The organism is Marinimicrobium sp. ARAG 43.8 (assembly GCF_050113635.1).
Taxonomy (GTDB): Bacteria; Pseudomonadota; Gammaproteobacteria; order Pseudomonadales; family Cellvibrionaceae; genus Marinimicrobium.
This window is the reverse complement of record NZ_JBNJLT010000001.1, coordinates 542294-655841: the sequence shown is the minus strand read 5'-3', so window position 1 is coordinate 655841 and position 113548 is coordinate 542294. Positions and strand designations below refer to the sequence as shown.

Below are 113548 nucleotides of genomic sequence, written 5' to 3'. Positions count from 1 at the left end.
TTGGCCACAGGCGGAAACGCGCAGTGCGGCTCGAATCGAGGCAGAGCGCGAGCGCCTGGCGCTGGAGGCGGCGACCATTGACAGCGTAGCGCCGGGTGAGCAGCAGCCGGAGTCCGATCACTTTTTCAAGGGAGAGGGTACCGAGGCGGGTGTGACCCTGGGGCGGCACGGGCGTCAGGCAACCGGCTGGTTCAGCTACGAGCTAAACGACCCGGAAGGCGAGGCACGGTATCTCAGAGTAACGTATTACAGTGCTGATCGGGGCAACGAATTTAGCGTTCGTATCAATGGGCATGTGATTGCGGATGTAGAACTCGAAGGGGCTCGCGAAGCCAACTTCTACTCGGTTGACTATCCGATTCCGGAAAGCGTTTCCGAGGCGGCGCGCGATGGCGTCCTCACCTTGCGGTTTGAGGCCAAAGACGGTTCCGTGGCTGGGGGGATTTTCGGTGTGCACCTGCTGCGTGAGACGCCTTGATCGGTGGTAAACCGCTGATCCGTGTTGAAAAGGGTGGAGGAGGCCATGGCGCTCCTCCACCTGATACAGCGAGCGCCGATGTGGCGGGTTGCTTACCAGGGCAAGACCTCGCCATTGGAGTGCCAAAAGGTGCCGGTGTTATCCAGAGTCAACTCATCAATACGCTGAAGTAACCGCTGGGCGGCTTCATCGGGCGTAATGTCTCCATGTCCTCCAATCATCTCTGTGCCAACCAGGCCAGGATGGAGAATGGCGACAGCCACACCTAGTCCCTTTAAGTCTTCGGCGAGGGATTTGCCGGCGGCGTTTAGTGCGGCTTTGGACATGCGATAGCCGTAGCGTCCGCCGCTGGTATTATCCGCAATGGAACCCATGCGGCTGGTAATCAGCGCGACTTTTCCGCCCTTGTTCAGTTGTGGTTGCAGCGCGTCGGTGATCATCAGCGGGGCTAGCGCATTGGTCTCGAATTGGGATCGGATACTATCGGCATCAATGTTCCCGAGGGTTTCATTACGCAGGATGCCTGCGTTATTGATAAGCAGGTCGATGGAGACTCCCTGCAAGGCTTTGGCGAGTTTTTCGGTGCCGGTGGTCGTGGTGACATCCACGCCATCAATAATATGAGCGCCGCTGTCCGCCAGGGCGTCAGACGCCTGTCGACATATCGCGTAGACCGTGTCGCCCTGGGATAGGCATCGTTTGACGAACGAGAGCCCGATACCACGGTTGGCCCCAGTAATTACCACATTCCGATTCATGACAGTTGTCCTCTACAAAGATCCAGTGCATTAGAGGTGGGGCTGCAAACTCGAGGTTTCAACCGGATGCGCGATTTTCTGATAATGTAGTCGGTTCGGCGGCCTTCGTAATCCTGACGAATGATAATACCGGAGAAAGACATGCAGTCCGTATTAAGAGGAGTGCTTCTTGGGCTCACTGTTCCCTGGTTCTTCTTACACGTCTCCACCGCAGTGGCGCAAGAGCCTGCTCAAGATGGCGAGGAACAACTGTCGGTGGAGCAAATTGTTCCCCTGGTCAAACAGTACTGTGGCGGTTGTCACGCCGTACCACATCCCTCTTTATTACCCAGAAGCAGTTGGCCGGCGGTGATCGATGTCATGGTGAACCTCGCCGAGGAGCGCACCGGGCAGCCCTATATTCCCGAGGCAGCGGTGAAACACATCAAGGCGCTGTATTACGGCAACAGTCCAGAAGAACTTGAGCGCCTGCCCTATATTGATCAATCCCATCCGAAAATGCGCTTTGCCGAAGCACTTGTTGGCGAGCCGTCCCCAATCCCGCAGATTCTCAATATCCAGAAGGTGGATTTGGGGCGCGAGGCGCGTCACAGCTTTTTGGTCAGCGATGGCGAGGCCGGCCAATTGAGTTTACTTGAAACGGACGGTGGCGAAGCGGCGGTGTGGAGAGAAACGCCTCTGGCTCAGATTGATATTCCGATAAAAGCCAGCGTGGCGGATGTCAACAACAATGGGCGTCAGGATATTCTGGTAGCCGATTTGGGGGAATTTATGCCCGTCGGGAAGCTTGCGGGCAAGATCTTTCTGTTATCGCAAAACGAGCAGGGCGGCTTTACCAAAAAACTCCTGATGCACAATCTGGGGCGAGTGAGTGATGTTCAATTAGCGGATTTGAACGGAAACGGTCATCTGGATATCGCGGTCTCTGTATTTGGCGGCGGTGATGTGGGAGAGGTATTCTGGGTTGAAAGCCGCCCTGGCGAAACGTTCAGGAAGCACGATTTAAGTGATCTCAGCGGTGCTTTAAATGTGACGCCGGTAGATCTCAATGGTGATGGCAGAATGGATCTGGTTTCGTTGATTTCCCAGGAACATGAAACCCTGATGGCCTTTATCAACCAGGGCGAAGGCCAGTTTGCGCCGATGACGATTGTCAGCGGCGGTCACCCCTTGTTTGGGGCGACCAGCCTGGTGGTGGCAGATCTGGATCAGGATGGAGACCCTGACCTGGTGTTTACCAATGGTGATGCCTTTGACACCCAGTCTGACCCCAAGCCCTACCATGGCGTGCAATGGGTTGAGAACCTGGGCGATCTGAAGTTCGCCGTCCACGATGTGGGCAGGCTCTACGGCGCAGCGAATGTAGCCGTTGGGGATCTGGACGGCGACGGCGATTTGGATCTGGTGGCCAGCAGTTGGGTCAACTACTGGGACGACCCCCGAAGGCAGTCTCTGGTTTGGTTTGAAAACGATGGCAGACAGGGTTTTCAGCCTCGGCCCATCAGTGGCAACTTTCGGGGCTTGGTGCCTTTGGAGTTGGTGGATATCACCGGTAATGGCCGTCTGGATGTGCTCACCGGTGCTTTTCGCATGGACATGGTGATGGCACGGGCGAACCCCGATTCTGAGGTTTATCCGGAGCCGACCGATGGGGGGGATAGCGACGCCAACCCTCGAATATTGATCTTTAAAAACCGGGAAGGCACACGTTGATTCAGAGCATAAGCCGTTTCAGCGTGTAGCTCTCTGGTCTTCCCTCAGAGAGTTCTCTGCTCCCCTTTACGTATTCTCACGCTGCTGCCTCGCTTCTCTCTCTTGCCTCCATGGCACGGGAGGAGTTAAGCCCATAAAGTGTGATTGACTATATTACTTTTAATAATTATATTACATTAATATATACATATCATGTTATTAGATAGGTATGTATTGCTAATTACACAATAAACACGCTCAGTCTCAAGCAGGAGAACGACATCCTATGCAATTGAATAATAAGATCAGATTTCGCAAAAAGTTCATCGTTTCGGCCGTATCCTCAATCCTGGCTGTTGGCTACGGCGGTGCCGTGCAGGCTCAGGAGCAGGCCGAAGCGAGCGATCCAGGTTCCCTGGAATCGATTGTGGTCACCGGCATTCGCAGCTCATTGCAGCGGGCCATGGATATTAAGCGCGACTCTTCAGGTGTTGTCGATGCGATTTCCGCCGAAGATATTGGTGCCTTCCCCGATACGAACCTGGCCGAGTCCCTCCAACGGATCACCGGTGTCTCTATTGACCGTGTCAACGGCGAAGGCTCTGAGGTCACCATCCGGGGTTTCGGCAGTGGCAACAACATGGTGACATTAAATGGTCGCCAAATGCCGGTCTCTCAGGTCCGTAATATCGGTGGCGGACGTCAGTCGCTGTCGGCGGGCGGCGGCAGCCGCGCTTTTGATTTCTCGAATCTCTCCTCTGAAGGTGTCTCTGGCCTGGAAGTGTACAAAACGGGCAAGGCTAACGTGGTCTCTGGAGGTCTGGGCGGCACCGTTAATATCAGTACGCTCAAGCCTCTGGACAATCCCGGGCTGAATGTCAGCGTGGGTGCGCAGGCACTGATGGACACCAGCGTGGAGTCCGGCGATGAGGTTAAGCCAGAAATTAATGGCATTATCAGTTGGACCGATTCCGAGGAGCGTTTTGGCGTACAGCTGTTTGGTTCCTTTGAAGAGCGAGACTCAGCTGCCCGCAGCGCCACCGTCAATGGCTGGCAAATACTGTCGGCGGATGAATTCTCCAACGGTTCGTTAACCACCGCTGATACACGCATCGAAAACCTGCCGACCGATTCCAGCCAGTTGGTCGCGCGCCCGCAAGATAGCGGTTATTCGATTTCAGAGTTCACCCGTGAACGTATCAATACTCACGCGACGGTGCAGTTTCGTCCGGTTGATAACCTGACCCTGACCGGCAGTGCGCTTTATGTAGAAAATGACGTAACAGAGCAGCGAGTTAACCAAAATAACTGGTTTAACACGCCCTTTAGCCGAGTTGTTTTTGATGATAGCGACATTATGCCGACGGCGATCTTCGTGGAAGAAAATCTCGGCACTGGAAACGTCAAGGATGCGCAGTTCGCACAGCAACTGATGGCCATAGAAGACAGTTTGGAAGACTATGGCGTGAATGTGGCCTGGCAGGTTAACGATCAGTTGGAGTTGAGTTTGGATTTCCACACCGGCAAATCTGAAGCCTTGGGTGGACTTCCTGGGAACCGAACAGCGGTGGATTTCGCCTTTGCAGCGCCTGTAGTCACCTCTCAATCGGCGGACTACAGGGGTAGGGTGCCAGTCCAGAATATCATTGTGGATGATAGTGTGCGCGAGGGAACCAACCCGAATGGGGGAATGGATGTTGGCGACCTGGGCTCTCAGGTATCCAACACTTTTGCGAACAGTCAAAAGCAGGAGCTGGATCAGTTCTCCTTTGATGGTGAGTGGACCTTTTCGGATAACTCCAGAGTGCAGTTTGGCATTAACTATTTGGAAACTGAAACCACACAAACCAACTTCAACGACACGCTCACACTGGGTGGCTTTGGCGTTAGCAATCCGGGTGATATCCCCGCCGGCTTGGTCGATACGTTCTGTTTAACCTGTCAGTTCGATGACTTCCCATCGGGCGCCTCCGACAGTTCGCGTGTGTCATTTATCGGTAATGCGTTAGCGCTGCTGGATGCGGTCGGTCCACAGTATGGCAACCTGGAGCCAGCGAGTAATACCTCGGACCTCATTGAGGAAGACATATTCGCCGCGTACTTCCTGTTTCAGTTGGAAGGTGAGCTGGCAAACCGCCCCGCCCGATTGACATTAGGCACGCGCTATGAAGAGACGGACCTGACCTCCACGTCGAATATCGGTATACCTCAGCGAATTATCTGGACGTCCGATAATGACTTCCTGCAGGAGTTGGGCGCGGGTGGAACCCAGAACTTTACCGTCACCAATCGCTATGACAATCTCTTGCCCAATGCAGACTTGTCGATTGACATTACCGACAAGTTGGTTGGGCGTGTGTCCTTTAGTCAAACTATTGGCCGGCCGCAGTTTAGCAACTTGACGTCACGCCAGAGCGCGGGAAATCCTGGAAGACCTACCGCGTTAGATAATGAGTTTCCCGGTGGCAGTGCCCAGAATCCAAACTTGACGCCCTTGCGATCCAATAATTTTGATGTGAGTTTCGAGTGGTATTTTGGTGACGACAGCATGCTCTCAGCAGGTTACTACGAGAAGCGTATTGACGACTTTATCGGTAACGAAACCGTTGAGCAAAACCTGTTTGGCCTGAGAGACGTTAGCTCGGGTGCGCCGGGCACCCGCTCCGGTATGGCGCTGGAGGCGATTCAAAATATTGATGGCGCCAACCTCAGTGACGTAAACCTGTTTACCATGACGGCGTTGATCGACAACTTCGGTCTGGAAAGCGCTCTGGAGCAGTTCAACGCCAACTTTGATCCCAGCGGCAGCGGCAATGCCAATCAAGCGTTTGTGGACGCCACACTGGCGGCCTATAACGTCGCTCCGAACGCTGATGATCCGCTGTATACCTTCCAGGTGGACCAGCCGATCAACCGGCGGAAAGCCAACATTGACGGTATTGAGTTGGCCTTTCAACACTTTTTCTGGGACAGCGGGTTTGGTATTCAGTTGAATTACACCACCGTGAATTCGGATGTCAATTTTGACCGCTCCGCCGATCAAACGGTCGATCAGTTTGCTCTTGTCGGGTTGAGTGACACCGCCAACGCCATTCTTATGTATGAGAAGCATGGGGTGTCGGCACGTCTCGCCTATAACTGGCGCGACCAGTTCCTGAACTCGATTTCTGGAGGCACGCCGACGTATACCGAAGACCGCGCACAGCTGGACCTCAGTGTGGCCTATGACGTCACCGACAATCTGCAGATAACCTTTGAGGGGATTAACCTGACCGAAGAGGATAATCGCCAGTTCGCCAGAACGGAAAGACAGTTGGTGTTCGCACAGGAACTGGATGCACGGTTTGCGCTGGGGGCTCGTTATAAGTTCTAACGGTAACAGATTCTGCTCTACTTTTAGGCCGCTGTTTAACAGCGGCTTTTTTTTGTCCAAAATAATGCCGTAGCCTGTCCCTCGTCTCTCTTTCCTTCCTGCTTTCTTCCTCTAGCCTCCCTAAGCCTGCCGATCGTCGTAGCCGATCGTGATTTTTGTGTCGTTTCTCGCCATGAGTGCCATTTTGGAAATTGTATTTTTTTGACGCTAAATTGTATTAATCCGAAATTTTTCCGGAAGTTGTCGCTTTTTTTGGCGAAAATCACGCATTTTTTATTTACTATATTTTTATATTACTTTATGGTTTGGCTCGACGTTAAAAATAATGAGCTTTTCAGCACGAACCTGCTTGGGTGAGCACGTGTTTGCAGCCAGTGCTCACCGGACCTGAAAAGCCTGACTAATCGACAGGAGAGAATAATGATCTTTAAACGTTCTTTGTTAAGTTGCGGGGTTTCAGTCTCCGTAATGCTCGCCAGTGCGCCGCTCTGGGTGCAAGCTCAAAGCCAGCCAACGCTTGAAGAGGTGGTGGTGACCGGTATTCGTGCCAGCTTGAATCAGGCGGCGGACATCAAAAGGGAGTCGTACAGCATTGTTGACTCAGTGGTTGCCGAGGACATTGGCAAGCTGCCGGATAATAATGTTGTTGAGTCGCTCCAGCGTGTTTCAGGTATTCAGGTAACTGACCGCGGTCAAGGTGAAACCAGTACGGTGTTGATTCGTGGTTTGTCCGATGTCAGTACTACCGTGAATGGCCGAACCATCTACGGCACCGTGGACCGCGCGATTGAACTGGCCGATATCCCATCCACGCTGGTTTCCCGTATCGACGTTAGTAAAAGCCGTTCAGCGGACCAGTATGAAAACGGGATTGCCGGCACCATCGATGTTAGAACGTTCCGCCCTTCGATTTTGACGGAGCCCGTTTTTCAGTTGCCGGCCGCATGATTCATCAGGAAGAAGTGGATGAAACCGATCCGGTTATCAGCGCGCTGGCGAGCAACCGCTGGCAAACCGATACCGGGGATTTCGGGGCGTTGATCAACCTCTCCTACTCTAAAACGAGCTACAGGGATCAAACCGCCACCAGTGGTGCCCAGCTGCCGTACATTAAGAACGGAAGAGACCTGCCGAATGATCCGTCCGTTACCGACCCCGAAACGGGTGACGTCGTTGATCAGCGCTATTTGCCCATGCAGCGAATTTACCCCACAAGACCGGGCGTTTCCCAGAATCCTATCTGGCAGGCAGGGCTGGATAACGGGCTCCCCACCGAGGCCGGTTCGACGCTGGATATCAACGATGGCTCGGCCGAGTATGTTATGGCACGCGATGCATTGATTCTGCCGGATTTTACCGGCGAGCGTGAGCGGCCGAATGCCAATATCTCGCTGCAGTTTTCTCCAAACGACGATTCTGAATACTACTTTGAAGCGCTCTATAACGGTTCTCATAACCGGCTTCACAACTTAATGTACTTCGCGTTTGTAGATGGCTGGGAATCGCTGAGCGACATTTCAGAGAATGTGGAAGATACCTATGAGCTGTACCCAGGGACCAACGTGGTTCGTGAGAGAATGGTGCGTAACACGGATGTGTTTACCAGTGGCGACTTCACCGAAACCAAAAGCAACAGCTATGTATACGCGCTCGGTGGCGAATGGAATCTTTCGGAGAATTTTGATGTGCGCTCGGAGCTGGTCTACCAGGAGAGCGATTATGAGCGTGAGTTCTTCGGGATGCGGGCGAATGATCAACATTGGCAGGCGACCACTAATTTTGACGGCGTGCCCGGTTTAACATTTGCGGACAATCCCGAAACACCCGATGTCGATGAATCCAACCTGACGGACCCCTCGCTATACACCATGGGGGCGATCTACGACAACGCCGATGAGGAAACCGGCTCGGGTGTGACGTTTACCGCCGATGCGGAATACTGGACCCAGAGCGACCTGTTTCCAAAGATCGAATTCGGCGTTCGCTGGGATGACCGGGACGCAAGCATATCCCGACGCGATCAGGACTCGGAGGAGATGGGGTGTGAAGCCCGTCAGCCAACGGAAGGTTACACGCCGGCGTGTGACTTCTCGACTTACGATGGGTTGCAAAAAATTAACGAGGGATATCTGGAGGGGCATGCCAACGTGCCGCGTGGCTGGATGTCGGCGGACAGCAGCTATGTGTCCGCCAATCGTGAGCTGTTCCGCGAACTCTATAATATGGAGCTAAACCCGCAATTCCGTAAAACATTCGAAGCGGATGAGCGGAACGCCGCGCTTTATGCCAAAGTAAGGTTTGAAGCTGACTTGATGGGCCGCACGCTGGACGGTGAAGTCGGTGGGCGTTATGTGGATGTGTTAACTGAAACCGTGTTCTACGACCAGCAGTCCGGAATGGCGAGCGAAGGCGAGACGACGACGTCTGAATTTCTTCCCAGTGCCCAGCTTCGGTATCATCTTACTGATGATTGGCTGGTGCGCTTTTCCTACTCAGAAGCCCTTCGTATGCCGGGCTTTAACGATCTCAACCCCACCATTACGTACAACAGTGACCTGAGTAATGTTGGGTACGGCACGGCCAGTGGTGGCAATGAAAACCTGAAACCCACTACCTCAGAAAATCTGGACTTGTCGCTGGAGTGGTATTTTGGCGACGCGAGTTACACCTATGTCACGTTGTTTGAGCGCAAGGTGGAAGGGTTGGTCATTCCGTTCCGAAGCTCCATTCAGGCGGACGTGGAAGGTGTGAATGTCGATACGTTTATTCTGGATCGTCCTGAAAATGCGTCGAATGGCGTTTTGAGGGGGGCAGAGTTGGGCCTGACGTATTTCCCGGAGAATTTACCGGCGGCTCTGGATGGGTTGGGCATGGTTGCCAGCGCGACTTTCCTGGATTCGGAACAGGACATCCCTGTGCCGGATGAGCAGGCGAATCAGGTGGATACGCGAACGGAGCCATTTTTCGGGGTATCCGATTCCTCATACAGCGTGACATTGGCTTACGAGCGCCCGACCTTTGATGCCCGCTTGTCCTATATCTGGCGCGAAGACGCCATTAATAGAAATGATGCAGGAGCGCTATGGCAATAGTTATCTGCACTCGCACGTCAGCACACTTTATAGTCGCAACTTTGCCTTGGGGGCTCGTTATTCCTTCTGATCGGCTGGAGGGGTAGCGCGTAATCTGTTGAGACCGGCTTGGCCAACCTTTAAGGTTGGCCTTTTTTATTTGCGGTTTACCGCTGGCCCACGCCGTATAGGCTGGTATACCATTTAGCCATTTTTCACGCGAGAGGAATCGTGTTATGCCTGTGCTTATTACCCCTTTTGGAACCTTGCCCGATGGTCGGCCAGTGTCTCAATGTGTGCTCACCAACCCGGCGGGTATGGAGGTTCGGCTGCTGAACTACGGTGGCATTATTACGCATCTTTTTGCGCCTGACCGACATGGGGAACTGGCGGATGTGGTTCTGGGGTTTGATGAGCTGGCTCCCTACTTCACAGACTCTCCTTACTTTGGTGCCATCATCGGACGCTTTGGTAACCGGATTGCCAAGGGTTCTTTTTCGCTGGGAGGTGAAACTTTCCAACTGGATCAGAACGACGGCGAGAATCACATTCATGGCGGGGTGGAAGGTTTCGACAAAAAACTTTGGGAGATGGAAGCCCTGGACAACGGAGACGACGCTGGGGTTCGTTTAACGCTGATAAGCCCGGATGGAGATCAGGGTTATCCCGGAGAGTTGCGGGTGCAGGTGGATTATCGACTGACGCCGGACAATCGGCTGGTCACAGAATACCAGGCCACCACAACCCGGGCCACGCCCGTCAACCTGACCCAGCACAGCTATTTTAATTTGGCGGCACAGGGGAACGTTCTGGAACACATTCTGGAATTAAATGCCTCTCAGTTCACTCCCGTCAATGAAGGTCTGATTCCGGAAGGTGACCTGACCAACGTGCAGGGTACGCCGTTTGACTTCACAAAACCGCAGCGTCTGGGCGCGGGCATCGGCGAAGCCCACCCCCAGCTCCAACGGGTCAATGGTGGTTATGATCACAACTTCGTGATTGATCGAGACAAGCCTAATGCCGGGGAAGAAGTCTTTGCGGCGCGCGCGCATGAACCGCACTCCGGACGGGTTTTAGAGGTCTGGACCACAGAGCCGTGCTTCCAGCTTTACACCAGTAACTTTCTGGATGGCACAGTAGTGGGCAAAAAGCAGCGACAGGTTCGCCATGGCGCTTTCTGCATCGAACCTCAGCACTTCCCGGACTCTCCCAACCAAAGCCGTTTTCCCAGCACCATTTTACAGCCTGGGGAGCGCTACTACTCCCGGATGAGCTTTCGTTTCTCCGCTCAGTAAGTCGTTCCCTGGGCCGTTGTCCTTTGCAGTGAGCCTCTAACCTAACGGCTCGCGACCTTCCAAAGGCGCCAATCACCAAGGGTGATTGGCGCCTTTTTCATTATAAATGCCCGCAAATTCGAGGAACAGCCGACTATTGGCTGCTAAAGAAACTATTTTCCATTTTTCATATTGATGATATAGAAATAATATATTATAAATAGCGGAGACGGGTGACGTTTCAAGCCCGCTACCAAGACACAAGCCCCCAAGGGCGACAGTGAAATAATGATAAGAGGTAAACGATAATGATTTTCAAACGATCTTTAATAGCCAGCGCGCTATCCGCGGTTGTAGTGGGAAGTCCTGCGGTTATGGCGCAAGAAGCTTCGAATCAGGCCCTGGAGGAAGTCGTCGTCACAGGGATTCGCAGCAGCCTTCAGCAAGCCATGGATATCAAGCGCAATTCCGACGCTATGGTTGACTCCATCGCCTCCGAAAGCCTGGGCAAGTTCCCCGATACCAATATTGCCGAATCCCTTCAGCGCATCACCGGTGTCTCCATTGACCGCAGCGGTGGGGAAGGGCAGAGCGTCACGGTCCGCGGGTTTGGCCCACAGTTCAACACCGTTTTGCTCAATGGTCGTCGCCAGGTGTCGGATACCGGCGCACGTTCTTTTAACTTTGACAATCTTCCTGCGGAGCTGGTATCCCGCGTGGATGTGTATAAAAGCTCTCAAGCCCGGCTTCAGTCGGGTGGGATCGGCTCTACCATTGTGATGCACACGCCCCGCCCTCTGGATATTGGCAGTTTCCAGGCGGTGGGTTCTGTGAAGGCGCTGCATGAAGACCTGTCGGGGGAAACCACGCCTCAATTGTTTGGTATGGTCAGCAACACGTTTGCTGACGGCCGCGTTGGGGCATTGTTGTCCGTGGGTTATGACAAGCGTGAAAACCGCATAGAGCGCTTCCTGACGGATGGCATACTCACGGCCCCCCGTGATGACATGTCGCTGATCGCCGACGACTTGGCGCAGCAGGGCTACAGTGCGGATGACCAGTTCTTTATTCCCCAGGTGTTTAATATCAGCCCGATTAACGAGCAGCGGGAACGCTTCAACGTCAACAGCACCTTGCAGTTTGAAGCCACGGACAATCTCACGCTGACTCTGGACGCGATGTACAACGACTTTGATGTGCAGACCCAGTCCAACACCCTGACATTTTTCGTGACGCCCTCCATTATTACAGACGCCACTTTCGATGAGAATCGCACGGCGATCGAGTTTACCCAAAACCAAAATGCCGCCACTGACTTTTCGGTTGCCGAACGTAGCCGACCGTCGGAGTCACAGGCGTTTGGTTTCAATGCCGACTGGGATTTTGCACCCGGATGGAATGTGGCCTTTGACACCAGCTACTCCAAGGCGGAGTCCGGCGGTGCCGGCGGTACGAACGTGGGCGTATTTGGCTTTCGCGAAAACGGCTTTACGCTGAGCTACGATGAAAATGGCATTCCCTCCTACAGTGGCGTTACCGACGAGCAGATTAACAACCTCGATTTGCCCAACGCGCACTTTTTCATGCGCGGGATTGGTGGCGGCCCGCTGGGCGGCGCGGCTGACATTGAGCACGACCTGTTTGAACAGCGTGTGGACTTCGAGTGGCAGGCCGAGAAGGGCGCTCTGAAAACGGTAACGTTCGGCGCGCATTACTCCGACGAGTCCGAAAGTACCACAAACCGCACTTCCGACAATGCCTGTATTTATTGCGGTTATCTGGCCGATGTACCCAACGAGTTTTTAGGGCTGGCTGAAGAGGGCGGCAACTACATGGGCGGCGATATTGATGTGCCGCTGACCTGGCAAACGGCCGATCTGGACGGGTTGATTTCCTACCTCGAAACCCCCGAAGCGGCGGCGGATATGGACGCTGCTGCGGGGCTGGAGCCCGGCACCACCCAGGCGGCTCTGGATGAAGCGGGCGGCTATGCGTTGCGCCAGCAGTCCACCTCGACGGAAATTGATGAAGAAGTCCTGTCGTTTTACGTTAACCTGAACTTCGCAGGTGTTCTGGCGGATATGCCCTGGAGTGTGAACACCGGGTTGCGGTATGTGGACACTGAAACCACGCCATACGGTATATCGGCTCCATTATTGGATCTTCGGGAAATTCCCAGTGACCCGACAGGCTATGATGTGGTTGATGGTAACGAGCAGGTAGTGAGCGCCAATAATACCTACGAGGATTGGCTGCCTACTTTGGATGCCCGCTTGAATATTACCGATGACCTGGTGGCGCGGTTTGCGGCGTCCCGTACGTTGACACGTCCGCCTTTCGGCGCATTGTCGCCGCGCACCACCGTCGGTTCCGCCCGGCCCGGCAACCTGCAGGCCAGCAGCGGCAACCCCAATCTTGAGCCCTACAGTTCCGACAACCTCGATGTGGCACTGGAATGGTATTACCAGGAAAGTGGCTATTTGACGGTGGGGTTTTTCCAGAAAAAGGTAGACAACTTCCTGGTCAGCACCGTGCAGCAGCAGGCGTTTGAAATTCAGGATCAGGATAACCTGTTCGAAGGTAACCCCATCTTTGAAGTGAGTTTGCAGGACAACCTGGAAAAAGCGACGGTGGATGGTGTGGAACTTGGCTTCCAGCACACGTTCGATTATTTGCCGGGGCTTTGGAGCGGCTTTGGTTTCACCGCGAATGCCACGCTGGTGGACAGTGATGCCGAACTGGATACCGGCGATCTGACGCAGACCTTTGCGTTGGAAGGGCTTGGCAACTCCTACAACGTTGTGGGCTTCTACGAGGCGGGGAATTTTGAAGCCCGGCTGGCCTGGAACCTGCGTGACCGCTTCCTGCAAACAGCGGTGGGTTTTGGCGGCGAGCCGACGTTTGTTGAAGACTACGAGCAAGTGGATGCGCGCGTGAGCTATGCATTGAGTGAAACACTGTCAGTATTTGTCGAAGGTGTAAATATCACGGACGAGAAGTATCAGAAGGTGGGCCGTTACGACAACCACATTCTGTTGCGTGAGCAAACAGGACCCCGCTACACCGTGGGGATTCGCGCCGAGTTTTAAGGCCGAATCAATTTTGACCCGACATCAGGTTTGGGTTTGTCTGGAGCGCTTGCTTTGCCCGCCCTTTATGGGCGGGCCATTTTTATCGTTGAGCCCGGCCTCCCCGCCCTGTCACATCATCGCAACTTCGTTTAGTAAAGGAGCATAATAGTAATGAAGGCTTTTCTGTTTATTCTGTCTGCCATTTGGCTGCTGAGCGCCTGCCAAAGCCAGTCACCGTCCCAACAGCCGCTGGAGCTCAGCAGCCCGGATGGTCATGTGCGAGTGAGCGTTTCTTTGGGAGCGGAAGGTGAGCCCTCCTACCGCATTTTTTATCGTGATCAGACGATCATGGAGCCCTCGGCGCTGGGGATGAACTTATCCGATGGCGAATTCAGCCGGCAGCTGACTCTGGAAAAAGTGTTTGCACCGACCGTCGTCGACGAACAGTACCGTCTGAGCCACGGCAAACAACGGCGTGTGGACTACACCGCGAACGAGCGCCGCATTCGGTTTGCCAACCCGCAGGGCGACTTGATGGAAGTTGTGTTTCGCGCGACTAATGACGGCATCGCCTTTCGCTACCACTTCCCGGGAGAGTCCGATCAAGTCACTGAAGTTATTCGGGAAACCACATCGTTCCGTTTCGCCGAATCAGCGCAAGCCTGGTTGCAGCCGATGCAGGTGGTGAAAACCGGCTTCGAGGGCACTAACCCGGCTTATGAAGAGCATTACGAGATGGAAATTCCCGTGGGTACGCCGTCGCCCTCAGAGGCTGGGTGGGTATTCCCGGCGCTTTTCCAGACGGGTGAGACCTGGGTCTTGCTGAGCGAGGTGGGCATGCAAAGCAATTTCCACGCCTCGCGCTTAAAAGCCGAGTCGCCCAACGGCGAGTATGTCATTGATGGCCCCATGAAAGGCGAAGTCTTCACGGGCGGGCGTCTCATGGCCAACGATACGCGTCCTTTCTCTTCGCCCTGGCGCACGATCACCCTGGGTTCTCTGGCGAAAATCACCGCCTCTCATATGGGAACAGACCTGGCTGAACCGGCAATCGATATGGATCAATCGTTCATTGAGCCGGGCATGGCGAGCTGGAGCTGGGGACTGCTGAAAGATGACTCAATTACCTATGACATCCAAAAGCAGTTTATCGATTACGCCGCCGATATGGGCTGGGAGTACTCGCTGGTGGATGTGAACTGGGACCGTACCATCGGCTACGAGCGGATGCAGGAGTTGGTGGACTATGCGGCGGAAAAACAGGTGGGATTATTCCTTTGGTACAACTCCTCGGGCGACTGGAATACCACCACCTATTCGCCCAAAAGCCGGCTGGTCAACCGTGAGGACCGGCGCGAGGAATTTGCGCGTTTGCAGGAAATGGGCGTGCGCGGCGTGAAGATTGATTTCTTCCCTGGCGATGGGCAATCCTCCATGGCGTATTATCGCGATATTCTTGAGGATGCCGCTGACTTTCATTTGATGGTCAACCACCACGGCTCCACGTTGCCTCGGGGCATTCACCGTACCTATCCGCACATGATGACGATGGAGTCCGTTCACGGTATGGAAATGGTGACCTTTGGCCAGGGCTCGGCGGATTTGGAAGCCAGCCATGTGGCCATGCTGCCCTTTGCCCGCAACGTGTTTGACCCGATGGACTACACCCCGACCGTGTTCGATACATTGAGAAATCCCAGTGTGCAGCGCAAGACGCGAAATGGTTTGCAGCTGGCTCTGCCGGTAGTCTTCCTGTCGGGTATTGAACACATTGTCGAAACCCCCGAAGGCATGGACACAGTCCCGGAGTATGTCAGGGACTTTATGAGCAATGTGCCGGTGGTGTGGGATGAGTCACGTCTTGTGGAAGGTTATCCGGGTAAGTACGCGGTATTTGCCCGCCGTTCCGGCAGCGCCTGGTACATCGCTGGCATTAACGGCACCGCGTCGGAGCAGACCTTGACGCTGGACCTGTCATTCCTTAATGACCGCAACGGCACCGTGATCACCGATGGGCCGGAGCCCCGCTCGTTTGTTCGGCGCGATGTGACCGCGTCCGACCACGTTGAAGTGACGATGCAGCCAACGGGCGGTTTTGTCATCACGTACCACTGAGGCAGGAGGGAGAACCGGTTGCCAGCGGTTCTCCCTCCCTCTCTCTCTCAAGCGCAGTGTTTCCGGGGGGATGGGAGCCTGCCTGCGTTGATTTAGTCCTTAAAGTCCTTCTGCTATTAAGTCCTATTATCCGATAATCTCTTTATTGAACTTTGGCATTGAACACGCTACCTTTGCAGCCTTGAAGCCCAATCCCGACATGGAACCCCGAAATGGCCGTATTCGAGCGCAACTTTAACCTGTCCCAGCGCATGACTCAGGAGCTGGGGAAAGCCATTGTCTGTGGTGTTTATCCCAAGGACGAAAGCCTGCCCACCGAGGCAGAATTGTGCGAGCAGTTCGGTGTCAGCCGCACCGCCGTGCGCGAAGCGGTAAAAATGCTCTCGGCCAAAGGGCTGATTTCCAGCCGTCCCCGCCAGGGAATCCGGATTCTGCCCGAACAGGAGTGGAATATTTTCGACTCCGACCTGTTGCGCTGGTCGCTTGAAGGCAATCCCTCCATGAACGTGCTGCGTGAATTTTTGCAGATGCGTATCGCTATTGAACCCGAGGCCGCCTCTTTGGCCGCTCGCTTCGCCGATGATGCTGATATTGAGCGCATTGGGGACGCGCTGGAAGGCATGCGCCTGGCCAGTCGCCCGGAGGAGGCGTTGCAGGCGGATATCGATTTCCATGTCAGCGTCCTGTTCGCCAGCCGGAACCGCTTCTATATCCGTTTGCGCGACTTCATCCAGACAGCGCTTAATGTCAGTATTCGGCACACCAACGTGATCAAGGGCGACCACGCCGCCGTGATTGAGGATCACGCGAAAGTGTACAACGCCATCCGCAATCGCAACGCCGGACGGGCCAAAGCGGCGATGCTGGTGTTGATTGATGAGGCGCTGACGTTTATCGAAGACGAGTTGGCCAAGGTCGGGCAGGCCGTGCCCGAAGCCTGATTGGAGTGACCGATTCTGGGGCGTTCGCGGCAAACTGTGCTAAGATGCGCGCAGTTTTATTAGCCACGAGGCCCCTGTGCCATGCACTGTCCTTTCTGCGGCGCCGAAGAAACCAAAGTTGTCGATTCCCGGCTGGTGGCCGAAGGCGATCAGATTCGTCGTCGTCGCCAATGCCTGTCCTGCAGCGAGCGTTTTACCACTTATGAAGTGGCCGAGTTGGTGATGCCGCGCATCATCAAACAAGACGGTACGCGCGAACCCTTTGATGAAGCCAAGCTGCGAGCGGGACTGCTGCGCGCGCTGGAAAAACGGCCGGTTAGCATCGAATCCATCGAATCCGCCCTTAACCAGATCAAGCATTTCCTCCAGGCCACCGGCGAGCGGGAAGTGCCGTCTTTGCGGGTGGGCGAAAAAGTCATGGAAGAATTGCGCAAGCTGGACGAAGTGGCCTATGTGCGTTTTGCGTCTGTTTACCGGCGCTTTAAAGACCTGAACGAGTTCCGGGAAGAAATTGACCGTTTGGAGCGCCACGAGCCCGGAGCCAAAATCTAAGCCATGCCGTTGACCGATAACGACAGCCGGTTTATGGCCCGTGCGCTCCGTCTCGCGGAGCGGGGCATCTACACCACCATGCCCAACCCTCGGGTGGGATGCGTGATGGCGCACGGCGAGCAGTGGTTGGCCGACGGATGGCATGAGCGGGCGGGCGAGGCGCACGCGGAAATCAACGCCCTGCGCCACGCGGGCGAAAAGGCACGCGGTGCCACCGCCTATGTGACACTGGAGCCCTGCAATCACACTGGCCGTACCGGACCCTGTAGCCAGGCGTTGGTTGACGCAGGCGTGGCGCGAGTGGTGTTTGGTATGGAAGACCCCAACCCGCAGGTGGCGGGAGAGGGCATCCAGCGGTTGCGCGCTGCCGGGGTTGTGGTGGAAGGCCCGCTGATGGAAGATGAAGCCCGGGCGTTGAATCCCGGCTTTATTTCGCGGATGGAGCGTGGCCGCCCCTGGGTACGCTGCAAACTGGCGATGAGCCTGGATGGACGCACCGCGATGGCCAGTGGCGAAAGTAAATGGGTGACCGCGCGGCGCGCGCGGGAAGACGTCCAGCGGCTGCGCGCCCGCAGTTGCGCGATTATCAGTGGCATCGATACCGTATTGATGGATCATGCCTCACTGACCGTGCGCGCGACGGAGCTTGGACTGGACAACGCCGATGCCATTGCCCGTCGTCAGCCACTGCGCGTGGTACTGGATTCAAGGGGACGCATGACGCCCGGCGCCACGTTGCTGGAGCAACCGGGGCCGGTGTTGCTGGTAGGGAATATGGCGTCGCAGGCACCGTGGCCCGCACAGGTAGAAACCCTGGCACTGCCGGGGCCCCGGAATCGAATTGATCTGACGGCGCTGTTGACGGAGCTGGCCCGACGGGAGTGCAACGAGGTCCTGCTGGAGTCCGGGGCTACGCTGGCCGGTGCGTTTCTCGGGCAGGGCTTGCTCGATGAGATCATCGTGTATATGGCGCCCAAGCTACTGGGCAGCAACGCCCGGCCCCTGTTCCAGTTACCTCTGGACAGCATGGCGGCCCAGCTGCCGTTAAAGATTGAGGATATCCGCGCGGTGGGGCATGACTGGCGCATTACCGCTCGCCCCGATCCGGAAGGCTGATGGCGGTAGCCACCGGCAGGCGCTCCACAGCGGCTCAGCCATCGTGCACCCATTATTTGCAATACCACTATTTGCAACACCAGTGAGAAACACGCGATGTTCACAGGCATTATCGAAGCCAAAGGCCGCGTTGCCCGCCTCGAACCCAAAGGCGGCGACCTGCGCCTGCTGATTGAAACCGGTGATTTGCCACTGGCCGATGTGCAACTGGGAGATTCCATTGCCACCAATGGGGTTTGCCTGACTGTGGTGGAATTGCCTGGGAACGGTTACTGGGCGGATGTGTCCGGCGAAACCCTGGCGCACACCACCGTCGTTGAGTGGGCCGTGGGCCAGGCGGTCAATCTGGAAAAAGCCCTGACGCCCAACACCCGGTTGGGTGGGCATATTGTCAGCGGTCACGTGGACGGTGTCGGAGAGGTGGTCTCGCGCTACAGCGATGCCCGTTCCGAGCGCTTCCGGATACGGGCGCCCGCCGCGCTGGCCAAATACATCGCCCATAAAGGATCGATCACCGTCGACGGCACCAGCCTGACGGTGAATAAAGTGGACGGTGCCGAGTTCGAGTTGAATATTGTCCCTCATACCCTCAAATGCACTGTAATGGAGGGGTATCGCGAGGGCAGCCGGGTCAATCTGGAAGTGGATGTACTGGCGCGCTACCTGGAGCGATTGTTGCTGGGTGACAAAGCCGCCGAGAGTGCAGGGGGCGTAACGCTGGATTTTTTGGCCGAACATGGCTTTACGCACCGCTGAGCGACACAGATATTGGTATCGCGCAGTAATGGTTAACGATGCGCAAGAATGCTTAACGTAAAGGTACTTATGGAACTCAATACGCCGGAAGAACTGATCGAGGACATCCGTCAGGGCAAAATGATTATCCTGATGGACGACGAGGACCGGGAGAACGAAGGTGATCTCATCATGGCCGCCGAGCAGGTTCGCCCGGAGGATATCAACTTTATGTCCACGCACGCGCGGGGCCTGATTTGCCTGACGCTCACTCCGGAACGGTGTGAGCAACTGGGCCTGCCATTGATGGTCAGCAACAATCAGGCACGCTATTCGACAAACTTCACCGTTTCCATCGAAGCGGCGGAGGGTGTGACCACCGGGATTTCGGCGGCGGACCGCGCCCACACCGTGCGTGTCGCGGCCGGGCGCAATGCCAGCCCCCGGGATTTGGTGCAGCCGGGGCATATTTTCCCGATTATGGCCCAGCCGGGCGGCGTGATGAGCCGTGCCGGGCATACCGAAGCGGGCTGCGATCTGGCCCGGCTGGCCGGGTTTGAGCCGGCCTCCGTGCTGGTCGAAATCATGAACCCCGATGGCTCCATGGCGCGACGCAAGGACCTCGAAACCTTTGCACGGACACACAACCTGAAAATCGGTACCATAGCGGACTTGATTCACTACCGCTCCGTCAAGGAAAAAACGGTTGAGTGCATCAGCACCCGTCAGGTGGAGACCGAGTTTGGCGCGTTTGAATTGCGCACCTATCGGGATTTGGCTCGTGGAGAGCGGCATTTCGTGCTGCTCAAAGGCCATGTGGACCCGGATAAACCCACACTGGTTCGGGTGCACGTTATGGACGTGGCACGCGATCTGATCGGCCTTAAGCGCCCCGGAGGTGCCTGCTCGTGGAGCTACCGCGAAGCGCTCAGTGCGATTGCCGAAGCGGGTGAAGGTGTGCTGGTACTGATTTGCCACGACGAGAGTACGGCGGGCCTGGATGAAAGCATCGATTGGATGCTGTCCGGCAAACAGCGCACGCGCAGCCCGGATCAAGTGTACAAGCAAGTGGGCACCGGCTCGCAAATACTGCGGGACCTGGGGGTGCGCAAAATGCGCCTGATGTCGGCACCGATGCGCTTTACCGCGCTGTCCGGCTTCGACCTTGAGATTGTGGAGCACCTCGAGCCGGAAAGCTGAGGACGCTGGCGGATACATCATTGGGTGACCGGCGTCATAGACGATGATGGTCGCTGTGCATGAACAGACATTAAACGAGATTGTGATATGAGCCAGATCAAGGTGATTGAAGGGGATTTCGCGGCAAGCAAAGGCCGCTACGCGCTGCTGGTCAGCCGCTGGAACAGCTTTGTGGTGGAGAGTCTGAAAGACGGCGCGCTGGACACACTGCGTCGCCACGGCATCAAAGACGATCAGGTGACCATCTACTACGCGCCGGGTGCTTTCGAGTTTCCGCTTGCGGCCCAGCGCATTGTCGCCAAGGGCGAATTCGACGCGATCATCGCCCTCGGCGCGGTGATTCGCGGTGGCACGCCCCATTTTGACTATGTGGCAGGCGAGTGCACCAAGGGTCTGGCACAGGTGTCGCTGAATGCTAATATCCCGGTGACCTTTGGGGTACTGACCGTGGATACCATTGAGCAGGCGATCGAACGCTCGGGCACCAAGGCGGGCAACAAAGGTGTCGAAGCGGCGTCTACCGCACTGGAAATGGTTTCTTTGCTGGGGCGTATCTGATCATGCAGGACTCCGTTAAAACCACGCCGACCCCGGCGGCGCGGCGCAAAGCGCGGCACTACGCCATGCAGGGGTTGTATCAATGGCAGATGGCCGGTGCCAATCTCAGTGCCATTGAAGCTGAGTTTCGCACCGACAACGACATGACCCATGTGGATGTCGATTACTTTCACGAGTTACTGCACGGCGTGCCCCAATATTTGAGCGAAGTGGAAGCCGTCTACGTTCCTCATCTGCAGGAGCGCTCCTCCGACGAGCTGGACCCGGTCACTCAGGCGTTGCTGCGCATGGCCTGCTACGAGTTCAAGTATCGTATTGATGTGCCCTACAAGGTCGTCATCAACGAGTCGGTGTCTCTGGCCAAGAAATTCGGGGCTGCCGAAAGCCACAAATTTATCAACGGTGTGCTGGACCGGGCCGCCAGCGACGTGCGTGCCATCGAAAAGCGAGCATAGCCCGCCGCCGACATTGAGTCAGCACAGCATGGGTGAATTCGAACTGATCCGTCATTACTTCCGTCAACACAGCGCCGAGACCACGCCGGACTCGGTGCTGCTGGGCGTGGGTGACGATGCGGCGCTGTTGTCCGTCCCGACCGGGGAATCCCTGGCCGTGTCCGTGGACACACTGGTGAGCGGGGTGCATTTCCCCGCCGATGCCCCGGCCGAAGAAATCGGCCAGAGAGCGTTGCGCGTCAACTTGAGCGACCTCGCTGCCATGGGCGCCCACCCTCTGTGGATGACGCTGGCACTGACGCTGCCGGAAACCAGCGAGCCGTGGCTGAGCGATTTTAGTCGCGGCCTGTTTGCCGCCGCCGAGACGTTTGGCATCACCTTGGTGGGGGGAGATACCACCAAAGGGCCACTGGCGGTGACCGTGCAGGTGATGGGCAGCGTGATACCGGGGCAGGCGTTGCGGCGCGACGGTGCGAGCGCCGGTGATTATGTGCTGGTGACGGGGCACCTGGGCGATTCGGCGGCCGGGCTGGCCTGCTTGCAGGATCGGCTCCCGGCGCTCTCTGACGAGCACCGCACCTATCTGCTGGAACGCTACTGGCGACCGACCCCACGTCTGAACGAAGGGCTCAGTCTGGCGGGTGTCGCCAGCGCTGCCCTGGATATTTCCGACGGTCTGCTGGCGGATCTGGGGCACATCGCTGAGGCCAGCGATTTGGCCGCTGAGCTGTTTGTAGAAGAACTGCCGCTGTCGCCGGCCCTGCAGGCGGTGGTTCCTGAAGCGCAGGCGCGGGACTGGGCCTTGAGCGGAGGGGATGACTATGAGTTGTGCTTTACCGTCCCCGAGGTGCGCATGCCTGAGGTAGGCGCACTGATTGCAAGCGGCGCGCTTCAGGCAACGGTGGTGGGTCGTCTGTTCCCCGGCGAGGGTGTACACTGCCGCCTACATGGCGAACCCTACAGCCCCCAACAGAGCGGTTATACTCATTTCTGATGCGAAAGCCCAAGCCTGAATACCCGTCCTTCGCCGCTCTTATGCGCAATCCCGACCACCTGTTCGCCTTTGGGTTTGGCAGCGGCCTGCTGCGGCCGGGCTCGGGCACCTTTGGTACTCTGGCCGCCATTCCGATCTACTGGTTGATTCAGGATTTATCCGCACCCATTTACCTGTTGTGGTTAGCCGTGACCTTTGTGCTCGGTGTCTACTGGTGTGATCGCAGCTCCAAAGCGCTGGGGGTGCACGACCACGGCGGCATTGTCTGGGATGAAATGGTCGGCTACTGGCTCACCATGTTCCTGGCTCCGGTGGGGTGGCTCTGGTGGGTATTGGGTTTTGTATTGTTCCGCATTTTCGACATTCTCAAGCCCTGGCCCATCAACTGGCTGGATCGCCGGGTACACGGCGGGCTGGGTATTATGGTGGACGACATACTGGCGGCGGTGTACGCCTGGCTGGTGCTGCAAGGTATCGCCTACCTGCTGTAAAGATGGATGAGAGTTAACGGGCGGTTTCAGTGCCGCCAGCTTGTGAGGCCTGTGTGTGACCATACGCTTTGTGGAATCTTCCAAATTACCAACGCCCTGGGGCATGTTCACCATGCACGGCTTTTCGGACGATGAGTCCGACAAGGAGCACCTGGCGCTGACGCTGGGCGATATCAGCGGTGATGAACCGGTGCTGGCGCGAGTGCACTCCGAGTGTCTGACGGGTGATGCGCTGTTCAGCATGCGCTGCGATTGCGGTCCGCAGTTGCAGGCGGCCATGCATAAGATTGCGCTGGAGGGGCGAGGGGTGATTTTTTACCTCCGTCAGGAAGGTCGCGGCATTGGCCTGCTCAATAAAATTCGTGCCTATCATTTGCAGGATTGTGGGGCGGATACGGTGGAGGCTAATGAACGGCTCGGCTTCGGGGCGGATATGCGCGACTACAGTATTCTCAAGCCGATGTTGGAGCATTTGCATATTCATGCACTGAAGCTGATGACGAATAACCCACGCAAGGTCAAGGCGCTTCGGGATATGGGGATTACGGTGGCGGAGCGAATATCGCACCAGACGGGTCGGAACCCGCACAATGCCCGGTATTTGTCGACGAAGAAGGGCAAGCTGGGGCATTTGTTTGAGGATGATGACGATAGCTGGACGTCCATTGAGCCTCCTTCATCGACGGATGAGTCATCGTAGCGCGTTGTGCTCGGTCCGGCCGGGTTGGGGTCACCGTTTGAAGACCCGCCGTGAATACGTCCCTGTAGGCTTCATGTCGGCATCCATGCCTCCAAGAGTCTTCAAACGGTGACCCCAACCCGGCCTCGGTGCCGTGCCAATCGGGCGCTGGGGTGGGGCAACTGAATTTAAGCGATTGAATAAGGACGCTTTATGACCATTAAGATTGCTGTTTGTGGCGCTTCTGGCCGTATGGGGAAGGCCCTCATCGAAGCGGTGAGCGCCAGTGAAGAGGCGGAGCTGACGGCGGCTGTTGACCGGCCGGAAAGCACGTTGATCGGTGCGGACGCTGGGGAACTGGCGGGTATCGGTAAATTGAATGTGGCGTTGTCCGGTGATCTGGCGTCGGTTATTGATCAGTTTGATGTGCTGATTGATTTTAGCGCGCCGGCGGCGACGTTGAGTAACGCCGCGCTCTGTGCCGAACACGGTAAGGGGCTGGTCATTGGCACGACCGGTTTTACCGATGAGCAGAAAAAGGCGTTGGAACAGCGGGCGAACGATACGGCGCTGTGCATTGCGGCGAACTATAGCACTGGGGTAAACCTCTGCCTGAAGTTGCTCGATACGGCCGCTCGTGTGCTGGGCGATGATGTGGATGTGGAAATCTACGAGGCTCATCACCGTCATAAGGTGGATGCCCCGTCCGGTACGGCGCTGCGCATGGGGGAAGTAGTGGCGCAGGCGCTCGGTCGGGATCTGGGTAAAACGGCGGTGTATGGTCGCGAAGGCCAGACCGGCGCTCGGGATCGCGACACGATCGGGTTTGCCACGGTACGTGGTGGCGATGTCGTGGGTGACCACACGGTGATGTTTATGGCCGATGGCGAGCGTGTGGAGATTACCCACAAGGCGTCGAGCCGCCAGTCGTTTGCGCGGGGTGCCGTTCGTGCGGCGCTGTGGCTCTCCGAACGACAATCCGGGTTGTTCGATATGCAAGACGTGCTCGACCTGCATTAACTCTCTATCTGCATTAACACCGACAACGAGCCCGCCATGAGCTGTACGCTGCGTATTCTTACGGTGAATACCCATAAGGGATTCAGTCTGTTCAACCGGCGCTTCATCCTGCCGGAGTTGCGGGAAGCTGTTCGTTCGGTGGGCGCCGATATTGTTTTTCTGCAGGAGGTGCTGGGCGCCCACGATGGCTGGTCTCGCCGTCTTGGGCCACGCTGGCCGGAAGCGGCGCAGTACGAGTTCCTGGCCGATACCATCTGGAGTGATTTCGCTTACGGTCGCAATTCGGTTTATGCGCACGGTCATCATGGCAATGCGCTGCTGAGCAAATACCCGATCCTCCGTTGGGATAACCACGATATTTCGCTCAACCGTTTTGAGCAGCGCGGCTTGTTGCACTGTACGCTCGACTTGGTGACGGAGCCGGTGCCGCTGCATACCATATGCGTTCACCTGAACCTGCGGGAACACCACCGGCAGAAACAATTGCGGCATCTGTGCGAACTGGTCAACAGTATTCCCGAGCGGGAGCCGGTGGTGGTGGCGGGGGACTTCAATGACTGGCGGGGCCGAGCCCAGCAGGTGTTGGCAGAGCGGGCGGGCTTGCGTGAAGTGTTTACTCAGGAGTATGGACAGCCCGCCCGCTCCTTTCCAGCGGGTTTGCCCATGTTGCGGCTGGATCGCATTTATGTGCGCTCGGCCCGGGGGCATGCGCCGATTGTGTTGCCGCGCAAACCCTGGTCGGGGCTCTCCGATCACAAGCCGTTATTGGCGGAGATTGAACTGGAGTGGCAGAAGGACCATTATAAGACTCGGCTTTGACGTGGCGACCTTGCGTCAATCATTCCACGATTAAGGAAAGAGGTACGTTATGTGGCTGCGCATCGGTTGTGAAATCGAGTTTGACGAAGGCGCTCCCGCGCCCTTTATCCTGATGCTGCGCCCGCGCAGTGGTCGACAGCAGTGGATTGCCCGCGAATCCTACACGCTCGTTCCCAGTGTTCCCGTCGTGGAGTATACGGATGCCTATGGCAACCTCTGCCAGCGCCTCATTTCTCCGCCGGGCCGCTTCGTGATTCGCACTTCCGCCGATGTGTTGACCGAGGACAATCTGGAAGTGACGCCTGAGGCGCCCTTTGTCCCCGTGCAGGATCTGCCTGATGACGTGCTGACCTTTCTTTTGCCCAGCCGATACTGCGAGTCGGATCAGTTTATCGATATGGGTCGAGAGATTGTCGGAGAGGCACCACCGGGATACGCTCAGGTGGAGCGTATTGTGACGTGGATTCGGGAGCGTTTTATCTACAATCCGGACGCCGCTCACTTTCAATGGTCAGCGGCAGATTTTAATCATCAAAGTGAAGGTGTCTGCCGGGATTTCGCGCATATGGGTATCGCGCTATGCCGTGGACTGTGCATTCCGGCGCGCATGGTAGTGGGCTACCTGCACAACCTCAAGCCCATGGATTTTCACGCCTGGTTCGAGGCTTATGTCGGGGGGCGCTGGTATACCTTCGATCCCACCCAGACTGAGCCGCGCGGGGGCCGGGTTACCGTGGCCTATGGACGGGATGCCGCCGATGTGGCCATTTTCAACCAGTTCGGACCGGCGTTGATTCCCACTCGAATGGACATTACCGTGGAGCAACTGCCCGGGGCCCCGACTTGACCGCTATTTGACGAAAAGGCGTTACTGTGTGCGGTCGTCGTTGACGGCCCAGCGCACGCCATTGGCGACCATATTCAGGTACACCTCCTGTTCGAACATCGCAGCGTTGTGGCCAAGGGTGGTGGCGAACACGCGAGTGCCGTTGGGTTCGTGAGTCCACACGACAGGATGTTCCATCCCCGTTTCCACACCGTGGGCCACGGCCAGCGGTACGATTTCTCCCCAGACCTCTTCGATCACATACAGCTCGTCAGTCAGCGGTGGCGCCCAGTGCGCGGGAAAACCCTGCATGATGCTATGTTCCGGTGCGACCAGATCAATGGCAAACTCCCGTTCGTGCTCGTGCCACATGGACTGTGCGCCGGTGAAAGCAAACCACTCGCGCGCGGCGGGCATGGCGTAACGGTAACTGTGTATGGACGAGTGCAACAATACCGCCGGTGTTCCCCCTTGCCCGGCCACCAGTTTTGACACGTATTCGGAATCGTCCACTCGTCCAAAGCCGGTGTTGTGGATGACCAGATCGTAGTCGTCTGCCCAGTCTGGCTCGCGCAGCTCATCAATAGTGTGGTCCGGTTGGCCTTCTCCCCGGTGCCATACGGTCCATTCAATATCGGGAATCCGGGCGTTGAGTCCATCCACCAGTAGCGGGGTCTGCGCGTCATAGTCGTGCCAGCCGCCGCCGGTGATGAGCAGAATGTGCAAGCGCGCCGGTTTGTCCGCACCGGGGTTGGAGGTATCGGAGGGCGGAGTCATGGTGCTGCAGGCACTGATCAGGAGCACGATCAGCAACGTGGAAAGTCGGTGGGTGCGGTTGAAAAGTCGGGAGTGCCGAGCGGTGTATAGCATGCTATTCCGGTCTCATCAGTGGTTGTCTTTGGTGCAAGCCTAGCACTTTTTGGGCACAGTCAACGCGAGCAATGGCTCCCTGTGGTCAGGATTTTTGAAATATTGTCTTTTGGGTCAGAAAAGAGGGTTAAGGCACAAATGTTGCTGAACAACTATTTTCGACAGCGCCTAGGCTTCGACAGTACATAGGATCGGAGGTACCCATGCCGGTGATTATCAAGAATTGGCCCAAAGCGGAACGGCACGTTCGTTGTAAGAGGTATTTTTTATGAAACGTGTAGGAATGGTGTTGGCGCTGTGGTGTGCCGCTCAAACCGCGTTGGCGGGTCTGTATCAGGAGGCGGTTGAGGCGCTGGGGTTCCAGGAGCTGGAAACCACGTTCTCCGCCGAAAAGGTGGAGCACTGGCTTGAGGGTGACAACGCTGACATGGCCGAGGGTGAACGGCGGGCGCTCGCTGTGCTCCGAGTTCTGGGCGCGCCGGAGAGCGAGGCGTCCCTGGCGCGTTATGTTGCAGAGCAGCAGGTGGTGGATGCCGCTCTGCTGGGGTATGTGGGCGAGCCGTCGCTGTACACACGGCTGGAAGCGGTGCTGGCTCAGAAAGATCGCTTCCCCCGCTCGGAGTTTTCTGTCGCACTGCGGGATTTGATACGGCTGGGCGTGGCCAATGGCTACAACATTGTGACCACCCCCTGGCCGGCTTTCGACCCGGAGCGGCACATTGTGTACGGCCATTCGAACGCCCGGCATGCCCGCCAATTAATGGCGCTGTTGGCCAGTGAGGGTTTGTCGGCGCGGGTGGGATTGTCCTTGAAAACGTCGGCGTTCTTGCATCGTCCTGGCTGGGGTCCGGTGTCGCCGCAGGCGATTGCGCTGGGGGATGAGCGTTATTTGAACGAAGCGATGGAATACGATTTACACTTCGAGCTCGCCGCCCCGGAGGACAAAGCCCGCTTTATGGCGGTGATCAACGAGTACGCCAAAAAGGAAGAGGGGCGCATGGCGCCACTGATTGCTGAAGCCTGGTGGCAGCCGTTCTATTGCAGCCGGATCAGTGACCCGGCGTTTCATCGAGTCGCTCGGGTAGAGGTCAGTGATGGCAATGAGACGGCTATGGTGCTGGTGCTCACTGACAAGGCGGAGGCGCTGAAACGCAATATCAATGCACTGGAGCGGCCTTGGCAGGCCAGCGTGACGCCGGTGTGGGTAAATCCGGCGTTTTACCGGTACTTGCAGGGCGGGTTTCAGTAAGGGCTAGCCCAGCGGCGCAACACCGATCAGTGCGCGGTGTAAATAAAACGCGATAGCCGCCCAGAGAACAAGCCCGATGATCACGGTTATGATATCCCGGCCTGTGGCGCCGGGGGCGCGTGACGCACCGGCCAGACGATCCCTGCGACGTAAAATTGCGAAGCCGGCGATGGACCAGAGCAGAAATCCACCGAACAGGAGCACATCGGCCAGGCTGCCGTTAGCGATCAAGTGAGCGAAGGCCCAGAGCTTTACCCCCAACAGCATGGGATGGCCAAGTTTCGCCCGAATACGGTTGCCCGGCACGTAGGTGGCGACCAGTAAAATCATGGCCGGCAATGTCAGCAGGGCGGCCAGGTGGCGCGTCCATACCGGGGAATGCCACAGCCAGAGGGGCTCGGTTCGGGCCTGACCATAACCGTGAATGATTAACAGCAGCCCGATCAGCGAAAGGAGGGAAAAGGCGATTTTCCAGGTGTTTTTGCCCAGCCGTTCAATGGCGGCTTGGCGCCAGTCGGGGGCAACGAGGTTGATCGAGTGGGTGCCGAGGAAGATCACCAGGCCGAGAATCAGAAGGGACATAGTCTGTTATCCTTTGGGGGTGTATTCGCTGATGGTATTTGTTGATTGTATTTAAAGTAACGATCGTAACAGCCACAACAGAGCAGAGGATAGCGTAATGACGGCAGAATATCAGTGGGCGCTGTGGGGCGTTTGGGTGGTGCTGGTCACATTCGTGGTTCAGGCGCTGGTGGCGGCCATGGCAAAAGGCCGACAGCCCGGCGCCATTCCCGGGAAAATGCCACCGAACCTGTCCCATGATTCCTTTGTATTTCGCGCCCATCGCACCTTTATGAATTCGCTTGAGAATTCGCCGCTGTTTTTCGGAACGGTGTTCCTGGCGTTGTTTATGGGAACCAGCCCCGGCTGGGTCACCGGGACGGTGTGGGTGTTTGCTCTGGCCCGTATCGCTCACATGGTGTTGTATTACGCTATCGCTACTGAGCGCAACCCCAGCCCGCGCAGTTACTTTTTTCTGCTGGGGCTGGTGGCCAACCTGGTATTGCTGGGCGCCCTGCCTTTTGTGTGAGCGTCAGGCAAATACGGTATACACGAGATAGCCGGTATAGCTCGCGTAAGCCACCAGCAGTGCGCCGCCCTCAAACCGGTTGATTCTTCCCTGGCGGCCCTTGAAACCGTAGCCGAATACGAAGAGCGACACGGTCAGCAGGCTCATGACCAGAATATCTCTCGAAATGACGTCGGGGCCGACGCCCATCGGATGAATGGCCCCGGCGATGCCCACCACGGCCAACGTGTTGAACAGGTTGGAACCAATCACGTTGCCGAGGGCCAGTTCGTGCTCATTCTTGCGCACTGCGGCGAGCGAAGAAGCCAGCTCCGGTAACGATGTGCCGATAGCGACAATGGTCAGACCGATGATAACGTCGCTGACGCCCAGGGATGACGCGACGTAAACCGCGCCCCAGACCAGAAGCCGAGAACTGGCCACCAGCAGAAGCAAACCGATCACCAACCAGACCACGGACCGTCCCAGCGGCATGCTGTGAGCTTGCACTTCGGCCCCCGCATCGCCCACCAGTGGGTCGGCATGGTCTCGCATGCCTTTGAAGATGCTCCACCCCATAATGGCAGCGAACACCAATAGCAGGATGATCGCATCCAGGCGACTGACCATCAGATCCCACAGCAACCAGGCCGAGAGTGCGGTCACCAGGGTAAGAATAGGTAATTCCCGCCGGAGTATTCGGGACTGAACCGCGATGGGGCTTAACAGTGCGGTCAGGCCGAGAATCAGCGCAATGTTGGTGATGTTGGAACCGTAGGCGTTGCCCAGTGCGAGACCGGGACTGCCATCAATGGCGGCGAGGGCAGAGACCACCATTTCCGGCGCTGAAGTACCGAAGCCGATGATAACCATACCAATCAGCAGCGATGGCATGCCCAAATGGTTCGCGGTAGACACCGCGCCATCCACAAAGCGATCGGCGCTCCATACCAAGATAATCAGGCCGAGAATAACAGCGCCCAGGGCAAGCAGCATCGGGAATACCTCACCGGTTAATGGAGCGCCGCATGATCCGGTGTCCGTCCTGGTGTGTCAAGCAAGGCACAGTAGGACACGGTGCAGAAAGAGTTGATCTGTGTGACGCGCCACACTCATCATGACCGGAGTGTGTCATCATCAGCAAATGTGTCATCATCCAAGCCCGAAAGTGTTACGCCTAGAGAGCTGGAGTTCCCCGCACGGAGAGGAGGGTGAGTGAATGTTATGGTTACTGCTGCTTCATATTGCCGCGTTGCTCATGTGGTGCGCGGCGCTATTGTACTTGCCAGTGCTGGTACTGACCGCGCCCAAAACCCGCGCGGCGTTTCCCCAGCCTTCTGCCCTCTATTCCATTGAACGCTTTGTGTTTACCCGAGTGGCCACGCCCTTTGCGCTGCTGGCAATTGTGGCGGGCACTCTGGTTTTTCTCTGGAACGGCACGACCGCGCCCTGGTTGATCCTAAAGCTGACCGGCGTCGTGGGGTTGGTGATATGTCATGCGTTGGTCGGGCTGCTGATCCTGCGCGCCGAGCCTGCGTTGCGACCGTTGGCGCAGGGTGAGCCGCTGCCCGCTCGGTTGCGCTACAGCGGCTATGGGTTGTTAGCCGCCATTGTCGGCATTGTTTGCGCCGTGCTCTGGCTGGTGCTGTCGAAACCCATGCTGGAGGGAAATTAATGATTCGAGGGAGGGTTGGGCACATCCACGCCGACGGCGTACTCGTACACCAGCTTGCCGCCGAGGAAACCGGTCACGGCAACCAGCCCCGTGGTCAGCAGCGACAGATACAACCCCCATGGCCAGATAGCACTGGCGGGGTCGTCGCTGCGCAGCAGCCAGTTCAGCGTCGCCAGGGACAGCAGCATGACCGCAAATACGGCGTGGCACCAGGCACTGATCAGTCGACGAATGCGGGGTACCAGCAGCAGGTCGAGAAGGCCCACCGCGCCGGAGCACCAGCCCCCCACGGCACCAACCCCGGCGAGCCAGAGTCCGGCTCGCGCCCAGAAGTCGTCCTCGCTCAACAAGTAACCGATATCGGTGCCGGCCAGGCCGATCAGCGCGGCCACCGGGAAATGAATCAGCACTGGGTGCAGTGGGTGGCCGGCAATGGCCATGCGACTGTGAATGGGAGACAGTGCCATACGTTTCCTTCGGTGCAACATCATCACGAGGGAAGCCGATCATCGCGCCGGGCAATGAGCGCCGAGCCATTGATCGACCGGGTCGTCGCTAGGATAACAGCTTTGGTAGGTGGGCTTTCGGGAAAAATCGCGGTGGTGGTGTCGCTGGCCGGATGCAGTGGAGAGTTCTCGGCGCTGGACCCCGCTGGCCGGTCAGCTCGGGAAGTGGCCTGGTTATGGTGGGGAATGTTTGGTTTCGCCACCCTGGTGCTGTTGGCGCTTATTGGTGTGTGGTGGTATGCCATGAGCCGCCACTCGAAGGCGCTCAGCGAGACGCAGGCCGAAAGTCAGTACCGGCGCTGGTTGATCGGTGGCGGGCTGGTTTTGCCGGTCGCCGCCATCGCTGTGTTATTGGCGTTTGGCATTCCGGTGGGGCACCGCATGATGCCGCTTCCGGAGAAGGATGGCTTCGCGCTGCGCATTGAGGTGACCGGCCATCAGTGGCATTGGGAGGTACGCTACCCGGAGGGCAATATTGAGTTACGCGATGAAATTCATATTCCGGTCGATACGCCCGTGGATGTGCACTTGACCAGTGCGGATGTGGTGCACTCATTCTGGGTGCCACGCCTCGGTGGGAAACTGGATTTGTTGCCGGGGCGAACCAACGTGCTGCGTTTGCAGGCGGATGAGGAGGGCACTTATCGGGGACAGTGTGCGGAGTTCTGTGGTGTCGGCCACGCCCATATGCACTTTACCGTGACGGTACATGCCGCCGACGATTATGCCGCCTGGTATGACTCGGCCCGGCAAGCACAGGAGAGCGCTGACGAATGAATGATCAACGTGCCTGGATTGAACAGCGCCATCGCGACTTCGAGCGGGTGTGGGGTAACTTGCCCGGTTGGGGCACGCTGGCGGCGGTGAACCATACCTCTATCGGCCTGCGTTTTATGTTTACGGGCATGGCGTTTTTCCTCATTGGCGGTTTACTCGCCATGGTGGTGCGCACGCAGCTGGCGCTGCCCGAGCAGACGCTGATCGAGCCGGAACTGTACAACCAGCTTTTTACCATGCACGGCACGGTGATGATGTTTTTGTTTGCCATTCCCGTGCTCGAAGGGTTGGCGATGTACCTGATTCCGAAAATGCTCGGTGCGCGGGATCTGGTTTTCCCGCGCATCAGTTCGCTCGGTTATTACTGCTATTTGTTCGGCGGTTTGATTCTGCTGTCCAGTCTGTTTCTTGACCGGGCGCCGGATGCCGGCTGGTTTATGTATACGCCACTGAGCGGCAGCGATTATTCGCCGGGCATGGGGGCGGATTTCTGGCTGCTCGGTATTACCTTTGTCGAAATCTCGGCCCTGTCGGCGGGTGTGGAACTGGTCGTGTCGATTTTGCGGGCTCGCGCCAACGGCATGGCGTTAAACAAAATGCCGATTTTTGCTTGGTATATTCTCGGCATGGCGCTGATGATCGTGTTTGGTTTTCCGCCGCTGGTGTTGGGCAGTATTTTGCTGGAGCTGGAGCGAGCAGCGGGCTGGGTGTTTTTCTCCGTGGAGGGCGGTGGCGACCCGCTGTTGTGGCAGCATTTGTTCTGGATGTTCGGTCACCCCGAAGTTTACATTTTGTTTTTACCCGCTGCGGGCATTGTCTCCACCCTGATACCGGTGTTCGCTGGCCGACCGCTGCTGGGCTATCGGTGGGTGGTGGTGTCCATTTTACTGATGGGATTCATCAGCTTCGGGCTCTGGGTGCATCATATGTTCACGGTGGGCATCCCGCGTTTGGCGCAGGCGTTTTTTTCCGTGGCGAGTATGTTGGTGGCCGTGCCCACCGCCATACAGTTGTTCTCCTGGATTGCCACGCTGCTGGCGGGAAAGCCGCGCTACAGCCTGCCGATGTTGTGGATTTTTGGATTCCTGGTGATTTTTGTCTGCGGCGGATTAACCGGCGTCATGCTGGCGCTGGTGCCGTTTAACTGGCAGGTACACGACAGCCATTTCGTGGTGGCGCACCTTCACTATGTGTTGGTCGGCGGTATGCTGTTCCCGCTGCTGGCCGGCTTTTATTACTGGTTGCCACACTTCTCCGGGCGTATGCCCTCGGAGCGAATGGGGCGGTGGGCGTTCTGGCTGATTTTTATCGGTTTTAATGTCACCTTCCTGTTGATGCATCTGACCGGCCTGCTGGGGATGCCGCGACGCATTTACACCTACGAAGCGGGGCTTGGCTGGGACTGGCTGAATCTGGTGTCGTCCGTGGGCAGTTTTATCATGGCCGTGGGTATCGGTTTGCTGTTGATCGACCTGGTGTTTCACTTCCGCTATGGACCTAAAGCCTCGCACAACCCCTGGGGAGCAGACACTATGGAGTGGGCGACCTCCATGCCCGCCAGTTCCTATAATTTTCTCAGCATTCCCGATATCCACACCCGTCACCCACTGTGGGAAAAGCCGGATTTGCCGGACACGATTGCCGCCGGTGAGCACGGGTTGAAGGAAATCGATCATGTGCGCCGTGAAACGTATGACTGCCATGCGGTTACGGGCAAAGTGCGGGCGGTCACTCACTTGCCCTCCAATTCCTGGCACCCGCTGTGGAGTGCCGCCATGTTGGCGGGCGTGTGTGTGAGTTTGTTGTTGAAAGTGTATCCACTGGCACTGGTCGCGTTGGCGGGAGCGTTGTTCTTCTTATTGCGCTGGAGCTGGCACAACGGTGCCCATCCGCGCGCAGCACCGCCCACCCACCGGGAGGATATTCATTTACCGCTGCACTCGCGTACTTGTGATGGTCCCGGGTTGTGGGGCATGCGAGTAGCGTTGATGCTGAATGGCACCTTTTATGTGTCGTTGCTGTTCGGCTGGTTCTACTTGCACACCGTGGCGCCGCAGTGGCAAGTGCCGGAGCAGGCGCGCCTGTCGCTGGAATGGCTGGGCTTTAGTGGCGGTTTTCTGGTGGCGGCGCTGGCCGTGTACCGGCGTGCAGTCCGGCGGCTCAAAGCCCGGGAGGATCGCCATTTAGGAGCGGCGCTCTGGGTTGCGGCGGGTCTGGGTGCACTGCATGTGGCGTTATTGCTTGGAGCCCTGCTTAGCGCGCCGCTATCGCCCACGGAGCTGGCCCACGATGCCGTTATGCTGGTTACGTTGATTTACTTGCTGATTCACAGCGTGGGCGTGGTGGTGCTGACCGGGCTGCAAGCCCTGCGCGTTCGCCTCGGTTATGTCAGTGGGCGGTTTCCCTATGAACCCGTGGTGCTTCAGCCGCTGTGGGGTTACACCACCGGGATTTTCTGGGTCAGTGCCGTGGCGCTGATCGCGCTGCCGTTATTGTGGGGCACATCAGGATGAGTGTTTGGACCCATCCGGTGCAGATGGTGACGGGGTTGGCTCTGTGGGCCCTGTGGTTTGCGGCGGTTTACAGTCTGCTCTCTGTCGGCTGTGCGAAGTGGCCACCGCCGATGGAGGCCGGGCCGCTGACCTGGATTAATGCGGCACTGCTGGGTCTCACGATTGTGACCGTGGTGGCGTTGCTGTGGGCGGGCTGGCATTGTCGGCGGCTGCATTGCCGGATGCAGAGCAGTGGTATGGAAAACGTCTCTGCGCATCGCCGGTTCACCGTGTCCGTGGCCATGGCATTGTATTTTCTCGCTGCCTTTGCGGTGGTGGCCATCGGGACGCCTATTCTGATCTATCCGCCATGCGTATGAACCGTCAGCTCATTCCGGCTTTGATGGCGACGACGCTCGCGGTTCCCGCCAGCGCGCATTCACCCTTCACGGCGGACGGTCAGGCGACGGTGGCCACCTGGTCGGGTGTGATCGTGTTGTTGGCGCTTTGGTTTATGTTTCTGGTGGGCGCCCGAACATGCGCCCTGCCGTTGAGGCGCACCTGGAGTTTTCACCTGGGGTGCCTGCTCTGTGCGCTAGCGGCCTTCGGTCCGCTGGACCACTGGGCCGAGCACAGTGCTGCTGCGCACATGGTGCAGCACATGCTGTTTATGGTGGTCATCGCGCCCCTCTGGGTATGGGGTCAGCCGATGCCCGCGTTGGTGGCGGTGGGGGGGAAACCGCTATTGGCGGTGTGGCAGCCGTTTCTATTCATTGCCCGGCGCCCGATGTGGTCGGCGTATTTGCACGCGGCGGTCATCTGGGGGTGGCACACCCCGGTCCTATACAACCTGGCACTGCTCGACCCGTGGTGGCATGCGGTGGAACACGCCTGCTTTCTGATAACGGCGGTGTTGTTCTGGTGGTCGTTGCTGCACAACAGCCGCCGCGAAACGCCTGTGGCACTGGTGGCCCTGCTGTTCACGCTCGTGCACACCGGGGTTCTGGGGGCGTTGCTCACCTTTTCCACACAGCCGTTTTACAGTCAGGTGCAAACGCTGGAAGACCAGCAGTTGGCGGGGTTGCTGATGTGGGTCATGGGCGGCTTGCCGTATTTTGGCGCAGCGGGCTGGGTGGGGTATCAATGGCTGCGCCGAATGCGCTGAATTGATTGGATAAAAAAGGCCGGTGGCCAAGCGGGCGGTAAGGCTCACTTGGCTCGGTGCTTGTCATTAATGGGGGTGAACGGTCCAGCTCACCAGCCGCATCACGACCGGACGCACCACCAGAATACAGCCGAACGCGCAGGGCATGGCCACCCGGTAAGCGTGCCAGACCTGAACCGGGTACTCCGAGGAAAAACCGTTATTGAGCGCGGTAATCAGCAAGGTCATCAGGAAGGCCATGATTGTGGCCATGTACAGCGAGAATACCCAGGGCGTCATACGCACGGGCAGCTTTCGAGTCCCGGTGAGTGGGGTGGATGTGGGTGATGTCATAAAAACCTCCTCTTGCCGACACCGTGTTTGGTGCGGTTCTACACGCTGCACTCTACGCAGGCGCGTAATCACCGTATGGGCTCACTGTAGAGGGTGGCGCCGACGGCCGGTAGAGCGGCGGCACTGATGTCTGGCATAAGCTAAACTTACGAATAGAAATTATTGAAAGGTTTGGCTTATGAGTGCATTGCGGGGAATTGAAACCTTTGTGAAAGCCGTGGAGGCGGGCAGTATTGCCGGGAGCGCGCGGTTGCTGGGCATCTCCGCCGCTGCCGCCAGCCAGAACGTCCAGCGCCTGGAGAGTGCGCTGGGGGTGCGGTTGTTAACGCGTACGACCCGAAGCCTGGCGCTCACTGACGACGGCGCCGACTATTACGACCGCGTAAAAGGCCTGGTTCGGGAGCTGGAGCTGGCCAACCAGTCCGTGGCGGCCCGCCAGAAAGAGCCCTCGGGGCGATTGCGGGTGGCCGCGACGGGCGCGTTTGCGCGCCATGTGTTGTCGCCCATACTGCCCGAGTTCAGTCGACGCTATCCGCAGCTGACGGTGGAGGTGCTGGCTACGGATCGCAATGTGGATCACGCACGGGAATCTCTCGACGCCAGCATTCGCATCGGCGCGGCCCTTGAACCCGGCCTGGTGGCGCAGTGCATTGCCCGGGTGCCCTCGTTGTTTTGCGCCTCGCCAGACTATCTGGCCCGGGCGGGTCGGCCTGCGACACCGGAGGAGCTGAGTCAGCACGACTGCCTGGTCTTCCGATTCCCGGTGGACGGACGTTTTCTGCGCTGGGGGTTTGTGCGCAACGGTCTGCACTTCGACGCCCCGGTTCGGGCCCGAATGATCAGCGACGATATCGACGTGCTGGCGAGAATGGCCCAGGCCGGTGCCGGGATTACACGGCTGGGTGCCTTTATCGCCGAGCCAATGATTGCGCGGGGAGAGCTGGTGGAGCTGTTCGCCGAGAAGGACGTTGCGGACGGCAGTGAAGAGGCTCGTGCCCGGATTGATCCGCTGGAGTTTTTCCTGTGTGTACGCCACCGCCGGGAATTGACACCGAAGGTGACCGCGTTGCGGGAGTACCTCCAGGAAAAGCTACCCATGGAATGGCGGGCGTAAACCCCGGCGCCATCGGGAACAGAGCACCCGTTGGCCAGTCCTATAAAGAGCAATGTGATGAAAGGAGAAACGAGCATGCCTTACCAGAGAAATTCAGAGTTGCCCAAAGGGGTGCGGGATAACGTACCGTCCCACGGGCAGGAGATTTACCGCAAAGCCTTTAACGCCGCTTGGGAGGAATACAAGGACAGCGAAGACCGCCGCGGCGATGCCAGCCGGGAGGAGACCGCTCACCGGGTGGCCTGGGCCGCAGTGAAAAACGAATATCACAAGGAAGGCGATAAGTGGGTGCGGGACCGCTCCGGCTGAGATTCAAGCGGCATTGATTCAGGTGGCTTTTCCATTGGACAGCGTCGGCCACCTCGCGTAAAATTGCCGGTCGAAATTACACTTGACCTAACGCCGGTCAGCAGGATTGTAGCGAAGCGAGATGAGGCTGGGGTTTCATCTCGCTTTTTTGCACCCGCAGCCGGGCTTTCACTTGCGCGCAGTCCGTATAGCTTATCGCTGATTTCGCACCCTCCGGGTCGTGCGGCTGTCTCGCTGAGCCTGTGAAAAGGCACGCCCCATCGGGTTTTCGGGCGAGCGATCGGAAGTGAAGAGTTCGGCTGGATGGCCGCAGTCACCATGTTTGAGGAGGTTGACTTGACTACCGGGACTTCCACACCCGCTGTACTTGTTCTTGAAGACGGCAGTATTTTTCGCGGTATCGCTATTGGTGCCGAGGGGCTGTCGGTGGGAGAGGTGGTGTTCAATACCTCCATGACCGGTTATCAGGAAATCCTGACCGACCCCTCCTACGCCCGTCAGATCGTTACCCTGACCTATCCGCACATTGGCAACACCGGCACGAACGCCGAGGATGCCGAGTGTGACCGCAGCTGGGCCGCCGGCCTGGTGATTCGGGATTTACCGCTGCTGGCCAGCAACTTCCGCCAGGAGCAGACCCTGCCGGAATACCTCAAGAGCCAGAACATCATCGGGATTGCCGATATCGATACGCGTCGCCTGACTCGCCTGCTGCGGGATAAAGGGGCGCAAAACGGCTGCATCATGGCCGGGGAGATTGACGAAGATAAAGCACTGGCCGAAGCCAGGGCCTTTGCCGGTTTGAAGGGCATGGACCTGGCCAAAGAGGTCAGTGTGAAGGAGCCTTACACCTGGACGGAAGGTACCTGGCAGTTGGGCGAGGGGCACGTCACCCCGAGCGGGAAACAACCCTACAAAGTAGTGGCCTATGATTATGGCGTGAAGCGCAACATCTTGCGGATGTTGGTAGATCGCGGCTGTGATATCACCGTTGTACCGGCGCAAACGCCCGCCAAAGAGGTGCTGGCCATGAACCCGGACGGCGTGTTCCTGGCCAATGGTCCGGGAGATCCAGAGCCCTGCACCTACGCCATCGAAGCCATCCAGGAAATCGTTGAGACCGGTATGCCGGTGTTCGGTATTTGCTTGGGGCACCAGCTGCTCGCGCTGGCCTCTGGTGCGAAAACACTGAAAATGAAATTCGGCCATCACGGTGGCAACCATCCGGTACAGGATCTGGAAACTGGCCGGGTGATGATTACCGCTCAGAACCACGGTTTTGCGGCGGATGAGGACACGCTTCCCGCCAATCTGAAAGCGACACATCGCTCCTTGTTCGATGGTTCTCTTCAGGGCATCCATCGCACGGACAAGCCAGCCTTCAGCTTCCAAGGACACCCGGAAGCCAGCCCCGGGCCGCACGATGCCGACGGACTGTTCGATCATTTTATTGAATTGATTCAAGCCCGAAAGGGGTAAAGAAAGAATTACGCGCGGTTTTTCAGAGACGCGGCCTCTCTGAAAGCCCCAAACGGAGCCACTATGCCAAAACGTACTGACATTAACAGCATTCTGATTCTGGGCGCAGGGCCCATTGTCATTGGCCAGGCCTGTGAGTTTGACTACTCCGGCGCCCAGGCGTGTAAAGCGCTGCGCGAAGAGGGCTACCGGGTGATTCTGGTGAACTCCAACCCGGCCACCATCATGACTGACCCGGCCATGGCCGACGCCACCTACATCGAGCCCATCGAGTGGCGGACGGTGGAAAAGATCATCGAGAAAGAAAAGCCGGATGTGGTGCTGCCCACCATGGGGGGGCAGACGGCTCTGAACTGCGCGCTGGATCTGGCCAAGCACGGCGTGCTGGAAAAGTATGGCGTGGAACTGATCGGCGCCAACGAAGACGCCATCAATATGGCGGAAGACCGCGATTTGTTTGACCAGGCCATGAAGCGCATTGGTCTTGAGTGTGCCAAGGCCAAAATCGTGCACTCCATGGAAGAGGCGCTGGAAGTGCCGAAAATGTTCGGTTTCCCCTGCATTATCCGCCCGTCGTTCACCATGGGTGGCTCTGGTGGTGGTATTGCCTATAACTGGGAAGAGTTCGAGGAAATCTGTGAGCGCGGTCTGGATCTGTCACCGGTCAACGAACTGTTGATCGACGAATCCCTGCTGGGCTGGAAAGAGTATGAAATGGAGGTGGTGCGCGACCGAAATGACAACTGCATCATCGTCTGCTCGATCGAGAACTTCGACCCCATGGGCGTGCACACCGGTGACTCGATCACCGTGGCGCCCGCCCAGACGCTGACCGACAAGGAATACCAAATCATGCGTAACGCCTCGCTGGCGGTGCTGCGTGAAATCGGTGTGGAAACCGGCGGTTCCAACGTGCAATTTGCGGTGAATCCGGAAAATGGTCGCATGGTCGTGATCGAAATGAATCCCCGGGTGTCCCGCTCCTCCGCCCTGGCCTCCAAGGCAACCGGTTTCCCCATCGCCAAAGTGGCCGCGAAACTGGCGGTGGGCTACACGCTGGATGAATTGCAGAATGACATTACCGGTGGCGCGACGCCGGCCTCTTTCGAGCCCACCATTGACTACGTGGTCACGAAGATTCCGCGCTTCACCTTTGAAAAATTCGGTGACGCCGACGCCCGCCTGACCACCCAGATGAAATCCGTGGGCGAAGTCATGGCCATCGGTCGTACGTTCCAGGAGTCCATGCAGAAAGCGTTGCGTGGGCTGGAAGTGGGCTCAGTGGGTTTCGAGTCCCGTGTGGATCTGCAGGACAGCGACACGCCAGCGCGTTTGCGCCGTGAGTTGAGCACGCCAGGCGCCGAACGCATCTGGTACCTGGGCGACGCCTTCCGCACAGGCATGAGTGTGGATGAAGCGTTTGAACTGTCCAAGATCGATCCCTGGTTCCTGGTGCAGGTGAAAGATATTATCGACAGTGAGCAGGCGCTTGAGGGCAAGACCATCCAGGATATGGATGCCGACACCCTGTTCCGCCTGAAGCGCAAAGGCTTTTCCGATAAACGTCTGGCGGTGTTGCTGCACACCGGCGAGCAGGCCGTGCGTCGTCGTCGGCACGAGCTGAACATCCGTCCGGTCTACAAGCGTGTGGATACCTGTGCGGCAGAATTTGCGACCTCCACTGCCTATATGTACTCCACGTATGAGGAGGAGTGTGAAGCCAACCCCAGCGACAAGCAGAAGATTCTGGTGATCGGCGGTGGCCCGAACCGCATCGGGCAGGGCATCGAGTTTGACTACTGCTGTGTACACGCGGCGCTGGCAATGCGCGATGACGGTTACGAAACCATTATGGTCAACTGTAACCCGGAAACCGTGTCCACGGACTACGACACCTCCGACCGCCTGTTCTTCGAACCGGTAACGCTGGAAGATGTGCTGGAAGTTGTTCACAAAGAAAAACCCAAGGGCGTGATTGTACAGTTCGGTGGTCAGACGCCGCTGAAACTGGCCCGAGCCCTGGAAGCCGAGGGCGTGCCGATTATCGGCACCACGCCGGACGCGATTGACCGCGCGGAAGACCGCGAACGCTTCCAGCAGATGATCAACAAGCTGGGCCTCAAACAGCCGCCCAACGCGATTGTCCGTTCGCTGGACGAAGCGCTGGTGGTGGCCGAGCAGGTGGGTTACCCACTGGTGGTTCGCCCCTCCTATGTGCTGGGTGGGCGCGCCATGGAAATCGTCTATAAGGAAGATGAGCTGCGCACCTACATGAATACAGCGGTGGAAGTCTCTGAGGACGCCCCGGTGCTGCTCGACCACTTCCTGAGTTCGGCCATCGAAGTCGACGTGGACGCCGTGTCCGATGGCGAACAGGTCGTGATTGGCGGCATCATGCAGCATATCGAACAGTGTGGCGTTCACTCCGGGGATTCCGCGTGTTCCCTACCGCCTTACTCGCTGCCCAAAGATGTCCAGAACCTGATGCGCGAGCAGATCAAGGCCATGGCACTGGAACTGGGCGTAGTCGGTTTGATGAACACTCAGCTGGCGTATCAGGACGGCGAGATTTACGTGATTGAAGTAAACCCGCGTGCCTCCCGCACCGTACCGTTTGTGTCCAAGTGTGTAGGCGTGTCCCTGGCCAAAGTAGCTGCACGTTGCCAGGCCGGTGTGAGTCTGAAAGATCAAGGTTTTACCCAGGAGATCGTACCGGACTACTACAGTGTGAAAGAGGCGGTGTTCCCCTTCAATAAATTCCCGGCCGTGGACCCGATTCTCGGTCCGGAAATGAAATCCACCGGTGAAGTGATGGGCGTGGGTGACACCTTTGGTGAAGCTTTCGCCAAATCCCAGTTGGGAGCGGGCAGTAAGTTGCCGACGGGAGGCACCGCTTTTATCAGTGTGCGTGATGTGGATAAACCAGGTGTTGTACCGGTGGCTCGCGATCTGATTGAACTCGGCTTCAAACTGGTGGCCACGCGGGGAACGGCGGCGGTTCTGAAAGAAGCCGGCATTGATGTGGATATCGTGAACAAGGTGGTGGAAGGTCGTCCGCACATTGTGGACATGATCAAGAACGATCAAATCAATTTGATCATCAATACCACCGAAGGCCGCCAGGCCACTCGTGACTCGGCGTCCATCCGCCGCAGCGCGGAAAACCATCGGGTGTACTACACGACCACCCTCGCCGCTGGCGAAGCATTGTGTATGGCACTGCGTTTTGGACAATTTACAGAAGTGCGGCGCCTGCAGGAGCTGCACGGGAGGATCGGTGCATGAGCAAGGTACCTATGACAGTGGAAGGCGCGGAAGCTCTGCGCGTCGAGTTGAACGATTTGAAAAAAGTGCAGCGCCCGCGCATCAGCCAGGCGATTGCCGAGGCCCGTGAGCACGGTGATTTGAAGGAAAACGCCGAGTATCACGCTGCGCGTGAACAACAGAGTTTCTGCGAAGGGCGAATTCAGGAAATCGAAGGCAAGCTGGCCAATGCCCAGGTGATTGATGTCAAGGCGATTGATCCAAGTGGCAAGGTTATTTTCGGCACCACGGTCACCATCATTAACTGCGATACCGAGCAGGCAGTGACCTACCGCATTGTGGGGGATGACGAAGCTGACGTGAAAGCGAACAAGATTTCCGTCAACTCACCCATTGCCCGCGGTTTGATTGGCAAGGAAGAGGGCGATGTGGTCACCATCAAGACGCCGGGCGGCGAGGTGGACTATGAAATCGACAAGGTAGAGCACATCTAGTGAGGCTGGTGGGCCCGGGCCTTAACGGCGGACGCAGTCATCCGCCGTTACTCAAACCGGCCCACGTCCTTAACGCAGCAAATTCGACAACTTCGGGTTGGGTTTCGGGTTCGCCCGGTACAGCAAGGCAATTTTGCCCACCTGTTGAACCAGCTCCACTCCAGGCAGTGCCGCGAGCTCTTCAAGCAGAATCTTGCGGTCCTCCCTCTCGGCCACGGCGATTTTTACCTTGATCAGCTCGTGGTCATCCAGCGCCCGGTTGAGTTCGGCGCGCACACCGTCACTCAAGCCGTTGTCGCCTAAAGTGACAATGGGTTTGAGGTTGTGTCCCAGGGCTCGGAACTGTTTCTTGCGATCGGCGCTCAGTGGCATGACAATACCTTCATTTGGGTCGGCTCGAAAAGACCGGCATTGTAACCGAATCTCCCCTTACCATCATGGCTAGATCAAAAAGCAGTAATCGCTGGCTGGACGAACACTTCAGCGACCGCTACGTCAAACAGTCCCAACAGGACGGCTACCGTTCCCGGGCCAGCTACAAATTGCTGGAGCTGGACGGTAAGGATCGATTATTTCGGCCCGGCATGACCGTGGTGGACCTGGGGGCGGCCCCTGGTGGCTGGTCCCAGGTGGCCGCCGAGCGGGTCGGGGAGAAAGGGCGAGTGCTCGCCTCGGATATCCTGCCAATGGACAGCCTGGCGGGGGTCGACTTTATTCAGGGCGACTTTACCGAGGAGACTGTGCTGAATGCCTTGCTGGACGCGCTCGGAGAGCACCGGGCGGACCTTGTAATCTCGGATATGGCCCCCAACATGAGCGGTATGAATGCCGTTGACCAGCCCAAAGCCATGTATCTGGTGGAGTTGGCGCTGGATATGGCCCGCCAGGTGCTGAAACCCGGCGGCGATTTTGTGGCCAAAGTGTTTCACGGCGAGGGTTTTGACAGCCTGTTGAAAGACACCCGCGACACCTTTACCAAGGTGGCCGTGCGCAAGCCTGACTCGTCCAGGGCACGCTCCAGGGAAGTGTTCTGGGTGGCGCGCGGCTTTCGCGGCTGAGACGAACGGCGGTTGTCAGGGCGCGATTTGCGTAAAGTTTTGTATGAGTGAGTCGGCGAGTGTCAGGAAGATTGGTATAGAGCCGCTACGCGACATTATACTGTCAGTTATTGGGTCACGAGAGGCCCGAAGTCAACCCGAAGTCAAAGAGAAACGGGGATATTTCCTTGAACGATATGACCAAAAACCTGATTTTGTGGCTGATCATCGCCGCGGTGCTCTTCACGGTGTTTCAGGGCTTTAATCAGCCCGCCACCAACGAGAGCGTCAGCTACTCGGATTTTGTGCGCTCCGTGCAGAATGAGCGGGTGCGCGATGTCACCATCCAGGGGCTGAACGTGAAGGGCACCTACAGTGACGGCAGCAGCTTCCAGACCGTATTGCCGCAAATCGGTGATCCGCGCCTGATGGATGATCTGCTCAATGCCAATGTCACCGTTCGCAACCAGGAGCCCGATCGGCCCAGCCTGTGGCAGCAATTGCTGGTGGCCAGCTTCCCGATTCTGATCATTATCGCGGTATTTCTATTCTTCATGCGCCAGATGCAAGGCGGTGTGGGCGGCAAGGGCGGCCCCATGAGCTTTGGCAAGAGCAAGGCCAAGCTGCTCGGCGAGGATCAGGTCAAAACCACCTTTGCCGATGTGGCGGGCGTGGATGAAGCCAAGGAAGAGGTGCAGGAACTGGTGGAGTATCTGAAAGATCCGTCCAAATTTCAGCGTCTCGGCGGCCAGATTCCGCGCGGCGTGTTGATGGCTGGCCCTCCGGGTACCGGTAAAACCCTGTTGGCCAAGGCCATTGCCGGCGAAGCCAAGGTACCGTTCTTTTCGATTTCCGGCTCGGACTTTGTGGAAATGTTCGTTGGCGTGGGCGCCTCGCGCGTGCGGGATATGTTCGATCAGGCCAAGAAGCAGGCGCCCTGTATCATCTTTATCGACGAAATCGACGCCGTAGGTCGCCATCGCGGTGGTGGTCACGGGGGCGGTCACGATGAGCGCGAACAAACCCTGAACCAGCTGCTCGTGGAAATGGACGGTTTCGAAGGTAATGAGGGCGTGATTGTGATCGCCGCGACTAACCGCCCCGACGTACTCGACAAGGCCTTGCTGCGCCCCGGACGCTTTGACCGCCAGGTCGTGGTGGGCTTGCCGGATGTGCGCGGTCGCGAGCAGATTCTCAAGGTGCACATGCGCAAAGTGCCTATTGATGAGCGCGTGGAGGCTTCCGTGATTGCCCGCGGCACCCCCGGCTTTTCCGGTGCGGATCTGTCCAACCTGGTGAACGAAGCGGCCCTGTTCGCCGCCCGAGGCAACAAGCGTCTGGTGACCATGGAAGAGTTCGAAAAGGCGCGCGACAAAATCATGATGGGCTCTGAACGCCGCTCCATGGTGATGAGCGAGAAGGAAAAGGAAAATACCGCCTACCACGAAGCTGGCCATGCCATCGTGGGTAAAATCGTGCCCGAGCACGACCCGATTCACAAGGTCACCATCATTCCTCGCGGTCGCGCACTGGGGGTTACCCAGTTCCTGCCCGAAGGGGACAAATACAGCATGAGCCGTCGCTCCATTGAGTCCAGCATCTGTACGCTGTTCGGTGGCCGGATCGCTGAAGACATGACCCTGGGTGCGGACGGGATTACCACTGGTGCCTCCAACGATATTGAGCGGGCGACTGAATTGGCCCGAAATATGGTCACCAAATGGGGCTTGTCCGAAAAACTCGGCCCGTTGCACTACGGAGAAGATGAAGGTGTGATGCCTGGTTCGGGTGTGCCCAACTATTCCGGTGAAACCTCCAAGTTGATCGACGAAGAGGTGCGCCAGATCATCGACACCTGTTACAAGCGCGCTGAGCAAATCCTGAAGGACAACCGGGATATTCTCGAAGCCATGAAAGACGCGCTGATGGAGTACGAAACCATCGACTCCGAGCAAGTGGACGATTTGATGGCCCGCCGCAAAGTGCGTCCGCCGCGCGACTGGCACGATGACGACTTCAACAGTCATTTGGGTGGCAAAGGCAGTGAGGGAAGCTCGAATGAGGGCAAGGATGGCAAACAGTCAGGTCCCATTGGTGGGCCTGCGGAAGAGCACTGACGCCGCATCGCAAATGCCGGGTTCGCCGGCCATTTCTGCTATAATCCCCGGCCTTTGAGTCGGGGATTTTTTTCCTCACCCAAACACGACGCCCGGAACCCTCGCCCATGCGCTTTGGCAGCCACAACCTGGACCTATCGCGCCCCCGCCTTATGGGGATTCTGAATACGACCCCAGATTCTTTTTCAGATGGTGGAAGTTACTACCAAAACGGTCAGCTGTCTCTGGATCTTACCCTGCAACGTGCCCGGAAAATGCTCGAAGAAGGGGCCGATATTATTGATGTCGGCGGGGAGTCCACCCGTCCGGGTGCCCGTCCTCCGAGTGAACAGGAAGAGCTGGACCGGGTCATACCCGTCGTGGAGTCATTAGTGAAGGAACTGGGGGCGCTGGTGTCGGTGGATACCAGTTCTCCCGCTGTCATGCGGGCCAGCGTGCGTGCTGGGGCCGGGCTGATTAACGATGTGCGTGCGTTGCAACGCGAGGGTGCCCTGGAAGCGGTGGCCGAGAGCGGTTTGCCGGTATGCCTGATGCACATGCAAGGCCAGCCAGAGACCATGCAGGCTCAACCGACCTACAGCGATCCGGTTGTCGAAGTGATCGACTTCCTCAAAGCCAGAGCGGCCGAGTGTGAGCGAGCAGGCATTGATCGCGAACGCCTGATTCTCGATCCAGGCTTTGGTTTTGGTAAAACGCTGGCGCACAATCTGGCATTGCTGAGACAATTAAATGATCTGGTCGCGCTGGGTTTCCCCGTTCTGGTGGGACTGTCACGTAAATCGATGATGGACAAACTGCTGGGCCGCGACGTCAGCGAACGCCTGCCCGGCAGCCTGGCGCTGGCGCTGGCCGCCGCAGAGCGAGGCGCACACATCATCCGTGTGCACGATGTGGCGGCCACCCGTGATGTTTTGAAGGTCTGGTCGGCACTGGATGAAACGCCGACCGGTTTAAACCCTACCCATTAATGATGAGAGAGGCGCCAGGACGCTATGGCACGACAATATTTCGGCACTGATGGTATCCGTGGGCAGGTGGGCGAAGCGCCCATTACACCGGATTTCATGCTCAAGCTGGGTTGGGCGGCAGGCCGTGTGCTGGTGGACCGCTACGCCGGACCCAACATGATTCTGATCGGCAAGGATACCCGCATCTCCGGCTATATGTTTGAGTCCGCGCTTCAGGCAGGGCTCATCAATGCCGGTGTCGATGTCGGCCTGCTCGGCCCTATGCCCACCCCCGGTATCGCCTACCTGACGAGAACCTTTCAGGCCCAGGCGGGCATCGTCATCAGCGCCTCTCACAATCCCTACGCCGACAACGGCATCAAGTTTTTTAGTGGCAACGGCACCAAACTGCCGGATGAGGTGGAGCAGGCCATTGAAGAACAACTGAACGAACCCATGGTGACCGCCGAACGGCTCGGCAAGGCACGCCGCATCGAAGACGCCTCGGGTCGCTACATTGAGTTTTGCAAAGGCACTATGCCCTGGGGTTTCAGCTTACAGGGGCTGCAAATCGTGGTCGATTGCGCCAACGGCGCGACGTACCACATTGCGCCGAGCGTGTTCAGCGAGCTTGGGGCCAAAGTCATCCCGGTGGCCACCGACCCCAATGGCACGAACATTAACCGCGGCTGCGGCTCCACCAAAACCGACCTGCTCAAAGAGAAAGTCATGGAGCTGGGCGCGGACCTGGGCATTGCCTTCGATGGCGATGGTGACCGGGTCATCTTCGTGGATCATCGTGGCGAGATTGTCGATGGCGACGAGCTGCTCTACATCATTGCCGAGTATCAGCACCGTTACAGCGGCGGCTGTGAGGGGGTGGCCGGTACGTTGATGAGTAATTTCGGGCTGGAGCTGGCCTTGAAGAATCTCGGCGTCCCGTTCGGACGAGCCAAAGTCGGTGACCGCTACGTCATTGAGATGATGCGTCAACAAGGCTGGGGGCTGGGGGGGGAGTCCTCCGGGCACATTGTCTGCAGTAACGTCACCACCACCGGAGACGGCATCATCTCCGCGCTGCAGGTATTGTTGGCGCTCACTACCATGGGCGAGTCGCTGCACAAGATTAAAAAAGGCATGCATAAAATGCCGCAAACCATGATCAACGTGAGCCGGTCGCGCACGCTGGACCTTGATCAGGATGCCACCATTCAGGACGCCATTAAGGCGGTCGAGAACAAACTGGCCGGATCGGGCCGGGTGCTGTTGCGCCCGTCCGGTACCGAGCCCGTTGTGCGGGTAATGGTAGAAGGGGAGGACAAAGCCAAGGTCAAGGAACTGTGCCAGGAACTGGCCGCCGTCGTGGAAAAAGCCCTCAACTAGAAGGGCTATACTGCGAATGAATACGAGAACGAGAGACCCATCAACCAACTTGAGAGAAAAGCGGGGCCGGGGGGCGATTTGGGATTGTATGTTACCCCCAACTTCGCTAAGATTGGCGCCCGCTTTAAGGGGGACCCCTTGAACGAAAGACAACGTCGCCGACGATTGGTCGTCGGTAACTGGAAAATGAACGGCTCCCGGGCAGCGAATGCCGGGTTGCTGAAAGGCATCACGGACCTGTGGTCCGGCCATGCAAATGTTGACGCGGCCATTTGCCCTCCGTTTGTGTATCTGGAGCAGGCTTCTGAGGCGCTGGCGCAAAGCCCGGTTGCACTGGGTGCGCAAACGGTCAACGAGCACGATGCCGGCGCCTACACCGGGGAAATCGCCGGGAGTATGCTAAAGGATCTGGGGTGTCGTTACGTGATCGTCGGTCACAACGAACGGCGCCGGATGCAGAGTGAAACCGACGCCCAGGTGGCCGATAAGTTTCACGCCGCCCAGCAAGCAGGATTAACGCCCATTCTCTGTGTCGGGGAATCCGAACAGGAACGGGAATCCGGACACGCTCTGGAAACCATCGGTCGTCAGTTGAGTACCGTGGTGAACCGGGTCGGATTGCAGGCTTTTGATAAAGCCGTCGTGGCATACGAGCCCGTCTGGGCTGTAGGCACCGGCAAAACCGCCACACCGGAGCAGGCCGAGGAAGTGCATCGCTTCCTGAGGGCAGAGCTCGGGACCGTGGGCGGGGACGTGCAGATTTTGTACGGTGGTAGCGTCAAGCCAGGCAACGCCAAACAGCTTTTTGCGTTGCCCGATATTGACGGTGCCCTGCTCGGCGGAGCATCACTGAGCGCAGACGACTTCGTCGCTATTTGCAAAGCTGCCATTGAGTAGCGGCTTTGAAACAGCGCCGGAGGCCACCAGGCCCCGGCGCTACCGTTTACGTTAGAAGAGACGAACACCATGGAAACTATCGTTCTCATCGTGCACGTACTGACAGCCCTGGCCATTATCGCCCTGATCCTGCTTCAGCAGGGTAAAGGTGCCGTAGCCGGAGCGTCCTTCGGGGCAGGCGCCTCGCAGACCGTGTTCGGGAGTCAGGGCAGCGGCAACTTTTTCAGCCGCATGACCGCCATTTGCGCGGTGGTATTTTTTGCCACCAGTTTTGGTCTGGCCATTATCGCCAAGAACAAATCCGGTGTAGGCATTAACGCCGACATCCCGAGCGTCATGGAACAACAAGCGCCGGCTGAAGAGTCCGACGTACCGCAAGTAGACGGCGAAGCCGCCCCTGCGGATGAAGTACCGGAAGTTCCGGCTGAGTAAAAAGTACCGTTAAATGACCCCGTTTAATGCCCAAGTGGTGGAATTGGTAGACACGCTATCTTGAGGGGGTAGTGGCGCAAGCCGTGCCGGTTCAAGTCCGGCCTTGGGCACCATTCACAGGTTTCATAGAAACCACAAAAAACCCGCTAAGCCCCGTATAATGAGGCGTAGCGGGTTTTTTATTGCCGCCCGAAACTCGCAAGAAGCCGCAAAAATACGTATATTATTTACGAGCGTTACGCATAATTTGCGTATGGTTTACGCATGTCTCATGAGTCTGGCGGGGTGGAGAGGTGGCGACATTTAGAAAATCTGGCCGAGGGGTGCAGGCGGCGGTTTGTGTGAATGGCATACGTCGATCGAAGGTGCTGCCAACTAAGCAAGCGGCGAAGTCCTGGGCAGCAGAGACAGAGTACGAGCTGTCGAAAGGAGGCAACTATAGTCCAACGATGCGGTTGCAGGACGTGTTCCAGCGGTATGCCGAGGAAGTCTCCGAGCAGAAGAAAGGAGCCCACTGGGAGATCATCCGGCTTCGGGGCTTCCTTCAATACCCTATGGCCAAGGTGAAGCTGTCGGACATTCGCCGAGAGGATATCGAAGAATGGATGGATGAGCGGTTAAAGTCGGTGAAGGCTTCTTCGGTAAACCGGGAGCTGAACCTGCTGAGTCACTGTTTTACCCAAGCCAGGCGTTGGCGATTAATGAGTCAAATCCCATGGAGGACTTGCAGCGGCCGAAGAATCCCCCCCACCGGGATCGGCGCATTTGGCCAAAAGAGCAAGAAGCCATTCTGCTGTGCTTGCGGTATTCCGAAGAGTGGCCGGTGGAACAGCAGCAACAGCGTGTGGCTGTGGCGTTTCTGTTTGCCCTGGAGACGGCCATGAGGGCAGGGGAGATATGCGCACTCTGTCCAGAGCATATCGATATTGAGAAGCGAGTCGCGTTGCTGGTGGACACCAAGAATGGATTTCCACGAAAGGTGCCCTTATCGAAGGAGGCGTTGAGGTTGCTGGAACGGTTGAGGCCTTGGGACAACGGAGAGCAATTGTTCCGGGTAAGGTCTGGTAATCTGAGCACAGTTTTCAAGAAGGCAGTAACTCGTGCCGGCATCGAGGACCTGACTTTCCATGATACGCGGCACGAAGCGATTACCCGGCTGGCGCAAAAACTTGATGTTATGGACCTGGCCAGAATGGTAGGTCACCGTGACATAAAGCAACTGATGACCTACTACAACAAGCAGGCGGAAGAGCTGGCATTACAATTGGATTAACCTCTCCGCTCCAACCATTGAATGACTTCCTTCGCATACCACCGCCGGTGGCCACGCTTGCCAGTTTCACTGGGTAGTTTTACGGGCTTTGGGAATTCGTGGTGATAGCTCAGCTTTTCGGCAAAATGCCTGGTGCTGACTCGCAAGTATCTGGCGCAGTCTTTGGAGTCCCAAAGGATTTTTCGCAAAGGCGTGCCAGATGCTAGTGGCGGTGATGGAGTCTCCCGGCGTACCTCTATAATCACTTGCTGTCCGATGATTGACGCGATCTGGTTCAGTTCGCTTTGGCTTAGCTGACGGTTTGTTGTCTTGGTAGTCATTGTTGCTTGGTGTCCTTCTCATTCATGGCCATCTTTTTAAGTTGCTCTCGAAAGGTTGTTACGGCCACGGCATTTTCTTCATAGTCATTTTCACTGGTTCCGGGAACTCGAATAAGGGGGCCGTCCAGCCCATCCTCTGGTCGGGATTCGGCAATCTGGGTGACTTTATCGCGGATGATTTGATCGGGACCATGCGCTATCGGAATCGCACCGGATGGAGTGGCTTTCCCGAACTCAATAATGCCGTTAGCCCAGCAATAGGCATATGTCCCAATGTCTTCCTCAATGTGAGTAATCAGCCGGTTCAAGTAACTTCGCCCACTCTTCAATACTTCCAAGTCAGGCTGGGGGGAGTTGAGCAGCGCGTTTATGGCGCTCCCTCTAAGAAATCCGGCAAACTGCTCTGGCGGCAAGCTTTGTCTTATGGTGACAAGAGTTTCTGATGTGGTCATGGGTGCATGCTCCGGTGTATGGCGTTTCTTTACTGCTTAACGCCGTGGTTAATAGTCATGAAAGTGTCTGGCCGTTAGTGATATCGGCCAGTGTTAAACCCTTGGTGTTGATCTGCCAGCTGTTGGCACTGGACGCATTTCTGTACCCCAGGTACTGCCTCCTGCCGAGCAGTAGGAATGGGGGAATCACAGTCCTCACACTCAGTAGCGGAAGGGCGGCTCGAAAGACGTGGGCGATTGCGTAGAATGATCGCCAAGTTTACTTCGGCGGTTTCAGTTGCAATATCAACGGCATCGCTCATGGTAAGTCCTCTTTAATGCTGAACACGCAGGTGTTCCCACTCTTGCGCGAGTTTCTGAAAAATTGAATCCCCGTTGGCGAGCAACTGGTGCGGCTCGGTGTTCAGGCGGCAGCGCAAATGAATAACCGTAACGGCCGCTTTGTAGTAGCGGTCATCCAGTCGGCAAAGCTCGGTGAGGTTCATCGGATAGCTTCGCCCGTTATACGTTCCGAGAAGGACTTCAGCGGCTGCTTGGCTGCCGCCACAATCCTTTAAGGCAAGCGCTACCAGTTCACGCACGGCTTGAGTGCATTGCTTTAATACGTTGCTGGTCAGACTTTCTCCCAGGTGTATGGTCATGCTGTCCTGATGCGGATCTGGATCAATTCCCGTGAAGACAGGAGGGCGGTCGAGTGGATGATGAGTGGGTTGCATACGTTCTCCTAATGCAAAGTGGGTTTGTCTTTGGTGGGTTGGCTGGTACCCAGCATGCGTCCAATCATCAACAGACCGGAGCTGGTAACCAGTGTGCGGTGATAAACCTGATCACCCTTTATCGGGTGTCGATAGCTTTTGTGGCACACCACGAAATAGCCTGCGCCGCTGTAGCGGCCTTGGGGCTTGTTCGTGGCATCGAACACGCCGCGCTGGCGTAATGTTCGCGTCATACTGTTGCGACCAACGTGGAGCAACTTTGCCGTTTGGTCCAATGTGTAGGGCATGGTGGTGTCTCCCTTAGGTGTACACAGGTGATTCATCTGGTACCGATACACTGAGGCCGTAATCAGCCAGCTGTGTCAGGCTAATGGCGTAGAGGTGTGCCACTCGGGTGCGGTTGATGCTGCGCTCCAACCCGCTTTGAACAATGACGCCAGCGCGCTCTAACTGTCGGGCGAACACCTTGGCGGTTTTTACGGGCAGTGCATCAAACTTGGCGCGCAGAGCGCCGGTTTGCGAAATGTGGGACATGCAGTGCGTGGGTCGAAGCATTAACCAGGTGTCGCCGTCTTGCTGGATCTCGAACTTGAAGGGGTAGCTGAACTCGCCCCGGTCGATCTCTCCCAGAACGATTTCCATAATCCAAACCCATGGCTCGCGTGTCGCGCGTGACTCAATGACGTGGCTGTTCATTTCATGCACCAAGTCATCGGGGAAGCGCTCTTGCTCGATGGCAATACCGGCGAACTCGCACAGCAAGCGCCAGGCGGTCGCCAGTGCGGCGTAGTTCTCCACCATGCGCTTGGCACCGTCATCCTGTGCGCTGGCTGCGGAGCGGGTCATCAATTTTGTTCGCGCGGTGTGGTGCAGCTCACGTATGCGCAAGGGGTCCAGACCGGCGAGAAATTGAAGCCATTGGCGCACGGGGAAGCGCGGCAGGTCAGCGGGTAGCATTTCGCCTTTTCGGCCCGTTAACTGGGTGCGAACAATTTTCCCCTGCAGGCTATCCACCGGCACATCTTCGCCGCCTAACAGCACGGGCGCGCTGAGCAAGAATTCCGTCATATCTCCGCCGCGACGGGTGACAGAGTACTGGTAGGTTTCCTGCAGTAGTGCAACGGCTTTGTCGATAACGTCCTGTCGGCGAGCGGACAACTCTTCCCACCCTACGGGGTGGCTGGTGTGGGAAACGCTCGTGACCAGGCGGAACTCCGTAGCCAGGCTTTGGCCACTGAACATCGTGAATGCCACAGTGCCCTCCATGGCTTTTGTCAGCGTGGTTTTCCCCGCGCCTTTGTCCGCCTGCAACACCATGTGTGGCCAAAACCCCAAGTAAGCTTTCAGGTGGCATCCCAAAGACCATGTGAGAAGTTGAGCAGCGGCGTTGTTGCCCATGGTGTGCTGGTAGGCGTGAATCACGCGGGCAGCGTCGCTCACTGGGCCTGCCGGGAAGGTCAGGTTGTGATAAGGGCACTGCTTCTCTGGCTCGGAGAAATAGCAGTCGGTGCCTTCGTTCACTGTGGGTTTTCCATCGCGATAGCACAGACCGACGAAGTTGGCCGCCTTCCGTGCCCCTATGTCCGTGGCGCGCTCCCACAAAGTGAGCAGACGTGAGAACGGCTGCGGCCGAAAGATCGGGCCGAACTTGTTCCAGTTGGTGATGTTGTGCAGGCCATCGTCACTCATTACTCGGCGCAGTAAGGTGTTACCGTGTCGTGGGATTTGCACGGCAGCGGCAAAAACGGTGGTAGGCTGCGCATCTTCGCCTCCGGCCATGGTGGCATTTGCACTGGCAATGGTGATACGGGAGAGCGCCGCAATGCGAAAACCGCATACGTCCTCAAAGGCTTTGTTTTGGTTGCCTTCGTTGTCCTGGGTGATCTTCACCAAGCTCGTGAAGTCCGGCTTGGTTCGATACTTCCAGTACACGGAAAAGTCATGCGGAGGTAAGTAAATACGGGGGCGACCATTGGATACATACTGGTCTTTATCATCGGTGCCGGGTAAGCCGGGAATGAGCCATGGCTCTACGCGCTCAATGGCGATCCGGGTGGAGAAGGCGCCATGCGCTTTTAAGTAGTCGTTCAGGTCATTGATGTTTTCCCACTCGGTGGTGCAGTAATCCACCATCATGGCGGGAATATTTATACTGGTCAGAGCCTCGTGAATTTTCCATGCCGCTTCCGGGCCGGGCCGTTGGCCTTTCTTGGGGCCACTTTCAATCGGGGCATCATTATCAAAGCACAGAATAACGCGCTTGCCCTTGAGAAAACTCCAGTCAACATCGGTGTTCGCTGTACCGCGCACGGCCAGTGCAGCAAAACCCTTTTTACCGCCCCAGGAAGACTCCGCACTTAAGGCGTTAATTGCGCTCTCCACAACCAGCACCGTGTGAGCCTTCTTTAATCGAGTCCAGCAACTGGTCCAAAGGACACCAGATTTATCACCCTGGCTCTTGGTTTTCAGGTCACCATTGAGCGATGGGTCCAGATACCGATAATCCACACCACGCACCACACCGTTCAATGGATCGCGGCAGATGAACGCTACCGCTGGTCCACCGTAACCCAGTTGCCCGGGCTCCTTTTGTGCACTGGTGTAAGTACTGAACCCGACAGCACGGCGAGCGATGGCGGTGTTTACCACGGTGGACTCTAAGCCGCGCTCTTCAACCAGATACTTTATGGCCCGGGCGGTATCTTTCAGACACTGCTGGGCGATATATTCAATGGTGCTGAGCTTGGTGTTGCTCCCGGAATTGGCTGCGGGCTCGCTGGGCAAGTTGTACCACTCTCGAACCCGTTTAATGGCTGTGAATTCATCGCATTGATCCACAAACGCAACCAGGTCAAAGCAGTCACCGCCTTCGTCGCCGCTAAAGTCTTTCCAACGTTGAACCCCATCGCGCCCGTTGTAAATGGAGAGGGACGGAGAGCTATCCGCATGGTGGGGGCTGCGGTAATTGCCAGACGGGTCTGGTCGTTCAAGGCCCAGCTTTTCGGCCAGGTCGTGCAGATCCACCCGGCTTTTGACTTCATTGAGCTGCATGGTTGTTTTTCCGATCCCAGATAGTCTTCAAATGCGTTTTTACAAGGGGAGCCAGGTGAACAGGCACTTCGTTAAGCCGTGCGCGCCGTTCGGGCAGAGAGGGCAGCGCGGCGACTTCCTGCGCCCACTCGCGTGGTGCCTTTTCGCGGTTGGGCGTCATGCGCCTACCGCCATAAAACCGGGGCCGCTGAACTGGTCCAGCTCGACAATGTAGCGGGCGATGGCGGAGTAGCGTTCACGGGTGTGCCCGTTGGCGAAGGCTTCGGCCACACCAGGTACAAACAACTGACCTTGAGGGCTACGTCGCGCGGTGGCCGTGATTCGACGACGGACCAGCGCATCTTCCCCTACGGCCAACGGAATGTGCTGTCCGGGCGTGTAAGTGCCAAAGTGAATCGCCCCGTTAGGGGCGCAATGAGCGTGAGTGCGGGCGGTGGCTTTCATGGTATTGGCCTCAATGCAGCGTGGGCTTGCCGTCGGTGCGGCCTGGCGTTGAGGGTTGGCTCTGTTGTAGCCCATCCAACAAGTCCCGCAAGGTGAGCACCACGCTTTGTGCCGGGGTGCGAATCACCAGCAAGTTATCGGTGGTGGCCGCCGTATCGATAAAGTGCCCCGCGGGCACCTGTTGGCTTTCCCAGTCGGCCAAGGCTCTCCAAGCCAGCAGCTCGGCCCGTTCTCTCGGGATTCCTGCCATTTGTATTAAGCCGTCGCGGCAGCGAGCGACCACCTGGCGTCGGTTGCTATGGCGGCGCATCTCACCGGCGAGCAACGTGGCGGCCAGCAGTTCAGGGTTGGGGTGTTGAGTGTTGGCGCTCATGGTGGGCTCCTATCGTTTGAAAATGTCCAACTGGTCCCGGTCGGGGTCGTTGGGGTTTTTAGTCTTTGGCCTGGCTCGTACCGGTAGTGCCACAGCGGCGTCGGGCAGCAGGTAAGGTGTTTCGGGCAGTGGTGCCGGAGTCGTGCTATCGCTTTTGGCCGAAGGCGTGAGCGTGGCCAGCAACTCCACCGAATAACGGCCTCGCCAGCCGCAGTGCTCAATGTTCTGGCACTCAACGATGCCATCGCGATACAGCGGCGTGATGGGTCGACTGGTGCGAATGCGAGCGGCCTCCCCGCAGAAAGGGCAGCGCAGTCGGGATTTTTCGGGGGCTTGAAGGGGCGTCGGCATAGCGGCTATCTCCCTATTGCTCCGGGTAATGTGTGGTTTTGGTGGTGGCGAGCCCTTGCTCAATGAAGCGCCGGCAGATTGAGGACATGCTGCGGTCTTCCCGTTCGGCGAGTGTTTCTACCGCTGATCGAGACTCAGGAGGGAGGGTGACCATGACGTGCGTTTTTGGCGCCCGATTGCTGGTGTTTTTGGTGCTCATGTCTTAAAGTTCCTTCAAAGGTTGAAGATAAGGCAATTATGGGAACAAAAGTTCTCTTTTGCAAGGAGATTTTGTGAATCAGAGTTCTCTTATGGCCCCTAGAATTAAGGAAGAGAGGTTACGGCTGGGTCTTAACCAAGCTGAAATCGCCCATGAGACGGGTGTTTCCCGTGAGATGTGGGGCAAATATGAGAGGGGGCAGGCCACCCCCGGAGGAGAAGTATTGTTCGCTTTTGCAGCGGCAGGGGCCGATATACAGTACATCATGACAGGGAATCGAGTTTCTGCGCCTTCCCTATCCCCTCGGGCCTCCGCCCTTCTTGATAATTACCAACAGCTTTGCGATGACGATCAGCGAGCGTTGGAACGTTTAGCTAGTGCGATTCAGAAACCGACGGCAGGCGTGAAGACCGGATAATTGTAAATGTTTGCTGGACTGTTTCAGTTAATCTTATCCTTCTAGGAAACTTAAAAATTAAGGAGCTTAATATGGAATTTAATAGTCTTCCGGTGTTAGACCTATATCTTGATCCTGATAATCCCAGACATGAGCCTATTAAGGATCAGCCGAAAATAATGGAGGAGCTAATAGCAAAAGAGAAGGTTAAAAGATTAGCTAGGAGTATCGCGGAAGAGGGTATTAATCCGTTGGAGCTTTTTGCTGTTGTAAAAGATAAATCTGGCAATAAATTTGTTATTGAAGGCAATCGAAGAACCTGTGCGTTATTAGCTCTGAACGACCCGGCCCTTGCGCCAGCAGGAGAGCGGAAATACTTCGCTAAACTAGCTCAAGGTAGCGAGGCCATTCCCGATAAGGTTAATGTGGTGGAGTTTTCTAGTAAAGATGAGGCAAGAATTTGGCTTGAGAGGCGGCATAATGGGGAGCAGGATGGTGCAGGGTTGGTCCCTTGGAAATCTGATCAGAAAGCCCGCTTCTTTGGTGGATCAAACAATAACGCATTGGCAGTTAAATTGCTGGATTACGCAGTAAAGGAGGGACTTATAACTGATGAAGATCGTCAAGGAAGGATATTGACCACTGCTACTAGGTATCTCGGCAACCCTGTCTTTAGAGACACGATTGGTGTGTCTTCAGGAAGGTCTGATCCAGAAGTAAAAATATCTGTAAAGAAAGAAGCTTTTAATAAGGTTCTTGGGAGGTTTTGTAAAGATTTAGTTACGGCGGGCGGAGGTGTAAGCTCGCGGTCAAAAAGTAAAGATTGGGTTGAATACGCTAGAAAGCTGAAAAAGCAAGGTATTGCTCCTAAAGTTGATGATCATACCGAAGAGTATTCATTAAGTGATGCTGCCGGTTCTAAATTAAAAACAAAAAAAAGAAAGCGAAATTCTCCTAATCCAGACTCGAGAAAAACCATTGTAAGCTCTGATTTTTCCGTTAAAATTAATAACAAAATTCTCAGTCGCGTATGTATTGAGCTGAAAAGGTTGGATTGCGATGAGTTTCCCTTTGCTGCGTCGGGAGTGTGTCGGTCCTTCTTGGAGGATGTGTACAGGTATTATCATGAAAAGGTCATAGGGAAAAGGCATTCAGGAAAAATGAATGAAGTTCTGGCGGCAAATATAAAACAGATTGAAAGTATAAAGGAATCCCTTACTCATGAGCAGCACAAGGCTTTGGGCGCGCTAAGGCGTGTGAACTCAAATGAGAATCATGTCTTTTCCCCAAAAACCCTAGGAGCATTTGCCCATGCTTCTCATACGCCGGATTCCAGACAGCTAAAAAGAGAGTGGGACAACGTATCGGCAATTGTTGAATTTATGGTTGACAAGGTGTGGCCGTAATTGATGGGTTTTGTTAGAATTCCGTTATTTCCCAGCTTGGAAAAGGATTCATCTATGTCAACCACATCCTCTCCACTTCGTTATCCTGGTGGGAAGTCATCTATAATCGAGATGGTTTCAACAATTATTAAAGCCAATAAGTTGGAACGAGGTTCCTATGTAGAGCCCTATGCAGGTGGGTGTGGGCTGGCTCTTAATTTAATGTTTAAAGGTTATGTGCATGAGATACATGTCAATGATATCGACAGATCTATTTGGGCTTTTTGGGATGCTGTGCTAAATAATCACAAAGAATTTATTGAAAAAATAAAAAATACGCCAGTTACATTAGACGAATGGCGAAAGCAGCGTGAGATATGGGAGGAAAAAGAGTGCTCAGATTTTGATTTAGGATTTTCAGCTTTTTATTTGAATAGGACGAATAGGTCAGGGATTATCTGTAAAGCAGGAGTTATTGGGGGGGTGGCTCAAGATGGACCTTATAAAATTGATTGTCGTTTTAATAAAGAGACGTTAATTTCAAAAATTGAGCGAATTAATAAGTACCGGCACCGTATACACTTGTCCAATTTGGATGCAGTAGAATTTATAAGAGAGTCTGATAAATATTTGCCGGAAAATAGTTTCTACTGTATAGACCCACCCTACTATGATAAAGGGTCAACCCTTTACACCAACTTTTATGAACATGACGATCACAAGGACTTGTCGAACGAGATAAAGGGTCTCGAAAGATCTTGGATTCTAACTTATGATAATGTCCCAGAAATAAGGAGGCTTTATCGTGGGCGAAGAATATACACTTTTGACATTAATTATGTGGCTGCAAAAAAAAGGGTAGGCTCTGAAATTCTAGTAGCGGGTAAATGGGTGAAAATTCCTAATTCGTTGGATGTAAAAAAAGTTGCATGATATGAGCCGTGAGGTAAGCTCACGACTAGTATAAGTATTTTGGCTCGGGCTTTACTGCAATATGAAACCTGCTCTCTCCTCGTTAACTGTTAAAATAAAAATGGGGCGTTTTCTCGCCCCATTTTTATCTGTGGTAATTGTTTTAGGCGCAGTCGGATAAGTCATCTGGAGATGGCGTCTTATCATCTGAATTTTTAGGGTCAGATATCTCTGAATGGAGTTCCCTTACAATTCGCTTAAGCTCGGCATCTACAAAACGACGTAAGATCTGCTTCATTAGAGGCTGATATCCTATGCTGTGGAAGTCGGCTATCATTTTTAGCTCTTCCAGCAAGGCTGGCTGCATTCTAATAGAAATAGTTTTAAGGCCTACAGCCGCGCTCACCGCTTCTACGCTAAGTTCAGACAAAGAAGCATGTTTTTCCTCAGAGCCGAGTACGCCTTGCTCCCAGTTTTCCGGTGTTCCTTCGAACTCTTTTGTCTTGGACATGGTAAGTTCACCTCGTTTCTTACATTAATTGCTGACTAATTTGCTGTATAAACGCTTTTTTGTTTCGTCAGCATCATAGGCTGTTTTGATAACAACCGTTTCATCAATATACATAAAGGCTATAAAAAGCCATCTTCCATTATCTGTTTGCTCAACAAACCACTGGGTGGGAGGGTTTGTTTTGTGGGTTTCTCTGTTATCGGTTAAAAAACCCTTCGACACATTGGCGAAGCATTCCAATACTTCAGAACACTTAACGTTGTGTTTGACCTTAAGCTTACTTTGAATTGATGGGTCAATTTTGATGCCATTGGCCATAAGTTAAGCCCCGTGAAGTCCATGTATATACGCCCGAAGCCCCTGCCCGGATGCTTAATGTATATACAATGGGGATATACTTCAAGTATAACTGATTTTTTTCTATTTTCTGTGGTGTGGCACACATATGTGATTTTAAGCAATAATCGTGCCGATTTGTTGCTTTGGGCAACGTATTGCTGCCAAGGTGGAAATACGCTACAACATTACTTTGTCTCGGACTCAACTGAACTATTAAACCCACTCTCCATTAATCGATGATCCACGCGCAATACTATCCACCATTTTGCATCAATATCGTCCTTCCAACCCTGTAGCCGAAGCGGCGTTTCCACCTGTAGCGCCGCCTCCCCTCGCGCCAGCGTCAAGTTGAGCGTCGCTTTCCCTCGTTCCAGTCGTGCCCACTCTGCCGTGGCGGCGGTCATGGCGTCGTGCTCGGTCGCAAAGGTTTCCGGTAGCTCGGTGGCCTTCTCGGGGCTGCCCGCGACCACCCATTCGTAACGCCCACCATCTATATCGTTCCACTTGGCACGCACTCCGGTGTAGGCGTCACGTTCTATGTGGGAGTAGCGGTGCTGGTCGGTGTCGCGCCGCTGAATCGTTACCGGGGGGAGGTCGGCCCCAGACAGGGTGGTGGCTTGAGCTTTGGGGATGAATAACAGTCGGTTTTCTTTGACCGATACGAGAGCGTCATAAGGTTTGCCGATGCGTGTCAGGAAGTTCAGGTCGCTCTCTGCCGTTTGCTGCGGGGACGGTAGCCTAACCCCGGACAGGCGAGGTGAGACGACCGCTTTCAGGCCATGTTCTGCCGCGATTTCCTGCACCAGCTCACCGATGGTTACCCGGTACCAACTACGGGATTTTTTGCCGGGTAGATCGTCGCGCAGGTTGGCACTGCGGGCGCGTATGGTCAGTTGGTCGGGCGGGCCGCTGTGCTCGGTTTCATCCACGGTAAACAGCCCTTTATCTATTAAGGGCTCGCCTTCCCAACCGATGGCCACTTGAATCTCGGCGCCATGCGGTGGGATACCCAGCTGGTTATCGTGGTCGCTGAGTATCAGGTTCATGGTATCGGCTTCGTCGCCACTGTTCTCGGTAATTGCCAAGCTGATTAGCCGTCCATTGACGGTGGGCGTAATGTCTTCGCCATTGACGACCAGACGATAGCGCGGAGCGGCGTGTGGGTATGGGTTCATAGCCGGGTAACCTGCTCTAACGCCCCGCTCAACGTATCTCGCGCACGATTCAGCGGGGCGGCCAGTAATCCGCTGGCGGCCAGTAAACCGGCGTTGGTGGCCGTGCCGAGTAAGTCCAGACGTTTTTCATCCACGCGGGTTAACGCTATGGAAAATTCGATTTTCTTAGGGACTCCGTCGCGGAAAAATTCGCTGCTGGTTTCACTGACGGATGTAACGGCCCAGAATCCATACAGCCGTCCGCTGCCCTCAATGAGAGGCCAGGCTTTACCCTGGTCACCCATGGTACGAATGAGATCCAAACTGAGGCGGCCACCGGTGAGTTCCGGATAGAGCGTACCGCTTAGGGTAATAGTGTCTTCACCCGGCCCCAGGTATTGGTAGGCAGGGCGTTGACCAACGCGGTTTTGGCTGTTGTGGCGCCACTCTGTTTGCCGCTGTAGCTGTTGGTAAGGCGCGGTGTGGATCTCAAAGACGAAAAAACCCAGTGTCATCATCATGGCTGTTTACCGGTCGTAAAGTGCGGAGCGGGAACGGGCGGCGCGTTGTCGTTCGCGTTCATCCAGCAGGCGTTCAACTTGTTGGGCAATGGCCATTTCACTCATGCCGGGAGCGGCGTGAATGTGAATTTCAATACGCTCACCGGTGGCTGTCGGTGCTGGTTGGGTTCGGCTGATAGGAGGGCGAGTGTCCCACTGCATATCGGCGGCCACCGGCATGGCCAGCGCACCGGTAAGGGCTACACCTGCCCCGGCTGCAGTAATGCGTTTGGTGAGGGTGTCCACCTGGTTCAGTGTTTGCCGGGTGTTTCTGTCCAGCCCTTGTTGGTAGCCCGCCAAGGTGTCGTGGCCGAAGCTGGCGAAGACTCGGCTTGGGGAGTTGATGCCCAGCTTTTCTTTGAACCAGCCAATGGTGCTGTCGGCGATGTCGGACACTGCCTTTTTCACATCGCCGAATTTACTGACGATGCCGGAGACCAAACCGTTAATGAGTTCTGCTCCAAACTCTGTAAAGCTGGCGGGAAGGTCAAATTCAAAGTAACGGAGCACACCGGCAAACGCCTTGTAGAATAAGCCGATTGGGCTCCAGTCCAGAATGACTTTGCCGATGGCGGCCAGGCCGTCCAGCGTCCACTCTGTCATGCCCGACCAGCCACCTTGCCACGCTTGCTTTAAACCCGCCCAGAATGATTGGATGCCGATACTGATGGTGGTCCAAAGCCCAGAGAACCATTCACTGAGCGGTTCCCAGTCGCGCCAAATCAGGTAAGCGCCACCGGCAATGGCGGTAACCAATAAGCCAATGGGGTTCATTAGCAGTATGCGCCCGATCCACAGCAAGGCCTTGCCGGTGATGATCAATGCTTTGCTGAGTAAGCGCAGAGTTGCAGGAATAGCCAGCAGCACTCGCCCAAAGCCGGAGAGCGCCATCATGGAGGTGCCCAATACAATGGCCAGAGGGCCGAGCACGAGTAGTACCAGCGTGACACCTGCGGCAATTTTGGCCAGCCGGGCGGCCAGTTCTGGGTTCTCTTTTACCCACGCAGAGATACCTCTTACTGTTTCGGTAAGTGACTGAATGAAGTCACGCAAAGGGCCGTTGTTCACATCGCTCACAGTGATGCCAACTTCTTCCCAGGCACTGCGTAGGCTTTTGAGATCTCCACCGAGGTTGTCAGCGCGTACAGCCGCCATAGCGCTATTCTCGCCCTGAACATTTTGCAGCTGTTTAAGTAGCTCCGATACGCCGCCCGAACCTTGCTGACGGATCAGCTCCGCCATGCCGGAACCGGCCTCATCCCCAAAAATTCGTTTGAGGTAGCTGGAGCGCTCTACGTTGCCCATCTTCTCTGTGGCCCATGACACATCATCCAGAATTGCCATGATGTCTCGCATGTTGCCGCTTTCATCGTCTACCCGGAGGCCGAGTGCATCCATGGCTTTACGCGCTTCGCCGCGCGGTGCAGAAAGACGGCTGAGCATGGCGCGAAGTGTGGTGCCTGCCTGGCTCCCTTGAATGCCGATATTACCCAATAGCCCGGCAAAGGTGGCCGCTTGTTCCAGCGACACGTCCAGCCCTTCAGCCTGGCCGAGGTACTTCATGGTTTCACCAAGCATTTCCAGATCAACATTGGCGCGGCTGGCGGTACCGGAGAGCACATCGGCTACACGCTGCATGTTGCCTTCGGTTTCCGGGTCGATTTTGAACGCGCTGCTGATGTTGGAGGCGATGTCTGCGGTGCGAGCCAGGTCGGTGCCGTTAGCCAGGGCCAAGTCGAGCATGTCGCGCATGGAGGCGCGTATGGCCTCCGGTGTAAACCCGGCTCGGGCGAGAAACGTTTGTCCGGCGCCGACTTCGGTGGCGCTGAATGCCGTGGATCCGCCCAGCTCTCTGGCCTGATCGCGAAGCATGGTAAAGCGAGGGTCGTCGCGGTTCAGTCGTGCAACGGCCTGCAATTCGCTCATTTGTTGGCCGTAGCTAATACCGGGTGCAATCAGGTCCACCATACGCTGCCCAGCGGCGCGGCCCATCATCATCGCCCCGGCACCATGGGCGGCCACGCTCATGCCAGCACGGTGGAGGCCACGCATTTTTGCCACACGGTTTTGATAACGCTCCTGGCTGGCAGTGAGCTGATCAAGCCGGTTTTTTTGCTGGGTGAGTGAGGTTTTAAGCGCGTCACTGTCGGCTCGCAACCGCCGGGCGCTCTGGCCCATTTGATCAGTGTTGACGCCAGCGGCTTGCAGACGTTGGCGCAGAGGATCCAGCCGGGCAGTCAGTTGCTGTTGGCGGCGAGTGAGTTGTTCAACCTGGGTACGGGTGTTCTTGGTACGGTCCCGATACCGTTTAAGTGTTTGAGATGACTTGGAGTGCGCTTGCTCCTGGTTGCGTAGGCTGATGGTGGCTTTTTCGTACTCACGCCTGAACTCTTCGCTTTCGCCTTTACCGGAGACCAAGGCTTTAGCCAGCCGGTTATGGTGACGCCTGGCGTTTTGCAAAGCGCTTTGAATACCCTGATGTGCCACCTGCTGTTTCTTCAGGGCTTCGGTGTGTGCGGCTTGGCTGGCTCGGCTTTGTTCCAACCGGGAGCGGTTGGCTCTAAGGTGAGCGTTGACCTCCCGTAGGCTACGCAGGTCTCGCGCGGCGTTATCCACCTGTCGAAGTTGTTGGCGAGTGCTTCGCAAGGCCTCAGCGGCCCGGCTACTGCTTTGGGAGGCACGTTTCAGCGGGCCGGTGACTTTATCGACGGCACTCAGGACCAGCTGTAGCTGTAGGCGGCGGTCCATTTACTGGACCCGCCGATAGGGTGTTACCGGGGTGGTTCGCTCCGACGAATGGCGGCCAGCTCGCGCTGATGTTCGAGAGCCAGTCTGGCTTGCTCCTGCTCGAAGGCGGCCTGTTCGGCCTGGGCCTGGTGCAGTGTGTTCAGAGATGTTGAGGGGGAGGGTTCGCCGCGCTTGAGCAAAGCGCGTGCGCCAGCGGCCAAAAGGCTGCCAGCGCCCAACGCGCTGCCGATCAGTACGGCGATAAACAGGCCCAGTAATGACCAGGCGATGAAAGTGCCCATGGTGTAACGTCCATAACAACCAATGTTTGACCACTATAGCATTCATGAATCGTCTGCTCCACTACGCAGGCGGGCCTGCTCTCTCCAGTCCATTAGCTCGTGCAGGGGCATGGTGTGCATCTGCTGTGGCCCCCAGTGAAAGATGGCGGCAATGTCCGCCATGGCGTCGTCTACTCGGCGAGGAATGCGTCCGCTCTCGCCGATTTCGGCAGCAAAAAACCATTCACCTCCATACCAATTTGAGTCAAGTCACTCGGCGCCATTTGGCGCACATCGGCTTCGGCAATGCTGGGCGTGGCAATGCGTGGTACCAGCTTGCACAGCGCCGTCACGTCCATCTGCATAAGGTCGTACAGGTTTAGCCCACGCAGCTCGCCGCTGGCGGGCTTGCGCAGAGTGAGGGTGGTAATGTCATTGCCGCCCCGGGGAATGGGCTGATCCAGTGTGATGGTGTTGGAAGCATCGGTTTTGGTTTTGGTGCTCATGGTGTTGTCTCTTACTGGGGTGGAGAAAGTCAGCCGGGCAGAACCCGGCCAGTGAATTACAAGCCGGTAGCGCGGCGGCGTTCAGCCATCCGATCAACGCCATCCGGTCCGATAAACACGTTGCCTGGCACATCAATTTCCAAAAAGGTTTGGCCATCGATCACCAGCTTGTAGTAGCTGCATGTGGTGACGACTTTGATTTCATTGTTCTCGCCGGCTTTGGCCGTGCCCATGTCAATCTCGCGGTGGCGGCCTCGAACGATAACGTCCGCAGAGGTGGTTTCTCCGGTATCGTCACGCACGTAAGCACCGGAAAAACGGAGCAGGCTGTGGTCCGGTGCCGTCGCACCATAACCGTCGAAAATGCTTTCGATCAGCCCCGCAGCGGTCCACTCGAACTCGATTTTTTCCTGCCCCATATCAATTTCCAGCGTGCCGTCCATACCACTGCCCCGATACTCCTCCATTTTTCGGGTGAGCTTGGGCAGGGCGAGTTCAGCAATTTGGCTCTGCCAGGCTTCGCCGTCGCCGAACAAGTTAAAGTCGCGGAGTTTTTTGGGAAGTGCCATGATGGGTTACCTTGGTATTGTCAGTAAAAAGGGCGCCGCGAACAGCGCCGTAAGCGGCTGGTTAGGCGCGAACGCTGGCTGCAAAATCGACCAGGTAGCGGTCAGTAATACGCTGCCGTAGTTGAAGATTTTCTAGCGGTGGCACGGGTGTGTAGTCGTAGTCAATGTAGAGCTTTCCCGCCTTGAGGGTGTCCGAGGTGTTCACTTCATCATCGAACCAGGCACCGCCGTCAATGATCAGACCGAGCGTTTTCAGGCTGCGCATCTTGGCGTTGATACCTTCGAGAATGTCTTTGGCCAAGGAGGGGTGCATGGGTTTGTCGACGGCCCAGAAGTGTGCTTCGGCCATGGTGTCGGCTAGTACCTGGGCGGTACGGGCGTAGTTTTCAAAGGCGAACAGCGGGTCGTCTGAACAGGTGCGGCTTCCCCAAAAGCGAAAGCCTTCACGGTTAATCAGCGTGGTGATGTCGGCTTCGTTCAGGTATCCGGCATCGGTGCTGGGGTCTTGCAGATCAAAGAACACATCTTTACTAATGCCGGTCACACCGTTTACCGCCACGTTGGATAGGGTTTTGTGCCAGCCAACGGTTTGATCAATCTTGGCGCGCAATCCCAGTGCGTAAGCTGTTGCATCGGCTTCTACAGTGCTTTGACTGGTGGTGTTGAACGCTTCAAAGTTTGGCCAGAGCAACATTAATTCACGTGCTGCAAAACCTTCGCGATACATGGCAGCTTCTTCCATGGAGTCGCAGTTATGGCAGCTTGCATAGGCGAAACCGCGTAACTTTTGTGCGATGCTGACCAGCTCAGGTGTTACGTTCTCGGTATCCAGGCCGGGCGCGCCCAGAATGCGGGGCTTAATACCAAAACGTTGCTCGGCTGCCAATAACGCTTTCAGCCCGGTTTTCTTGCCGTCAACTACATCGCCGATAACATTGGCTTCTGTTTCGGCGCTGTCTTCTCCCTCGGCCACCCGGACTACGACTGTCATTGGGCTGGTTTGTGATGCTATAGCACTGAGTGTGCGGGCGAGAGTGCCTTGTGTGCCAGCTTCACCGGATGCAGACAGTGGATCGGTGACCAGTACCGGCGTATTGAGTGGGAACTTCTGCTCGTTCGCGTCGGCAGCGGTGGCCACCAAACCAATAACAGCCGTGGAGGGTGTGCGAATGGTGCGCGTGCCTTCGTTGATTTCGATAACACGCACACCGTGGTGATAAGAGTCGGGCATGGTGGGCTCCTGAGTAATGAGTGCCAAAAAGGCGATGTCAGAGCCATGGTCATGCACTACGCGCGCGGGGGAAAGTGCGCGCGGGTGTGTCTGCGGGGTTTACAACACTTCAGTATTCTGAAGGCTGATTGCTGTCTGGCGTGAGGTCGGATGGGGAAAAGTTCAAAATAAAACCTTCGTCAATCCCGAAATCACCCGAACACAAGCGAGCCCATATTTGATTGCCTGTGGATGCCGTATCCCCTTGGCCAGCAATGTACTCGACCCATTCCCAGTCGGATCCAATACCGTCTCCCATCTTAATTTGAACTTGACACTGAACAATGCTGCTGGTGATCTTTTTGGGGTTTATAATCTGGCCTATCGCTGTCATGACGTTATCCTATTCGTTGCATTAAAAAGGCTTCGCTGGCCGTGCCTGATCCGCTTGCTCCTCGGCAGCGCCAAGTTCCTAAAAGGATATGACTGCTTGATGTAGCCGCGCTGATATCAATGGTGTAGCACCGAGTGAAATTTGAAGAGATGTAAACGCCCCGTGCTCCATTACGCGGGGGCAGCAGTGTTTCAGAATCTCGCGCGGCCAATACGGTATGTCCGACAGGAAAACTTCTTTCGGAATCTCCGGTTGCACCAGTGAAGCGCACATAGCGGCTGTCGTGATCACCGCTACCTCGATGATCATTCATCGCTTTAGCCTGCAACACAATAGATGTGCTGGCACTGGTCCGGCTAGACGTGGTTGAAGGGTTTTGCTGGGCGCCGCTTTGAATTCCGTTTAATTTTGATTTGTCGCTATTGCTCATAAACCCGTTTGCGGAAGTGGTGGCCACACCATGGCTGTGAGTACTGGGTGAAAAAGTAGTCGGCTTGCCGCTGATCTCATTCCATGCATGCGTGTGAGAAGACGCAGGGAACGAAGTGGGTTTTCCTGACACTTCAGCCCAGCTTGGCCAACGAGTGGCGGTGGCCGGTTTGCTGGTAACCTCTGACCAGGGGTGGTTGTGCGAGCTGGGTGGAAAAGTCGCCGGTTTGCCAGACACTTCTTCCCATGATGGCCACCGTGTCGCTTGAACGGGCTTGCCGGTTACTTGATCCCACCCGTGGGAGTGCGACTCGGGCGGAAAGCTGGTGGGCTTATCGCCGACTTCATTCCATTCAGGCCAGCGGGTTGCTTGCTGTGGTTTTCCGGTTATTTCGTTCCATGAGTGGTTGTGCGCGGAAGGTGTAAACGTCACCGGCTTTCCAGATACTTCAGCCCATTTGGGCCAGCGTGTCGCATGATCGGGTTTATTGCCAATAGTATTCCAGTCGTGTGCGTTTTCTTCTTCACGGTGGCGGTTAATGGCCTGGCGGGTTTTGCGAGCGGTCATGGCCTTGCGGTCGTTCTCCCCTGCAATCGCCTCTGGGGTATCGGCCAATTGCAAAACGCCCGGCACGATTTCGGTGCCTGGAGGCAACAAAAAGCCGGTGCCGCCGAAACTCAGGCTTTCGACATTCACGGTGGTGAACGCTGCATCGACGCTGAGCAGCATCATGCTTCGTGCGTTTTTCTCCAGAATGGGTGCGTCAGTCTGGGAGTAAACGGCGAACAGTACACCGGTATTGGTAACCAGACCGAACTCACCCAGTGAGTACACGGCGGTGCTTTCGTCCCTAACGGTAATATGGATTAAATCATCGGCCACGGCAGAACCGCCAAAGGTGTCCAGTTGCGCTATTTCATCAACCAATTCGGTTTGTTCGTCGGTGGGTTCATAGCGCGCGGCACCGATGGCGATCTTGGTGATGGTCAGTGGCAAGGTGCCGCTGTTCTCCGCATTGATCAGGGCTTGCCGACCTGCGTTGGTGACGCGAAGTGTTAAGGCGTTACTCATGTTCGTTTAACTCCAGGCGATGATAGGTGGCGGCGCGGGCCACGGCGGCAATACCGATGTTCAACCGCGCGCTGACACCGGCAGTAACAGTGAAGTAGGAGCGAACGGGTTTGTTCCTCTGTACCTCATCAATAATGTCTTGCTGGAACTCGGCGGTGACGGGCTGATCGCCCATTGAATTGGCATTGATGGTGACACGGAAGCTGTGCGGCGGTCCGGGTGGATTGCTTTCCCAGCCTTCCCGTAACGCGACGGACGCGCCGAAGGCTTCAACCGTTTCTCGAACGCTCAGCGCCGTCCCTTTGCGGCGTTTAATATTCACCGCATTGCGTAGCAGCGAGCGCTTGACGCTGGCGGGCCAATAGCTTTTCCAGGTATCCACACCCAATGACCAGGCTAACCAGGGCAGAAGGGCCTCGGGGCAAGTGTCTGGGTTCCACAGGTTACGCAGTGGCGTTTCCACACGGGAGAGTCGCGCGGTGGTTTCCGCGACGGCGCGCTCCAATGACGTGGTGGCGGGTGGTAACAGGCTCACGTGGCCACTCCGCCGTGTTCAATGTCAATGTCGGTGCAGTGGGCGGCTTGCGAGCCCGTGCAATTAATATCGGCGCTGGGCGTTTGTATTTCCACTCGCTGAACACCAGCGACGTGTAATGCGGCGTAAATGCCTGAGCGGGTGATCGCTCGCCCCAGCCGTTTATTCTCGGTGACGTAAGTGGTTATGTTCTGTTGAGCGGTAGAAAGTACGACGTCGGTGTCCGGCCCGGGATAGGTGTAAAGCTGAGCGTTGACCTGGTACGGAAGAATGTCAGCGCCGCGCGCGTTGACTCTATCGGTCATTGGGCGAAGGTCTTCCGCGCTGAGAGCAAGGCCAACGGCATTCACCAATTCTGAATCGGGGTGGCCGTCGCCGTCGCGCGACAATATGTTGATAACAACATCGCCAGGCATAGGCTGCTCCAGCCCCGCATCGTAATCCACTTGCAGCACAATGCTATTGGGCGGTAGTTGAGCCAGCAGCGCTGGCTCTACCTCTGCCTGGCTGAATGTGGGTGCATCGGCTGTGGCGTCCAGTATGCGGCCATCAACGGACAGCGCATGGTAAACGTAGGCGCGCTCGGGGCCAGCGGTGCTGAGTCCATCCAGCGCTAATTGAATGCGTAAACGGAAGTCTTCGTCGGTTTCATACGTTGGTGGCACGGGCGGCGTGGCGGTGTTGTCGCCGGGAGCCGTGACCAAGCGCTCCACACCCAGTAGCACACCGAGGTTGTCCAGGTCGCCGTTCAGAGCATAGGCCAGCATGACGGCACGGGCCGCTTCATTCACACGTTGGCGAACGAGCATTTCCCGGTAAGCGCATACTTGTACCAGTTTGGTGAGCGGTTCGGACTCTAATGCCAGCACGTCCGCCAACTGTGGATCGCGAGCAATGAGATCATCGCAGGTATCGTTAAAGAGGGTTTCAAAGTCCAGCTCTTCCACCACATCGGGTGCGGGAATACGGGATAGATCAATGGGGCCTTTGCTACTCATGCGGATTGTCCGTTGGGTAAGGTGAGTGCCAGTTGGGCGCGCTCGGTGGTGCCGGTATCCAGCCGAACCAGTTCAACCGTTAACTGGGCGGTGCCAGGGCGTTCGGCATTTACCGCACGGCTGATTTTCTCCACCTGCACGCGGGGTTCAAACTGGGCAATGCTGATGGCGGCAGCGGCGTAGCTTTGCAACAAGGTGGTGGCATTCAGTGGCTGGTCGATTAAGTCCGGTAGCAAGGATCCGTAGTCACGCCGCATAGTGCGGCTGCCCACCGGGGTGGCCAGAATGTCGGTCAGGCTTTGGCGGATATGGTCAATGCCCTGTAACGCTTTCCCGGTTTTTGCGTTCATGCCGCGCATAGATTACCCAATGTTGTACTGTCCGGCGCTGCTGCCATTGTCGATGGTGACTTGCGCGTTCGCCTGCAGGTGTTCCACAACGGCTTGTGCCAGAGCGCTGCACATGGCTTCGGTTTTGGCGTGTTCGTTATTGGTAACAAAACCCGCGTCAGCGAGTTTGGTGACCATTTCACCCGCCAGGGCACTGGCACTCATCGGCATGTTTATTTCCCCGCAAATACAGAGCTGGAACAGTCGGAGTGAGGCGCGCCGGTATAAGCGCAGATGTGTGCCCCGGTAACGACGCCTTTGCCATCGTTGAGCTTGATGTTCGGGCCACTGACGTTGATGTCTTTTTTGCCGGTCAGTGTAGTGGTGCCCGTCACGTTGGCTTGCAGGTTACCGCCAACTGTGGCCGAACAATTACCTTCTACTGTGAGCTGAACGCTGCCCTTTATGGTCAGGCTGAGCTGGTGCGTTTGGTGGTTGTACTCAGCAAAACTGCCATCGGGGTATTGGTGTCGGTGTACATCCGGGCTACGTGAGGGCGGTGGCTGGGTTCGGCTGGTCAGGCTGGCCAGGATGATGCCTTGATCAAGATCACCACTGGGGCACAACAGCAGTACCTGCTCTCCAATGACGGGAGGGTTCCACTCGTGGGTGTCGGCGGCACGAGAGGTGGTCCAGCGCACCCAGCCGGTCAGGTTCTCGCCGGTTTGGATCCGGGCGCGCTCGGCCTCGTGGTCCACCTCGGCCACAATGCCGGTGCGGATCAGGTTGTGCAGCAGGCGCATAACTTCGGTGATGTTTGTCATGCACCGGATGATGACACCCGCGCGCGTAACGCTCAGCCGCGCGCGGGTGTATCGGGGGCGGTTACAGCGTTAAGTTACGCACCGGGGCGGGGGACGCGAACAGTGTGCCACTCGCCGCTGTCCAGGCTATCGCTCAGGGGCTCTTCCACCAGGTGGAGAAAGCTGCATAAGTCATTGGGGGAAAGAGTGAGGTTGTCTTGGGTGATCACCCCGGTAATGTCCCGGAACAAGCGAAGGCTATCGCGGGCGGTTTGTGCCCGGTAAAAGCTATCTTCGCTGAGGCGAACGTCCATAAAAACCATATCGTCTGGGGCAGGTGCTGACGTGGCCACTGGTGAGTCTTCGGCGCTCAGAGCGGCTTTCAGCGCTTCCTCTTCGGCCAGCAGGGCTTTGTAGTCGGCGAGTTGGCGTTGTTCGTGCTCGGCGATGCGTTGGCGCAGGGCGGCCAGTTGGTCGGCGGGTGAGGTGGTGTGGGTGGACTTGGGTTTACGGGTGGGGTTGGTCATGGCATTTACCTTTCGTATTAGGGTTTAAAATCCGTCCACGCCGAGGCTAATCGGGTGGACGGAACTGTGCGGGTTAGCCTTACCGGAACGAAAGCAAACCGGCGCACCCGAAGGTGCCCCACACAGCCCGCCCATAACAAGGCTTGCCGTTTTTCGGGCACAAAAAAACCGCTGTTCAGCGGTGTGCCCGCTTTCATATTTCCAGGAGGCTAATCCTGACCGCTGGATTTGCCAGCGGTAGAATAAGTTTAGGACAAGTGGCGGGTGTTTACAATAGTAGTGCGATTCTAAACTGCTCGTCGGTTGAAAGTGCTTGTATGACCCTCTTTATTGTAGTTACAATTAGGGTATGCTGATTGACTACGACCCTCAGAAAAATAACCGCAATATCCAGGAAAGGGCACTGCCCTTTGATCGGGCGCGGGATTTCGACTTTGAAACGGCTCTCTTTAGCCTGGACGAACGCAAAGACTATGGTGAGACGCGGGTGCATGCGATTGGGTTTCTCGGCGAGCGCCTGCATGTGTTGCTGTTTGTGGAAATAAGGGGTGGTATTCGTGTGATCAGCTTTCGCAAAGCCAATAGACGGGAGGTAAAGCGTTATGAGCAAGCGACCCAACCCTGAAATGACAGACCAGGACAACCCGGAGTGGACTGAAGCCGATTTTGCGAAGGCGGTGACCTTCGACAAGCTGCCTGCCTCGTTGAAAAAGACGCTGTCCAGCCGTACTCGTGGCCCGCAAAAAGCGCCTACCAAGCAGTTACTGTCTGTGCGCTACAGCCCCGAAGTCGTCGCGAGTTTCAAAGCTACCGGCGCTGGCTGGCAATCTCGAATGGATGCGGCGCTGAAAGACTGGCTGAAAACGCATGATCCGAAAAAAATCCGGGCTTGATCCATCTGGCCTTATACAAAGCCGCCTACGGGCGGTTTTTTTATCTTCGGCGCCCGTGCTCAAAAGCGGGGGCGGTCTACTTTCCACTGCCAATCAACTGATACACCTGGTCCAGAATGCGTTCCTGATCAACTCTGGAAAAGCCCAGCAGCTCGCGTGAGGGGTAGTGGTGCTCGGGGCCATCGGGTGTGACCTTGTCTCTAAGGCCGTAGTGGTGCACTGCAGCAATACGGCCCGCTCGGGACAGCAGCTGGACCGATGCGGCATTGGGTGAACTGGAAATACGCAGGTGTTTGGTTTGCCGTAACTTGGTAAACATGCCTTTGCGCCGCAGGCGGCCGCGTTGGCTGCGAAGCGGTGCGCGTGGCGCGAAGGGTGTGCCGTCCGGCTCGACTTGTTGTTTGATGCGCTGCTGATTGCTGCGTCGTAAGTCGCGCGCAATGGCCGCCGTTAATCGGCGGCGGGCGGCATTGCCCAGCTTATTTAAGTGTGGGGTTAACCACTCACCAAGCTGCTCCAGATCGTTCACTGCTAGGCTCCGTCGTCAGGAACGGTGCGTGTCCCATCCGGGCCGCTCGTTGTCAGCTCCCATGAGGCATCGGCATTCATTTGCATGGCTGGTTCGGGCAGTATATGAGTGATGGTGCGTTGTCCCTCCTGGAAGGTTACCACCACCCGTTCTGTGAGTTGAACGGTAAAGGCCAGGTCTACCTTCTCCTTGTCCAGAATTTCGCTTTCAAATCTCAGTATCTCTTCCGGGTTAAAGCCTGGCTCCCGCACACTGATCCACTCCAGTAGCGGTAGCACAATGTCGTCCACATTACCGGCCCAGTCCGTGACGATAATGCGGGCGGGCAGGCGGTATTGGTGCGAGTAGTTGTTACCGGGGTGGAAAATAATCCGTCCGTCTTCCACGAAGGTTAACAGGCGGTCCGGGTCACGCTTGAGGGACGGAACGCGTTGCATCAAATAGTCGCGTAAGTCATTGAGCTTTTTCATGGTGTATCCAGAGCCTTCTGGTGGCAACGAATGATCGCATCCACTTGTTCGGCGCATAGCGCCCAGTCTGCTCGCACCTGCTCAAGTGCGAGGTTCATATCACCGTTTACTTGGGGCGCGCTCGCTCTTAGCTGGCAGGGCGTTGGTGTGTTGCAGGTAAGCTCGATAATCGGCGGCGGAGGTGAAGGTGGGGTGGTTGTGCACCCGACGAATAAGGTCAGGCAGAGGCTGGTTAGCCCAGTCACGTAGGGTGGCATTTTCACGTTGCAGTCTCCTGAGTGTTTGCACACGGTCATCGGCGGCCTGAGTCATTGAGGCCAGTTGTTGTTGCAGGTGGTTGTGCTCTCGGGCTCTATTCCGGCTTAGGTTGCGCAGGGTGTCAATCGTTGATTGAGCCTGAGCGTAGTTAGCACTCAGGCTTTGGTGCTGCGTTTTTATGCGCTCGGTTTTGCCACGCTGTTCGGCCAGCTGTGTTTGGGTCTTATGCAGCGCGATGGTTTGCCAGGCAATGCCCAGGAGCAACAGCAAGGCGATGATGGCAGCACTGCCGATGAGCTTTATCTTAGAGGCCATGATTTAGTAGCTCCAGATCGCACGTTGAGCGTGAGGGCGGGTGTCCAGGTGAATAAATCGAGGCTTCCCGTTTTTCTGGGAAACGCCAATGCCGTAGAAACCGTGTTGTACGGCCAGTGCGACTAAGTCCCAGGCGTTGTTGCCTTGAGTGCGAACATCGACGGCTATGCCGTTGGCGTGTTGGCCGGGTGTGGATTTTTCCGCTTCAATACTGTGCTGTGGGGAGCGGTAGCCGCTGGTGATGATCATTGGCTGTCCGTACTCGGTGCGCAGTGCCTGAAGCCGAATTAAAAAGTCGTCGTCTACGTTAAGTTCTCCGGTTTCCTTACAGCGAAATTCATCCGGGGTGAAGTCCGGGTATTGGGACCAATCGATATCGGGCATGGTTTTCTCCTAAAAGAAAGCGCCAAGGTTTCCCTTGTGCCGCAAAAACAGCCAGGCCATGCCGACGCAAAGCCCCGCGTACAAGTGTGCAATAACACTGTGAGTAAATCCGGCAAGGATCAGCCATGCCGCCATGCACAAGGTCAGGTTGATCAACAACCACGCCAGAAAGGCAACGCCTCGACGGTAGCGGCGCTTTCCTCGGCGGAAGGTTAGAAGCCGCAGGGCCATGTAAATATTGGCCAGAGCGGCGACCCAGTTTGCGATAGACGTTGCCAACTCCATAACCCCTCCTATTTCGGGCGAAGCCATTGATTGATATCTATCTGGTCCACACTGTTGATGAGCTTCAAGCCCAAGCCAATCACGCAGGCGGAAAATACGAAGCTGCTGACGGCGGGTTCACCAAAAATATGACCGAGCACCGCTGGGCCGCCTACATAGCCCATAAAAAGGCTGATGATCAGGTAAACAAACCGATGAACCAGTTTTAAATCTTTGCTGCTCATAACGAACAGGCTTGCGCCTGCGGTGGCGCCAATGAGCGTGTTGGCATCCAGTCCGGTCAGTAGCGCCGTTAGTGTGATTCCGGCTGTGGTGGTTGCCGCAACAGCAGTGGTACTCGGCTCGGCCATGATGGCTCCTGTTGTAATCAGTCCCACAATTTCACGGTGGTGCTTGTGGGCTCGTTGTTAACGATGGGCATATTGACTGGGGTGCCTGACGGCAGCAGTGGGCCTAGCTCGGCCAGTCCGGGGTTGGCTTCCAGTACCGCTTCGGTGACCTTTGCCGTGCGTCCGTAGTGGCGGTGGCACATGGCGTCCACGGTATCGCCATGTCGAGCGGTAACGCTGTCGGAGGTGTCACTCATATCAGTTCCACCGTGGTTCTGGATTCACCCATTAGGTCATTGATGGCCCAGGCTGCATCCCGCCGGTAATCGTCGGCCACGGGTTCCAATTCCGTAGCCTTACCATGCCCTTCTCGGGTGGTGTCGTAGTCGCGGTAGCGTTCGACGACATTGGCTTTTGCCAGACAGTAAACCGCGCGCTGATAAAGCCGTTCTGCTGCGCCTTCGGGTTGACCGCGCTGTGAAGGTACGTCTTTCAATGAATCCACGCCGTTTGCTTTGCAAGCCATGACCCAGTTCCATAGGCGATTGTTTGCTTCGAGCATGGCGGCTTCCAGGGCGTGTTCGGCTCGTTCGGATGTGGTCACTGTATCTACGCGCATGGCGCGTCGAAATGCCAACACGCTGATCTCCGGGAAGAAGCTGTGGTTGGCTAAGGTCTTGTCGGCCTCTTCGTTGACGGCGGGTGTGTTCGGAGCGATCAGATTCATGGTGTTTCCCTTAGAAGGCGGTGGGCGGTCGGCTTTTGCAGTAAACTGCGCCAGCCTTCCGCGCCGCCTGGCGTCGAGGTCGACTCGGTACTGTCCGGTTATTCGTTAACCAGACGCTGCAGGTTTTCAATGTCTTTCTTGACGCCTGCGTGTTCGTTCAGTGATTTGGCTCGCTCTAAATTGTCGAGTGCCAGCCGGTAATCCCCCAGCAAGGCTTGCAGGTAGCCGCTGGCCTTGAAAAGTTTGGCGCGCACTTGGTCGTGCATATCATGCTTCTCGGTAAGGGCGGCAATGCGAGCCAGTAGCTTTAGGTCCTCCACAGCATCAATGCCTTGGTCGCCGTCTGGAATAATCCGGTTTTCGATGCTGCCCTGTTTCCATACCGGTTTAATATCTTTGCGCAAAATCGCTTCTGCGGCGTCCTCCAACAGAACGGCGGCGGGTTTACGCTGGTACTCTTCCGGTGTGTTCAGGTCGTGCTCAAGTACATACTCGCCAATGGCGACGGCGATATTCAGTTGGCCCACATCAAGGTGCCATACCATGAGGGTGGTAAGCACATCGTCCTGGGCGCCTTTGCCAGCGTCGAGTACGCCGTCAATGTATTCCTGGTACTGCGGCAGCAACTCGCGTTTGAGTTCGATCTTCCGTTCAATACTTTGCACATCGTGCAGTCGACGACGATCTTCAAGCAAAGCGACTTTCATCAACTGGTAAGCGTCTCCGGTTTGAGGCGCGTCCTGTTGGCTCTGCGCCGCTTGAGCGGCGGCAGAGGCTTTCAGGAAATGTTTTCGAGCGGGGCTGGTCATAGCGGCTCCTTACCCTTGTTGGGCTTCTGTGAAGTCGCCCAGCTCAATGTTTTCAATCAAACAGCCGAAACCATAGTCTTCCACCACGTAATCATCGTTGGATGACTCGTAGTTCTCCACGCGGTTGTACTCGGGGGCTTCTTTGATATGGCGGCGGCGAGCACCTTCTTGCCAGTACAGGCTCAGGTTGGAAAGAGCGGTAATGAGAATGGCTCCGTCCGGCACATAAGGGGCGCGCACGGCCTGTTGTCCACCCAAGCGTTTCTGGCTCACCACCATATCCAGTGCCAGTTTTTCAGTGGGGGCGTTGTCGGTGTTGATCAGAGGGAAGTACTTGTCACTCAACAGCTTTCGACCACAGATCGCGACCAGTTCGGTGCTTTCACGGTGCCACGGATCAATCAGTTCATTGACGGCATCGTAAACCACGGCATCAAGGTTCGCGTAATCACCACCTTTACCCACGCGAATGACTCCGCCTTCAGAGCCCTCCTGCAAAACCCGTTGTGATGCGTTCTCGCGGTACTTCTGCAGCCATCCCTTGTTCACGTCTTGGAGGAGCGGGTTTGTTGTTCGGTTCGTTTGGGTCGCTACGCTGGTGCCGTTAAAACCGACCATGATGCGGTCCAGTGCCTGGCGATGAATGATGGCGTCCCGCAGCCGGGATTGGAAGTCAGGAAACTTGGCCCAGGCATCCAGAGAGGCGTAGCGGATAAACGTGTCAAACTCGGTGAACTGGCATTCGTAACCGTTTTTGTCCAAGGCGGAAACGTCGCGAGGTTTCCGGGGGCTGTCTGTGGTGTTGGTGCGTGATGCGACAGGGCCGGAAACGCCAACACCCACTTTTTCACCTTTTAGCTCTTTCACACCAATAACATTGATCTGGCGTAAGAAGTCGCTAGATTCCTGAATTTTGCTTTCCAGTGTTTGCTGTACGCTGGGTTCAACACTAAAGGTTTTGGTAGCGTCGCTGACGCCATTGAGTTGAGCGATACGGTGGGCGTATTGCTCAAACACTTTCCGGGTTTCATTGCGCATAGTGGTTGCCTTTCATTGTCAGTTGTTGGGGGAGTTGCCCGCATTGGTGTGTGACGATCTAGCAGTCCGTCTGGATAGTGTTGTCTCCACCGGTGGCCGTGGTCCGTTGGTAGTGGTTCCCCGGTGTCGAGTCCAGTGCGGACTTTAGCTGATCAAAGTCGGCTTTAAGCTGGGCGAACTTTTGGTCATTGTCAGCAGCCGTTACAGCGCGAACCTGTTCATCCAATTCGCTAACTTTCTCTACCAGGCAACCCATAGCCTCTTCCAGGTCACGCTTGAAATCAGCGAACTGCGTGGTTGATGCCTTTCGGTGCTTAGAGAACAGTTGTTTAACGGTGTCGACCAGGCTGGTTTCTGGCTCGGATGGCTCATGGCCTGAGAAATCCAACTCAAACTCTGCGGCGCTGAATAGGTTTCGGGGCGATTGTTTGCGGGCGGCCAAAGGATTGGCTGAGGCAGAAGCTGAGAACTTCAGCATTTCCGCCCCCAACGTAGCGGGTGTATCGGTAACCGCAAGTCCTACCAAGTACGCCTCTCCGGTATCTGCAAAGTCCGGATCGACTTCAATGCTGCAATACACCTTCTGACGTTTCTTGGAAAGCTCTACCAGATCGTCAGTTGGGTCCAGCTCCCCTATCAGGCAAAGCTTGCCGTTATGCTCTTCAGTGCTGAGTGCAACCACGTCGCCGTACGCTCGGAAGGGGCCGTCAGGTAGAACACCTTTGAAATGCTCAAGATTGATACGCGCGCCGTATTCTTTGGGGTTGTAGTTCTTGGCCATCTGCTCAATCCACGCACGGCTGATGTTGCGGCCGTCCGTGGTGGCGCCTTCGCGCGCGATACGGAATTTTTTCACGGTAGTGCCTCTCGGGTCGTATGGGTTTGTGCACAGAATCAACAAACCGTTCACGCGAGCCAAGCCGTCCGTGAAGTAAGAGGGGGATTTACAGCATACCGGCAATGCTCAAGCACCGTATCACTATCAAACTGGCGCCATGGAAACCAGCACTCAAACTATCCTCCCTGATTTAGCCCCCCGCCAGCAAGCTCGAATGTTGTATTGGCAAGGGTGGAGAATCGCGCGAATCGCAGAACAACTTGGCGAGAACCCCGCAACGGTGCATAACTGGAAGCGCCGGGACCAATGGGATGAGGCCATGCCGCTTGATCGCGTGGAATGTGCGCTGGAAGCCCGCATGGTCCAGTTGATCAACAAGGAACCGAAAGAGGGCAAGGATTTCAAGGAGATTGATCTCCTGGGGCGGCAGATGGAGCGCATGGCCAGAGTAGGTAAGTATAACGAGACGGGGAAAGAGAGTGATCTCAATCCAACCATCAATAACCGAAACGCAGGCCCCAAGAGAAAGCCACAACGGAATGACGTTGGTGAAGAAGGTGTTCTAGCGATTCTGGATGCATTTCACGACGGATTGTTTGAGTACCAACGTGGATGGTATCGGGCCAGTGTTGAAAACCGGATTCGTAACCTGCTGAAATCCCGGCAGATTGGTGCTACATGGTATTTTGCCCGTGAGGCCATTTGCAACGCTTTGGAAACCGGGAAAAACAAAATTTTCCTGAGTGCTTCCAAGGCGCAAGCGCATGTTTTTCGCCAGTACATCATTCAGTTTGTGCGTGAGAAGACGGGCGTAGAGCTCAAGGGCGATCCTATCGTTCTTCCCAACGGGGCGCACCTCCACTTCCTAGGAACAAATGCCCGAACAGCGCAAAGCTACCACGGGGATATTTACATGGATGAATACTTCTGGATCCAGAAATTCCAGGAGTTTCGTAAAGTCGCCAGTGGGATGGCGATGCATAAAAAATGGCATCAAACCTATATCTCCACACCATCAAGCATTACGCACGAGGCATACCCCTTCTGGAATGGCGACCTGTTCAACAAACGCCGCCCCAAAGATCAACGCTGCAAATTTGATATCAGTCACGAAGCCTTGGCCCGTGGTGCGCTATGCCCAGATGGACAATGGCGACAGATCGTCACCGTTGAGGATGCCATACGGGGTGGCTGCGACCTGTTTGACTTGGAACAGTTACGGCTTGAGTACAGTCATGACGAGTTTATGAATCTACTGATGTGTGAGTTTATGGATGACACTCTGTCGGTATTCCCACTGGGTAAATTGCAGCCGTGCATGGTGGATAGCTGGCTGGTATGGAGAGATTTAAAGCCGTTTGCACCCAGACCTCTGGGCGACACTGAGGTCTGGTTGGGATACGACCCTTCCGGTGACTCAGAGAGCGGGGATGGCGCTGGTCTGGTCGCGGTGGCTCCTGCCAAAAGTATCCTGAAAAAGCACAGGATCATCGAAGCAGTAAAGCTGCGGGGCATGGATTATGAGGCACAGGCAAACGAAATTCTTGCGTGGTGCCGACGTTATAACGTGAGCTATATAGGCATCGATATCACCGGCTTGGGGGATGCGGTAGCTCAGTTGGTAGAAAAAGAATTTCACAATGTGTATCGCTTTCAATACTCGCCGGAAGTCAAAAGCCGATTAGTGTTGAAGACCCAGCACGTCATTGACCGAAACCGCTTAGAGTTCGACGCCGGGCGGACAGATATTGCCCAGTCATTCATGGCTATACGCCGCACTATGACAGATAGCGGGCGAAAGATTACCTATACCGCAGGGCGCCGTAAAGACACTGGGCATGCCGAATTGGCGTGGGCCACGATGCATGCCTTGGCGAACGAACCGTTGGACGGCCCCAGCGAGGGCACCAGTCAATCCACTATTGAGATTTATTCATGAGTAAACGCCGCAGGAAACCTCAGAAACGTCAGACTGCTGTATCGAACGCGGAGCCGGAGGCGTTTACCTTCGGTGCGCCAGAGCCGGTTCTTAACCGTTATGACTTTCTATACAACGGCTGCTGGCAAGTCAACGCTCGATACTACGAGCCACCGGTTGACTTGGCGGCCTTGGCTAAAATGTATCGGGCAACGGCTCACCACGGATCGGCCTTACAAGTGAAGCGCAACATTCTGCTCAGAACCTTTCAGCCCACCAAATGGTTGCGTCGAAGTAGCTTTACAACACTGGCGCTGGATTACTTAGTGCTGGGGAATTGCTATACACAGCAAGTGCACTCTCGGCTCGGGAGTTTGTTGGAGGTTCGTCCGGCACTTGCTCGCTACGTGAGAGTTGGGGTGCAACCAGGTACTTTTTGGTGGGTACACCACTGGTCGGATGAGACGGAGTTTGACCTTGGATCCATTGCTCATTTGAAAGAGCCTGATTTAAACCAGGAAGTCTACGGGGTGCCAGATTACCTCGGTGCGTTACAAAGCGTGATGCTGAATGAAGGAGCCACGTTGTTTCGCCGGAAATACTATGAGAATGGCAGCCATGCCGGTTTTATCCTGTATATGACTGACGCGGCACACAAGCAAGAAGATGTTGATAACTTGCGTCAAGCCTTGCGGGATGCAAAAGGCCCCGGGAATTTTCGAAACCTGTTTATGTATGCACCAAATGGGAAGAAGGACGGCATTCAAATTTTGCCGGTCAGTGAGGTGGCCGCCAAGGATGACTTCTGGAACATTAAAAACGTCAGCCGTGATGATCAATTGGCCGGGCACAGAGTGCCACCTCAGTTGATGGGCATCATCCCCGCGAACACGGGTGGCTTTGGAGATGTGGAGAAAGCGGCAAAGGTTTTTGTGGCGAATGAGCTGGAGCCTTTACAGGAACGTCTGCTTGAGCTGAATGACCTGGTAGGAGAGGAAGTTATCAAATGGCGACCCTATTCATTGGGTGTTGAATCCGATAACCATTAAAGGTGACGCCTTGGCAGGTGGCCGCCTGCCAAGACGCAACAATGTGCGACTACTGCTTTTTAAAGCCTGCTCATTGCTAAAACTATTTTACCATTCCAATGCAATGAAAGCAGGTACCCATGACAAAGCCAGTTCTTCCTTGGATGGGCGGTAAACGCCGCCTCGCAAAACATATACTGCCCCGGTTTCAATCACACGCCACTTACGTTGAACCCTTTTGTGGTGGTGCGGCACTATTCTTTATGAAAGACCCCAGTAGACATGAAATTATCAATGATCTAAACGGCGAGTTGGTGAACCTGTACCGAGTCATTAAACACCACCTGGAAGAATTCACACGGCACTTCAAATGGTCACTGGTCAGCCGTCAGGAGTACTTGTGGAACCAAGCCGCCGAGCCTAGAACCTTGACTGATATCCAGCGTGCTGCCCGATTTTTTTACCTCCAGAAGCTGGCCTTTGGTGCGAAAGTGGTGGGGCAGAGTTTTGGCGTTTCAGTGCGCAGCCCTGCAGGACTAAACCTGTTGCGGCTTGAAGAAGAACTTAGCGCGGCGCACCTTCGTCTCTCTCGCACCACGATTGAAAGCCTGGACTGGCAGGAGTGCTTTCGGCGCTACGATAGGCCCGACACCTTGTTTTATTTGGACCCACCATATTGGGGCACCGCTGGCTATGGGACCGACTTCGGGCTTTCCCAGTATGACGCCATGGCGGATCTGGCATTGGCGGCTAAAGGACAGGTCATTATCAGCGTGAATGACATTCCCGAAATGAGATCCGCCTTCAGTCGCTTAAAGCTCTCTCCCGTCGATATCCGCTACACCGTAGGCGGGGAGGGCAGCCGTGCCCGCAAAGCCCGCGAACTGATCATAACCAACCGTTAACGCCTCTCCTGCGCCTTTGAGCCGCCATTCGGCGGCTTACCTCACCCCAGCTCTCTCCGGCCCCTACTAAAGCTCTCAGCCGCGCTCGCGCGCTGTCGACTCCCCGCCCCGCCTGCGCGCTAAACGTGTGGGTTTTTAGCCAACTGAAAATAGTGCTGGAGGCGCTTCGCTTCTGGAGTCCGGAAGGAAATCAATAGTCAAAAAATTTATTCAAAATCATTCACTTATGCGCGTCTTCAACGGCTCCTTGGAGTGCTCCAATAGCTCATGTACCGAGAAGGTTTTGGTCGAAGTGTTCGGAGGTAGGGGGAAAACAAAGCGTGGATCCGTGGATAAAGCCAAAAATAACTATAACCCTTTGATTTTTAACAAACTACTGTCCACGGGAAGGCCCACAGAAAAGCGTGGATGATGGTTGAAATCCGTGGATCATTTTTTAACCAGTCAAAAAAGCCGTGGATGTGAAGGCTACCTCTATTATTCCTTTCTAGGTTTCTTTTTCTTTTAAATTCAAAGAGATAGAGAGATAGGAGCGAACATTGGTTAAAAAAGCATCCACGGTTGGAAAGTAAAAAATGTGGAAAAACAGGGGCGGATTGTGGAGCGGGAAAAACAGAAAAATCAATAAAAACATATAGTTACAACTAATGCCCACGCATCCACGGGTTTGGGAGCGTACTCCCGCTCTGAGAATATCATGGCGGGTGGATAGGTCGCCTTGGCTCTTTCCTCTGCGAGAATGTGTCAGTGGTCGGTGGGCACCAGGCTGCTTAAAGGAGTGTGCGGGTTCAATTCCGGTTCGCGGCGGTAGGCTGAGTATTGCTTCGGTGGGTGAGTTTTACGTAAGTTTTACGTTTTATTGGGCGTAGCCCTTTAATATCAGTGGGTTAAGTGTCCGGCCTTGGGCACCATTTCGACATCCGATGCCGTCCGGTATCGTCCTAAAAGCCCCGCCATGCGGGGCTTTTTTGTATCTTTTCAGGCCGTTGGCATTCAAGTGATTTGACGGTATTAGAGCGTCGCTGATTACACGCTTTGAGCAGCGTTACCGCAGAGTGATCTCTGCGGCGCCTCGTTAATTATTCGCAATGACTTCTCTTACAAAGCGCTCGATAGCCTCGTCCTGACAGTAAGCAAAAAAGCATTCCTGAAAACGCTCCCCGGATACCGCGGTTTTCACCAGGGCGGAATCGATGCTCTTGAGCGCTTCGAGGTAGTCTTTGGCGACCCAGCGTTTTATATCATTCAGAATCCCGGCGTTTTCCACTTGAGAGGCTTTCCGTTCGGGAGGATAGCCCTGGCCGCGATCAGAGCCAAACGCTTTTTCAAAAATGTAACGCATATTGAGTTCCGCTCCCCAGCCAAAGCCTTTGGCGAAAGGAAGGGCAAGGGCGTTACCGTTGTTGATCTGCGCAAACAAGTAGGCATCTGAGGGATCGATACAGTACCCGCACGTAACCCCCGGGTATGCGTTCAGCGACATAAGCGATCCCTGGCCGGTCCCACAACCACTGACGACGAAATCAACGGCCCTGGCATTCAATAACAGACTGGCCATGATTCCCAAGTGAATGTAAGTCAGTCTGTGATCCTCAGGCCCGTTCATACCGACATTGAAAACGGTATGCCCGCCGTTGTTTGCAACATGCTGAAGCTCGGCCAGAACGACGGGATTTTTTTCAGCTTGACTGAACTCATTCATCAAAGCGATTTTCATAATCTATCTCCTATATGTTAAGCACCGGTACGGGGGCGCTCTGTTTCCCCAGGGGGGCTACTACAAGCCAAGAAGCTTTGGCAGTGCCAGGCTTATGGCGGGGATGAAAGTAACCAGTAAAAGACCGGCTACCTGCATGGCAAAAATAGGCAGTAGAGGCGAAATAATGCGAGTCATTTTTTCGCCTGTAATGCTGCAAGAGACAAACAGCACGGTGCCAACGGGAGGGGTCACTACGCCGAGTGCCAAGTTGTAGACGATGATGATCCCAAAGTGAATAGGGTCGACCCCTAGTTCTGTCACTACAGGAAAGAATATCGGGGTAAAGATCAGCATTGCTGGCGACATATCCATAAACACGCCAACGAGTAAGAGAATGGCATTAATCAATAAAAGAATAACGTATTTATTGTCACTCAGAAGCGTGAGCAAATGACCAATGGTGTCTGGAATAGAAGTAAATGTCATTGTCCAGCTCATTAATCCGGAGCAGGCAATCAGAAAAAGGATGACTCCCGACACCACCGCCGTTTCGATCAGCACTTTTAGCAGGGAGGCCAGGCTGAGTGTGCGGTACATTAGCGCAAGAATTAAGCTGTAAAGAACGGCCACCCCGGAGCCTTCAATCGCAGTGAAGGCTCCACCCAGAATGCCACCTATGACTAGAACCACCATTAATAAACTGGGTAGAGCTCTCAGGATAATTCGTCCGGCTTCACGGCGACTGTAATGATGGTTTTCAGCGGTGTAGCCTTTGCGCTTGGCGTATAGAAACGCAACCAGCATAACGCACCCGCTCATGATGAGGCCGGGCAGATAACCGGCGACGAACAGCGCAATAATTGACGCGCTACCACCGGTAATAATGGAATAGACAATCAGTGCCCCCGAAGGTGGAATCAGCATGCCTGCTGGCGCGGAGGCGGCATTGATCGCTGTGGTCATGGGCATGTCGTACCCCTTCTCCCGCGCGACCGGAGTGGTAATTCCGCCGATGGCGGATGCAGCGGCTATCCCTGAGCCTGATAAGGTCCCAAACAGCATATTGGACAGAATGTTCGCTTGCCATAGGCTGCCGGGAATCCGTTGCCCCAACATCATGGCCAAGTCAATAAGGCGTCGTGCCAGCCCGGTTTCATTCATGAGGTGGCCCGCGAGAATGAAAAAGGGAAGCGCGAGAAACCCGAAGCTGTCCAGTCCACTGAAAATCGTCTCACCGATGGTTGGCATCACCGTAGCGGGGTTTATGTGAAGGAACAGCGTTAAAATTCCAGAGAAAGCCAGGCCTACGGCAATGGGGCTGCCAATAATCAGGAAGGTAAAAAAAGTGCCAAACATGACGAGCAGAGAGCTTAGTGAGGGATAGTGTGAAACCCAGCTTTGGAAAATTGCGCTCTGTGCCATCGCCCAAACGATGCCAATCAGTGCCGCGAGCAGCGGTAGAGGCAGAATGAGTGGTGCTGCCGAGGCGTTGCCGCTTTTCCACAAAATGAGCAAGCATCGGAGCTGTGAGAATACGGTGGTTATACCGGCCAGAACAAGCACCACTTGTAGTGTTCCGATGGAAATTTGAAGCATGGGGGTACGCATTAACGCGTTGAAAAAGAATGAGTCATAGCCACCCCATATTAAAATTACCCCAAAACCCAACGTCAGGTAGTGATTAAGGGCCCGAACGAATTGCTCGCTCTTTCCAGATAGCGCGTCGACGAGAAGCGGAAGGTTCAGGTGGCGGTCCAGAAGAAAGCAGTAGCCGCCGCCAAGAAGGCCCAGCCATATGAGTGCGTACCGCAAAAATTCTTGCGTTAGCATGCTCGGAGCGTTGAATAAATAGCGGGAAAGAACCTGATAGAAAATGGCGAGAGACATGGCCGCCACCAACGCGGCGAGACTGTAACCGAGACCTTTACTGGTCAGGGAGGTCAGCGTTCGGCCTACGTCAATGGAGCGGGATGTTGTCATGAATGACTCTCTAGGAATGATTACACAGAATCAAGGCAGTTCGCGACCCGCAGCCCGGAAAATGGCTTTCAGGGTGGCTCTTTGGATGGGGTCCTGGAGTGCCTCGCGGTACATCGGTTCTACGGCGTTAATAAAGGGCGTCTTGTCCACAGGGACGAAACGCACGCCCATCGACTCCTTGGCGAGTGCCACGGCATTGGTTTCGTTGGCTTCGGCAAACGCCACAGACTTCAGGCTGACTTTGCGAAACTCCTCCTGAACGATAGCCCAGTCTTCGGGTTGTAGTTTCTCTGGGAACTGCAAACTGGTGACGACAAAGTCTGTTAAACGGGTTTGCTCGGTGACCAGGGCATACTTGGCGACTTCACCGAACTTGGCCTGATAAATTCCAGCCAGTCCACCTTCTGCGCCGTCGACTACGCCCTGTTGGAGACCGGAGTAGAGTTCCCCAAAAGGTAACAGCACGGGAGTGGCACCAAAGCGTTGTAGCATTTCGATATAGGTTTTGCTGGGGATGCTTCGCAGCTTCAATCCCTTGAGGTCGTCGATGCTATTGACCGGTACGGTGGTGTAGATACTGCGAAAGTCGCTACTAAGGAAGGCCAGCGGTGCAAAATGGTGGCGTGCGGCGGAGGCAAAGAGGGCTTGATGCACCTTGGGATCACTCATGACGGCACGGTATTCGTCCGCCGAGCGAAAGAGGTAGGGCATATTGATGACACCAAACTCCGGAATGACGCTCTCCAGGGCCGCGCTATTGACCAGCCCTGCATCAATAACACCGCGCTGTACCTGCTGAAGGTATTGCAGCTGATCCCCGAGCAGTCCGTTGTGAAAAACTTTAAAGCGTACTCGCCCCTGAGTGCGCTGCTCAATATGTTGGACGGCCTCTTCAATCAACCGCCCGGCGGTTCCGTCCTTCTGGACGCTGGTCGCAATGCGGTAGGTGCCAGCCCAGGCACATATCGAATCGCCCAGGCTGATAAGAGCCAGCAATAGTAAGGCGGTGGAGCGAAAGTGCATGTAATTCGATCTCCCCGAGGGTGGTTATTGCCCATCAATGGTTTTCCTCGCCGACGTTGATGGTGGCAAAAGTGAATAGAAAAATCAACGAAAAAATAGCTATTGACGAAACTATTTCGTTAAAGCAGAATTGTTTCGTTGAATTTTACTAAGGTGATGTGACATGCAAGCCGAACAGGCCTCTTACTTTGCGCAAAAGGATGATCCCGCTCCCATCAGTGCACACCGTGAGGCATTAATGCGATGTGTAAAGAGGCTGCACGAATCCCGGATTATTGCCGGGGTGCGTAACCCAAAGGTTGGCAAGGAAGGGAACCGGTGGTCCTACTGCAAGGGTTACGACTGGGTGATGGGGTTTTATTCGGGGCAGCTCTGGTTGGCCTATCAGCTGACGGGAGACCCGGCTTTACGAGAGGCGGCTCAGTCTCGACGCTCCCAGTTTCGAGCGGTTCTGGAAGATCGCAAGGCGCGAGACCATGACATAGGATTTCTTTTTTCGCTGCACTCAGTGGCTGACTGGCAGCTGACGGGCGACAAAGAGGCGCGCGACATGGGCCTGGAGGCGGCCAGGTCGCTGCTGGGGAGATTTCGTGAAGAAGGTGGCTATATTCAAGCGTGGACACCAAGAGGGCCGCATGATCGGGAGCAGGCTCGCTTCGCCAATGGCCGAATGATTGCCGATACCATGCAAAATCTGGCGTTATTGCACTGGGCTCATCGTGAGACCGGGGTTCGGGATTTCTACGACGTTGCGACGATTCATGCCGATACCACTCGACGGCACCTTGTGCGCAAAGACGCTACCAGCTTCCACACCTTCCTGTTTGATCCCGCCTCAGGGGAACCATTACGTGGAGAAACTCATCAAGGGTACTCGGATGATTCTTGTTGGGCTCGTGGGCAGTCCTGGCTGATTCACGGGTTTGCCAACGGCTACGCCGCCACCGGAGATTCCCGGTCGCTCGACAGCGCCCGGGCGGTCGCCGATAAGGCAATGAGTCTGATGGGAGAAACCTCTGTGCCGGTGTGGGACTTTTCTCTGCCAGCGGACGGCTCTCACCCGATTGACAGCTCGGCAGGCGCGGTTATGTCCGCCGGTATGTATTTGCTCGCGGATCTGACCGACGGTGAGGAGTCCGAGAAATGGCGCACGCATGCCCGACGTCTTCTGGATGGGTTACTGGAGCAGTGCGATCTTACCGGTACGCCCGGTGCGGAGGGCTTACTGGCTCATGGCGCGGCATTCGTGCCAGCGGGCCGCAGTGATGCCATGCTTCCATACGGCGACTATTACTTCATGGAAGCATTGATGCGCTCGTTGGGACACCGGCAATTTTTCTGGTGATAGGCCCGAAAAGCGCGAGTTGTTTCCCGTGCATGGACGATGCATAGTGATACGTTCGCTGTAATCGAGGAGAAAAACAGGTGGCATCCGAATTAAACGCCGAACCAACGCTAAGAGACCTGGCCGAAGTGGCGGGGGTTTCTGTGGCGGCCGTCTCGAAAGTACTGAATAACCGCAAGGGGGTCAGCGCCGAGACAAGAGATCGCGTAATGCGCGTCGCGCAGGAGTTGGGATATCGTGGGCGAGGCGGGCGCCTGGCCGAAGAAAAGCTGACGTCCGCCGCCATTGTGACGTTGGATCGTTTTGTCACCAACGACAGTTTTTACGGCGACATTATACAAAGTATCGTTCAGGAAGGCGCCGCTGTGGGTATTGACATCAGTGTCTCGGTCACTGGTAAGCCCGAGGGCGCGGCCTACCCCGAGGCGCTGTTTCCATCTGGCCCGCCACAAGCCGTTTTCCTGGTGGGTATTGACGAACCCTCAGTACTCGAGGCCGTTTACTCGCTTGGCCGACCCACCGTCATTGTGAATGGCATGGATCGCCATATGCGATTGCCCAGTGTTTCGCCCGATTATCATTTGGGAGGTTGGCGCGCCACACGCCACCTTCTGGAATTGGGGCACCGTCGAATTGTTCACGTGACACATCCTTATCGCGAATCGTTTCGACGGCGGGTCGATGGCTTTCGCAATGCGATTGAGGAAGCGGGATTGGCATTCGACCCTAAACAACATCTTCTTGATTTGGGATCTCCAGCGGCCATCAGCATAAGCGCCCGTGATGTTGTGACGGAATATTTGAGTAGCGTCGACGATTGCCCCACCGCTTTTTTTTGCGTTAACGACATTGTTGCTTTGGGCACCATGCAGGCCTTGCAGGCGAGGGGGCTGGTTGTACCCGACGATGTATCCGTCATGGGCTTCGACGGTTTGTCGGTGGGAGCCCATGCGTCGCCAGCATTAACCTCCATGCAAATTAATCGGTGGGAAATCGGACGGGCCGCCATTCGACAAATGCAGGATCGAGTGGCATTTCCGGATCGACCGGTTCAACGTGTATCGATAGGTGTGGAATTGCTGGCTCGGCGCAGTACTGGCCCGCTCCCGGGCCATGAAAAATAAAGTCATTAAACTCACGACGAGGCCGCGTCAGTAGATTGGCCGCGGTGGGTCTCGTCCAGGAAAACTGGAGGTTTACGTGGTACTGGATAAATTCAAACTGGAGGGGCGGGTCGCAATCGTGACGGGATGCAACACCGGACTGGGCCAGGCCATGGCCGTGGCGCTCGCGGAGGCTGGCTGCGACATTGTGGGCCTGAACTTCAGTGAACCCACTGAAACCAAACAGTATGTTGAGGCCCTCGGGCGAGGGTTTGAAAACGTTCATGCCGATCTGAGAAAGACGGACGTTATCCCCACTGTTATTGAGGCCGCGGTTAAGCGCTTCGGAAAACTCGACATTTTGGTGAATAACGCCGGTACTATTCGACGTTCTGATGCGATTGACTTCAATGAGCAGGACTGGGATGACGTTATCAATGTGAACTTGAGAACCGTCTTCTTCTTATGTCAGGCAGCCGCTCGGCAGTTTCAGCGTCAGAACAGTGGCGGTAAAATTATCAACATCGCCTCCATGTTGTCATTTCAAGGCGGTGTTCGCGTTCCAGCCTATACGGCATCAAAAAGTGCGGTGATGGGGCTCACAAAAGCTCTTGCCAATGAGTGGGCAACATTGGGCGTTAACGTAAACGCCATTGCGCCGGGCTATATGGAAACCTCCAATACCCAGGCGTTACGCGAAGATACGCAGCGTAGCGCAGAAATACTGGGTCGGATCCCCTCCGGCCGCTGGGGGTTGCCCGAAGATCTGAAAGGCCCTGTGGTGTTTCTCGCCTCCGATGCCGCTGATTATGTCAATGGCTATACGGTTGCGGTTGATGGAGGGTGGTTGGCTCGTTAACGAGTCGCCCACAGTCTGGCGGCTCCTCTCACTCCGGAAGAGTCGCCCCACCGAGGTGGGAGTACGCTACCCCGCCAGGTGTCACTGAATACGTACTTTTCAATGACGGGCGGCAGTTCTTTGTACAACATAGGGATGTTGGATAGCCCTCCACCAATAACGATAACATCGGGGTCGACCACATTACAGATGGAAGCGATTGCGCGTCCGACGCGATTAATGAGCGCGGAAATTTCATAAATGGCTGCGGTGTCACCGTCTTGTGCGAATTTGGCAATGGCTTTTGCCGTTGCAGACTTTCCGGTACGGGCGATAAAGCAGCGACTCAGAGCCGTGCCGGAAATCCATTGCTCAAGACACCCTTTTCTTCCGCAGTAGCATCCGGGCCCGTTCGCTTCGGTGAGATCCTGCCACGGCAGCGGATTGTGGCCCCATTCAGCGGCGATGCTGTTGGCGCCTTCCACGAGTTGCCCATCAATCACCAGGCCACCGCCACAGCCTGTGCCCAGGATTAATCCACATACGATTTTCTTTCCTTCACCCGCTCCGTCGTAGGATTCAGACAGCGCAAAGCAATTGGCGTCATTGGCGATGCGTATGGGGCGTTGAAGGGCGGCTTCCAGGTCTCGCGTGAGAGCGCTCCCGTTGAGGTATTGGCGGTTGGAGTTGCGCAGTTTACCGGTTGCTTTGCAGATAGACCCCGGTGTACCGAGGCCGACACTGGCACGCTGGCGCAATTGCAGGGCCTGTTCGGTTTCCGCCACCAGGCGAGTAATGGTACTGATGGCCTCGTTGTAGGTATCTGGTGTATCGGCTCTAAGGCGCGAGCGAAATTCCCCGGATCCGTCGACGGCGGCCACTTCTATCTTTGTGCCGCCAAAATCTACCCCTATACGAATCACTCTTCTACTCCATTGCGTAATAGCTATGGGCCTCGGGCCCGGGGAAATAATTATTTATGGTATCGATACCAACAAAAGCGTGCAAGCCTTTTCGCTAATGACTGTTCAGGTTTCGCTAATGGCTCCTCAGGTGGGGAAATTCTGGACGGAGTTATTGACTGGCAGGCCCTGTTGAGCCCCTTTTTATCAGCTTGTAAGGCGCAACGTAATGACGAACGACACCATCGTGCTTGGAGGCGTTGGGTCCGGATGCCAGTATGTCGGCCAGCATGATAACGGCCGTTTCCGCCATCTCCGCAAGGGGCTGGTGAATGGTGGTCAGCTGTGGCCAAACCGCTGAAGCGAGTGCGGTGTCATCGAAGCCGGCGATACTAATGTCCTCTGGCACCTTTAGTCCCAGGCCGTGGGCCACGGCGATAAGACCCGTCGCCATTTCGTCATTGCAGGCGAATATTGCGGTCGGCCGTTTTGAAGTGGGGACGTCCAAAAGCTTTTTGCCCACCTCTAGACCGCAACGATAGCTGAAATCCCCTTTCGGCATCCAGCGTTTAGGCACATCGAGTCCGCCCTCTGCCATAGCGGCGAGAAAGCCCTGAACACGGTTTTCGGCGGGAGAGTGAGTCGGGTCGCCTTTGACGAAAGCAATTTTTGTATGCCCCAGACTAATCAAGTGGTGCGTCATGGCTCGTGCGCCGGAGAAGTCGTCAATCAACACAGCTGGAGAGTGCAGTCTGGGGCTTCCCGAGGCAAAACTCAGCGGTAACACATCTTTTTGGGCGGCTAATTGTTGAGCGTCCAGCGAATCACAAATAGGCGGGGGTAAAATGACGCCTTCGGCCCCCAGGTCAATCAGTTTTTTCAAAGCATCGATGGGCTGTGGGTGAGCCAAAAGTGGCTCAATCAGTAGCTGGCAGCCTTTCTTGCGGCTGGCCGCAAAGGCGCCCATCAGAAACTCGCCCAGATTCGATGACTTGGGGTTGCTGAAGATAATGCCGATCCGTTGTTGACCACTGCGAGCCGCTCTCGCCGCCAGATTGGGTACGTAGTTCAGCTCCCGAATAACTTTTTCGACGCGTTCGCGCATCTCCGGACTCACGGAGGCGGAACCGTTTACAACCCGGGAGACCGTCATGGACCCCACACCGGCTTTCGAAGCGACATCATGAATCGTGACGGCTTGTTTGCGAGCAGGTTTCTGCGACTTAGGCTTCTTGGTGCTGGGCACGGTGTCGCCTGACTTCTTTCGAGGCATGGCCTGGTTCCCTAATGAATTCCTGGGTGTTTTAGTTGGTGGTTCTTCTTCGGGTTGCCCGATCAGCAGGTGCTCCGAGTCCTGCCTGAACTTTGAACTCGTATGGTAGCAGATGTTGTTATCGGTACCCTTATTAAAGGACGCCACGCCTAAAGGACTCTAGGCGGTAGTGATGACGCTGGGCATTATTTTTGTGCTAAGCCTGCAGAATAACTATCCGGCACTGAAAATAATTTTTTTTCATAAAAAATTAAATTTTAATCACTTTTAATAGGGTTAGGAGGCGCAGATTAATAGCGAAACTTAATGTTAACTTATTGGTTTTACTTAAAGTTTCGTTATTTTCGGTTTAATCTGCAATTTACATGATCGGTCTCTATCTTCTAGGCCGGGGTCGAGGTCAGCACTATCGTGGTTAAAAAAAGGTTGTGGTATTGGTCTGGTATCGATACCATTTGATCATCAGCTGATCCTACCATCAGCTTGAAGTCCCGTTGGGGGCGGATACAACCTGAATAAATCAGATAACTATAGGTAGCAACATGACTATGAGAGTGAACAGCTTGGCCGCCGCCGTGGCAGCGGCAACCGCAATGACCTCACTGGCCTTCTCTGTCCAGGCGCAAGCGCAGCCTTTGGAGGAGGTCGTCGTTACCGGCATCCGCAGTAGCCTGGAAACCTCTACCGCCATCAAACGTGAATCAGCCGAGATCGTTGAATCTGTTACCGCTGAAGATGTCGGTAAATTGCCTGATCCGAATGTGGCCGAAACTCTGACGAGAATCCCCGGTGTGCAGGGTTATCGCTATGGTGGTGAAGGTGCTTCCCCGGTAGGGGAAGGCAGTGGTCTTACCATTCGAGGTTTGTCAGGACAAACAGCTTCCCGGCTGAACGGTCGCGCTTACTACACGGCTGGCAGTCGCGAGTTTAATATCGAAAGTGCGATTCCGGGAATGATTGCTGGCATTGACGTCTACAAAACACCGAACGCCAGCCAGATCGAAGGCGGCATCGGTGGCCTCATCGATATTCGCACCCGTCGCCCTTTTGATATGGATGGCGAGGTAATCAGTGCAGCGGCCACGGCGCGCTACAACGATTTTGCAGGCTCTGTTAAGCCGGAGCTATTCGGCTTGTACTCCAACACCTGGCAGCTGGACAGTGGTGGTGAAATCGGCTTCTTGTTGGCAGGTAACATGCAGGAGAGCCATAACCGCTCAGACTCATCGCCGGGCAACCGAGGTGCATCATTACGCCGTCCAGTACGTGCGGACGATCCCGAATATCTTACGCTCGACGGTGCTGACCAGGCTTATGCGGGCCAGTCTGATGTCTGGTATCTCGCTGACGGCTCAACTTCCGATCCGAAATCGGAACTTGTCACTGCAATTTCCCAGAATGCTCATGTCTTTCAAGAAGATATCCGTCGTGAGCGCCGTGGTGTCAATGCAGCTTTTCAATGGGCGCCAAACGACGACTTTGAATTCTTCACCGAAGGTAACTACAACTACTACGAATACAATCAGGAATACCGTTTTCTGACCCTCAGTGACAGCCGCACAGTCCGGGATCTGGAAACACAGCCATTTGTAATGACTGAGGAACTGGTTGACCGTAATGCAAACGGAGGCCCCAATGAGTCCGTGGTTGAGCAAGGTATTCGAAGTGGTACCTTCCTGAACTCAAGTCTGGCGGCGTTGGGTGGTGAAGAGTATCGCCCTTACGAAACCTGGCAGATTGCGTCCGGGTTCGATTGGCGTATCACTGACAACCTGAATATGACGCTCGATTTGTCATACACCTCGTCGGAACAAACTCAGGATAACCGCAGCATTCAAATGACCCCAGCGGCTGGCCTCAGTTGGGATGTCACTCGCCGCCTGACATCCGTTCCACATGACATTGAGATTGATGGGCCGGACCTTTCAGACCCGAATAATTTCGTGTTTAACAATTATTCCAATGGTACCAATCGTGAATTGATTGATGAAGGGACCGCTCTTCAGGTTGACTTTGATTATGCAATGGATGGTTTCTTCAATGCGGTAAAATTTGGCGCACGTCTGTCGACTCAAGAGTCTGAAGCGCATGACTACGCCAACTCTGCGGACTTGACCGCCAGTGATGTACCCGTAACCAGTGATTTGGTGGAAATGTCCCCCACGGATTGGGTCAGAAACGACACCAGTTATCCTGGTGGTTATATTGTATTTAACACGGATCTGCTGCACAGCGGTTCCCTGTCAAACCTGTTCCCGCAAGCGGGTATTCCTTCTGGGAGCCTCCCTGAGATTCTCGCCAACCAGCGTTATGCTGAAGAGGAAACGGCGGCGGCCTATGTTGTGGGCGAATTCGCCACCAGCAGCGAGCGTATCCGCGGTAACGTCGGTGTGCGAGTGATTAATACCGATGTGGAGACAGCGGCGCAGGTAATAGACACCACTGGCTCAGATTCACAGCTGGTCCCAGTTAACGGGTCCAATTCATACACCGATGTGCTTCCCTCTCTCAACCTGACCGGTGAGCTGCGTGAAGACCTCTTGCTACGGTTCGGTTATCACAAAGGCATGACGCGCCCGAGCCTTAGCTCCTTGGCGCCCACAGTGACGGTTGACCCACTTAGCGGCAATGGCACAGGCGGGAATCCTAACCTGGAGCCCCTTAAAGCGGACAGTTTCGACTTGTCTCTGGAGAAATACTTTGGCCCCTCATCGTATGTCTCTGCAGCCGTCTTCTATAAAGACATTGACGGCTTTATCAACGGCATTGCATCCTGTGAAAGCGTTCCAACCGCGCCAGCGTACTCTGGCGGCGTCGACAACTCATGCTCTGGCGGACAATATCTGATCACGCGTGAGGTTAACGCCGAGAAAGGCAATGTCCAGGGCATCGAACTGGCTGGCCAAACCTTTTTTGATGGGCTGCCTGGCATCTGGAGCAATTTCGGTGTTTCGGGTTCTTACACCCATGTGGAAACCGAAAACCCGATCGAACGTAATGGGGAGATCGTTGATACACCGCAAGCGTTCCAGTCTGATGATAGCTACAGCATTTCGGGCGTTTATGAAGATGACAAACTGTCTGCCCGGCTAGTGTACACCTACCGTTCGGATTTCATTCTGTTCGGTGTGGCCGATACTCCGGTCAATGGGCGCTATGTTAAAGGGTATGGTATTGTGGATGCCTCAATTAACTATAGCCTGAGCGACCGCTACAGTATCAGCTTTAACGCGTCAAACCTGACTGACAAAGCACCGTCTCGTTACATCGGTGAGCCTGGGTCCGTTACAACGGGGTCACTGAATCAGTACTATGCGAATGGTCGAAATTTCTCGCTCAGCTTCAGAGCGACATTCGGTAGTTAATGGCGTGCGCTCTCCTGCAGCACTCTTTCTTGGGTGCCTTCGGGCACCCTTTTTTTAGTCTGAAAAGGCAAAGTTTCGAATACTAACTTCTGGCTCGTTCGTCCGGAGAATACTTATGCTAAAAAAACATGTTTGGGTATTATTGATAACGCTCGTTTCGTTGATTCCAATAGGAAACGTTGCCTTAGCGGAAGACACTGCCGAAACGCTAACGTCTCCCAATGGACAAGTATCCATTACCGTTCATTCGAATCTCTCCGAAAGAGAAGGTTTGGCGCTCTGGTATGACGTGAATTACGGTGACAAGACGGTGATCAAGCGATCCAGACTGGATATACGCTTGGATAACCACCTTTCCGAGTGGGCCCTGGCGATTGAGAATACGCCGAAAGGGCAATGGATTAACGGTTTGCAGTTGACGGGCGTTGAACGAGAAGAGCACCGCTCCACCTGGGAGCCGGTTTATGGTGAGCGGTCTGAAATTGATAATCACTATAACTCGATGACTTTGTCGTTCGTTCAGTCTGCCAATGATAACTATACAATGAATATTGAGGTTCGTGCCTTTAATGAAGGCATTGCCTTTCGGTACTTTTTCCCGGATAACCGCCTTGGTATTTTCTATCGTGTGATGTCGGAAGGCACAGAGTTTGCCTTTGATAAAGGCGCCAAGGCCTGGTTCAGTCCCTGGGCTCAAGGCCCGGTATCCATACTGGATTTGAAGGACTGGCCCACGACCAGTGAGCGACCGCTGACATTGAAGTTGGACAATGGACTTTATGCCAGTCTCGCTGAGGCAAAAGTGGTAGATTATGTGCGCACCAAGTTTGCACTTGCTGAGGAAAGGAAAAACACGATAACGACGGAAATGCACACTCCGATTGACATTATTCCCGGTACAGGTACCCCTTGGCGTGTTGTCATGGTGGCGGAGAAACCCGGTGATCTTATCGAGAACAACGACATTTTGTTAAATCTCAATGACCCCTCAACGTTGAGCTCAACAGATTGGATCAAGCCCGGAAAAATCGTTCGGGACATGTCGCTTACTGAAAAGGGTGCAAAAGAGTGGATAGATTTTGCGGCCAAACACAATATCCAATACCTGCTGTTTGATTGGCTATGGTACGGCTGGGCGTTTACCTTCGACTCCGACGCGAGCACTGTCGATATCGATCTCGACCTCAAAGAAATTATCGAATATGGGAAGGAAAAAGGCGTTGGGATCTGGGTCTACGTTAACCAGCATGCGCTGCTTGAACAGGACGAGGAAATCTTTCCACTTTATAAGGAATGGGGCCTGGTCGGCGTTAAATACGGATTTGTTCAGGTCGGGTCTCACCGTTGGACGGCATGGCTTCATGACTCCATTGAACGAGCGGCCGAAAATGAACTGATGGTTAACATTCACGATGAGTTTCGTCCGACGGGTGAACAGAGAACATGGCCTAATATCATGACGGTGGAAGGTATTCGGGGTAACGAGGAAATGCCCGACGCAACGAACAATACAACTATCCCTTTCACTCGGGGTATTGCGGGAATGGGCGACTACACCATCTGTTACTACGATGACCGTATCAAAACGACGCACGCTCACCAGCTCGCCCTATCCGTGGTGATGTACAGCCCCCTTCAAACGCTTTTCTGGTACGACAGTGCGGATGATTACCAGGGCGAACCAGAGATCGCTTTCTTTGAGGCCGTGCCCACTATATGGGATGACACCCAAGTGCTGTCTGGCGACATCGGTCAACACATTGTCACCGCTCGACGGTCTGATGAAGATTGGTTTGTAGGTGCAATTACCAACAATGACGCACGAGAAGTAACCGTTAATTTTGATTTTCTTGACCGCAACGAAACCTACCTTGCGACGGTTTACTTTGATGACGAATCAGTCGACACCAGAACCCATGTGGGTATACGAACATTCGAAGCCACAAGCGATAGCGTTAAAAGTTTTGCATTGAAAGCGTCTGGTGGTGTGGCAATACATCTGCAAAAACAATAACGTGTTGCGCAGGTGCTTGCGCTCTGCCTGAAAAGGGCAGAGCGTACCCTTTCGGAGAATGCTGAACCTATTTGACAACACAATTCCAAGAGAGCCTTTACATATCAATATGGTATCGTTACCACTTGTTTTTTTGGCATTCTTAAAATTAGGAAAATCGGATTTTAGCCGTTGGCCATTAAAGCGGTAATTCTAAGATCAGCACGTTAGTTGTAATCATACTTCGACGATAAATATAAACGGAGACTAAACGATGAAACTATACACGCCGATGGCAGCAGCGTTAAAAAAACTGGCGCTGGTGAACAAGGCCGCCATGGTTGCACTCATTTTTGGTATTACGTTCGTCTGGCCAGTGAGCGCGTTCTCTCAAACCCTGCCTCCGATAACCAGCTATCAGCCTGTGATTAACGAAACGGTTGATGCCAGCGGCTTTATCCACCCAGGAATAGGGTTGACGAAAGCGCACTTGGAAAACGTCAGACTGCAAGTGCTGGCGGAGCAAGAGCCCTGGTTCTCGTACTATAAAGATATGGTGACATCATCGGCGGCGGGGCGAAATGTCGTGTCCAGTAACGCCAGCGGTTCAGACCCCACAGCGGCAGACAGCGTGGCGTTTGACAGTCGTGGGCAAAACTCCCGATTTATAGCGGATGGGCTTAAAGTCTACACCCAGGCACTTCTCTACTACATAACCGGGGACGTCGTGTACCGCGCTAATGCCATGAAGATTCTTCGGATCTGGCAGCAGATGGACCCGTCACAATACGCGTATTTTCCTGACGCGCACATTCACACTGGCATTCCTTTGAATCGGATGCTGTCGGGCGCGGAAATATTGCGCTATACCGGTAGTCCCTCTTCCGAGTGGGAATGGACAGCCGAAGATACGCTGTACTTGACCACCAACCTTATCCAGCCGGTAGTGGAAACGTTCCAATACACCAATGACGAGTTTATGAACCAGCATTCCTATCCTTTGCTGGGTGCGATGGCGTCTTACATTTTTACGGGAAACCGGCCCAGATTCGATGAGGCGGTAGAATGGATGACGGTGAATGCCACCGCCGAAAATCAGGGGTTCAATGGTTCCATTAAACGGCTTTTCAGGCTGGTAGAAAAAAATGCCGAGACGGGCGAGGTGCTGGCCGAACCCGTAGTACAGCATGTTGAGATGGGGCGTGATCAGGCGCATGGCGGAGGTGATCTGACCAACGCGGCGATTATCGCGCGTCTGTTTCTCGCCCAGGGGACTCGGGTTGACCCAACGCAAGGGACCGTATCCGAAAGCGCAAACGCTGTTGATATTTATGAGTTTCTGGATGATCGTATCCTGGCCGCGGCGGACTACTTCTGGCAGTACATGCTGGGCTACGATACCGAATGGGTGCCAACCCCGTTCTCTATATTTAACGATGGGACGGTCAAGGGTATCTATCACAATATATCCCAAGCCTACCGAGGTCGTATGCTGACCACCAATTTTTGGGATCTTTACTACTACTATACTTATTCGAGGAATGTTGATCTTTCGGTGAAGGCTCCGTACTTCTACGAGGCGTTTACAAAACGAATTCCGACCAACCATTATTATCAGGGAGATTTCCAGAATACCTGGGATAACGTAGACGGCGGCGGAGACTTCTGGCTCTTCATGCCAGCGGAGGCAGCGAACGAGGGTGACACTTATCTGCCTCCGGTTCAGAGCGATGAGTCCATTGTCGAGCTGGAGGAGCGGTACACGCCTTTTGACAACCAGACTCAAACGTTGAGTGAAGGTGAGACCTCGTTCATACGGTTCCAGGCTACACCGGCAGGTAGTACCGTGGCTGTACTCAACCTCTCCTACTCAGACCGATCTGAGTCACTTCCCATCGGTATTCGTGTGCGAACCGATGGTGAGGCGGAGCTTCTAATCAGTGCAGGAAAGAACAAGACGCCTTACCATGTTATTGCGCTGCCGAATACCATGGGAGACTGGAAGTATATTGTCTACGATATGGGTATTGATCATGTGAGCTATGGTCAGTTGGGTAACACTTATAGCTTGGGGTTTTTCACGGTTAAAGGTAATGGCACAACGGTTGATTTGGATAACCTGAACGTTGATGCCGCTGATGACCTCACATCGCCCGAGATAACGGGTGTTGCGAGTGATGAAACAATCTATGCCTATGTAGGTGGTCAGGTAGCGCTGGACTTCACAGCGACGGATTCAGATAACACCGATGTTGTTCAATACTACGGAATCAACCGTCCGAGCGGATCGTCACTCTCTTCGGCGACCGGTGCTTTCAGTTGGACGCCCCAATCTGAAGGAGTGTGGTCATTTATCGTGTCGGCATCAGACGGTGTCAGTTTAGACACCAAACGAGTCATTCTATCCGTCGCTGCTGACAGACAAGGGGCCATCGATAAGGCCGCGAGTTCTTACGATGAAACCGTTGAGTATACGACTCCCTCTCTGGATACCTACCTGTCGGAGCATCAAGCTGCAATCGATGCCGTAGGCCAGGCGAGCGATGAGGCTTTCAGTCAGCACTTGGCGTCACTTGGAGAAGCCGTACAGTCCCTTCAGAAACTAACCCCAAGACTCGATGACGGCAGTATGGATTTTTCTGAAATCGTGGATTCGACTTTCGGGGAGTCTGTTTCTCTTCTGGTTGACGAAAACAATGATACCTTTCCGGTCTACACGCTCGCGCCTTATCCGAACTTGTACCATATTCTTGATTTTACAGAGAACTTCAAAGTATCGGTAGACGCCATCGGCGTGCAAAGTCGCATGAATTTTCTGGATAGAGGGGCGGGTATCGCAGCGTTTGCGTCGAACAACGGTATTGACTGGACAAGAATAACCTCGGCAGAGACCCCGTACAGTAACGACATGGGGTTTATTGACGTCGATACTGAATTTAAAGACGATAAGTTCAGGTACCTGAAGTTCGAAATGGTCAGCCCGCAGCCCGATGCGCTTCGTGGTCAGATTTTAAACATCTATGAAATTGGTGAATTGAGAATAATGGGTGACCGCTTTGAAACGAATAACAAAATAGAAACTGTCACCCTCGACGAGGGAGCCGCAGACTCGTCGGGGCTCGTATTTAGTGGGTCGACGCTACGGTTTTCGATCACTGCCATAGAATCCATTAGCGACGTCAGTGTCACTATTCAAGGGATCAATGCAACGCTCACCAGTGACGATGGTGTGCATTGGTTTGCGGAAGCGACACTGGGCAGCGGTGTACGTACTGGTTTTGTCACAGTGTCTGTCGAATACCAAACGCAGGAGGGCGATAGCACCGAATCGAGTTACGTCACCGATCTCTATCTGGTGGATGAGTCAGACGTTATCGACAACCTGCTGGAGGCTGCTCATATAATTGATCCATCAACGTCTTATGGGCGACCGGATGAATCAATTACGCATGAACAAGCATCCTACTTGTTTGATGGAAACCCCAATACCCACTCTGATTTCCGCGATGGTGGTGATGGGCAGGGGGGATACGTCACCTTTGATCTGGGTTATGGTGGCACAATATCATTGACCAGCGTGGATATTCTCGCGCGCCAGGATCAATATTACAGTCGTATCAATGGAACGGTTGTTCAAGCCTCTCAGGACAATGAAGCGTGGACCACGATCTCTGACGCGGCTGAAGTAACCGATAAGTGGCAGAGTCTTCCAGTTCATACAACTGAAGAGTTCCGGTATATTCGGCTTTATAACGCGAATGCCTGGTTCGGTAATGTGGCGGAGGTCCGTTTTCATGGCGAGTTGACACAGCCTCAGGATCTGGTCAGCGCGATTTCAATGAGTTCGCCCTCATCAGGCGCTGCCGGACTGATTGAGTACGGAGATACGGTGACGCTCGATATCCAGACGGCTGAACCGGTCTATGGCATGCAGGTGAAAGTACAGGGCGTATTGGCGTCGGTGGCGTCCAGCGATAACCTGGTTTGGACCGCCCAGGTCGATCTTCACAGCGGTGTAGACGTTGGCGATGTCAAATTTGCAGTGAACTATTATGACGCTGAAGGAGCGGCAGGTCTGACAGTGGAGTCAACAACCGATGACACGTCGCTGTTTCTGATTAATGGCGACAGCGTGATGCGCGACGTCATCCTGAACGCTGAGTTGATCGACCCCTCCACCATAGGCGGTAGGCCCGACGAGTCGCTGACCGCACAGCAAGTCGATTATATGTTCGACGGATTGCCGGGTACGGCGTCCGACTTTCGCCTTGGGTCTAGTGGAAGTGGTGCTTATATTGCCTTTGATTTTGGAATGGGTGAAGAAGTGTCCCTTACGGAAGTCAACATTCTGGCCCGTCAGGACAACTATTTCACCCGGATCGAAGGCGCTGTGGTTCAAGGCTCGCAGGATAATACGAACTGGGTAACGGTGTCGGATGAGGCCAGTGCGACACGTGACTGGCAGACACTAACTATTAGCGATCAAACAGCGTATCGCTTTATTAGAATTTACAATTCGGCGACCTGGTTTGGCAATATCGCCGAGTTAAGGTTTCATTCTAATTAATGAGCAATGATGAGATGAGTATGAAGCTGGTTTTAATAGCGTCTATGGTTTTTGTGGTTTCCTGTGCTCCCTTAAGTCAAACCGAAGGAGATCTCGAAAGTCGCTTGCTTACCTATGACATACCGAAAGAGGCGCTGTATACCCACCATAACGATGACTATACCGTTCGTGTTCGCACTCCTGGCGGCCAATGGGAAGATCTTTATGAATACAATGTCATAGTTGATTTGGATAATCCGCAGAATGCCTCTATGGTCTATTTTGATATGCAAGGCACTGTTGAAGTTTCTGTTCAGAAAAACAATGGAACGGTTTCAGATGTTCAAGTGAGGCCAGCGAGCGCCGGCATTTCGCCGCGATTAGACGGGAATGCGGCTTACTTTACAATAAGTAAGCCGACCAAAGTCTCGGTCGAATTTGATGGGGATCGATTGCATAATCTTCACCTGTTCGCGAACGCCATAGAAGAAAATCGGCCCAGTCCTCAGGACGAGGATGTGATGTGGTTTGGACCAGGAGTTCATACGCCACCGGAAGGTGACGCTTTTGTCGTTCCCTCAAATACGACGGTTTATATTGCTGGCGGTGCGCTATTGAAAGGCGGTTTTCATATTAAAGGCGTCGAGAATGTGACCGTGAGGGGGCATGGCGTGATTGATAAGCCCCATAGGGGGTTTGAAATCACGCATTCCAATAATGTCACGATCGATGGCCCTATTGTTATCAATCCAGAGCATTACACGGTGTACGGTGGGCAGTCCCGAAACGTGAGTATCAGCAACCTGAAAACGTTCAGTGCAGGTTCCTGGACAGACGGTATTGACCTTATGAGCTGCTCGGACGTGCTGGTGGACGATGTTTTCCTGAGAACATCGGATGACTCAATCGCGGTTTATGCGCACCGTTGGGATTACTACGGAAACGTAGAGAATATTCGAGTAGTGAATTCAACGTTATGGGCCGATATCGCGCATCCTATTCATATAGGGATACATGGTAACGCTCAGGCTCCAGAGGTGATAGAAAATCTGCTCTTCAAAAACATTGATGTGCTGGAGCACGATGAGGATGACCGAAATTATCAGGGCGTGATGGCGATATCGGCGGGGGATGCCAATCTTGTTAAAGATGTGAGATTCGAAAATATTCGCATCAGCCGTATGGAGGAGGGAATGCTCTTCAATTTTCGAAGTGTATTCAACGAAAAGTACAGCCACGCTCCGGGGGGAGGAGTGGAGAATATAGTCTTAAAAGACATTCACTACGACGGCACGATGTTCAACCCGCCTGTGATAGAGGGCTACTCCGCAGACAGCTATGTCAATGGCGTGGAACTGGACAATGTGGTGGTCAATGGAAAAAGATTGGAACTGCACGACCTGGACATCGGTGAACATGTCCAGGCCGTGTCTGTAAAGTAACAACGGTTCAGGTTCCACTGGCGGTCTTCTGCCTGGCGCGTTTGCACAAAGCCAGCAATCCATCAATCACAACCACCAAAGCAAGCACCGCCGCCGAGACCGGAAAGCACAGTGCAATTACCAGCATCAGCCCCATCACGATCTTGCTGGCGACGGGATCGGCCGGTGGTGGCTGCAACCGCTGTTTCTGTGGTGCACGACGTTTCCACCAGAGAATGACAGCGCTGGTCATCAAAAACAGAATCAGAGCGATGATGGCCATGTTCAGCAACAAATTCCACAGCCCGAGGTCGCCTTGATGCAGAGGAATGGATGCGGCCATCGCCATACCCATGGCCGGGTAGTCACTGTACCGGATGTCAGCCAGCGGCATACCGTCGGCGGGATCAAGATGCAGAACGCGTTCGGCGAGCGGGTTTTGTACATCGCCTGCCATGGTGGTTGCGGAGAGGGTCCAGACGTCCCCCTGACCTTGCGGCAGATGCACACGGTAGCGTTTGAATTCCTGTTGTTCGGCGATGCGGGTGACGTAATCAATTCCCAGCTCTTGAGACGCAGAGTCGGCGCGGGGCATGGGGGTTTGTTCCAGTGCCCAGGGCACTTGATGAGCGCCGTGCTGATTCATAATCTCGTGCGAGGTGTCCGCCTGAGGAGCGTCGAATTGTGTCCCGGGTAAAGAGCCCCAGGGCTGCACCAGCTTCCCACCCCAGATGCTGGTCCACGCGAGCCCGGAGAACAAAAAGAACAGCAATGGTATTGCGACAATCCAGCCACTGAGTTTGTGCCAGCGCCGCCAACGCTTGCGTTTTCCGCTGACACCGTTGCTGTTTCGGTCCCGGCTCTGGCGTGACCAGGAGAGGTACAAGCCACTGAGTACCATGAGAATGGCAAGCCCGGCAGCTCCTTCTATGAGCAGGTCGCCCGTCTTACCGATCAACAAGGTGCCGTGAACGTTTTTCACCTGCTCGTAAAACGTATCGGTGGGATCGCGGCTGCCAAGAATGTCGCCATTGTACGGATTGACATACACCGTGGTGGAGGGCGCACCGTGCCCGGCATGGCCCGCGTGCGCGCCCTGCGTGAGCGAGAAGCGGGCGGACTCGGTCGCGTCGCCAGCCGGAATGTAAAGCGTCACGTTGGCGTGCGGGTGTTGAGCGCGCACAGTGGCCATGAGTGCGGAGGCGGGCAGGGCGTCGCCCTCGGGAACCACTGTCGTCAGTTCCCGGTCCAGCCAGGCGCCGACAGGTTTACTGCCCAGCATCAATAACCCGGTGACGCAAAGCATCAACAAAAACGGTATCACCAGCAGGCCGACGTAAAAGTGCCAGCGCCACAGCGCCCGGTACATTTGATTGCTCCGTTGGGTCGATGCTGTGCGGCTGGCAGTCATTGAGGCTCTCACACGTTAGGGTTAGTTAGAATTGCCATTTTACGCCAACGAAAAACGAGCGAGGCTCACCGGCATACAGCAGAGCGTCATCGACCGGGGCGATATCGCGCACGGTGTGTACGGAGACGTAATCCTTATCGGTCAGGTTACGCAATTCACCGTAGACTTCCCAGCGGTCGCTGCTGAAGCCGGTTCGCAAACCGAGCAGTGCGTAGGAGTCGACGGTGTAGGTGTTGCTGAAATCCGAGTAGCGTTCGTCGACCAGATCAAACGTCGGTCCGCCAAAGAACCCGCTGTTATGGCGATACATGACTTCGCCTTTAATAGCATAGCCCGGCGCGGCGGGAAGCTGGTTGTTGCCGTAGATCGGGTCGTCATCGAACGAGAACTCATTGATGGTCAGGTTCAGACGCGGTTCGATTCGGTGCTCTCCAGCGCTGTCGAGCGCAAGGCTTGCGCCGAAAAGCGCTTCGATGCCCGCGTGAATGGTATTATCCACGTTGCTGGAAAGGCTGGTTCCCGGTTCGTCGGGATCGTCGATAGACAGGATCTCGTCCTTCAGCTGGCCGTAATACAGTGAGACTTCCCAGTACCATTGATGACGGTCTGCCCAGGTTTTGCTGCCACGGCTGCCGACTTCGAACACGGTGCCTTTCATGGCATCGAGGGTTTCGTTATTGCCGCGGATGTCATCTTCCAGTTCGTAATTTGTGGGTGCTTCATACAACCGGCTGATGTTGGCAAACCATTCGCTGTCCGGGCTGGCTTGATAGATAACACCGACTCGGGGGTTAATGCTGTCATAGTCGGCCTTAGGGTTGCGCACGGTGTTGCTTTCCACATCGGTATTGCGAACATCACGGCTGGTGGTCACCGCCTGAAGGCCATAGACCAGCTTCCACTGGTCGGCGAATTGCCAGCGGTCCATTAAGAACGCCTCTACACTTTCTGCGATATTGTCTGTAATGGTGGTCAGCCCGTTACGCTGGCCGTTGTCATTGCGATACTGGCCACCGGTGACTGTGCTTCGACCGTAATTGATGCCAGCGAGTATGTCGTGGTCACCGGCGTTCAGGTTGTAACGTAAAGAGCTGCCGAAGGTATCTTGATCGGTGTTGATCAACAGGCTGAATACCTCTACGGGCGGCATGGGGCCATCGCCGTCGAAGTCCACCATTACTTTATCGACAATAGGGTGATACAGCGTTTGTTCCTCATAGGAGAGGCCAAACGACAGACTGCTGTTGCTGTTGATGTCCCAACCGGTTTTGTTGGCGATTCGCCAGCTTTCGACATTGACCTGGTAGTGACCCGTGATCGCCGCCGACTCTGCCTGATACGGATCGTCGGCAAATTGCTCGGCGGTCAGAGGGCCGGGCAACTCTTCGTCGTTATCGATATACGTCAGGTAGAGGCGGGTGTGAAGCGCGTCGTTGATTTTCCAGCCGGCGTTGGCGTAGACGCCGCTGCGCTCCTGTTCACTGTGCTCACGAAAACCATCACGCTGTTTGCCATCCACAGTGATGAGACCGTCGAAGTCGCCGGACACGGTGGTAGCGGTCAGGCGGCCCTGTATGTGACCGTCGCTGCCACCGTTTAGAAACAGCTGGGATTCGGTGTTGTGTGCGGTCGGGCTGATAAAGTCAATGGCGCCGCCTAAGGTGCTGGCACCGTACGTCAGTGCGTTGGCACCACGGGCGATCACCGCGTTGCTGGCGCTCAAAGGGTCAATCATCCGGTTATGGTTGTTGCCGTCGGCGGTGGTGACCGGCAGGCCGTCTTGCATTAGCTTGATGCCGTTCATATCATAATTGGTGGCATCGAGGTTGGAGCCCCGGCTGGAGAAAAACATAGCGTCACCGCCAGAGGAGCTTTGTGCCCAGATGCCGGGGACAAAACGCAGCATCTCGGAGAGATTGGATACACTGCGCTCGTACATCTCGGTGCTGTCGACCAACGTCACCCCACCGGGGGTCAATGCCTGTTCGTGCTCCAGTGCCAGCTGGCTGTGTTTACCTTCGACCAGCACGGTTTCCACCCGGCCATCACCGTGATCGGCAATGGCGGCGACAGGCAGGCCCAGGCCCGACGTCAAGCTTAAACAAAGGGCGAGCCGTGTTCGGCGCGAGCGGGGCGTCACTGTGCACATGGGTGTGTCCTTTTTCTACGGATTCTTCTTAACAGGATTTGCAGGCGGTAGAAAGCCTACTACAGCCGCCTCGCTTCCAGAATGCGACAAATTGTCGCAGAAGGGTCGTGCGACGATTTGTCACGCAGACCGAAGGGTGGGGATTTCTTAAAATGGCGCCTTTTGAATGTGGCAGGTGATAGCGAGGTGGTTATGGAATGGATGGTGACGGCACTGGTGTTCGGCCTGATGGGCAGTGCCCACTGTTTCGGGGTGTGCGACGGCCTCGTCAAGCGGGCGCGCAGTTTACCACCTGGCTTTGCCCCACATCTCCGGGTTAGCCCAAAAGCGTGGGTTGTTCCAGTCGCGCTTGTGGTTGTAGTTGTCGATGTTGTAGGTGTACAGGCTTAACGCCTCGCCGTTATCGTCCAGTCGTGCCTGGCGGCGAAAGCCCAGCGCAATAAAATCGCTCAGCGTCCATTCACTGCGTTCGCTATCGAGTACGGCGATTTGATGCGTGCCATAGTTACGCAGCTGCCCCAGCAGTGCTTGACCGTCTGCACGTGACAAGTGCTCCAGTGTGTTACTGATCAGCGCAAGATCTTGCACGCGCTCCAGCGTCAACCCCTGGCGGGTGTCGGCGGCGTCCATCAACGTCAACGCACACTCTTCATGCACCTGTTGCCACTGTTGCGCCAGCGCTTGGGCGCGCTCGCCGAAAGCCATCAAAACGCTCGGCTCGCAGCGGGTGATCAGAGCCGCCAGCGCCTGATCTGGATCAGTGGTTGATGTGGATTCGGACATGGGGTCGCCCAGTGATAACAAACAGGGTTCAGTATCACATCGGGCGCTTTGCCGTTGCAAGTGACGGCTGCGGTCGACCGTTCCCGCTTACCGGGCAGGGGCGGGACTTGCTATCATCGGGTTTTCCCCGGTGATGGAGTCATCATGAGCCTGAAGCAGATCGATCAGTTATTGAAGCCGCGTTCGGTGGCGGTGATCGGCGCATCCAATCTGCCGAACCGACCCGGTAACGCGGTGATGCGCAATCTGTTGCAGGGCAACTTTGCCGGACCCATCATGCCGGTGACGCCAAAGTACCAGGCGGTGAACGGTGTGTTGGCTTATCGCTCGATTGATGCATTGCCGGAAGTGCCGGACCTGGCCATCATCTGCACGCGGGCGGCGCGAGTGCCGGCGCTGATTCAGCAGTTGGGCAAGAAAGGCACGCGCAGTGTCATTGTGATTGCCGCCGGTCTGGATGAAGTCCACACCGCCCAGGGCACAACCTTGCAGGAGCAGATGCTGGCCATCGCACGGCACTGGGGGGTGCGCGTACTCGGGCCGAACTGTCTCGGTTTGTTTGTGCCGGGCATCGGTCTGAACGCCAGCTACGCGCACACGCATGCCCTGTCAGGCAAAATCGCCTTTGTCTCTCAATCATCCGCCGTGTGCGTTACGATTCTGGATTGGGCCCGGCGGCGCAGCATAGGGTTCTCCCATTTTATTTCACTGGGCGACGGTGCGGACATCGATTTCGATGAACTGATCGACTACCTCGGTCGAGATCCCAACACCCGTGCGATTTTGCTCTACATTGATTCGATTCGCGACGGCCGGGCGTTCATGTCGGCGGCACGGGCCGCCGCGTCAAACAAACCGATTCTACTGATCAAGGCCGGCAATTCCGCCGAAGTCGGCGCGGCCATCAGCCGGTTGCCCAGCCAGCAACGCGGCGCTGACCGGGTTTACGATGCCGCTTTTCGACGTGCCGGTATGCTGCGTGTGCAGGATTTGCGGGACCTGTTCGCCGCCGTGGAAACACTTGCCTATGGGCGGGAACTGCGCAGTGAGAAACTGGTGATTCTGGGCAATGGCAATGGGCCGGAAGCGATGGCGGCGGATGCCATGATCGAGCGGGGCGGCCATCTGGCGACCCTGAGTGACGAGACCGAAGCCGAGCTGCGGCGCCTGGTTCCGCGCGGTGGACGAGCGGGCAATCCGGTCAACTTGTTGGGTGACGCATCGCCGGAATTGTATCGGCGCGCGCTGGATGTCATTCTCGCCAGCGGCGAAGCGGACAACATATTGGTGATGCACGCCCCGTCGGCACTGCACGCCTCGGACGTGTACGCGGAGGCGGTGATTGAGGCCTATCAGGCCCATCGGGGGCGAAAGCCGAACCTGCTGGTGAACTGGATGGGGGAGGAGGCCGCTTATCTTGCCCGGGAGCGTTTTGCCAAGGCCGGTATTGCCTCGTTCCGCACACCGGAAGGCGCCGTGGCGGCGTTTATGTATCGGGTGCAGTATCGGCGTAACCAGAAGCTGCTGTCGGAAACGCCTGACTCGGTCAGCGAATTGATCCCTCACCACCCGGACGCGGTGCGCACTGGCATTGCCGAGGCTTTGAAAGAAAACCGGCTGTCGCTTTCGCCCGAAGAGGCATCCGCTCTGGTGAGTGCCTACGGCATTCAGACGCTGTCATCCGATAGCGGCGAAGCGGCGCCGGAGGCTTACCATGAGGATGTTGCGCTGCGCATTCAGGTGCGGGTGGACCCGGTCTTCGGGCCGATTATTGCTTTGGGTGAGGCGGGGGTGTCTACGGACTGGCAGCACAATGCAGTGGTGGCGTTGCCGCCGCTGAATATGGCGCTGGCGCGCTACTTGGTGATTCAGGCGCTGGCCGAAGGCAAGCTGCGTGAGCGTCGGCAACCGCTGGAGCGTCACTCGCTGTGCCTGCTGCTGAGCCAGGTCAGCCAGCTGGTGGTGGATAACCCCGAGCTGGTATCGCTGGACCTTCAGCCGGTGGTGATGCGTCGCGGTGTTTATACGGCGTTGGATGTCTCCGCCGTGCTGGCTCCAGCGGATCAGGCGAAGCCGCTGGCCATCCGGCCCTACCCGAAGGAGCTGGAGCAACGGGTGACCCTCAAGGACGGGCGTTCGGTGATGTTGCGTCCCATCCGGCCCGAAGACGAGGCGCGTCAGCAAGCGTTTGATCGTTCCCTGAACCGTGAGGATCGCTATAACCGCTACTTTGGGGAAGTCTCGGAGTTTTCTCATGAGCAGATGGCACGGGTAACCCAGATTGATTACGACCGGGAGATGGCCTTTATTGCCACGGAGCGGGATGCCCGGGGCGAGGAGGTGACGCTCGGGGTGGTGCAGGCGCAAATGGACCCGGACAATCAGCAGGCCGAGTTTGGTATTGCCATTCGCAGCGATATGAAAGGGCAGGGGTTGGGCCGATTGTTGCTCAGCAAAATGATCGCGTATTGCCAGGCGTCAGGCACCCGTGAATTATTCGGTCAGACGATGAGGCAGAACAGCGGCATGGCGAACCTGGCGCGAGGGCTTGGGTTCAAGGTCCGGTTCGATGCCGATGAGGATGTGATCGAAATGCGCCTGACGCTCTAGGTGATTCTACAGCTTCGCCAGCGCCTTGATATGCAGCACTGCACTGCGACCCAGGGCCGATAGGGCATAGCCTCCCTCCAGCGTGGACACAATGCCCCGGCAATGGTACGCCGGGTTGTCGCTCTCCCGGCTGCGATCCACCAGTGCCCTTAGCTCCCGGCTCACCCAGTCATAGTCACGGTCTGTCAGGCTGATGGACGACATATCGTCTTCCTCATGCGCGTCGAATCCGGCTGAAATCAGCAACAGTTGTGGCCGGAAACGCGTCAGGGCCGGTAGCCAGTGCTCGCGAATGGCGGCGCGGAAGTCATCGCTGCGACAGGTCGCGGGCAACGGCACATTCACAATATGGTCGCGCGGCACGTCGGTGGGCGTGTTCGGATAAAAAGGGTGTTGAAAGCTGGAGCAAAACAGCACTCGTGGCTCGTTATAGAACATCGTCTGGGTGCCGTTGCCGTGGTGTACATCGAAGTCCGCAATGGCGATGCGCTCCAGGCCGTGATGCGCCAGGGCGTGCGCGGCGGCCACGGCCACATTGTTGTACAGGCAAAAGCCCATCGCCCGGTCCGGTTCAGCGTGATGGCCGGGCGGGCGTACATTGCAGAACACCGCATCGGTATCGCCGGCCATGATCAAATCCACGCCGTGTACCGCCGCGCCCGCTGCGTGCCGGGCAGCTTTCAGCGTACCGGCGGACAGGTACACATCATTGTCGAACGGGATGATGCGGTCACTGCCGGGCGGCGGTGCGCTCAGGGCCAGCGACTTGAGGTAGTCTGCCTCATGGACGCGGCGCAACTGCTCGTGGGTGACCTCGGGCGTGGTCCGGTGCATGACCAGCCCGTCCAGGCCACTGGCCAGCAGGCGGTTGTTGATCGCGTCCAGCCGCTCCGGGCACTCGGGATGCCCCTCGGGCATGCGATGTTCGTGGCAGCTCGGGTGTGAAATGATCGTGGCCAGCATAAAACGTCCGAGGTCGAGGGTCGGTTAACGGGGGGCAGCCATCACAGCTTTCACGCGCTCCTCCAGAGAGGTCAGCCCGGCTTCCTGGCCCAGTTGCAGAGCCTCCTCCTCCGAGAGGTCTTGCAACCGGTAGGCCCGAAGGGCCAGCAATGCGCCCGCACGGTTGCCCGACGCGCAATGCAACAGGACGCGTTCGGTACCGTTCAGAAGTTCATCCAGTTTGCGGGCATTGTCGGGGGTAATGTCGTCCGCGCCGTTAATAGGCAGGGCGATATAGCGCAGGCCGAGCGCTTCCGCTTCAGCCTGTTCGTCAAAACCGGCGGACTCGCCGGGGCCACGCAGGTTAATGACCGTGGTGACGCCAGCGGCTTTCATTTGCTGCAACTGTTCGCGAGAGGGCTGCCCTCCAGTGATCAGCTGCTCGTTGGGGGTCTTGAACCCGTCGGGCACGGCGGCGGACGCGGTGCTGCCAGGCGGACGGGTACTTAAATGGTCCTGAAGTCGTGTCATGAGTAACTGGGCTCGCTGTGAATGGGTGCTGTCGGTGGTTTCCACCCGGCTGCCACCCTCAGGGGTGGCCTGGATAAGAACAGTCATACCTTCCTGGAAACCGAACCAGAATGTTGTGGCGGTCGCTTCGACCCGAGCGGAGCCGTTCTCCGGAGGCTGCGCCTCGCGCACCGCCCACGCCTGCTCATCCACCACCGCCTGAACCGCTTCGAACACTTCTCTGGCGGTTTGTTCAAACACCACAGGTTCCGGGGCCGGGTA

General features: G+C 55.7%; 112 protein-coding genes and 1 tRNA gene (2 of these 113 cut by a window edge). 57 read left to right on the top strand and 56 right to left on the bottom strand.

Annotation, left to right across the window (positions count from 1 at the left end; all coding sequences use genetic code 11):
• A protein-coding gene (locus ACQCLF_RS02805) for a beta-L-arabinofuranosidase domain-containing protein (protein ID WP_426984795.1) crosses the window boundary here: on the top strand, nucleotides 1-478 show its 3' portion. 1907 nt of this gene lie to the left of the window's left edge; only the last 478 of its 2385 coding nucleotides appear in the window; the start codon falls outside the window, past its left edge; its stop codon occupies nucleotides 476-478.
• A gap of 92 nt (nucleotides 479-570) precedes the next feature.
• Here the strand turns inward: ACQCLF_RS02805 and ACQCLF_RS02800 are convergent, their stop codons facing one another.
• Nucleotides 571-1236, bottom strand: a complete 666-nt coding sequence (locus ACQCLF_RS02800) for an SDR family oxidoreductase (protein ID WP_426984794.1) — start codon at nucleotides 1234-1236, stop codon at nucleotides 571-573.
• Between the two features lie 141 nt (nucleotides 1237-1377).
• On the opposite strand from ACQCLF_RS02800, the gene ACQCLF_RS02795 reads away from it, so the two are divergent.
• From ACQCLF_RS02795 to ACQCLF_RS02700, 20 genes are all read left to right on the top strand, one after another.
• On the top strand, nucleotides 1378-2949 hold the full coding sequence (locus ACQCLF_RS02795; RefSeq protein WP_426984793.1) for an FG-GAP-like repeat-containing protein: 1572 nt from the start codon (nucleotides 1378-1380) through the stop codon (nucleotides 2947-2949).
• 265 nt (nucleotides 2950-3214) lie between these two features.
• Nucleotides 3215-6301, top strand: coding sequence for a TonB-dependent receptor (locus ACQCLF_RS02790; RefSeq protein WP_426984792.1), 3087 nt, complete (start codon nucleotides 3215-3217; stop codon nucleotides 6299-6301).
• A gap of 420 nt (nucleotides 6302-6721) precedes the next feature.
• Nucleotides 6722-7249, top strand: a complete 528-nt coding sequence (locus tag ACQCLF_RS02785; RefSeq protein ID WP_426984791.1) for a TonB-dependent receptor plug domain-containing protein — start codon at nucleotides 6722-6724, stop codon at nucleotides 7247-7249.
• Nucleotides 7246-9393 (top strand): TonB-dependent receptor, encoded by a 2148-nt coding sequence (locus ACQCLF_RS02780; protein ID WP_426984790.1) that lies wholly within the window; start codon nucleotides 7246-7248, stop codon nucleotides 9391-9393. Before ACQCLF_RS02785 ends, ACQCLF_RS02780 begins: the two co-directional genes overlap by 4 nt.
• A 215-nt stretch (nucleotides 9394-9608) precedes the next feature.
• Nucleotides 9609-10670 (top strand): aldose epimerase family protein, encoded by a 1062-nt coding sequence (locus tag ACQCLF_RS02775; RefSeq protein ID WP_426984789.1) that lies wholly within the window; start codon nucleotides 9609-9611, stop codon nucleotides 10668-10670.
• Nucleotides 10671-11023: 353 nt separating this feature from the next.
• On the top strand, nucleotides 11024-13738 hold the full coding sequence (locus ACQCLF_RS02770; RefSeq protein WP_426984788.1) for a TonB-dependent receptor: 2715 nt from the start codon (nucleotides 11024-11026) through the stop codon (nucleotides 13736-13738).
• Between the two features lie 153 nt (nucleotides 13739-13891).
• Complete coding sequence (locus ACQCLF_RS02765) at nucleotides 13892-15835, top strand: glycoside hydrolase family 97 catalytic domain-containing protein (RefSeq protein ID WP_426984787.1); 1944 nt, start codon at nucleotides 13892-13894, stop codon at nucleotides 15833-15835.
• Nucleotides 15836-16047: 212 nt separating this feature from the next.
• A complete protein-coding gene (locus ACQCLF_RS02760; RefSeq protein WP_426984786.1) occupies nucleotides 16048-16776 on the top strand; it encodes a FadR/GntR family transcriptional regulator in 729 nt (242 codons plus the stop codon).
• A gap of 81 nt (nucleotides 16777-16857) precedes the next feature.
• Nucleotides 16858-17328, top strand: coding sequence for a transcriptional regulator NrdR (nrdR, locus tag ACQCLF_RS02755; RefSeq protein WP_426984785.1), 471 nt, complete (start codon nucleotides 16858-16860; stop codon nucleotides 17326-17328).
• Nucleotides 17329-17331: 3 nt separating this feature from the next.
• Entirely contained in the window at nucleotides 17332-18444 is a 1113-nt protein-coding gene (gene ribD, locus ACQCLF_RS02750; RefSeq protein WP_426984784.1) for a bifunctional diaminohydroxyphosphoribosylaminopyrimidine deaminase/5-amino-6-(5-phosphoribosylamino)uracil reductase RibD, read from the top strand.
• 96 nt (nucleotides 18445-18540) lie between these two features.
• Nucleotides 18541-19200, top strand: a complete 660-nt coding sequence (locus tag ACQCLF_RS02745; protein WP_426984783.1) for a riboflavin synthase — start codon at nucleotides 18541-18543, stop codon at nucleotides 19198-19200.
• Nucleotides 19201-19269: 69 nt separating this feature from the next.
• Entirely contained in the window at nucleotides 19270-20379 is a 1110-nt protein-coding gene (ribBA, locus tag ACQCLF_RS02740; protein ID WP_426985223.1) for a bifunctional 3,4-dihydroxy-2-butanone-4-phosphate synthase/GTP cyclohydrolase II, read from the top strand.
• A gap of 87 nt (nucleotides 20380-20466) precedes the next feature.
• Nucleotides 20467-20937, top strand: coding sequence for a 6,7-dimethyl-8-ribityllumazine synthase (ribH, locus tag ACQCLF_RS02735; RefSeq protein ID WP_426984782.1), 471 nt, complete (start codon nucleotides 20467-20469; stop codon nucleotides 20935-20937).
• 2 nt (nucleotides 20938-20939) lie between these two features.
• Nucleotides 20940-21392 carry a transcription antitermination factor NusB gene (gene nusB, locus ACQCLF_RS02730; RefSeq protein ID WP_426984781.1) on the top strand — a complete coding sequence of 151 codons (453 nt, stop codon included), beginning with the start codon at nucleotides 20940-20942 and terminating at the stop codon, nucleotides 21390-21392.
• A gap of 28 nt (nucleotides 21393-21420) precedes the next feature.
• A complete protein-coding gene (gene thiL, locus ACQCLF_RS02725) occupies nucleotides 21421-22386 on the top strand; it encodes a thiamine-phosphate kinase (protein WP_426984780.1) in 966 nt (321 codons plus the stop codon).
• The gene (locus tag ACQCLF_RS02720; RefSeq protein ID WP_426984779.1) at nucleotides 22386-22877 is read left to right on the top strand and encodes a phosphatidylglycerophosphatase A family protein; all 492 of its coding nucleotides are present in this window, start codon (nucleotides 22386-22388) and stop codon (nucleotides 22875-22877) included. The genes thiL and ACQCLF_RS02720 overlap by 1 nt, the downstream gene beginning before the upstream one ends.
• A 55-nt stretch (nucleotides 22878-22932) precedes the next feature.
• Complete coding sequence (gene ribA / locus ACQCLF_RS02715; RefSeq protein WP_426984778.1) at nucleotides 22933-23577, top strand: GTP cyclohydrolase II; 645 nt, start codon at nucleotides 22933-22935, stop codon at nucleotides 23575-23577.
• Between the two features lie 192 nt (nucleotides 23578-23769).
• A complete protein-coding gene (gene dapB / locus ACQCLF_RS02710; RefSeq protein WP_426984777.1) occupies nucleotides 23770-24576 on the top strand; it encodes a 4-hydroxy-tetrahydrodipicolinate reductase in 807 nt (268 codons plus the stop codon).
• 36 nt (nucleotides 24577-24612) lie between these two features.
• A complete protein-coding gene (locus ACQCLF_RS02705; protein WP_426984776.1) occupies nucleotides 24613-25395 on the top strand; it encodes an endonuclease/exonuclease/phosphatase family protein in 783 nt (260 codons plus the stop codon).
• 49 nt (nucleotides 25396-25444) lie between these two features.
• Nucleotides 25445-26242: a transglutaminase domain-containing protein gene (locus ACQCLF_RS02700; protein ID WP_426984775.1), complete on the top strand. Its 798-nt coding sequence runs from the start codon at nucleotides 25445-25447 to the stop codon at nucleotides 26240-26242.
• Nucleotides 26243-26263: 21 nt separating this feature from the next.
• On the opposite strand, the gene ACQCLF_RS02695 is transcribed toward ACQCLF_RS02700, so the two are convergent.
• Nucleotides 26264-27091, bottom strand: a complete 828-nt coding sequence (locus ACQCLF_RS02695) for a ThuA domain-containing protein (protein WP_426984774.1) — start codon at nucleotides 27089-27091, stop codon at nucleotides 26264-26266.
• Between the two features lie 268 nt (nucleotides 27092-27359).
• Here ACQCLF_RS02695 and ACQCLF_RS02690 point away from each other — a divergent pair, with 268 nt between their 5' ends.
• Nucleotides 27360-28340 carry a hypothetical protein gene (locus tag ACQCLF_RS02690; RefSeq protein WP_426984773.1) on the top strand — a complete coding sequence of 327 codons (981 nt, stop codon included), beginning with the start codon at nucleotides 27360-27362 and terminating at the stop codon, nucleotides 28338-28340.
• Nucleotides 28341-28343: 3 nt separating this feature from the next.
• On the opposite strand, the gene ACQCLF_RS02685 is transcribed toward ACQCLF_RS02690, so the two are convergent.
• Nucleotides 28344-28922, bottom strand: coding sequence for an NnrU family protein (locus tag ACQCLF_RS02685; protein WP_426984772.1), 579 nt, complete (start codon nucleotides 28920-28922; stop codon nucleotides 28344-28346).
• A 97-nt stretch (nucleotides 28923-29019) separates the two neighbouring features.
• Here ACQCLF_RS02685 and ACQCLF_RS02680 point away from each other — a divergent pair, with 97 nt between their 5' ends.
• Nucleotides 29020-29430, top strand: coding sequence for an MAPEG family protein (locus ACQCLF_RS02680; protein ID WP_426984771.1), 411 nt, complete (start codon nucleotides 29020-29022; stop codon nucleotides 29428-29430).
• A 3-nt stretch (nucleotides 29431-29433) separates the two neighbouring features.
• Here the strand turns inward: ACQCLF_RS02680 and ACQCLF_RS02675 are convergent, their stop codons facing one another.
• Nucleotides 29434-30405, bottom strand: a complete 972-nt coding sequence (locus ACQCLF_RS02675; RefSeq protein WP_426984770.1) for a calcium/sodium antiporter — start codon at nucleotides 30403-30405, stop codon at nucleotides 29434-29436.
• A 223-nt stretch (nucleotides 30406-30628) separates the two neighbouring features.
• On the opposite strand from ACQCLF_RS02675, the gene ACQCLF_RS02670 reads away from it, so the two are divergent.
• Nucleotides 30629-31084: a CopD family protein gene (locus ACQCLF_RS02670; protein WP_426984769.1), complete on the top strand. Its 456-nt coding sequence runs from the start codon at nucleotides 30629-30631 to the stop codon at nucleotides 31082-31084.
• Here the strand turns inward: ACQCLF_RS02670 and ACQCLF_RS02665 are convergent.
• Nucleotides 31081-31551 (bottom strand): DUF2231 domain-containing protein, encoded by a 471-nt coding sequence (locus tag ACQCLF_RS02665; RefSeq protein ID WP_426984768.1) that lies wholly within the window; start codon nucleotides 31549-31551, stop codon nucleotides 31081-31083. The two genes, ACQCLF_RS02670 and ACQCLF_RS02665, sit on opposite strands and share 4 nt — an antisense overlap.
• 54 nt (nucleotides 31552-31605) lie before the next feature.
• Here ACQCLF_RS02665 and coxB point away from each other — a divergent pair, with 54 nt between their 5' ends.
• From coxB to ACQCLF_RS02645, 4 genes are read left to right on the top strand one after another with little or no spacing between them, the layout of a single operon-like run.
• Complete coding sequence (gene coxB / locus ACQCLF_RS02660; protein ID WP_426984767.1) at nucleotides 31606-32367, top strand: cytochrome c oxidase subunit II; 762 nt, start codon at nucleotides 31606-31608, stop codon at nucleotides 32365-32367.
• The gene (gene ctaD, locus ACQCLF_RS02655) at nucleotides 32364-34880 is read left to right on the top strand and encodes a cytochrome c oxidase subunit I (protein WP_426984766.1); all 2517 of its coding nucleotides are present in this window, start codon (nucleotides 32364-32366) and stop codon (nucleotides 34878-34880) included. The genes coxB and ctaD overlap by 4 nt, the downstream gene beginning before the upstream one ends.
• Complete coding sequence (locus tag ACQCLF_RS02650) at nucleotides 34877-35239, top strand: hypothetical protein (protein ID WP_426984765.1); 363 nt, start codon at nucleotides 34877-34879, stop codon at nucleotides 35237-35239. Before ctaD ends, ACQCLF_RS02650 begins: the two co-directional genes overlap by 4 nt.
• On the top strand, nucleotides 35230-36024 hold the full coding sequence (locus ACQCLF_RS02645) for a cytochrome c oxidase assembly protein (protein ID WP_426984764.1): 795 nt from the start codon (nucleotides 35230-35232) through the stop codon (nucleotides 36022-36024). Before ACQCLF_RS02650 ends, ACQCLF_RS02645 begins: the two co-directional genes overlap by 10 nt.
• A 66-nt stretch (nucleotides 36025-36090) precedes the next feature.
• Here ACQCLF_RS02645 and ACQCLF_RS02640 read toward each other — a convergent pair whose 3' ends face one another.
• Nucleotides 36091-36357, bottom strand: a complete 267-nt coding sequence (locus ACQCLF_RS02640; protein WP_426984763.1) for a DUF2798 domain-containing protein — start codon at nucleotides 36355-36357, stop codon at nucleotides 36091-36093.
• Nucleotides 36358-36535: 178 nt separating this feature from the next.
• On the opposite strand from ACQCLF_RS02640, the gene ACQCLF_RS02635 reads away from it, so the two are divergent.
• The 5 genes from ACQCLF_RS02635 (at nucleotide 36536) to greA (ending at nucleotide 43017) form a co-directional block, all read left to right on the top strand.
• On the top strand, nucleotides 36536-37471 hold the full coding sequence (locus ACQCLF_RS02635) for a LysR substrate-binding domain-containing protein (RefSeq protein ID WP_426984762.1): 936 nt from the start codon (nucleotides 36536-36538) through the stop codon (nucleotides 37469-37471).
• A 75-nt stretch (nucleotides 37472-37546) separates the two neighbouring features.
• Nucleotides 37547-37780, top strand: coding sequence for a ChaB family protein (locus tag ACQCLF_RS02630; RefSeq protein WP_426984761.1), 234 nt, complete (start codon nucleotides 37547-37549; stop codon nucleotides 37778-37780).
• A gap of 303 nt (nucleotides 37781-38083) precedes the next feature.
• A complete protein-coding gene (carA, locus tag ACQCLF_RS02625) occupies nucleotides 38084-39259 on the top strand; it encodes a glutamine-hydrolyzing carbamoyl-phosphate synthase small subunit (protein WP_426984760.1) in 1176 nt (391 codons plus the stop codon).
• A gap of 63 nt (nucleotides 39260-39322) precedes the next feature.
• Entirely contained in the window at nucleotides 39323-42544 is a 3222-nt protein-coding gene (gene carB, locus ACQCLF_RS02620) for a carbamoyl-phosphate synthase large subunit (RefSeq protein ID WP_426984759.1), read from the top strand.
• Nucleotides 42541-43017, top strand: coding sequence for a transcription elongation factor GreA (greA, locus tag ACQCLF_RS02615; RefSeq protein ID WP_426984758.1), 477 nt, complete (start codon nucleotides 42541-42543; stop codon nucleotides 43015-43017). The genes carB and greA overlap by 4 nt, the downstream gene beginning before the upstream one ends.
• A 69-nt stretch (nucleotides 43018-43086) precedes the next feature.
• Here the strand turns inward: greA and ACQCLF_RS02610 are convergent, their stop codons facing one another.
• The gene (locus ACQCLF_RS02610) at nucleotides 43087-43389 is read right to left on the bottom strand and encodes a YhbY family RNA-binding protein (protein WP_426984757.1); all 303 of its coding nucleotides are present in this window, start codon (nucleotides 43387-43389) and stop codon (nucleotides 43087-43089) included.
• A 65-nt stretch (nucleotides 43390-43454) separates the two neighbouring features.
• Here ACQCLF_RS02610 and rlmE point away from each other — a divergent pair, with 65 nt between their 5' ends.
• The 8 genes from rlmE (at nucleotide 43455) to ACQCLF_RS02570 (ending at nucleotide 51103) form a co-directional block, all read left to right on the top strand.
• Entirely contained in the window at nucleotides 43455-44075 is a 621-nt protein-coding gene (gene rlmE, locus ACQCLF_RS02605) for a 23S rRNA (uridine(2552)-2'-O)-methyltransferase RlmE (RefSeq protein ID WP_426984756.1), read from the top strand.
• Between the two features lie 176 nt (nucleotides 44076-44251).
• Nucleotides 44252-46171 (top strand): ATP-dependent zinc metalloprotease FtsH, encoded by a 1920-nt coding sequence (gene ftsH / locus ACQCLF_RS02600; RefSeq protein WP_426985222.1) that lies wholly within the window; start codon nucleotides 44252-44254, stop codon nucleotides 46169-46171.
• A 107-nt stretch (nucleotides 46172-46278) separates the two neighbouring features.
• Nucleotides 46279-47139, top strand: coding sequence for a dihydropteroate synthase (gene folP / locus ACQCLF_RS02595; RefSeq protein ID WP_426984755.1), 861 nt, complete (start codon nucleotides 46279-46281; stop codon nucleotides 47137-47139).
• Between the two features lie 24 nt (nucleotides 47140-47163).
• Nucleotides 47164-48501: a phosphoglucosamine mutase gene (gene glmM / locus ACQCLF_RS02590; protein WP_426984754.1), complete on the top strand. Its 1338-nt coding sequence runs from the start codon at nucleotides 47164-47166 to the stop codon at nucleotides 48499-48501.
• A 138-nt stretch (nucleotides 48502-48639) separates the two neighbouring features.
• Nucleotides 48640-49398, top strand: a complete 759-nt coding sequence (gene tpiA / locus ACQCLF_RS02585; protein WP_426984753.1) for a triose-phosphate isomerase — start codon at nucleotides 48640-48642, stop codon at nucleotides 49396-49398.
• 69 nt (nucleotides 49399-49467) lie between these two features.
• Entirely contained in the window at nucleotides 49468-49830 is a 363-nt protein-coding gene (gene secG / locus ACQCLF_RS02580) for a preprotein translocase subunit SecG (RefSeq protein ID WP_426984752.1), read from the top strand.
• Nucleotides 49831-49858: 28 nt separating this feature from the next.
• A tRNA-Leu gene (locus tag ACQCLF_RS02575) sits at nucleotides 49859-49943 on the top strand.
• Nucleotides 49944-50545: 602 nt separating this feature from the next.
• Nucleotides 50546-51103, top strand: a complete 558-nt coding sequence (locus tag ACQCLF_RS02570) for a site-specific integrase (RefSeq protein ID WP_426984751.1) — start codon at nucleotides 50546-50548, stop codon at nucleotides 51101-51103.
• Nucleotides 51104-51419: 316 nt separating this feature from the next.
• Here ACQCLF_RS02570 and ACQCLF_RS02565 read toward each other — a convergent pair whose 3' ends face one another.
• The 10 genes from ACQCLF_RS02565 to ACQCLF_RS02520 all read right to left on the bottom strand — a co-directional run bounded on the left by ACQCLF_RS02565 (nucleotide 51420) and on the right by ACQCLF_RS02520 (nucleotide 57009).
• Nucleotides 51420-51875: a hypothetical protein gene (locus ACQCLF_RS02565; protein WP_426984750.1), complete on the bottom strand. Its 456-nt coding sequence runs from the start codon at nucleotides 51873-51875 to the stop codon at nucleotides 51420-51422.
• Nucleotides 51876-51949: 74 nt separating this feature from the next.
• Entirely contained in the window at nucleotides 51950-52177 is a 228-nt protein-coding gene (locus ACQCLF_RS02560) for a TraR/DksA C4-type zinc finger protein (protein ID WP_426984749.1), read from the bottom strand.
• Nucleotides 52178-52189: 12 nt separating this feature from the next.
• A complete protein-coding gene (locus tag ACQCLF_RS02555) occupies nucleotides 52190-52591 on the bottom strand; it encodes a DUF7673 family protein (protein ID WP_426984748.1) in 402 nt (133 codons plus the stop codon).
• Between the two features lie 8 nt (nucleotides 52592-52599).
• On the bottom strand, nucleotides 52600-52878 hold the full coding sequence (locus tag ACQCLF_RS02550; RefSeq protein ID WP_426984747.1) for a phage antirepressor KilAC domain-containing protein: 279 nt from the start codon (nucleotides 52876-52878) through the stop codon (nucleotides 52600-52602).
• 13 nt (nucleotides 52879-52891) lie between these two features.
• Nucleotides 52892-55642 carry a toprim domain-containing protein gene (locus ACQCLF_RS02545; RefSeq protein ID WP_426984746.1) on the bottom strand — a complete coding sequence of 917 codons (2751 nt, stop codon included), beginning with the start codon at nucleotides 55640-55642 and terminating at the stop codon, nucleotides 52892-52894.
• Nucleotides 55629-55802 (bottom strand): hypothetical protein, encoded by a 174-nt coding sequence (locus ACQCLF_RS02540; RefSeq protein WP_426984745.1) that lies wholly within the window; start codon nucleotides 55800-55802, stop codon nucleotides 55629-55631. Before ACQCLF_RS02540 ends, ACQCLF_RS02545 begins: the two co-directional genes overlap by 14 nt.
• Nucleotides 55799-56086 (bottom strand): hypothetical protein, encoded by a 288-nt coding sequence (locus ACQCLF_RS02535; RefSeq protein WP_426984744.1) that lies wholly within the window; start codon nucleotides 56084-56086, stop codon nucleotides 55799-55801. Before ACQCLF_RS02535 ends, ACQCLF_RS02540 begins: the two co-directional genes overlap by 4 nt.
• 10 nt (nucleotides 56087-56096) lie before the next feature.
• Entirely contained in the window at nucleotides 56097-56459 is a 363-nt protein-coding gene (locus ACQCLF_RS02530) for a hypothetical protein (protein ID WP_426984743.1), read from the bottom strand.
• Nucleotides 56460-56468: 9 nt separating this feature from the next.
• Nucleotides 56469-56810, bottom strand: a complete 342-nt coding sequence (locus ACQCLF_RS02525) for an ogr/Delta-like zinc finger family protein (protein WP_426984742.1) — start codon at nucleotides 56808-56810, stop codon at nucleotides 56469-56471.
• Between the two features lie 13 nt (nucleotides 56811-56823).
• Entirely contained in the window at nucleotides 56824-57009 is a 186-nt protein-coding gene (locus ACQCLF_RS02520) for a hypothetical protein (RefSeq protein WP_426984741.1), read from the bottom strand.
• 73 nt (nucleotides 57010-57082) lie between these two features.
• Between ACQCLF_RS02520 and ACQCLF_RS02515 the strand changes: the two genes are divergently transcribed.
• The 3 genes from ACQCLF_RS02515 to ACQCLF_RS02505 all read left to right on the top strand — a co-directional run bounded on the left by ACQCLF_RS02515 (nucleotide 57083) and on the right by ACQCLF_RS02505 (nucleotide 59724).
• On the top strand, nucleotides 57083-57427 hold the full coding sequence (locus ACQCLF_RS02515; RefSeq protein ID WP_426984740.1) for a helix-turn-helix domain-containing protein: 345 nt from the start codon (nucleotides 57083-57085) through the stop codon (nucleotides 57425-57427).
• Between the two features lie 71 nt (nucleotides 57428-57498).
• A complete protein-coding gene (locus tag ACQCLF_RS02510) occupies nucleotides 57499-58812 on the top strand; it encodes a hypothetical protein (RefSeq protein ID WP_426984739.1) in 1314 nt (437 codons plus the stop codon).
• A gap of 54 nt (nucleotides 58813-58866) precedes the next feature.
• Nucleotides 58867-59724, top strand: coding sequence for a DNA adenine methylase (locus ACQCLF_RS02505; RefSeq protein WP_426984738.1), 858 nt, complete (start codon nucleotides 58867-58869; stop codon nucleotides 59722-59724).
• A 142-nt stretch (nucleotides 59725-59866) separates the two neighbouring features.
• On the opposite strand, the gene ACQCLF_RS02500 is transcribed toward ACQCLF_RS02505, so the two are convergent.
• The 18 genes from ACQCLF_RS02500 to ACQCLF_RS02415 all read right to left on the bottom strand — a co-directional run bounded on the left by ACQCLF_RS02500 (nucleotide 59867) and on the right by ACQCLF_RS02415 (nucleotide 72647).
• Nucleotides 59867-60214, bottom strand: a complete 348-nt coding sequence (locus ACQCLF_RS02500) for a hypothetical protein (RefSeq protein WP_426984737.1) — start codon at nucleotides 60212-60214, stop codon at nucleotides 59867-59869.
• Between the two features lie 24 nt (nucleotides 60215-60238).
• Nucleotides 60239-60532: a hypothetical protein gene (locus ACQCLF_RS02495; protein WP_426984736.1), complete on the bottom strand. Its 294-nt coding sequence runs from the start codon at nucleotides 60530-60532 to the stop codon at nucleotides 60239-60241.
• Nucleotides 60533-60738: 206 nt separating this feature from the next.
• Nucleotides 60739-61728: a contractile injection system protein, VgrG/Pvc8 family gene (locus ACQCLF_RS02490; RefSeq protein ID WP_426984735.1), complete on the bottom strand. Its 990-nt coding sequence runs from the start codon at nucleotides 61726-61728 to the stop codon at nucleotides 60739-60741.
• Nucleotides 61725-62228 carry a phage tail protein gene (locus ACQCLF_RS02485; protein WP_426984734.1) on the bottom strand — a complete coding sequence of 168 codons (504 nt, stop codon included), beginning with the start codon at nucleotides 62226-62228 and terminating at the stop codon, nucleotides 61725-61727. The genes ACQCLF_RS02490 and ACQCLF_RS02485 overlap by 4 nt, the downstream gene beginning before the upstream one ends.
• A gap of 6 nt (nucleotides 62229-62234) precedes the next feature.
• Nucleotides 62235-65015: a phage tail tape measure protein gene (locus ACQCLF_RS02480; protein WP_426984733.1), complete on the bottom strand. Its 2781-nt coding sequence runs from the start codon at nucleotides 65013-65015 to the stop codon at nucleotides 62235-62237.
• 23 nt (nucleotides 65016-65038) lie between these two features.
• Nucleotides 65039-65296 carry a hypothetical protein gene (locus ACQCLF_RS02475; RefSeq protein ID WP_426984732.1) on the bottom strand — a complete coding sequence of 86 codons (258 nt, stop codon included), beginning with the start codon at nucleotides 65294-65296 and terminating at the stop codon, nucleotides 65039-65041.
• Between the two features lie 42 nt (nucleotides 65297-65338).
• Complete coding sequence (locus ACQCLF_RS02470) at nucleotides 65339-65458, bottom strand: GpE family phage tail protein (protein WP_426984731.1); 120 nt, start codon at nucleotides 65456-65458, stop codon at nucleotides 65339-65341.
• Between the two features lie 8 nt (nucleotides 65459-65466).
• Nucleotides 65467-65781 (bottom strand): phage tail assembly protein, encoded by a 315-nt coding sequence (locus ACQCLF_RS02465; RefSeq protein ID WP_426984730.1) that lies wholly within the window; start codon nucleotides 65779-65781, stop codon nucleotides 65467-65469.
• Between the two features lie 56 nt (nucleotides 65782-65837).
• Nucleotides 65838-66350: a phage major tail tube protein gene (locus ACQCLF_RS02460; RefSeq protein WP_426984729.1), complete on the bottom strand. Its 513-nt coding sequence runs from the start codon at nucleotides 66348-66350 to the stop codon at nucleotides 65838-65840.
• 61 nt (nucleotides 66351-66411) lie between these two features.
• Entirely contained in the window at nucleotides 66412-67581 is a 1170-nt protein-coding gene (locus ACQCLF_RS02455; RefSeq protein WP_426984728.1) for a phage tail sheath protein, read from the bottom strand.
• A gap of 109 nt (nucleotides 67582-67690) precedes the next feature.
• A complete protein-coding gene (locus ACQCLF_RS02450) occupies nucleotides 67691-67954 on the bottom strand; it encodes a hypothetical protein (RefSeq protein WP_426984727.1) in 264 nt (87 codons plus the stop codon).
• 4 nt (nucleotides 67955-67958) lie between these two features.
• The gene (locus tag ACQCLF_RS02445; protein WP_426984726.1) at nucleotides 67959-69455 is read right to left on the bottom strand and encodes a hypothetical protein; all 1497 of its coding nucleotides are present in this window, start codon (nucleotides 69453-69455) and stop codon (nucleotides 67959-67961) included.
• A complete protein-coding gene (locus tag ACQCLF_RS02440; protein ID WP_426984725.1) occupies nucleotides 69448-69990 on the bottom strand; it encodes a phage tail protein I in 543 nt (180 codons plus the stop codon). Before ACQCLF_RS02440 ends, ACQCLF_RS02445 begins: the two co-directional genes overlap by 8 nt.
• Nucleotides 69987-70988, bottom strand: a complete 1002-nt coding sequence (locus tag ACQCLF_RS02435) for a baseplate assembly protein (protein ID WP_426984724.1) — start codon at nucleotides 70986-70988, stop codon at nucleotides 69987-69989. The genes ACQCLF_RS02440 and ACQCLF_RS02435 overlap by 4 nt, the downstream gene beginning before the upstream one ends.
• On the bottom strand, nucleotides 70985-71347 hold the full coding sequence (locus tag ACQCLF_RS02430) for a GPW/gp25 family protein (RefSeq protein ID WP_426984723.1): 363 nt from the start codon (nucleotides 71345-71347) through the stop codon (nucleotides 70985-70987). The genes ACQCLF_RS02435 and ACQCLF_RS02430 overlap by 4 nt, the downstream gene beginning before the upstream one ends.
• 3 nt (nucleotides 71348-71350) lie before the next feature.
• Complete coding sequence (locus ACQCLF_RS02425) at nucleotides 71351-71548, bottom strand: hypothetical protein (RefSeq protein WP_426984722.1); 198 nt, start codon at nucleotides 71546-71548, stop codon at nucleotides 71351-71353.
• A 2-nt stretch (nucleotides 71549-71550) separates the two neighbouring features.
• Nucleotides 71551-72141, bottom strand: a complete 591-nt coding sequence (locus ACQCLF_RS02420) for a phage baseplate assembly protein V (protein ID WP_426984721.1) — start codon at nucleotides 72139-72141, stop codon at nucleotides 71551-71553.
• Nucleotides 72142-72215: 74 nt separating this feature from the next.
• A complete protein-coding gene (locus ACQCLF_RS02415; RefSeq protein WP_426984720.1) occupies nucleotides 72216-72647 on the bottom strand; it encodes a hypothetical protein in 432 nt (143 codons plus the stop codon).
• 349 nt (nucleotides 72648-72996) lie between these two features.
• Between ACQCLF_RS02415 and ACQCLF_RS02410 the strand changes: the two genes are divergently transcribed.
• On the top strand, nucleotides 72997-73272 hold the full coding sequence (locus ACQCLF_RS02410; RefSeq protein WP_426984719.1) for a BrnT family toxin: 276 nt from the start codon (nucleotides 72997-72999) through the stop codon (nucleotides 73270-73272).
• Nucleotides 73250-73540 carry a BrnA antitoxin family protein gene (locus tag ACQCLF_RS02405; protein ID WP_426984718.1) on the top strand — a complete coding sequence of 97 codons (291 nt, stop codon included), beginning with the start codon at nucleotides 73250-73252 and terminating at the stop codon, nucleotides 73538-73540. Before ACQCLF_RS02410 ends, ACQCLF_RS02405 begins: the two co-directional genes overlap by 23 nt.
• A gap of 76 nt (nucleotides 73541-73616) precedes the next feature.
• Here ACQCLF_RS02405 and ACQCLF_RS02400 read toward each other — a convergent pair whose 3' ends face one another.
• From ACQCLF_RS02400 to ACQCLF_RS02350, 11 genes are all read right to left on the bottom strand, one after another.
• On the bottom strand, nucleotides 73617-74069 hold the full coding sequence (locus tag ACQCLF_RS02400) for a phage virion morphogenesis protein (RefSeq protein ID WP_426984717.1): 453 nt from the start codon (nucleotides 74067-74069) through the stop codon (nucleotides 73617-73619).
• Between the two features lie 2 nt (nucleotides 74070-74071).
• Entirely contained in the window at nucleotides 74072-74539 is a 468-nt protein-coding gene (locus tag ACQCLF_RS02395; protein ID WP_426984716.1) for a phage tail protein, read from the bottom strand.
• Nucleotides 74536-74796 (bottom strand): Rz1-like lysis system protein LysC, encoded by a 261-nt coding sequence (lysC, locus tag ACQCLF_RS02390; protein WP_426985221.1) that lies wholly within the window; start codon nucleotides 74794-74796, stop codon nucleotides 74536-74538. The genes ACQCLF_RS02395 and lysC overlap by 4 nt, the downstream gene beginning before the upstream one ends.
• Nucleotides 74797-75115: 319 nt before the next feature.
• Nucleotides 75116-75496 carry a YcbK family protein gene (locus ACQCLF_RS02385; protein ID WP_426984715.1) on the bottom strand — a complete coding sequence of 127 codons (381 nt, stop codon included), beginning with the start codon at nucleotides 75494-75496 and terminating at the stop codon, nucleotides 75116-75118.
• Nucleotides 75497-75505: 9 nt separating this feature from the next.
• Nucleotides 75506-75781 (bottom strand): phage holin family protein, encoded by a 276-nt coding sequence (locus ACQCLF_RS02380; protein WP_426984714.1) that lies wholly within the window; start codon nucleotides 75779-75781, stop codon nucleotides 75506-75508.
• An 8-nt stretch (nucleotides 75782-75789) separates the two neighbouring features.
• The gene (locus ACQCLF_RS02375; protein ID WP_426984713.1) at nucleotides 75790-76131 is read right to left on the bottom strand and encodes a putative holin; all 342 of its coding nucleotides are present in this window, start codon (nucleotides 76129-76131) and stop codon (nucleotides 75790-75792) included.
• 17 nt (nucleotides 76132-76148) lie between these two features.
• Nucleotides 76149-76367, bottom strand: coding sequence for a tail protein X (locus ACQCLF_RS02370; RefSeq protein WP_426984712.1), 219 nt, complete (start codon nucleotides 76365-76367; stop codon nucleotides 76149-76151).
• On the bottom strand, nucleotides 76364-76837 hold the full coding sequence (locus ACQCLF_RS02365; RefSeq protein WP_426984711.1) for a head completion/stabilization protein: 474 nt from the start codon (nucleotides 76835-76837) through the stop codon (nucleotides 76364-76366). Before ACQCLF_RS02365 ends, ACQCLF_RS02370 begins: the two co-directional genes overlap by 4 nt.
• A gap of 98 nt (nucleotides 76838-76935) precedes the next feature.
• Entirely contained in the window at nucleotides 76936-77646 is a 711-nt protein-coding gene (gene gpM, locus ACQCLF_RS02360; protein WP_426984710.1) for a phage terminase small subunit, read from the bottom strand.
• A gap of 9 nt (nucleotides 77647-77655) precedes the next feature.
• On the bottom strand, nucleotides 77656-78684 hold the full coding sequence (locus ACQCLF_RS02355; RefSeq protein ID WP_426984709.1) for a phage major capsid protein, P2 family: 1029 nt from the start codon (nucleotides 78682-78684) through the stop codon (nucleotides 77656-77658).
• 58 nt (nucleotides 78685-78742) lie between these two features.
• On the bottom strand, nucleotides 78743-79540 hold the full coding sequence (locus ACQCLF_RS02350) for a GPO family capsid scaffolding protein (protein WP_426984708.1): 798 nt from the start codon (nucleotides 79538-79540) through the stop codon (nucleotides 78743-78745).
• A gap of 139 nt (nucleotides 79541-79679) precedes the next feature.
• On the opposite strand from ACQCLF_RS02350, the gene ACQCLF_RS02345 reads away from it, so the two are divergent.
• From ACQCLF_RS02345 to ACQCLF_RS02335, 3 genes are all read left to right on the top strand, one after another.
• The gene (locus ACQCLF_RS02345; RefSeq protein ID WP_426984707.1) at nucleotides 79680-81461 is read left to right on the top strand and encodes a terminase large subunit domain-containing protein; all 1782 of its coding nucleotides are present in this window, start codon (nucleotides 79680-79682) and stop codon (nucleotides 81459-81461) included.
• On the top strand, nucleotides 81458-82489 hold the full coding sequence (locus ACQCLF_RS02340; RefSeq protein ID WP_426984706.1) for a phage portal protein: 1032 nt from the start codon (nucleotides 81458-81460) through the stop codon (nucleotides 82487-82489). Before ACQCLF_RS02345 ends, ACQCLF_RS02340 begins: the two co-directional genes overlap by 4 nt.
• A gap of 119 nt (nucleotides 82490-82608) precedes the next feature.
• A complete protein-coding gene (locus tag ACQCLF_RS02335) occupies nucleotides 82609-83373 on the top strand; it encodes a DNA adenine methylase (protein WP_426984705.1) in 765 nt (254 codons plus the stop codon).
• A gap of 1075 nt (nucleotides 83374-84448) precedes the next feature.
• Here the strand turns inward: ACQCLF_RS02335 and ACQCLF_RS02330 are convergent.
• The 3 genes from ACQCLF_RS02330 to dctP are packed head-to-tail and all read right to left on the bottom strand — an operon-like array spanning nucleotide 84449 to nucleotide 88075.
• Entirely contained in the window at nucleotides 84449-85090 is a 642-nt protein-coding gene (locus ACQCLF_RS02330; RefSeq protein ID WP_426984704.1) for an RpiB/LacA/LacB family sugar-phosphate isomerase, read from the bottom strand.
• Between the two features lie 60 nt (nucleotides 85091-85150).
• On the bottom strand, nucleotides 85151-87052 hold the full coding sequence (locus tag ACQCLF_RS02325) for a TRAP transporter large permease subunit (RefSeq protein WP_426984703.1): 1902 nt from the start codon (nucleotides 87050-87052) through the stop codon (nucleotides 85151-85153).
• Nucleotides 87053-87082: 30 nt separating this feature from the next.
• Complete coding sequence (dctP, locus tag ACQCLF_RS02320) at nucleotides 87083-88075, bottom strand: TRAP transporter substrate-binding protein DctP (protein ID WP_426984702.1); 993 nt, start codon at nucleotides 88073-88075, stop codon at nucleotides 87083-87085.
• A 163-nt stretch (nucleotides 88076-88238) separates the two neighbouring features.
• Between dctP and ACQCLF_RS02315 the strand changes: the two genes are divergently transcribed.
• The 3 genes from ACQCLF_RS02315 to kduD all read left to right on the top strand — a co-directional run bounded on the left by ACQCLF_RS02315 (nucleotide 88239) and on the right by kduD (nucleotide 91382).
• Nucleotides 88239-89420 carry a glycoside hydrolase family 88 protein gene (locus ACQCLF_RS02315; RefSeq protein ID WP_426984701.1) on the top strand — a complete coding sequence of 394 codons (1182 nt, stop codon included), beginning with the start codon at nucleotides 88239-88241 and terminating at the stop codon, nucleotides 89418-89420.
• 80 nt (nucleotides 89421-89500) lie between these two features.
• Nucleotides 89501-90544, top strand: a complete 1044-nt coding sequence (locus ACQCLF_RS02310) for a LacI family DNA-binding transcriptional regulator (RefSeq protein ID WP_426984700.1) — start codon at nucleotides 89501-89503, stop codon at nucleotides 90542-90544.
• Nucleotides 90545-90620: 76 nt separating this feature from the next.
• Entirely contained in the window at nucleotides 90621-91382 is a 762-nt protein-coding gene (gene kduD / locus ACQCLF_RS02305; protein ID WP_426984699.1) for a 2-dehydro-3-deoxy-D-gluconate 5-dehydrogenase KduD, read from the top strand.
• On the opposite strand, the gene ACQCLF_RS02300 is transcribed toward kduD, so the two are convergent.
• Entirely contained in the window at nucleotides 91379-92284 is a 906-nt protein-coding gene (locus tag ACQCLF_RS02300; protein ID WP_426984698.1) for an ROK family protein, read from the bottom strand. The two genes, kduD and ACQCLF_RS02300, sit on opposite strands and share 4 nt — an antisense overlap.
• A 151-nt stretch (nucleotides 92285-92435) precedes the next feature.
• Complete coding sequence (locus ACQCLF_RS02295; RefSeq protein WP_426984697.1) at nucleotides 92436-93536, bottom strand: LacI family DNA-binding transcriptional regulator; 1101 nt, start codon at nucleotides 93534-93536, stop codon at nucleotides 92436-92438.
• Between the two features lie 542 nt (nucleotides 93537-94078).
• On the opposite strand from ACQCLF_RS02295, the gene ACQCLF_RS02290 reads away from it, so the two are divergent.
• From ACQCLF_RS02290 to ACQCLF_RS02275, 4 genes are all read left to right on the top strand, one after another.
• Entirely contained in the window at nucleotides 94079-96901 is a 2823-nt protein-coding gene (locus ACQCLF_RS02290; RefSeq protein WP_426984696.1) for a TonB-dependent receptor, read from the top strand.
• Between the two features lie 115 nt (nucleotides 96902-97016).
• The gene (locus tag ACQCLF_RS02285) at nucleotides 97017-98915 is read left to right on the top strand and encodes a glycoside hydrolase family 97 N-terminal domain-containing protein (protein ID WP_426984695.1); all 1899 of its coding nucleotides are present in this window, start codon (nucleotides 97017-97019) and stop codon (nucleotides 98913-98915) included.
• 253 nt (nucleotides 98916-99168) lie between these two features.
• Nucleotides 99169-103461 (top strand): discoidin domain-containing protein, encoded by a 4293-nt coding sequence (locus ACQCLF_RS02280; RefSeq protein WP_426984694.1) that lies wholly within the window; start codon nucleotides 99169-99171, stop codon nucleotides 103459-103461.
• A complete protein-coding gene (locus ACQCLF_RS02275) occupies nucleotides 103461-104882 on the top strand; it encodes a glycosyl hydrolase family 28 protein (RefSeq protein ID WP_426984693.1) in 1422 nt (473 codons plus the stop codon). Before ACQCLF_RS02280 ends, ACQCLF_RS02275 begins: the two co-directional genes overlap by 1 nt.
• Nucleotides 104883-104889: 7 nt before the next feature.
• On the opposite strand, the gene ACQCLF_RS02270 is transcribed toward ACQCLF_RS02275, so the two are convergent.
• The 3 genes from ACQCLF_RS02270 to ACQCLF_RS02260 all read right to left on the bottom strand — a co-directional run bounded on the left by ACQCLF_RS02270 (nucleotide 104890) and on the right by ACQCLF_RS02260 (nucleotide 109204).
• Nucleotides 104890-106272, bottom strand: coding sequence for a PepSY-associated TM helix domain-containing protein (locus ACQCLF_RS02270; protein WP_426984692.1), 1383 nt, complete (start codon nucleotides 106270-106272; stop codon nucleotides 104890-104892).
• Nucleotides 106273-106297: 25 nt separating this feature from the next.
• Nucleotides 106298-108421, bottom strand: coding sequence for a TonB-dependent receptor family protein (locus ACQCLF_RS02265; RefSeq protein WP_426984691.1), 2124 nt, complete (start codon nucleotides 108419-108421; stop codon nucleotides 106298-106300).
• A gap of 285 nt (nucleotides 108422-108706) precedes the next feature.
• A complete protein-coding gene (locus ACQCLF_RS02260; protein WP_426984690.1) occupies nucleotides 108707-109204 on the bottom strand; it encodes a DUF6231 family protein in 498 nt (165 codons plus the stop codon).
• Nucleotides 109205-109348: 144 nt separating this feature from the next.
• Between ACQCLF_RS02260 and ACQCLF_RS02255 the strand changes: the two genes are divergently transcribed.
• Nucleotides 109349-111814 carry a bifunctional acetate--CoA ligase family protein/GNAT family N-acetyltransferase gene (locus ACQCLF_RS02255; protein ID WP_426984689.1) on the top strand — a complete coding sequence of 822 codons (2466 nt, stop codon included), beginning with the start codon at nucleotides 109349-109351 and terminating at the stop codon, nucleotides 111812-111814.
• Between the two features lie 6 nt (nucleotides 111815-111820).
• Here ACQCLF_RS02255 and ACQCLF_RS02250 read toward each other — a convergent pair whose 3' ends face one another.
• Nucleotides 111821-112777, bottom strand: coding sequence for a histone deacetylase family protein (locus tag ACQCLF_RS02250; protein WP_426984688.1), 957 nt, complete (start codon nucleotides 112775-112777; stop codon nucleotides 111821-111823).
• Nucleotides 112778-112801: 24 nt separating this feature from the next.
• Nucleotides 112802-113548, bottom strand: the 3' portion of a protein-coding gene (locus ACQCLF_RS02245; RefSeq protein WP_426984686.1) for a fused DSP-PTPase phosphatase/NAD kinase-like protein. 288 nt of this gene lie beyond the right edge of the window; only the last 747 of its 1035 coding nucleotides appear in the window; its start codon lies off the right edge, out of view; the stop codon is at nucleotides 112802-112804.

Bases quoted from the DNA above. Each gene is read 5' to 3' on its own strand.
- ACQCLF_RS02800 (WP_426984794.1), bottom strand. From the start codon at position 1,236: ATGAATCGGAATGTGGTAATTACTGGGGCCAACCGTGGTATCGGGCTC.
- ACQCLF_RS02795 (WP_426984793.1), top strand. From the start codon at position 1,378: ATGCAGTCCGTATTAAGAGGAGTGCTTCTTGGGCTCACTGTTCCCTGG.
- ACQCLF_RS02790 (WP_426984792.1), top strand. From the start codon at position 3,215: ATGCAATTGAATAATAAGATCAGATTTCGCAAAAAGTTCATCGTTTCG.
- ACQCLF_RS02785 (WP_426984791.1), top strand. From the start codon at position 6,722: ATGATCTTTAAACGTTCTTTGTTAAGTTGCGGGGTTTCAGTCTCCGTA.
- ACQCLF_RS02780 (WP_426984790.1), top strand. From the start codon at position 7,246: ATGATTCATCAGGAAGAAGTGGATGAAACCGATCCGGTTATCAGCGCG.
- ACQCLF_RS02775 (WP_426984789.1), top strand. From the start codon at position 9,609: ATGCCTGTGCTTATTACCCCTTTTGGAACCTTGCCCGATGGTCGGCCA.
- ACQCLF_RS02770 (WP_426984788.1), top strand. From the start codon at position 11,024: ATGGCGCAAGAAGCTTCGAATCAGGCCCTGGAGGAAGTCGTCGTCACA.
- ACQCLF_RS02765 (WP_426984787.1), top strand. From the start codon at position 13,892: ATGAAGGCTTTTCTGTTTATTCTGTCTGCCATTTGGCTGCTGAGCGCC.
- ACQCLF_RS02760 (WP_426984786.1), top strand. From the start codon at position 16,048: ATGGCCGTATTCGAGCGCAACTTTAACCTGTCCCAGCGCATGACTCAG.
- nrdR (WP_426984785.1), top strand. From the start codon at position 16,858: ATGCACTGTCCTTTCTGCGGCGCCGAAGAAACCAAAGTTGTCGATTCC.
- ribD (WP_426984784.1), top strand. From the start codon at position 17,332: ATGCCGTTGACCGATAACGACAGCCGGTTTATGGCCCGTGCGCTCCGT.
- ACQCLF_RS02745 (WP_426984783.1), top strand. From the start codon at position 18,541: ATGTTCACAGGCATTATCGAAGCCAAAGGCCGCGTTGCCCGCCTCGAA.
- ribBA (WP_426985223.1), top strand. From the start codon at position 19,270: ATGGAACTCAATACGCCGGAAGAACTGATCGAGGACATCCGTCAGGGC.
- ribH (WP_426984782.1), top strand. From the start codon at position 20,467: ATGAGCCAGATCAAGGTGATTGAAGGGGATTTCGCGGCAAGCAAAGGC.
- nusB (WP_426984781.1), top strand. From the start codon at position 20,940: ATGCAGGACTCCGTTAAAACCACGCCGACCCCGGCGGCGCGGCGCAAA.
- thiL (WP_426984780.1), top strand. From the start codon at position 21,421: ATGGGTGAATTCGAACTGATCCGTCATTACTTCCGTCAACACAGCGCC.
- ACQCLF_RS02720 (WP_426984779.1), top strand. From the start codon at position 22,386: ATGCGAAAGCCCAAGCCTGAATACCCGTCCTTCGCCGCTCTTATGCGC.
- dapB (WP_426984777.1), top strand. From the start codon at position 23,770: ATGACCATTAAGATTGCTGTTTGTGGCGCTTCTGGCCGTATGGGGAAG.
- ACQCLF_RS02705 (WP_426984776.1), top strand. From the start codon at position 24,613: ATGAGCTGTACGCTGCGTATTCTTACGGTGAATACCCATAAGGGATTC.
- ACQCLF_RS02700 (WP_426984775.1), top strand. From the start codon at position 25,445: ATGTGGCTGCGCATCGGTTGTGAAATCGAGTTTGACGAAGGCGCTCCC.
- ACQCLF_RS02695 (WP_426984774.1), bottom strand. From the start codon at position 27,091: ATGCTATACACCGCTCGGCACTCCCGACTTTTCAACCGCACCCACCGA.
- ACQCLF_RS02690 (WP_426984773.1), top strand. From the start codon at position 27,360: ATGAAACGTGTAGGAATGGTGTTGGCGCTGTGGTGTGCCGCTCAAACC.
- ACQCLF_RS02685 (WP_426984772.1), bottom strand. From the start codon at position 28,922: ATGTCCCTTCTGATTCTCGGCCTGGTGATCTTCCTCGGCACCCACTCG.
- ACQCLF_RS02680 (WP_426984771.1), top strand. From the start codon at position 29,020: ATGACGGCAGAATATCAGTGGGCGCTGTGGGGCGTTTGGGTGGTGCTG.
- ACQCLF_RS02675 (WP_426984770.1), bottom strand. From the start codon at position 30,405: ATGCTGCTTGCCCTGGGCGCTGTTATTCTCGGCCTGATTATCTTGGTA.
- ACQCLF_RS02670 (WP_426984769.1), top strand. From the start codon at position 30,629: ATGTTATGGTTACTGCTGCTTCATATTGCCGCGTTGCTCATGTGGTGC.
- ACQCLF_RS02665 (WP_426984768.1), bottom strand. From the start codon at position 31,551: ATGGCACTGTCTCCCATTCACAGTCGCATGGCCATTGCCGGCCACCCA.
- coxB (WP_426984767.1), top strand. From the start codon at position 31,606: ATGAGCGCCGAGCCATTGATCGACCGGGTCGTCGCTAGGATAACAGCT.
- ctaD (WP_426984766.1), top strand. From the start codon at position 32,364: ATGAATGATCAACGTGCCTGGATTGAACAGCGCCATCGCGACTTCGAG.
- ACQCLF_RS02650 (WP_426984765.1), top strand. From the start codon at position 34,877: ATGAGTGTTTGGACCCATCCGGTGCAGATGGTGACGGGGTTGGCTCTG.
- ACQCLF_RS02645 (WP_426984764.1), top strand. From the start codon at position 35,230: ATGCGTATGAACCGTCAGCTCATTCCGGCTTTGATGGCGACGACGCTC.
- ACQCLF_RS02640 (WP_426984763.1), bottom strand. From the start codon at position 36,357: ATGACATCACCCACATCCACCCCACTCACCGGGACTCGAAAGCTGCCC.
- ACQCLF_RS02635 (WP_426984762.1), top strand. From the start codon at position 36,536: ATGAGTGCATTGCGGGGAATTGAAACCTTTGTGAAAGCCGTGGAGGCG.
- ACQCLF_RS02630 (WP_426984761.1), top strand. From the start codon at position 37,547: ATGCCTTACCAGAGAAATTCAGAGTTGCCCAAAGGGGTGCGGGATAAC.
- carA (WP_426984760.1), top strand. From the start codon at position 38,084: ATGGCCGCAGTCACCATGTTTGAGGAGGTTGACTTGACTACCGGGACT.
- carB (WP_426984759.1), top strand. From the start codon at position 39,323: ATGCCAAAACGTACTGACATTAACAGCATTCTGATTCTGGGCGCAGGG.
- greA (WP_426984758.1), top strand. From the start codon at position 42,541: ATGAGCAAGGTACCTATGACAGTGGAAGGCGCGGAAGCTCTGCGCGTC.
- ACQCLF_RS02610 (WP_426984757.1), bottom strand. From the start codon at position 43,389: ATGCCACTGAGCGCCGATCGCAAGAAACAGTTCCGAGCCCTGGGACAC.
- rlmE (WP_426984756.1), top strand. From the start codon at position 43,455: ATGGCTAGATCAAAAAGCAGTAATCGCTGGCTGGACGAACACTTCAGC.
- ftsH (WP_426985222.1), top strand. From the start codon at position 44,252: ATGACCAAAAACCTGATTTTGTGGCTGATCATCGCCGCGGTGCTCTTC.
- folP (WP_426984755.1), top strand. From the start codon at position 46,279: ATGCGCTTTGGCAGCCACAACCTGGACCTATCGCGCCCCCGCCTTATG.
- glmM (WP_426984754.1), top strand. From the start codon at position 47,164: ATGGCACGACAATATTTCGGCACTGATGGTATCCGTGGGCAGGTGGGC.
- secG (WP_426984752.1), top strand. From the start codon at position 49,468: ATGGAAACTATCGTTCTCATCGTGCACGTACTGACAGCCCTGGCCATT.
- ACQCLF_RS02570 (WP_426984751.1), top strand. From the start codon at position 50,546: ATGGAGGACTTGCAGCGGCCGAAGAATCCCCCCCACCGGGATCGGCGC.
- ACQCLF_RS02565 (WP_426984750.1), bottom strand. From the start codon at position 51,875: ATGACCACATCAGAAACTCTTGTCACCATAAGACAAAGCTTGCCGCCA.
- ACQCLF_RS02560 (WP_426984749.1), bottom strand. From the start codon at position 52,177: ATGAGCGATGCCGTTGATATTGCAACTGAAACCGCCGAAGTAAACTTG.
- ACQCLF_RS02555 (WP_426984748.1), bottom strand. From the start codon at position 52,591: ATGCAACCCACTCATCATCCACTCGACCGCCCTCCTGTCTTCACGGGA.
- ACQCLF_RS02550 (WP_426984747.1), bottom strand. From the start codon at position 52,878: ATGCCCTACACATTGGACCAAACGGCAAAGTTGCTCCACGTTGGTCGC.
- ACQCLF_RS02545 (WP_426984746.1), bottom strand. From the start codon at position 55,642: ATGCAGCTCAATGAAGTCAAAAGCCGGGTGGATCTGCACGACCTGGCC.
- ACQCLF_RS02540 (WP_426984745.1), bottom strand. From the start codon at position 55,802: ATGACGCCCAACCGCGAAAAGGCACCACGCGAGTGGGCGCAGGAAGTC.
- ACQCLF_RS02535 (WP_426984744.1), bottom strand. From the start codon at position 56,086: ATGAAAGCCACCGCCCGCACTCACGCTCATTGCGCCCCTAACGGGGCG.
- ACQCLF_RS02530 (WP_426984743.1), bottom strand. From the start codon at position 56,459: ATGAGCGCCAACACTCAACACCCCAACCCTGAACTGCTGGCCGCCACG.
- ACQCLF_RS02525 (WP_426984742.1), bottom strand. From the start codon at position 56,810: ATGCCGACGCCCCTTCAAGCCCCCGAAAAATCCCGACTGCGCTGCCCT.
- ACQCLF_RS02520 (WP_426984741.1), bottom strand. From the start codon at position 57,009: ATGAGCACCAAAAACACCAGCAATCGGGCGCCAAAAACGCACGTCATG.
- ACQCLF_RS02510 (WP_426984739.1), top strand. From the start codon at position 57,499: ATGGAATTTAATAGTCTTCCGGTGTTAGACCTATATCTTGATCCTGAT.
- ACQCLF_RS02505 (WP_426984738.1), top strand. From the start codon at position 58,867: ATGTCAACCACATCCTCTCCACTTCGTTATCCTGGTGGGAAGTCATCT.
- ACQCLF_RS02500 (WP_426984737.1), bottom strand. From the start codon at position 60,214: ATGTCCAAGACAAAAGAGTTCGAAGGAACACCGGAAAACTGGGAGCAA.
- ACQCLF_RS02495 (WP_426984736.1), bottom strand. From the start codon at position 60,532: ATGGCCAATGGCATCAAAATTGACCCATCAATTCAAAGTAAGCTTAAG.
- ACQCLF_RS02490 (WP_426984735.1), bottom strand. From the start codon at position 61,728: ATGAACCCATACCCACACGCCGCTCCGCGCTATCGTCTGGTCGTCAAT.
- ACQCLF_RS02485 (WP_426984734.1), bottom strand. From the start codon at position 62,228: ATGATGATGACACTGGGTTTTTTCGTCTTTGAGATCCACACCGCGCCT.
- ACQCLF_RS02480 (WP_426984733.1), bottom strand. From the start codon at position 65,015: ATGGACCGCCGCCTACAGCTACAGCTGGTCCTGAGTGCCGTCGATAAA.
- ACQCLF_RS02475 (WP_426984732.1), bottom strand. From the start codon at position 65,296: ATGGGCACTTTCATCGCCTGGTCATTACTGGGCCTGTTTATCGCCGTA.
- ACQCLF_RS02470 (WP_426984731.1), bottom strand. From the start codon at position 65,458: ATGGCGGACATTGCCGCCATCTTTCACTGGGGGCCACAGCAGATGCAC.
- ACQCLF_RS02465 (WP_426984730.1), bottom strand. From the start codon at position 65,781: ATGAGCACCAAAACCAAAACCGATGCTTCCAACACCATCACACTGGAT.
- ACQCLF_RS02460 (WP_426984729.1), bottom strand. From the start codon at position 66,350: ATGGCACTTCCCAAAAAACTCCGCGACTTTAACTTGTTCGGCGACGGC.
- ACQCLF_RS02455 (WP_426984728.1), bottom strand. From the start codon at position 67,581: ATGCCCGACTCTTATCACCACGGTGTGCGTGTTATCGAAATCAACGAA.
- ACQCLF_RS02450 (WP_426984727.1), bottom strand. From the start codon at position 67,954: ATGACAGCGATAGGCCAGATTATAAACCCCAAAAAGATCACCAGCAGC.
- ACQCLF_RS02445 (WP_426984726.1), bottom strand. From the start codon at position 69,455: ATGAGTAACGCCTTAACACTTCGCGTCACCAACGCAGGTCGGCAAGCC.
- ACQCLF_RS02435 (WP_426984724.1), bottom strand. From the start codon at position 70,988: ATGAGTAGCAAAGGCCCCATTGATCTATCCCGTATTCCCGCACCCGAT.
- ACQCLF_RS02430 (WP_426984723.1), bottom strand. From the start codon at position 71,347: ATGCGCGGCATGAACGCAAAAACCGGGAAAGCGTTACAGGGCATTGAC.
- ACQCLF_RS02425 (WP_426984722.1), bottom strand. From the start codon at position 71,548: ATGCCGATGAGTGCCAGTGCCCTGGCGGGTGAAATGGTCACCAAACTC.
- ACQCLF_RS02420 (WP_426984721.1), bottom strand. From the start codon at position 72,141: ATGACAAACATCACCGAAGTTATGCGCCTGCTGCACAACCTGATCCGC.
- ACQCLF_RS02415 (WP_426984720.1), bottom strand. From the start codon at position 72,647: ATGACCAACCCCACCCGTAAACCCAAGTCCACCCACACCACCTCACCC.
- ACQCLF_RS02410 (WP_426984719.1), top strand. From the start codon at position 72,997: ATGCTGATTGACTACGACCCTCAGAAAAATAACCGCAATATCCAGGAA.
- ACQCLF_RS02405 (WP_426984718.1), top strand. From the start codon at position 73,250: ATGAGCAAGCGACCCAACCCTGAAATGACAGACCAGGACAACCCGGAG.
- ACQCLF_RS02395 (WP_426984716.1), bottom strand. From the start codon at position 74,539: ATGAAAAAGCTCAATGACTTACGCGACTATTTGATGCAACGCGTTCCG.
- lysC (WP_426985221.1), bottom strand. From the start codon at position 74,796: ATGCCACCCTACGTGACTGGGCTAACCAGCCTCTGCCTGACCTTATTC.
- ACQCLF_RS02385 (WP_426984715.1), bottom strand. From the start codon at position 75,496: ATGCCCGATATCGATTGGTCCCAATACCCGGACTTCACCCCGGATGAA.
- ACQCLF_RS02380 (WP_426984714.1), bottom strand. From the start codon at position 75,781: ATGGAGTTGGCAACGTCTATCGCAAACTGGGTCGCCGCTCTGGCCAAT.
- ACQCLF_RS02375 (WP_426984713.1), bottom strand. From the start codon at position 76,131: ATGGCCGAGCCGAGTACCACTGCTGTTGCGGCAACCACCACAGCCGGA.
- ACQCLF_RS02370 (WP_426984712.1), bottom strand. From the start codon at position 76,367: ATGAGTGACACCTCCGACAGCGTTACCGCTCGACATGGCGATACCGTG.
- ACQCLF_RS02365 (WP_426984711.1), bottom strand. From the start codon at position 76,837: ATGAATCTGATCGCTCCGAACACACCCGCCGTCAACGAAGAGGCCGAC.
- gpM (WP_426984710.1), bottom strand. From the start codon at position 77,646: ATGACCAGCCCCGCTCGAAAACATTTCCTGAAAGCCTCTGCCGCCGCT.
- ACQCLF_RS02355 (WP_426984709.1), bottom strand. From the start codon at position 78,684: ATGCGCAATGAAACCCGGAAAGTGTTTGAGCAATACGCCCACCGTATC.
- ACQCLF_RS02345 (WP_426984707.1), top strand. From the start codon at position 79,680: ATGGAAACCAGCACTCAAACTATCCTCCCTGATTTAGCCCCCCGCCAG.
- ACQCLF_RS02340 (WP_426984706.1), top strand. From the start codon at position 81,458: ATGAGTAAACGCCGCAGGAAACCTCAGAAACGTCAGACTGCTGTATCG.
- ACQCLF_RS02335 (WP_426984705.1), top strand. From the start codon at position 82,609: ATGACAAAGCCAGTTCTTCCTTGGATGGGCGGTAAACGCCGCCTCGCA.
- ACQCLF_RS02330 (WP_426984704.1), bottom strand. From the start codon at position 85,090: ATGAAAATCGCTTTGATGAATGAGTTCAGTCAAGCTGAAAAAAATCCC.
- ACQCLF_RS02325 (WP_426984703.1), bottom strand. From the start codon at position 87,052: ATGACAACATCCCGCTCCATTGACGTAGGCCGAACGCTGACCTCCCTG.
- dctP (WP_426984702.1), bottom strand. From the start codon at position 88,075: ATGCACTTTCGCTCCACCGCCTTACTATTGCTGGCTCTTATCAGCCTG.
- ACQCLF_RS02315 (WP_426984701.1), top strand. From the start codon at position 88,239: ATGCAAGCCGAACAGGCCTCTTACTTTGCGCAAAAGGATGATCCCGCT.
- ACQCLF_RS02295 (WP_426984697.1), bottom strand. From the start codon at position 93,536: ATGCCTCGAAAGAAGTCAGGCGACACCGTGCCCAGCACCAAGAAGCCT.
- ACQCLF_RS02290 (WP_426984696.1), top strand. From the start codon at position 94,079: ATGACTATGAGAGTGAACAGCTTGGCCGCCGCCGTGGCAGCGGCAACC.
- ACQCLF_RS02285 (WP_426984695.1), top strand. From the start codon at position 97,017: ATGCTAAAAAAACATGTTTGGGTATTATTGATAACGCTCGTTTCGTTG.
- ACQCLF_RS02280 (WP_426984694.1), top strand. From the start codon at position 99,169: ATGAAACTATACACGCCGATGGCAGCAGCGTTAAAAAAACTGGCGCTG.
- ACQCLF_RS02275 (WP_426984693.1), top strand. From the start codon at position 103,461: ATGAGCAATGATGAGATGAGTATGAAGCTGGTTTTAATAGCGTCTATG.
- ACQCLF_RS02270 (WP_426984692.1), bottom strand. From the start codon at position 106,272: ATGACTGCCAGCCGCACAGCATCGACCCAACGGAGCAATCAAATGTAC.
- ACQCLF_RS02265 (WP_426984691.1), bottom strand. From the start codon at position 108,421: ATGTGCACAGTGACGCCCCGCTCGCGCCGAACACGGCTCGCCCTTTGT.
- ACQCLF_RS02260 (WP_426984690.1), bottom strand. From the start codon at position 109,204: ATGTCCGAATCCACATCAACCACTGATCCAGATCAGGCGCTGGCGGCT.
- ACQCLF_RS02255 (WP_426984689.1), top strand. From the start codon at position 109,349: ATGAGCCTGAAGCAGATCGATCAGTTATTGAAGCCGCGTTCGGTGGCG.
- ACQCLF_RS02250 (WP_426984688.1), bottom strand. From the start codon at position 112,777: ATGCTGGCCACGATCATTTCACACCCGAGCTGCCACGAACATCGCATG.